Here is an 88,450-nt window from a genome sequence, read left to right on the forward strand (position 1 = left end):
GAACGAGGTGCGGTTGGGCAGGCCGGTCAGGCTGTCGTTGCGCGCCAGATGGGCGATGCGGCGTTCCTGCGCGATGCGGGCGCGCAGGTCGCGGATCGAATAGATGGTCTGCGGACAGGCGCGACGCTGGTCGAAACGGATCGCGATCTCGACCGGGATTTCGGTGCCGTCCTGCGCGGTCAGCGTCAGCTGGGCGATCCGGTCGGGATCGGCGGTGGCGATATCGGCGATCCAGCGCGACAACGGTTGCCCGATCACCGCCGCATCGCTGCCGACCAGCGTGGTAAAGGCGGCGTTGACCGCCAGCACCGTGCCGCCCTGCACGATGACCATGCCGTCGACATTGCTCTCCAGCAACTCACGCAGCCGCCGGCGGGTGTCGGCGCGGGCCTGCGCATCGAGGATATAGGTGGCAAGGCCGGTGCCCACGACCAGCGTGCCGACCCCGGCGACCGCGATCGCCATTACGATCGTCGCGGTACTCGACCCGACTTGGCCGACCGCAGGGGCAAAGGGGGTGACGACCATCGCCGCCATGCCGGTGAAGTGCAGCAGCACGATGCTGGCGACCATCATGCCCGACGCCCACCACGGCCCGGCAAACCGCCCGGTAGCCCGCGCCCGGTCGAACGCCAGCGCCCCCAGCGCCACCGCGAACAGCACCGACACCGCGACATAGCCATGCGACCAGCGCACCATGCCGCGCGCGACGAATGCCTGCATCCCGACATAATGCATCACGCTGACCGTCAGTCCGAACAGCGCCCCGCCCAGCGCGGCCGACGGACGCCAGCGCCGGGTGGTCAGGTGCAGCGCGCCGGCGCTGCCGAAGATCGCAAGCAGCAGCGATACGCCGGTCAGCCGCGGTTCGTACGCGACCTCGACCCCCGGCTGATACGCGATCATCGCGATGAAATGGGTACACCAGATGGTCGCCCCCGTCGCCGCCCCGCCCAGGAACACCCACGCCATCCGGGTGCCGCGTTCGGCATGGCGGATGCGGTCGAGCAGCCGGATGGTGATCATCGACCCGACAAGGCAGAACCACGCCGCCAGCCCGACCAGCGCAAGGTTATGCTCTTCGGTCAGGCAGGTTAGGAAACGCATATGCCGGACTCCGTTCATCCGGCCGTTACACTTGCGTTTCTAAACGAAATGTTATTTCGTTGCGGTAGCGGTATCAAAGGTACGATACGGTACAAATCCGGAATGTCGCGGAACTTTTCCCGCTCGGCGTGCTGCGCCGCAATATCAACGTGTCCGCTCCGGGCTTAAAGGGCTTGTTGATCGCCGGTTGGAGCGGCTAGGCGGGACAGTGTGCGGCAAAGGGCCGGGTGGACGAAGGATACCCCATGAAGATCGCGGTTTTTGGCCTCGGCTATGTCGGCATGTCGAACGCGGTGCTGCTGGCACAGCATAACGAAGTCGTCGCCGTCGACATTTCGCAAGAGCGCGTCGCGCTGGTCAATGATCGCAAGTCGCCGATCATCGATGCCGAGCTGGAGGGGTTCCTCGCCGAACGGACGCTCGACCTGACCGCGACGACCGATGCCGCTGTCGCCCTGGGCGGCGCCGATTACGTCATCGTGGCGACGCCGACCAACTATGATGTCGAAACCGACAAGTTCAACACCGGCTCGGTCGAGGCGGTCATCAGGCTGGCGACCGAACATGCCCCCCAGGCGACGGTCGTCATCAAGTCGACGATCCCGGTCGGCTTCGTCGATGACGTTCGGGTGCGGCTGAACGCGCCGAACGTCGTCTTCAGCCCCGAATTCCTGCGCGAGGGTCGCGCGCTGTACGACAATCTCCACCCGTCGCGGATCATCGTCGGCGAACGGTCGGACCGGGCGCGCATCTTTGCCGACCTGTTGTTGCAGGGCGCGGAAAAGAAGGATGCGCCCATCCTGTTCACCGACACGCGCGAGGCGGAGGCGATCAAGCTGTTCGCCAATACCTTCCTCGCGATGCGCGTCGCCTTCTTCAACGAACTCGACAGCTATGCGATCGCCGGCGGCATGAACACGCGCCAGATCATCGAGGGCGTCGGCCTCGATCCGCGGGTGGGCAATCATTATAACAACCCCAGCTTCGGCTATGGCGGCTATTGCTTGCCCAAGGATACCAAGCAGCTGCTGGCCAATTATTCCGAAGTCCCGCAGAACCTGATCCGCGCGATCGTCGATGCGAACCGCACGCGCAAGGACTTCCTGGCCGACCAGATCATCGCCCGCCGCCCGAAGCGGGTCGGCGTCTATCGCCTGACGATGAAGGCCGGGTCGGACAATTTCCGCCAGTCGTCGATCCAGGGGATCATGAAGCGGGTAAAGGCCAAGGGGATCGAGGTCGTCGTGTACGAACCCTCGCTCCACGAGGACAGCTTCTTCGGGTCGCGGGTGGTCAAGGACCTCGACGCGTTCAAGGCGGATTGCGACGTTGTGATCGCCAACCGCGCCGCGCCCGAACTGGCTGATATCGGGACCAAGCTGTTCACGCGGGACATCTTCGGCACGGATTGAGGCCGGGCGGCACGCTCCTCCTCGGAACGGGCAGGATCATGGGGCCTCATGCCCCCGCCGCCGCGCCGGGACCATGCGCGGCGGCGAAGCGGGTCAACGGCGGGCGAGGGCCTTCATCGCGTCGAGCGCGATCTGGCGGCCCACCGCATAGGGTCCGGCATCGGGGGCGGTCGCGCGGACGAAGCCGCGTTCGCCCGCGACCCAGGGCATCGGGCGCGGGGTCGGGCGGCCGGCGCTGACGCCGCGCGCCACCACCTGTCCGCTCGCCAGATCACGCGCGACGATCCGCCAGCGACCGTCGTTCATCGCCACGACCTCCAGCGTCCATTCCGCCTTGCCCAGCAGCGCGCGGGTTTCGATCGCCTGGACATTGGCCGTATCGGCCCCCAGCGCCCCGGTGCGCAGGATCGCGGTCCGGTCGATCAGGCGGACGCCCGCCCCCGACAGGGCGTCGGCGAGGCCACGTTCCATGTCGAAATCGGCGCCTTCGTCGGCCGCCGCCGCCCGCGCGCCGCTGTCATGGCTACGCGTCGTGCTGCGCAGTTCGGCGTCGAGATGGCCCGGCTCGCGTTCGACATGCAGCGTCGCCACCTCCTCGCGCCCGGTCTCCACCTCGGCGGTCAGTTCGCGGTTCCACAGCAGGGCGACACGCGGGTGGCCGGCACGGGCATAGGCGGCGGCGAAACGGTCGATCGTCGCGCGGTCGGGATCGGCGGCGGGCGGGGGCGCGTCCAGCGTTACGGGTTGCCCCGCGCGCATCCCCTGTCCGGGGACAGCCATCGGCGGGCGCCCGTCGCGCCATTGGCCATGGGCGGGCGCAGCGGCGACCAGCAGCGCGAGGAGGGGCGGAACGATCGGGGGCAGGGCGCGCATCACTGGTCGCTGCGCAGTTCGATCAGATAATGGGCGACCGCGTCGGTCGCGGTCGAGCGTTCCTGATAGGTCGCCATCGACAGCGGCGCGATATGCACCACCCGCCAGACCGAGGTCGGCTCGGTCGGCGCCTGCCCCGCGTCGAGGAAGGACGAGCGCACCTCGACCACCAGCGGGTCCTTGGTACAGTTCACCAGGCGGGCCATCACCTCCAGCGTGTCGGTGGGGGTGCGACGGGCGAACAGCCCCTCGACCACCACCTTCTTCCACACCCGGTCGTTCATCTGCACCGCATCGAGCGATACCGGGGTCATCGCGCGCGGCACATTGGCGACCAGCGCCGGGCCGACCGGAGCCTGCGCGCGCCGCGCCGCGCCGATCCGGCATTTGAGCGGGCGGTTTTCGCGCGCCGCGACCGGTGCGTCGGGGACCAGCCCCGACAGCAGCACGGCGGCGGCGCCCAGGGCCACAGCGGAGACGGGGGCGATCCTCACAGCGTCTGGCTTTCGAGGGCGGTGCGGAACGCCTTGTTCTTCAGGATCACCGGCTTCTTGCGCGCCTGCGACGCGGCAACGCCGGCATCCTCACCCACCACGGCCTCGCCATAGACGGCGGGACGCGAGCGCAGCCACACGATGCCGCACCCCTTGGCATCGGCGCGCATCGTCATCCCCTTCACCTCGACCGGACCCTTTTCGCCGGCATAGGCGACATTATAGGTCCAGTCGGGCGATGCGGACTTCGCCGTGCCGATCATGATCCGGTCGGGCAGCCCGTCCCAGGCGCGGATGTCGGCATTGGTCTTCATCGCGCCGGACAGGATGGACAGGCCGAGGCCGAGCAGCGCGCCATAGCCGCTGCTGTCGCCGCCCATCAGGCTCTGCGTCATCAGCGCGGTACCGACGGCATCGGTCCCTTCCTTCCAGTTCGCCTTGCCGTTCATCAGCCCGTCGATCGCGCGGCCGCCGCGGGTCGTCGCCTGATAGGTGACGCTGCTCGCCTCGATCAGCGGCAGCGTGACGGGGGTGCCGGCGGGGCCGTAGGTGACGGTGGCGAGCGTTTCGGGATAGGCCTCGCCCGCCTGGAACAGCAGCTTCTGCGCCTGGGCCGCGTCGCGCGCCTTGACGGGGCCGTTGCCCAGTTCGGCGATGAACAGGATATTGTCACCTTCGGCCGGGGCGGTCAGGCCCTTCTGCGCCTTGGCCGCCAGCGCGAAATATTCGTTCGCCTTGCTGTCGCCGCGGCCTTCGCAGCGCCGGCTCCAGCCCTGGAGATAGTTCATCGCGGCGAAGTCGCTCTGGAACTCCTCCGCATCGGACAGCGTGTCCATCCGTTCGGCATTGTCGAACGCGATGCGCGCATTCTGGTAATCGCCGTCGCGCAGGTACAGCAGCCCGCGATAATAATAGGCCATGGCGCGCTCGTACGGCTCGCCCTTGTAATCCTTGTTCGATTCATTGTGGAACACCGACCGCGCGGTCGCCGCCTGCGGGTTGTTGGCATAGATCGTCTCGATCCGGCCCAGCGCCTGGTCGAACGCCCATGCCGCGTCCTTGTAGAAGCCGCCCTCGAACGCGGAGAGGCCGAGCCGCTGGAAATTCAGCACCGCATTGCGTTCACCGCCGGTATAGAGTGTGCGGTAGAGCGGGCGCAGCGGTTCGGGGCGCGCATCGGCATAGGCCGCGATCTGGTCGGGATAGGGGCCTTCGCCATATTTCGCGCGCAGCTCGCGCATCCGGCGTTCCTCCGCCTTGGCGGCGGCCTTCGCAGCGCGCGCCGCTTCCTTGGCGGCGGCGGGGTCGGCAGGCTGGGCGGTGGGTGCCGCAGCATCCTGCGGCGGCGTGGCGATGGACGGCGTGGCCAGCAGTGCGATCAGGCTGGCGGCGGTGATGAAACGACGCATGGAAAATCCCCCCGAATCAGGTTCAGCGATAGACGACGTCGTCACCCGCGGCGCGCAGGATGACGTAGGGTTGGCTGGTCCACGGCAGGTCGCCGGTTTCGAGGTCGACCAGTTCGAACACGACCTGCGTCCGGCGCTGGACCAGGCCCGATTTCATGTCGCGGGAATCGAGCGAGCTCATCTTGCCGACCAGCTGGTAATCGACGCCCGACACGCCCTGCGTCATGCCGCGGGTGCCGGTGTCGGCGACGCCGGTGCGCTTCAGCTCGCGCTCGCGCATCACGATGTCCATCGATTCCCGGCTGACGAAGCGGATGCGCCCGGCGGCGGCCCGGCTGAGGCTGGCGCGCAGCGCCCCGGTCACCATGTCGCGGTCGATCCGCTGCGAGCTGTCGTTGTAGAATTTTTCGCTGTCGACGACGATACGCGGCGGGGTCGGCGTGCCGACGATGTCGGGGCGCGACAGCAGGTCGCGCACGATCTGGTCGGCGATCATGTCGATGTCGCGCGATTCCAGCCCGACGCCGAAGATCGCGCCGCGCCCGGTCGGGTCCAGCTCGGTCGCCTGCGTGCCGCGCCGGTTGCGCTGGGCCGATGCGCCGTCGACCGGCGCCAGGGCGGCCAGCATGACCGCCGCAATCATCAACGAACTCCGCATCCCGCTCCCCCCAAATCCGGGGGCATCATCGCGCACGGGCCGGCCACGCGACATACACCGAAGCATGTACGCCATTTGGGGTACGCCCCTATCCACGGCCCATCCGGCCCAGCAGCGCGACCAGTTCGGACTGTCGCGATACCCCGGTCTTCAGGAAGATATGGCGCAGATGGACGCGCAGCGTCGCCGGGCGGCAGTCGCGCGCGGCGGCGGCGGATTCGAGCGAATGCCCGGCCATCAGGAGCGTCGCCAGCGTTGTTTCGGCAGGCGTCAGGTCGAACGCCTCCTGCCACAGCTGCGGCTCGGGCGCGGGGCGGCGATTGGGTGCGAGCAGCGTCGCCACCGCCACCCCCGCCGGCGCATGGAGCAGCCGCGTCGCCCACGGGATCGGCCGGACGATCAGGATCAGCGTGTCGCCCCCCCGGCGAAACCGCGCTGCCGCCGCTGCCGGCGCGACCCGTGCCGTGGCGCGGCCGATCGCGGCGTCGATCCGGGCCTGTTCGCCCGCCGCCCCGCTCCACGGTGCCGTGCCCAGCAGCGCATCGAACGCCGCCGTGGTGGCCAGCGTCCGCCCGTCGCGGTCGATCAGCGCCATCGCATCGTCACGATGGTCGACCTGTCCCTGCCAATAGGCATCGCGCCCCGGTTCCGCCCCCTCACGCTCCCGCACGGCGCCTGCGATCGCGACGACGTTCGTCCCTGCCATATCGGTTCCCCCGAACCCCTTGCCCCAACGGGGAAAGGTTTAGCGGGCGGCGGTCGCGAAGGCCGGTCGCATCGTGTCGCAATGCGTCGCATTGCGTGGTGCGGGAGGGGGCCGTATTGAAACTCGCTCCCTCGCGCGTTTCCAAACAACCGCTCAGGCCGGTTCGATACGGTCCTGCGCCAGTGCGTCCAGCGCGCGCGACACGGTGGTGTCGCCGGCGAAGCGCGTACGGATGCGGCGGACGAACCCCGCCGCGCCCCAGCGTTCGCCCCGCGCGCGGGCATCGCCCAGGATCGCCAGCAATGCGCCCCGATCGCCCGCCATCGCCGCGACGAAGGCGGGCCAGCTATGGTCGGGCCGGTCGGTATTCTGGGCAAAGGCGATCGCCCGGCTGAGCATCACCGCCTGCACCGCGTCGGGGTCGTTGCGATCCAGCGTGCGCCCCAGCGCCGCGCCATAGGCAATCAGTTCGCGTTCGTCGCGCAGCCGGGCGCGCTCGACCAGATGGCGGACATAGCCGGGCAGGTCCCCCTGCGCGAGCGCCATGACGCTCAGGCAGTCCTGTACGCTCGACAGGGCCGGATGCTGCGCGGCGAGGGTGTCGAGCAGCGCCTCCCCCTCCGCCGTGCGCCCCGCCGACCACAGGCCCCAGCCATAATCGGCCAGCAGCCACGGCGCACCGGGGGCAAGCATCCGCGCGGCATCGAACTCGCGCAGCGCCGCCGCATCCTCGCCATTGTCGGCCAGGATGTTGGCATACCACAGATGCGCCAGCGGATCGTTCGGGGCATGGCCGATCGCGCGGCGGAACAGCCGTCCGGCGCGGGCCGGATCGCGGTCCCACCAATAGGCGGCAACCGCATCGACCCGGTCGGCGACGGCGGAGGCGGGGTCGATCGCACGCGCCGCCGCCGCCGCCGCCCGTGCGCGGGCAAAGGCCTGCGCATCGGGGGCCGATCCGAACTCGCGCGCCAGCAGCCATGCCTCGGCCAGCGCCTCCTGCACCGGGGCATTGCCGGGATGGTCGCGGGCAAGCGAGCCAAGCGTCGCGATGGCATGGCGCAGCCGGGGGGCGGCGCGCAGCGCGACATCGTCGCGCGCCGCCACGAAGCGGGCATGGGCGGCACCGTCGAGCGTCGCCGGCGTCGCGGACCAGCGCCCGGCACCCACCACGCCCCCGGCCAGCAGCAGCGCGGCGACCCCCGCCACCCACGGCCAGCGGCACCGGGCGACCGGGGCGGGTACCGGCCCCGGTTCGACTGCCGCCGGTTCGGGCGGGGCGGGCGGTGGCGGGACCGGTTCGGGGCGGTCGGCCAGCGCGCCCTGTCCGGACATCCAGGCGTCGAGTTCGGCGGCAAGGGCATAGACGCTGCGCGCCTTGCCACCGGGCAGGGCATGGACCGGCAACCCCCGTTCGCGCGCCCAGCGGATCACGGTGGACCGATCGCGGCCCAGATGGCCTGCGATGGATTTCCACCCCTCGATCCTGTCCGTCGGCCCCCCGGCCTGCCCCATCATCTGCCCCATCGCACCCTGCCCCCGCAGCGATCGGTCCCAGCGATACCGGCGGTTGTCCGACCGGTCCAGAGGGCGCGGACGGCGCCAAAGTTCACAAAGTTCACACTCGTGCGCGGTTTGCGCACCATGCGGTTCCAGGCCTGTCCCGGTGCGGGGCGGGCGGGGCTGGACGCGTGGCGGAACGACCGTGACGGGGTGGCGGCGTGTAGGAAAGCGTCAAGGCGTCGATTGTCCGCCCTACCAAGATGGCATATATTGCCATTCTGTCCAGGAGACGACCGATGGTGTCGATGAACATATCCCTGCCTGACCCGATGCGAGCCTTTGTGCAGCGCCGGATCGATACGGGAGACTATGCCAGCGCAAGCGATTATGTACGCGACCTGATCCGGCGCGATCAGGCGGAGGACGCGGATGTCGACGCGTGGTTGCAGGCGCTCGACCAGTCGATCAAACGCGGACTTGCTGATGCCGATGCCGGGCGGGTCCGCGACCTTGACGCCGTCTGTGGCGACCTGATCGCCGAATTGGAACAAGGGGTTGGTCGAGCACCCGAATGAGGGTCGTCATCACGCCGGAAGCGCAGTCCGACCTGAGGCGCATCGCGCTATGGATTGCGAACGATAATCCGTCCCGCGCGATCAGTTTCGTCAAGGAACTCAGCCAAGCCGCAAAGGCGCTTGCCGGCCTGCCGCATGGTTATCCCCTCATTCCCCGGTACGAACGACGGGGGATCCGTCGTCGGTCGTACCGCCGCCATGCCATCCTCTATGCCGTTCGCATCGACCGCGTGATCGTGCTGCGCTTTCTCGAACCCGGCCGCGACCTCGACCGGGCATTGGGATTGCGCTGATCGATCTTCATGTCGACATGTCGACATTCCTACCTGTCGCTTCAGCCGCCATCCCCCGCACGTCGACCCGCGCCTTCAACCGGGCGCCGAGCAGCGCCGTCCCGCTGATCTTGCGCTGGACGAACAGGGTTTCGACATGCGGTACGTGCCAGGTCGCGCGATCGGCGGCGAGGGCCTTTGCCTCTTCGCGCACCACCGGCACGAAGGCACGGTCGCCGAAGTCGAACGGGCCGGGCCGCGCCATCGCCTCGTCGACAGCGGCGATGATCCGGTCGACCGCCGGGCGGTGGGCGCGCACCGCCGCTGCGCCGAGGAAGCCGGTTTCGACCGCCACGTCGCGGATGGTGTCGCGGTCGTGCGCCAGGCCGGCGGCGATCAGGCGGCGGTAGGCATCGGCGGTGTCCGCCGGCACCGGCCGCGTCGCGCCGAAATCGAGCAGGACGATGCGACCGCTGTCCGCCTGCCAGCGGTAATTGGCGAAATTGGGGTCGGTCTGCATCTCGGCGAACTCGAACAACTCGCGCAGCACCAGATCGATCAGCGCGGTCATTGCCGCGTCGCGGGTCGGCTGCGGCGCGGTCGCCAGCCCCTCGATCGGGGTGCCGTCGAGATAATCCATCGCCAGGATGCGGGGGGTGGTCAGCGCCTCGACCGGGCGCGGCACCGCATAGCGTGGATCGCCCGCAAGCCGATCGGCATAGCGGCGCATCGCGTCGGCTTCGCGCGCGTAATCGGCTTCGTCGGCCAGTTGCCGTTTCGCCTCGGCCAGCAACGGTTTGAGGTCCAGTTCGCGCGGCAACAGGTTGGACACGCGCAGCAGCGTGGCGACGTTATCGACATCGGCATCGATGCTTTCGCGCACGCCGGGATATTGCACCTTGATCGCAAGGCGCCGGCCATCGGCCAGCTCGGCACGATGCACCTGCCCGATCGAGGCGGCGGCGATCGGATTGGCATCGAACTTGGCGAGCTTGCCCCGCCAGTCCGGTCCCCATTCGGCGATCAGCAATTTGTCGAGCTGGGCCGGGGGCATGGTCTGCCCCTGGTTGCGTAAGGTGGCGAGGATGGTGGCGAGTTCGGGCGGGAGCAGGTCGCCGGCATCCATCGAGATCATCTGCCCCAGTTTCATCGCCGCGCCGCGCAGGTGCGACAGCCGGTCGGCCATGCGCTTCGCATTGGCAGGCGTGAGGATCAGGTCGCCCATGCGTGGCCGTTCCCCGCTGGCGATGCGCCGCGCGCCCTCCGCCAGCATCCCGCCCGCGATCCCGCCGGCAAGACGCCCGAAACCGGACAGGCGGGAGAGGCGGCCGCTGGGCACGGCGCGGCCGGGGCGAAGGGGTTCGTCGGTCATGGGGGGTGGAGCGAGCGGGCGGGGGAAGGGTTCCGGCGGGGGTGCGAAGGGGTAGCTCGTCGGGACCGCGCCACCGTCCGCCCCGAAGGGCGGCACTTGCCGATTGGCAGGGGCGATCATTGTCGGGTACGCTTGCGCCACCGAACGGACGACAGGAGCAGGTTGGTGGAAGCACCGGTGACCGTGACGGGCAGGATGCCGCCGGGTTGGATCGACAAGAGCATGGTCGTCCATGCCGCGCCGCTGGCCCCCGGACAGGCGATCGCGCCGACCATCGTGATCGCGCGCGACGCGCTGGGCCGGCAGGAGACCTTCCGCGAATATTGCAACCGCCAGATCGACGGGTTCCGCGCGACGCTGCCACAGTTCGACCGGCGCGGGGAAGGGCCGGGGCGGGTCCATGATTTTGACGCGTTCCGCATCGATTTCAGCTGGATGTCGGGTGCGGGCCGGTTGCGGCAGGAGGTGTTCTTCATCGCCGCGCCGCACGGGGTCGTCGTCACCTATACCGCTACCGCTGCCGAGGGGGACTTTGCCGGGCACGAACCGGTGTTCCGGCAGGGGCTGGCCGATCTGGTGATCGTGCCGGTGCAGGGATAGCGGCGGGCGCGGCGCCATGACGATGATGCCCGCGGCCCGCGTCGGCGACGACATCGCGCACAGCAATGCCGGGACCGGCATGTTGCTGGGCGTGCTGGCCGGGGCGGCGGTGGGTGCGGTGCTGGTGGCGGCGACGGTCGCGACCGGCGGCCTCGCGCTGGTCGCCGCGGCCGGGGCGGCGGCGGGCATGGTGTCGGCCGGGGGTCTGGGCGGCATGTATATCGGCGAGGCGTCGATGGGGCCGGCGTGCGGAAAATTCGTCACCGGATCGCCCGACGTCTTCATCAATAGCAAAGCCGCGCTGTTCACCGCCGGATCGTTCGCATCGTGCGACAAGGACAGCGGCGCGATCCCGCTGGCGACCGGATCGTCGAGCGTCTTCATCAATACCGGCATGGCCGGGCGCGAAGGCGAAAAGGTCGGGTGCAGCGCGGTGTCGGTGCCGAAGGTTTCGCCCAACGTCTTCATCGGCGGCGACAGCGCGCAGGACCCGCGGGTCGAGATCCATCCCGAGGTGCCGCAATGGGCGGTGACCGGGTTGCAGGTGCTGGGCATCGCCGGGGCGATCGCGGCCTTGCCCTTCGCCATCGCGACGGTCGGGGTGGCGGCGACGATCGGCGGCGCGGTGGTGGGCGCGGTCGGCGCGCTGGGCGGTGCCAAGGCCGGCCGCGCGCTGGGCGAGGCGCTGGGCCTGTCGGAAGCGGGCACCCGCGCACTGGAGACGGCCGGCGGGTTCCTGGGCGGCATGGTGGGCGGGGCGGCGGGCACCAAGGGCACCCAGTGGTTCAACAGGAACTACCAGATCCAGTACAATCCCAACGTCCTGAGCATGAACGGCGCAGGGGCGTTTTCGATCAAGCCCCGAGTCCCACCACCTTCGACCAAACCCCACCTTCCGCCATCGGAAGGGCTGTCACCCAACGACCCGTATATCCTCTTCAACAAGACGTATAAGGGCGCCCGTCCCCAGCCACGGGGGCAGGGACCGGGCGGGGGCAGGTTGCAAGCAAACCATGGCCTGCAGGGGAAGTGGGCCAAGCAGAATCTTTCCAAATACGGGTATGATGATCGATTGGCGCCGGCAGAGACCATTGAGACGGGTGCGACCAAACCGTTCGAACACACTATCATTTCGAACAGGCAGAATGCACGCGCTGCGGCACGTGTTGCCGCCGGTAAGGGAAAATGGAGTTCTACCTTAAACGAAGAACTCAACTATACCGCGCAGGACTATAAGGCTGCGGGGTATAGTGACGCAACGATCAGTAAGATTATGAATCAGCAATATAAGATGCTGGACAAACTTGGTGTGCCATACACGCTGGTGGCGGGATATTGAGTGTATACTATGAAACTGAACGAACAATATCGGACATTTTCCTACGGTCCGCCTGCCAGTGCGGTGGATATGGATCGTTTCGTGAAAAAATACGAGAACGTGCCGCCTGGCTATCTGGCAATCGTGCGCGAGGTGACGGGCCTCGTGCTATTGTGGCAGCACCGCAGCCAGTTGCGGCTTTGGGGACCGGACGAGGCGATCGGGATGGACGATGCCTATGGGGTCTCGGCCAGCATACCCGGTGCGGTTCCGATCGGGGACAATGGCGGTGGCGAGTTGATCGTGCATGGCGAGGGAACGGACGGGCTGGCCTTGTATCTGGTCGATACGGGTTCCTTGTTCCTCGACGAAGACGCGCCGAAGATTGCATCCCATCTGCCAGCCTTGCTGGAGCGCGGGGAGGGCGCGGAGATTGTGTGCCGCAGTGATCCGATCGATCCCGCCACGCTGGGGCCGCCTATCTTCTACGAGAAGGACTATGACTGAACCCCGCCGTACAGCCATGTCAGACCGAAGCGTATCGGCGCGCTATCGGGATCTTGTCAGCGACAAGGGGAAAGGTCGTCCCTATGACGACCTCGTTCCCGTACCGGACGTGCGGATTGCGGCATTACGGCAGGAATATCCCGGCTTGCCCACCGATTTTGCGGATTTCCTGACCGAGATCGGTGCCGGAAGCTTTGCCGGCAATCGCTATCAGTTGTACGATGGTCTGGTCGGACCCGATGACGTTTATGGGGCGGTCGAGGACGGGTTCGAAACGCTGGCGTTGTTCGGTGACGACCTGCAGGGTTTCAACGACGGGTTCGACACGCAGGACTGGCAGGTTGTCGAGGTTGATCCGACCAATGCGACGTTTCGTGCCGTCGCGGTATCGTTCGAGGCATTCATCCGTGCGAAGATCGCCGAACTGACGTGATCGACACGCTGTTACGATTGCCTGCACGGTCCGAACGCCGGCTCGCGCCGTTGAAGGCTGCCGATTCCGGACTGCGCGACCAGTTGGCAGGAGATCTGCCATGAGCGAAATGAAGCGTTGGTGCCGGTCAACGACCGACAGGTGGTTCGGATGATCCTGTACCGCAACGCCGACTGGATGTTCACGCTGTTCCGGCACGACGGGTGTGATCTGATGACCGTGGTGGCGGGCGGGGTGGGGCTGTACGACGTCACCATCCGCCTGTCCGCGCAGGAGATGGCGGCCCTGTGCGCCGACGAGGCCCGCGCGATCGCGTTGGCCCGCGATGTGGCGACACGGACGGCGGCCTATGCCGATCGCCGCGTGTCGCCGCCGATCGATCCTCAGAACGATGCCGATACCGTGACGCCATAGGTGCGCGGGTCGCCGGGCTGGCCGACGATCAGGCCGGTATTGCCCGACTGGGTGGCGAGCAGCTCGTAATAATTCTGGTCGAAGGCGTTGCGCAGCCACAGGAACGCGTTCCACCCCTTGTCCGCGCGGTAGCCGAGGCGGAAGTTCGCGATGCCGTAGCCGTCGATATAGGTGTAGGCCGAGGGTGAGGGGTTGGACGAGAAGCGCGAGCGATAGCTGCCGTCGAAACCCAGATAGGCGTTGCCATCGGTATCGCCGATCTTCGCCGGCAGGGCATATTCGGCGCCATAGCTGAACGCCCATTTCGAGATGCCGGGCAGGCGTTGTCCCGACACGTCGCACGCCGATGGGCTGATGCCGCCGGGGGTGCCTGGCGCGCTGGGCATCTGGCCCGCCGCTGCCGCCGTGCCGCCCGACAGTTCGGGCGGGCAGGGGGCGTCGGTGAAGCGGACATATTTCGCATCGGTATAGGCTGCGTTGGCATAGAGGTTCAGCCGCTCGGTCGGGCGGAAGGCGGTGTCGAGTTCGACGCCGCGCGTCCTGACCGCCTGCGCATTCGCCAGATAGCCGCGCAGCACGCCCAATTGCCCGTTGGTCACCGTCGCCTGATAATCGGCGATGTCGGTCCAGAAGGCGGCGAGGTTGGCGGTGATGCGCCGGTCGAGCCACTGCGTCTTCACGCCGACTTCGTAATGGTTGACCCGTTCGGGCTTCACCTGCGCCGCCGCCAGGATCGGGTTGTTGTTGGCATCGAGCGGCAGGCCCGACAGGTTGATCCCGCCTGACTTATAGCTGCGGGCATAGGTCGCATAGGCATGGACGTCGCGCGCCACGTCATAGGCGAGGGTGACGTCGCCCGACACGTTCCAGTCGTCGAAATCAGGGCGATAGCTTTGCGGGGCGAGTACGCCGCACCGGTCGCGCGTCACGCTGCTGGCGGCCTGCGATGCCGCCGAACAGTTGAGCAGCGCGCCCGTCCCGGTGGTGACGACCGACACGTAATCGCCGCTCTTCTTGTCGTAATTGACGCGCAGCCCCGGCGCGATCGACAGCGCGTCGGTCAGGTGCCAGGTCAGCTTGCCGAACACCGCCGCGCTGGTGTTGGAAAAGCCGATGGTGTTGCGCGCGGTCAGGCCGTTCAGCACCGCCGGGTTGCACGCATTGGCCGTGGCGGTGGCGCAGCCATTGGCGCCGAAGGGCGGATTGCCGGGGTTGAGCAGGAAGCGCGACGCCGCCGGCCCCTGCACCTGCAACCCCTGCGTATCGATCGTCTGGTGGAAATAGAACAGGCCGGCGACGTAATCGACGGTGCGCTTGCCGTTCGACGCGATGCGCAGTTCCTGGCTCCACTGGCGCTGCTGCGACGGGTTGGCCGACACGGTGGTGATCGGCAGGCCGGTGAAGTCGCGGTCGTTCGACGGGTCCCAGTTCCAGAAACGCCACGCGCTGACCGAGGTCAGCGTCGCCGCGCCCAGATCGAGATTGCCGACCAGCGAGACGCCGCCCAGCGCCTGTCGCGCGCGTAGCGGAGTGTCGAGGTCGGTCAGCCGGTCGAACGCGTTCGTCGAAGGCGGGGCATAGCCGAAGGCGGCGGCCAGCGCCGCATATTGGCGGGCGAGCGGGCGCTGCGTCGTGCCGGTGCGCGCATAGATCTGCGCACAGCAATCGGGGTTCTGGTGGCCGTAATCGCCGTACAGCGTCACATCGAGGTTGGCGGCGGGCTTCCACAGCAACTGCCCGCGCACGCTCTGGTTATCCTGCGCATTGGCATAGCCGCCGAGCGCCGTGTTGCGGATCGTGCCCCGGCGCGAGGTGACCGAGGCGGAAAGGCGCACCGCCAGCGTATCGCCAATAATCGGGCCGGAGGCGGATGCCTTCGCCTGGATGAAGTCGTAATTGCCGGTGGTGAGTTCGACGCGCGCTTCGGGGGTGAAGCTGGGCTTGCGCGTGGTGATGTTGATCGCGCCCGCCGTCGTGTTCTTGCCGTACAGCGTGCCCTGCGGCCCGCGCAGGATCTCGATGCGCTCGGTGTCGGTGAAGTCGAACGTCGCCGATGCGATGCGGCTGTAATAGACCCCGTCGACATAGATGCCGACGCCCTGTTCGATCCCGTCGTTGGTAAGACCAAAGGGTGCGCCCAAGCCGCGGATATTGGCGGCACTGTTGCGCGGGTTGGTCGAATAGAATTGCAGCGTCGGCTGCAGCTGCGTCAGGCGGTTGACGTTGTAGGCGCCGGTATCGGCCAGCGTCGTGCCGCCGATCACCGACATCGCGATCGGCACCTGCTGCACCGTTTCGGCGCGGCGACGGGCGGTGACGACGATCTCGCCGGTGTCGGCGGGGGCAAGGCGGCCGGTGTCGGCGCGAGTTTCCTCCTCAGCTGTCTGGACCGTCGGTTCGGGCGGGGGCGCAGGCTGTGCTGCGACCTGCGCCAGAATCAGCGCCAACGACAATGCCATGCGTAATCTCCCTGCCTTTGATGGGAGAATGGCGCAGGGCTATATGTCCATCAACAATGTAGGAATTTAGCGCGCCCTAGTTTGGCTTGTAGCCGACCCCGATCCGGCGGGGCGCGCGGGCACGCCGGGCGAGCAGCGCGCGGACATGGGCGCAGGCGGCCTCCTCGCTGGCAAAGGTGTAGGTGCGGTGCTGCCCTGCACGGCCGATCCGGCCCCACCGCGTCTCGACCAGCAACGTCCCGAACAGGTCGCGACAGGCGACCACCGACCAGCGCCGCGCAATGCCGCGTGCGGGGTCGCGGGCGGTCAGTTCGATGGGCGAGAAGGGCAGGTTCATGGCCGCCACTATCGCGCGGGCGCGCGGGCGTGTCGCACCGAATGTCTGAATCAGTGGGGCAGGATCGATCGAGCGGGTGAATCAGCGGCGATGGTGCAGCCGGGCGGCGTGGAGGATGTCGACGGTCCGGCCATGGCCGCGCCATCCGGCGCGCACCATCTGCCCGACCCGCTTGCCATGGACCAGCAACGGCAGCGCCAGCAGCGCCAGCGGCAGGAAGGGAAGCGCCAGCGGCGATCCATCGAGCGTCGTCGCCATGGCGCAGGACAGCGCGAACAGCGCCAGCCCCGCCGCTTTCCAGCGCAGGTCGCGGCGGGTCATGCGCGCCGCTCCGTATCGGCGATCACCAGCGTTGCCGCCGCCGCCAGCACTGCCGCCATGCCGGTGGCGTCGGCGGGCGGCGCGTCCGGCCACAGCAGCAGGTCGGCGGGGGCCTCCGCCTCCTGAGCGAGTGCCGTGTGCATGTCGGCCATGTCGAACGACAGCCCGATGGCGGGGTCGTGCAGCCGGGCGGCGGCGGCGCGGGCGCGGCCGATCAGCGCCGGCGACCCGTCGATGCCGCGCCCCTCGATCGCGGTGAAGCCCATCGCGCGGGCGTGGCGGGCGACCTCGATCAGCAGCGTGCCGCACGCGCAATCGGCATCGACGATCCGCACCGCATGGCGATGGGCGTCGCGCAGGGCCTGCAACGCGGCGACGATGTGCGGCCAGCGCGGATCGGCGCGCACGCTGCGGCGGATCGGTACCGGGCGCGGTGCCATGCGCCGCGGGGCGGGGGCGATGCGGGCGGCGGTCCTCATGCCGCCACCCGTTCGCCATCGGTGAGCGGCGCGAAGGATACGCACGGGACCAGCGGCGCGGTCGCCATGCACAGGCAGGCATGGTGCATCCGGCATTCGCCGCGGGCATAGCCGATCGCGGCATCGCGCGACACGAACCGCCCTTCGAGACGGTGGCCGCTGTCCTGTACCAGCCAGTGGCCGGCGGCGTCCTGTCCGACATAGATGGTCGCCGGTTCGTCGGGTTCCGGATGGGGTTCGGGTGACATGGAAATCGTCTCTTGCGGTCGGATGTCCTGCATCCGCCACCGCCAGCTATGCCCCGCCGCATTGGGTTTCGAGAGCGATTCCAGGGAATTGCATAGCGCGCGCATAGTGTGGCCCGGGCGATTATGCCGCCGCTATGCGAAAGCGGGAAATCGCTCTCGTCTTGCTATGCCATGCCCGATAGCTGGTGCGCCACGTTCGAGAGGGAGACGTGGCATGGAGCGATGGCGAACGCGCCGGGCCGACCGGGCCTTGCGGCTGTCGGGACTGGTATTGCTGGCGGTGGCGGGGACTGCGTTACGCTGGCTCTATGCGCTGCACGTGCCGCCGCAATCGGCGGGGTTGCTGGCCTATGGGCTGGGCGCGGTCGGCTATATGGCGGCGAGCAGCGGTGCGGCACTGGTGATGCTGGGGCGGCACCTGTTCGACGAGGTGGCGATCAGCCCGCGCTGGGGGCGGGGGTAGGGGGAGTGTCCGTCATCAATCAATGCTACTTAAAGTCTGTAGACTTATAGTGTTCTTGTATCGCCCATAAGTCCATGGATCATGGGCGGCAAAAACCCGGTAGCTTGCGCCAAATCGTTGCCGCGAATGTGCGCGACCGGCGGCTGCGCCTGGGGCTGTCGCAGGAGCAGCTGGCCGACATCAGCGGCTTTCACCGGACCTATATCGGATCGGTCGAACGCTGCGAACGCAACATCACCCTGTCCACGCTGGAGGCGCTGGCAGTGGTGCTGGAGACGACGCCGGCCGACCTGTTGCAGGACGCGGCGCATGGCTGAACTGAAGGATGTTCCAACGACGCCGGCCGCGTCGCTCGACAAGGCATTTCTGGAAGTATGCCGCAGCGTCACGGCGAAGCGTGCGCGGACGGTAATCGACCATATCCTGCAGCATGGCATCATCACCACGGATGAACTGAAAGAACGCTATGGCTATGCTCAGCCGCCCCGCGCCACGCGCGATGTGCTGGAGAACGGGATTCCCCTGATCACGCACAATGTTCGCCATCCGACGACCGGGCGGCGGATGGGGGCCTATACCTTCGGCAACGTCGCGGACATCAAGGCGGGCAGGCTGGGCGGGCGCAAGGCGTTTTCGAAACAGTTCAAGAAGGACCTGATCGCGATCTATGGCGAGCGGGATACGGTTACCCGCGAACCGATCGCCGCGCGCTATCTCCAGATCGACCACCGCGTGCCCTATCAGGTGGCGGGCGACGATGCCGGGCCGCTCGACCCGGCCGACTTCATGCTGCTGGACGCATCGTCGAACCGCGCCAAGAGCTGGTCGTGCGAACATTGCGACAATTTCCGCTACACCGTCGATCCCGCGATCTGCCGCACCTGTCTATGGGCATCGCCGGAAGCCTATACCCATATCGCGCAGACGCCCTCACGGAGGGTCGAGCTGGTGTGGACCGGGGACGATGTGGCGGTATTCGAACAGGTGCGACAGGCGGCACAGGCCGCCGACGTCGACATCGCGACTTATATCAAGCAGCGGCTAGGCGCATAGCGCGGGCGGGCGGCGTCGGGACCGTCCCGCACGACCGGGCGACGTACAGGCTTTCGACCGTTTCGTCCTGTCGCCCGCTGATCGTCGCCTGTGACGACCGTCCCGCATGCAGCGCCAGATGATCGGCAGCGATCGTGTCGGGCAGCGGATCGCCATAGGTCTTGTCGCCCATCCGGCCGTCATAGGACAGGATGTAGGGAATCGCGCGCGCATCGAAATCGTGCAGCGCGTCGACCAAGCGCTGTCGCTCCAGCCCCGCGGCATAGCGTTTGTCGGGGCCATAGGTCGTGCCTTGGTAGGGCGGGTCCATATAGATCAGGTCCGCCGTCCCTGCGCCCGCGGCGCAATCGCGGAAATCACCGTGGAACAGGGTGGTGCGCCCCTTCAGCAGGCGGCTGACCGCGTGGGCGGTGCGCATGAGCCGGTCGGGCTTCATGCCGGTGCGCCGCTTGTCGGGTGACTGGGTGAAATGGCCATGCCGGTTGAAGCGGACTGCATTCTTGACGCAGCGCGCGACCAGATAGAGCAGCACGACGGGATCGCCGTTCGCGTTGAATTCGGCGCGACGGTCGTTGAAATGGGTCGGCGTGGCGAACTGGCCGTGCCAGATGTCGGCATAGCGTTCGGCCAATTCCCCCGGATGGTCGATGATCAGCGCCCACAGGTCCATCAGCGGGGCGTAGATGTCGCCGATCACGAACCGTTCGGCCAGGTCGTGCGTCGCGGCAAACAGCGTGATCGCCGCCGATCCGGCAAAGGGTTCGTACAGCGTCGCGACCCGGTCGGGGAACCGGGTGCAGATACGTGGGGCGAGGGCGCGCTTGCTGCCCTGATAGGGAATAGGCTGAATCGAAAGTGCGGAATGAAGCATGGTAGCAGCATGCTACTTCAAGTCATCATGCGTCAATTGGGACGTTGCTTTATACGCTATCGTAGATAAAACCGTATTATACGCCATGGGGTATATTGTCGGAATATGCGGGATAGCGTATCATCGTCCGATGTCCCAGCTTGCCCGCACCCCCGGCCAATTCGGCGAAGCGCTGCGCCGCACTCGGCTGTCGCGCGGGTGGAGCCAGACGCAGCTGGCGCAGCAGGCCGGGTTGCGGCAGGCGACGATCTCGCAGATCGAGAACGGCCATGGTGCCACCCGGATCGACACGCTGTGCGCGGTGCTGGCGGCACTCGACCTCGAACTGACGGTGGCGCCACGGACCCAAGGCAGCGTCGAGGATATCGAGGACTTGTTCTGATGCCCCGCCGGCCCGCCCGCGCGCCGCTCAACGTGTTTCTGAACAACCGCCAGGTCGGGCGACTGACGCGGCAGGCGAGCGGGGCGATCGAGTTCGCCTATGCCGAGGACTGGCTGGCGCTGCCCAATGCGATCCCGGTGTCGCTGTCGCTGCCGCTGCGTCCCGGCGGCTATCATGGTGACCGGGTGCTGGCGGTGTTCGAGAACCTGCTGCCCGATTCCCGTCCGATCCGCACTCGCGTCGCCGAACGGGTGGGGGCCAAGGGAACCGATGCGTTCAGCCTGCTGAGCGAAATCGGCCGCGATTGCGTCGGCGCGCTGCAGTTCGTGCCCGACGATGTCGAACCGCCCGATGCGATGGACGTGACCGGCGTGGCCGTAGACGATGCGGAGGTCGCCACGATCATCGCCGATCTGGCACGTGCGCCGCTGGGCCTCGACCGCGATGCCGCCTTCCGCATCTCGGTGGCAGGGGCACAGGAAAAGACCGCGCTGCTGTACCATGAGGGGCGCTGGATGAAGCCGATCGGCACGACGCCGACGACGCATATCCTGAAACCCCAAATCGGCGCGCTGCCGAACGGCATCGACCTGTCGGACAGTGTCGAGAATGAATATTACTGCCTGAAGCTGCTGGCCGCGTTCGGCTTGGCGGTGAACGCGGCGGAGATCGTGCGCTTCGGCGATACCGCCGTGCTGGCAGTCGAGCGCTTCGATCGACGCTGGACCCAGGGTGGGCGGCTGCTGCGCCTGCCGCAGGAGGATATGTGCCAGGCGCTGTCGGTCCCGCCGACAGCCAAATATGAAAGCGAGGGCGGGCCGGGGATCGCCGACGTCGCCAGGCTGCTTGCGGGCAGCGACGATCCGGGGGGCGACCGGCTGACGTTCCTGAAGGCGCAGATGCTGTTCTGGCTGATCGGAGCGACCGATGGCCATGCCAAGAATTTCAGCATCTTCCTGTCGCCCGGCGGGCGGTTCCGCCTGACCCCGCTCTATGACGTACTGACCGCGCAGCCGAGCCTTGCCGCCGGGCAGATCGAGCGCAAGCAGTATAAGCTGGCGATGGCGGTGGGGGCGTCGCGTAAATATCGTATCGGTGATCTGCATGGTCGGCATTTCGTCGAGACCGGCCGCGCTGCCGGATTGTCGGCGGCGGCGGTCGAAGCGGCGATGGCGGAACTCCATGCCGGGTTCGATGCGGCCTTTGCGACGGTGGAGGCCGGGCTGCCGGCGGGCTTCCCCGAAGCGATCCATGCGGCGGTACTGGTAGGGGCAAGGGATCGGCTGCGCCAGTTGCGGCCGGGGGTGTAGGCGGCAGGGGTTCTCGACGGACGCTTCTCGACAGGCTCGAAGCTGCTCGAACCGAACGGGGTGGGGGACCTCACCCCCTTCGTCGCCCCGGCGCAGGCTGGGGTTTCCCTGTAGCGGGCGTAACCTGTCCCCATGGGGAGATCCCAGCCTGCGCTGGGATGACGTTTGTGGTGACGGGGGAGTAGAAAACCGCGTACCCCCGCGCAGGCGGGGGTCCAGAGCGACGGGGCGCAACGCCTGCAACCCTGGACCCCCGCCTGCGCGGGGGTACGGCGCCAGCCCTATCGCCCCTTCAGCGCAGCCGCTTCCCCCGCCGCGTCGAGCGGGTCGCCCGCCGCCATCGCCTGCGCCTGTTCCAGTACCGCCGCCATCGGCGATCCGGCTTGGGCATAGGCGGTGGTGGTCGCCTCCGCGCCACCCTGCAGCGCCTGCACCTGCCACGGACCCTTGTCGCCCGAACAGGCGATGCCGCCGGTGGTGCCGGTTTCGAACGTGCGGCACAGCGCGCCGGCGCGGTCGCGGAAGGTGATGCCGATCTTCACCGGCGCCTGCGCCCCCTGGGTCGAGGCGAGCTGCGTGTCGAGCGCGTGGGCGAGGCTGCCTTGCGCGACCGCGGTGCCGCCTTCGAACCCCAGCTCGCTGCCCGTGCGCGGCACCAGCTGTCCCAGCAGCAGCCCGGCGACGAGGCTGGCGGCGACAGCGCCCCACCAGCGTTGCGGCCTGGAAGCGGGCTTGCGGGTCGGGAAGGCCACCACATTGTCGGCGCGCGCGAACAGCGCCTCGACCCCGGCGGGCATCGGTTGCGCGTCGAGGCCCGCAAAGGCGCCGCGCAGCCGGGCGGTCAGCGCGCGGTGGCGCTCCACCTCTTCGGCCAGCGCCGGATCGTCGGCCATCGCCCGTTCGACGCGCTTCGCGGTGACCGGGCCCAGCTCGCCATCGGCATAGGCGGCCAGCGTTTCGGGATCGATCGTCATGCCGCTTCTCCCAGATGCCCGAGCAGCGCCTCGCGCCCGCGTACCAGGCGCGAGGTGAGCGTGCCCATCGGAATATCGAGGATCTCCGCCGCCTCGCGATACGCAAAGCCCTCCACCATCACCAGCGCGATCACCTCGCGCTGTTCCGGCGGCAGCTTGCCCATCGCCCGGCCGATATTGTGCAGTTCCACCGCCATTTCCTGTTCCCCGTGCCGTCCCACGGCATCGCCTTCCTCCGGTGGCACGAAGGTTTCGCGCCGCCTTGCCTGTGCCCGGACCGTGTCGATCCACAAATTGCGCAGGATGCGAATCCCCCAGGCATCCAGCCTGGTGCCGGCCTGCCACTGGTCGCGGCGGGTCAGGGCGCGTTCGACCGCCGCCTGCAACAGGTCGTCGGCATCGGCACGATCACGGGCGAGCGCATGGGCGACACGCCGCAACCGGGGTAGATGCGTCAGCAATTCGTCTTCGAAGCGCAAGACGGTCCTTTCCGGGCTTCGGGGATGAAACGGATGGCGTCACCCGTTTCATCCGGCATGGTGACGGAAAATCCTAGGGGTGATCGGATACGATGTTCATACAGCTCCCGGCTACCGGCCATGCCAGGCGCCGGTGGATGCCCCGGCCTGCGCCGGAGCGACGGTGCGGATCGGATGGGGCAGATATGTGCCGGGGAAAGGAATGATGGCCAAAGGCAAATTCCTGCGCTGGGTCGCGTTCGCGCTTGTCCTGCCGACGGCGGCATCGGCGCAGCTGCTGCCCGTCGCGCCGCAGCTGCCGCAGTTGCCCGGCCGGATCGGTGAGGCGGTCGGTGGTATCCGGGGGGCGTTGCCGATCGACGACGCGGTGGCCGATGCGCGGCTGCTGGCGCGGCAGTCGGTGACGCGCGCCCGCGACCTCGCCCGCCGCTTTCCCGACCGGATCGAGCTGGACCGCGACAACAACCCCGTCCGCGCGGGCGAGGTGACGCTGGCCGATCCGGATCCGGCGCTGCTGGCGCTGGCACGAGCGGCGGGGTTTTCGGTGATCGAGAGCGAACGGTACGATGATCTCGGCATCGGCTTCGCCCGGTTGCGCGCGCCCGCCGGCCTGTCGGCGGTGGAGGCGGCACGGGTGCTGGGCCGGATCGTCGGGCGCGACCGGGTGACGCTCGATCCGCTGTATGGCGTGAGCGGGGAGGCGTCTGCTCCCTCCCGTACCCCGGCGGAGGCCGGGGTCCAGTTGGGGGACGTCGGCACTCTATCGAAAAGCCTTCCCAACTGGACCCCGGCCTTCGCCGGGGTACGGGGCGTGGGTCGCCTCGCTCCCGGTGCCGGCCCCAAACGCATCGGCATCATCGACGGCGGCGTGGGCGGGGGCACGCCCGGCCTGGCCGCGCAGCAGGGCTTTGCCAGCGGCGCACCGCGCGCCAGCGACCATGGCATGGCGGTCGCCTCGCTGCTGACCGGCGGCGGCGGCATCCGGGCGAGCGCGCCGGGCGCGGCGCTGCACGTCGCCGATGTCTATGGCAGCGATCCCGCAGGCGGCAGCGCCAGCGCGCTTGCCCGTGCGCTCGCGTGGATGGTGCAGGCCAAGGTGCCGGTGGTCGTCATGAGCCTTGCCGGTCCCGACAATGCGCTGCTCGGCCGCTTCGTCGCGGCGGCGCGGACGCGCGGGACGGTCGTAGTCGCGGCGGTCGGCAACAACGGCCCCGCCGCGCCGCCGGCCTATCCCGCCAGCTACCCCCAGGCGATCGCCGTCACCGGCGTCGACGCGCGCGGGCGGGTGCTGGTGGAGGCGGGGCGCGCCCGCCATCTCGACTATGCCGCGCCGGGGGCCGACATGCTGGCGCTGAACGCCGCCGGACAGGCGCGCAGCGTGCGCGGCACGTCGTTCGCCGCACCGCTGGTCGCCGCGCGGCTGTCGGCGGCGTGGGGCGGCGATGCGACGGCGTCGCTCAAGGCGCTGGACCGCGAGGCGAAGGGCGGTGGCGGCCGCACCGGGCGCGGCGTGCTGTGCGGGGACTGCCGGACGCCCGCGCGGTAGGGGAAAGGTCGGTTTCGGAGGCAACTCCACCCCCGTCACATTCCCTTCGCCCGACCGGGTATTATACGTTTCGGCAGGGAAACGGGGAAATAGCATGAAGTTCTGGATAGGCGCGTTGGCCTTGCTCGCGTCGGGTACCGCACAGGCGCAGACCTGCGAGCTGCATATCTGGCCGAGCGAAGACTATTTCGGCATGAAGATGAGCGGCGTCGGCATGTTCGGCGGCGCATTGGGCGGGTTGATCGATCACGTGGCCAACAAGGGCAAGGTCGCGACGATTACCGACCTGATGCACGATGATCTGTCGCCAGAGGCGCAGGTGGTGGCGTTGCGCGCCGCCGATGTGACAGGGATGCTCGGCCTGACCGGCTATACCATCGTGGTCGAACCGCCGGTGCCGTCCCACGCGGCAGCCAAGGCCGACCCGGCGGTCAGGCAAGCGCTGCGCACGATGCAGGCCAGCCTGAAATCGGGCAAACGGCTGAGCAACGCGACCACGCCCTGCTATGCCGAGCTGGTCGGCGGCGAGCTGTTCTACGTCAAGAAGCCGCTGGTCGGCACCAACCTGTTCGCCAAATGGACCTTTCGCGATTTTGGGCGGGGTGGCGGTGCCAAACCGCGCAGCTTCCCCGGACAGGTGAAGAATCCGCTGGCGGTCTTCCCGGCGAAAGCGGCCGATCAGGTCGACGCGGCCAGGGCCGACCTGCGCGACGCCTATGCCAAGGATTTCGCGGAATATGTCGCGAAGAAGGTGCATGTCGTCGCGGTCGTGACGGCGGCGCGGTAGGGGCGATACGCGCTTCTCGCAAAAAAATCGCACCGGTCGGGATTAAACCGGAAACGGCACCCGTTCTCCTTAACGAAGCGCCCCTCGCGGCGCACGGACACAGGAGAACAGCCATGAAGACCATGTTCCTGATGGGTGCGGCCCTTGCCGCCGCGATCGCGACCCCCGCCTCGGCCCAGCTGCTGGGCGGCGGCGGTGGCGGCGGGCTGACCGGTGGGCTGGGTGGCAGCCTCAGCGGTAATCTTGGCGGCACGATCGACCGTACCGTCGCCCCGGTGCGCGACCGTGCCGACACCACCGCCCGGACCGCCCGTCGCGGCGGGGGTGAAGTGACCACCGAACGACAGGTCGACCGCCGCAGCGGCCGGGTGCGCGGCAGTGGATCGGCTCGCGGCGACGGCGCGATCGACGGCACCGCCCAGGCGCTGGGCGGTACGGTCGGCGGATCGGGCAGCGGTTCGGGCAGCGCGGGGGGCAGCGTCGATGCGCAGCTGATCGGTACCGACGCCGTGCGCGATACCGCAGGCGCAGCCCGTGACCGGGTGCAGCGCGGCGTCGCTACCACCCGCGACCGGGCGGCCGGTGCGGTCGGCACGGTCCGTGACCGGGCAAATGGCGCGGTCGGCCGGGTCCGCGACGGTGCCGGCACCCTGACCGGTGCGGCCAGCGGCAGCGGTTCGGGCATGGCGAACGGCGCGATCAGGGACGGATCGGCCTCGGGCAGCGCCTCAGGCGAAGGCGCCCTGTCGCTGATGGGCAGCGGCGCGATCCCCGCGCTCAACCCCGGCCAGACCGTGCGTGATGCCAAGGGCGAAGCGATCGGCCGCGTCCAGTCGATCCGCCGGGACGCAAGTGGCCGAGTGGAATCGGTAACGATGGCCGTCGGCAAGCGCGTGGCGACGATCCCGGCCGACAACTTCAGCGTGCAGGGCGGCGTGCTGGTATCGGCGATGGGTGAAGGCCAGGTGAAGCGCGCCGCGCAGGATCAGGTGGAGTAACCGCTCCGTCCTGAGCAGGGACGCCGGCCACGGGAGGGAGCCCGTGGCCGGCGTTTTTGTGCGTTACTTGCCGTCCACTGCGTTCAGGATCGCCCGCCCATAGGCGGTCTTCTTGAACCGCTCGCCGGCTTCGCGCGCCTGGTCGGCCGAGATGAAGCCCATTTCGAACGCGATCTCCTCCAGACACGCGACCTGCACGCCCTGCCGGTGCTGGAGCGTGCGGACGAACTCGCCGGCTTCGAGCAGGCTGTCGTGCGTGCCGGTGTCGAGCCACGCATAGCCGCGGCCCATCTGTTCGACGTACAGGTCGCCGGCTTCCATGTAGAGGCGGTTGAGATCGGTGATCTCCAGCTCGCCGCGCGGGGACGGCTTGAGGTTGCGGGCATATTCGACGACGCGGTTGTCGTAGAAATACAGGCCGGTCACCGCATGGTTCGACTTGGGGCTTGCGGGCTTTTCCTCGAGGCTGACTGCCCGGCCGCCTTCCCCAAATTCGACCACGCCATAGCGTTCCGGGTCCTCGACGCGGTAGCTGAACACGGTGGCCCCGGTCGGCCGCGCTACGGCGTTGGCCAGCAGGTCGGTCAGATGCGCGCCGAAGAAGATGTTGTCGCCCAGCACCAGCGCGACATTGTCGTCGCCGATGAAGTCCGCGCCGATGGTGAACGCCTGCGCGAGGCCGTCGGGGCTGGGCTGTTCGGCATATTGCATGGTCAGGCCGAAGGCCGATCCGTCGCCGAACAGGCGGCGATAATTGTCAATGAACTCAGGGCTGGAGATGATGAGGATGTCACGGATGCCCGCGAGCATCAGTACGCTCAGCGGGTAATAGATCATCGGCTTGTCATAGACGGGCAGCAGCTGCTTGTTCACCGCCAGCGTCGCCGGGTGAAGTCGCGTGCCCGAGCCGCCGGCGAGGATGATGCCCTTCATGCTTCATGGTCCTTGGTTGGGGTACCGACGAGTTCGTCGAGGATGTCGGAAAGCGCCGCCTGCCAGCCACGCGGCTCGATGCCATAGGCGGCACGGATCGCATCGTGGCTGAGCAGCGAATTGGCCGGGCGCTGCGCCGGGGTCGGATAGTCGCTGCTCGGGATCGGCACGACCTCGGCGGTCGCCCCACCGCGTTCTCCGCTCTGGCGGAAGATTTCGGTCGCGAACCCCGCCCAGTGGGTCGCCCCGGCGTTGCTGAAGTGGAAGGTACCGGTGGGTGCGTCCGCGTCCTCGATCAGTCGCAGCGTGATCGTCATCAGCGCGCTGGCCAGATCGGCGGCGCTGGTCGGCGATCCATGCTGGTCGGCGACGACGGTCAGCTGCTCGCGCGCTGCGCCGACGCGCAGCATCGTCTTGACGAAATTATTGCCGTGCGCCGACACGACCCACGCGGTGCGCACGATCGCATGGCGCACGCCCGAGGTCCTGACCGCCAGCTCGCCGCCCAGCTTGGACGCGCCATAGACGCCCAGGGGGGCGACCGGATCGTTCACCTCCCATGCGCCCTGCTTGTTGCCCGCGAACACATAGTCGGTCGAAACCTGCACCAGCGGGATGCCAGCCTTCACGCACGCCTCGGCAAAGGCGGCGGGGGCCATCGCGTTGACGCTCCAGCAAGTGACGAGATCGCTCTCGGCCTTGTCGACCGCGGTATAGGCCGCGCCGTTGATGACCGCCGCCCAAGGCCGCTCGCCGACCTTGGCCGCGATCGCCGCCGTATTGGTCAGGTCGAGCGTGCCATGGTCGATCGCCACGACCTCATATCCTGCAGGCCATTCGCAGCGTTGCAGTTCGGTGCCGAGCTGGCCACCGGCCCCGGTCACGAGGATCGCCTTGGCGGTCATGGTCTTCTCCAGGTGTGTCGACGAATTTACGCGACGCCGCGCCGCTCGGACGCCTTGGCCGCGACCAGCGGACGCCACCAGGCCTCGTTCGCCAGATACCATTCGACCGTCTTGCGGATGCCGGTCTCGAACGTCTCGGCCGGGTGCCAGCCCAGTTCGTCGCCGATACGCGAGGCGTCGATCGCATAGCGCTTGTCATGGCCCGGACGGTCGGCAACCTCGGTCATCTGCTCGGCATAGGGCTTGCCGTCGGCGCGGGGCCTGAGTTCGTCGAGGATCGCGCACAGCGTCTTCACGACCTCGATATTCTGCCGCTCGTTATGGCCACCGACATTGTAGGTCCGGCCGACCTCACCCCGTTCGAACACCGCCTGCAGCGCGCGGACGTGATCCTCGACATACAGCCAGTCGCGGACCTGATCGCCCTTGCCGTAGATCGGCAGCTTTTCGCCATCCAGTGCCTTGGCGATCATCAGCGGGATCAGCTTTTCGGGGAAATGATACGGCCCGTAATTGTTCGAACAGTTGGTGATCAGCACCGGCAGGCCGAAGGTATGGCCCCATGCGCTGACCAGATGGTCCGACCCCGCCTTCGACGCCGAATAGGGCGAGCGCGGGTCATAGGGCGTGTCTTCGGTGAACAGCCCGGTATCGCCCAGCGTCCCGTACACTTCGTCGGTCGAGATATGGTGGAAGCGGAAGGCGGCCTTCGCTTCGGGCTCCAGCGACAGCCAGTAGGCGCGCGCCTCGGCGAGCATGGTGTAGGTGCCGACCACATTGGTCTGGATGAACGCACCGGGGCCGTCGATCGAGCGGTCGACATGGCTCTCGGCCGCCAGGTGGGTGATGACGTCGGGCTTGAAGTCAGAGATAGCGCTGCGCACCGCGTCCGCGTCGCAGATATCGCCCTGTACGAACGCGTACCGATCGCTGTCCGCCACCCGCTCGACCGTCGACAGCGTACCGGCATAGGTCAGCTTGTCGAAGTTGAGGACCGTGTGGTCGGTATTCTCGATCAGGTGGCGCACCAGCGCCGACCCGATAAAGCCGGCCCCGCCGGTGACGAAGATGCGCATCTATTCAGTCCTTTTAGGAAAGCGGGGCCAGCGGGCGGCCGTCATAGGGAAACGGGCTGTCGAACTCGGCCAGCGTCGGTTGGCGGGTGTCCTTCGCGCTCAATTCGGGAACGGTCCCGGCGGGCATCGGCCAGTCGATGCCGACGCTGTCCCATGCGATCCCACCGTCATGGTCGGGGGCATAGGTGTCGGAGCATTTATAGGTGACTTCGCAGTCCGGCTCGAGCGTCACGAAGCCGTGCGCGAAGCCGATCGGAATGAAGAGCTGGTGGCCGTTTTCGGCGCTGAGTTCGGCGCCGACCCACTGGCCATAGGTGGGCGAACCCTTGCGGACGTCGACCGCGACATCGAAGATCCGCCCGCGGATGCAACGTACCAGCTTGTCCTGTCCCCTGGGTGGCGTCTGGAAATGCAGACCACGCAGGGTGAAGGCGGGGGCGGAGTAGGAGTGGTTGTCCTGGACGAAGGTGACGTCGATGCCGAGGGCGGCGAAGGTATCGCGGTTGTAATTTTCGGTGAACCAGCCACGGGTGTCGCCGTGGCGACGGGGAGGAATGAGGCGAACGGGATTCTCGATCATGTGGGTTCGCTAATGTCAGTTTCAGGATCCCGCCACCCCGAATATACCGTAAGTAATACGTCATGCCGCTTGGAGCGATACGGATCGGCCGCCGTCTGCCGCTGCGTCGTTATCTCCGTAATGCCCATGCACTGTTCTTTCGAATGCTGTTTCCGCGGTATTTCAACCGCCCACCATGCGTTCCTTCCGATTGTCCGGCGGAAGAAATGGCTGTCACGTTGTGGCGTACTTTCTGTACTAGTAAGGTCCGCCGCTTGTCAGGCAATGGGCCGTTTGCTAGGCGGCTCTCCATCGGCAGCACCCACCGACCAAAGGTTACCGGGCAAGCCCTTAGGTGTTGACGGCTTCTGGTATGTTGCATCGGGTAGCGGTGACGATCTGCCACGATTACAAGGTGGAAGAACGTTCGATCCCATGAGATATGCAGGTGTTCGCGGTGTCGGTGCGGGGTGGTTGCGCCTGCGGTATCAGATCGGGGGTGCGTTGATCGTCACGCTGCTTCCGTTTCTGTTGCTGTGGGGTTTCAATCCCAAAGCGTTCGTCGATCTCGGTTTAGTGCTGGCGACCTGGGCCTATGGTGTGGGCGCGATGCTGCTGGGTGTCGTCCTGCTGCGCAGCATCAGCCAGTATCCGGGGGTCGAGGCCAGCGCTTACACCTTGCCGTCATTCGGCATTTCCTATGGCATCATGCTTTTGGCGGTGATTTTTGCCCGGCTGTCCTACAGCCGCATATTGCTGGTCTTGGGTTTCGTGCTCGTCCTCGTCTGGTTCATGGGCCTGCACGTGATCGCGGTGCGGCGTCAGACCTTTGCCATCGGCGTCGTTCCGGAAGGGGATTACCAGGTTTTGCTACCTTTAAACGGTGTGCGCTGGGTCGTTCTGCGCGCGCCCGATCAGGATATTGCGGGTCTCCACGCCATCACCGCTGACCTGCGGTTCGACCTGTCAGCCGAATGGGATCGGAAGCTAGCCGATTACGCGCTACAGGGAATGCCGGTTTATCACACCAAGCATCTCGCTGAATCTATGACGGGTATGGTGCAGCTCGAGCACCTGTCCGAAAACAGCTTCGGTACCTTGTCGCCGGTATCGGCATTCATGACGGTCAAGCATATCGGCGACTGGATCGCTGCGGCAATCGCCGCAGCGGTGCTTGCACCGGCATTGCTCTTCCTGGCCATCGTGATCCGTCTGGACTCCCCAGGCTCGCCCATCTTCCGACAGACCCGGATCGGGTATCGCGGTGTGCCTTTCACGGTGTATAAGTTCCGCACGATGGTTTCGGGGGATCATGGTGCCGCCGCGCTGGATGCCGCCAAGACGAAGTCTGCAGATGCGCGCATTACCCGCATCGGGCATTTTTTGCGTAAGTCGCGGATCGACGAGCTTCCGCAGATCCTGAACATCCTCAAGGGAGAGATGAGCTGGATCGGCCCTCGTCCCGAGGCAAGGGTGCTGTCCGAATGGTACGAAGGGGAAATTCCTTTCTACCGTTATCGCCATATCGTCCGTCCCGGACTGACCGGTTGGGCGCAGGTCAATCAAGGCCATGTGGCGGAAGTCGACGATGTGCGGAACAAGCTCTATTTCGATTTCTACTACATCAAAAGCTATTCTCCCTGGATAGATTTCCTGATTGTCGGAAAGACGATCCAAACCATGCTGACCGGGTTCGGTGCGAAGTGACGCGATGTCGGGCACTGGCACGGACGCGGCGCAGCGCAGGCTGACATGTCGGTTGTTTCATCCTTGCGGATCGAACGGGGCGTGCCACATGGCGCGCGCGATTTGATATGGCAGAGCTTCTTCGTGGAGGCGGGGCGCGGCACCACCTTCGAGCGGCATCTGCCATGGTATAACGACCCCGATGTCCGGTCGGTCGTGGTGCGGGACGGTAGAGATGTCGCCGCAACCGCCATCATGCGTCCCGCACCGCAGGCAGCGGTTGCCATGATCGGCTATGTCTGTGTTGGCCGATCCCGGCGTGGTCAGGGGATCGGCCGGATGCTGATGGATGCGTTGAACGAAGCGGTCGACGATCAGGGGTTTCGGGCGGCGGTGCTGTGGACCACCAAGCCCGAGGTTTATACGGGGCGTGGCTATACGGCGCTTCGGCGGGATCGCTTTGTCCGGGTGACCAAGCCTGCTGGTCTGGGCGCGGATTGTGCCAATTTCCGCAGCGAGGAATGGCCCGACAGCGGTGCGGCCAACGGGCTGCCAGCCTTCGCCACGGATGCGAAGATTTATTCAGCGGACCGCGCCATGGCGATATGCGCCTGCGGCCCGCGAGGCGTAACGCTGCTCGATTGGCGGGGGGCGGCCATCGATGTCGCGACCATGCTATCGGCTGCGGGGCATGACGACTGGTCGGTAAACCTGACGGCGGATGATCCGTTCTCGGACGAATTGTCGTCGCAAGGTTATGCGACGGTCGCCTCTCCGGGGGCATTCACGATGGTCAGGTACCGGAACGCCGATTTCGTTCTTCACGACGTTCCGCAAGTTGATCGTATATGAAAGTAGGTGCGATGTCGGCAGCCATGTTACCCTTGGTGAAGGTTCACCTGCCCGACCGTGCGCAGTTGATGCCCGCGCTCGAGCATGTCCTGTACAGCGGTATGATCGGCGAAGGCGAAGCCGTATATGCATTCGAGCGCAGGTTCGCCGAGCAGTTCGGCCTGCCCAACGTGCTGGCCATGTCGAGCGGCACCGCGGCCTTGCACGTCGCGCTGCTGGAATGCGGCGTGCAGCCAGGCGATGAAGTCGTTACGACATCGATGACGGCCGAACCGACCAATACGACTATCCTTCAGGTCGGGGCCATTCCCGTCTTTGCTGATGTCGACCCCGAAACCGGCAATCTCGACCCCGCGTCGGTCGAGGCGGCGATTACCGATCGGACCCGTGCGATCCTGATCGTGCATTATGCAGGCTATCCTGTGCCGCTGGCCGAACTCCGTGCGATCGCCGACCGCAAGGGCGTCAGGCTGATCGAGGATTGTGCCCATGCGCTGGGCGCACGCTACCGCGACGCCGCTATCGGCACGGTGGGCGATGCGGCGATCTTTTCGTTCCAGGCGATCAAGCACATGACGACCGTGGACGGTGGCATGCTGGCGCTGCGCGATGCCTCGCACATGCGTTCTGCTCGCAAGTTGCGCTGGTTTGGATTGGAAAAGGGCGTTCCCCGGACCGAAGTCGACATTACGCGCGCTGGCTACAAGTACAACATGAACAACGTCACCGCGACGATAGGTCTGGCGCAGCTCGACGTGATCGATCCCGCCATTGCGCGACATATCGATAACGGGCGGTTCTTCGATGCCGAACTGTCAGGGATCCCCGGACTGTCGGTTGTGCCTATCGAGGCTGGCAGCGAACCAAGCTATTGGCTTTACACACTGCTTGCCGAGGATTCGGATGCCGTCGAACGCTGTATGGCGGATATCGGGGTGATGGCGTCCAAGCTCCACCGCCCCAATCACTTCCATTCGGTATTCGCGCCCTATCGTCGCGACTTGCCAGGGCTGGATGCGTTTTATCGGCGTCTCGTCCACCTGCCGTGCGGATGGTGGGTAAGCGACCAGGATCGCGAACGCATCGTGACGGCACTGCGCAAGGGGTAAGGTCGATGTCCATTCCCCTGTTTGACTGCCGGGTCGATCCGGCACGGCTCGAAGCCCTCGATCCGTTGTGGCGTTCGGGAGCGCTCGCCGCCGGGCCGGCCGTTGCGGCACTGGAAGCGCGGTTGAGCACCAGGCTGGACGATCGTGCGGTCGTGGCGACCAGCGACATGACCCAGGCCCTGTGCCTTTCGCTTCGACTTGCCGGCGTTGGTCCCGGCGACGAGGTCGTGACCCTCGCCCTGAACTGCATGTCGTCGAACAGTGCGATTGCGATGGTCGGAGCGACGCCAGTCTGGGTTGATGTCGACCCACGCACTGCCGTCGTCAATCTCGACGATCTTGCTGCCTGCATCGGTCCCAGAACACGGGCGGTGGTGATCTATCACGTGGCCGGTCATGTCGGCGATCTCGCGGCGCTGCGGCAATTATGTGATGATGCTAGGCTGCCGCTGATCGAGGATGCGAACAACGCGCTGGGGGCGGAATGGAACGGCGCGCCTGCCGGGACCTTCGGCGATCAGGCGATCCTGTCCTTCTATCCCAACCGTCAGTTGAACGGCATCGAGGGGGGGGCGATCGTCTGCCATCCACGGGATGCCGATCGGGCGCGGCGGCTGCGGCGGTTCGGCATCGATACCGCGCGATTCCGTACCGCCGATGGCGAAATCGATCCGATGCTGGATGTTCCCGAAATTGGCGTTTCGGCATCGTTGCCGCACGTCAACGCGACGTTGGCGCTACAGGGCTGTCAAGATCTGGACGAGCGCATCGGTCTGAATCGTCGAAACGTGATGCAGCTGCGCGAGGCCCTGGCGGACGTCACCGACCTGCGGTTTGTCGAGGAAATGCCGGGAGCGCGTGGGGTTTTCTGGGTTGCGCTGATGCGCAGCCCGCGCCGCGATACGTTGATGGCACGGTTAAAGACGAGCGGCGTTCAATGCTCTCGTCTGCACCATCGCAACGACCGGTACACCGGTTTCGGCGCGGCATCGCGCGATCTACCAGGTACCGATGTGATGCAGCGTGAGATGTTCGCGCTTCCGGCGGGATGGTGGCTGTCGCAGGACGACTTGTCACGCATCGTGGACGTGATCCGCGCAGATGCTATGGGGCGGTAACAATCCGGCCAGTGCTAATGCGGTAACGCATCGTAAATCTATTGGATAGATGCCGCGGCAATGCGGCAAGGGGAACAGAATATGCTCGATGGCAAGACGCTGATGATCACCGGTGGCACTGGATCTTTCGGGACCACCGTGCTCAGCCGTTTCATCGAAACGGGAGTGCGCCAGATCATCGTGTTCTCGCGCGATGAGAAGAAGCAGGAAGACCTGCGGATTGCGCTGAAGAGTTCGAAGGTCCGATTTGTGATCGGTGATACGCGCGACCCGCAGTCGATCAATACGGCGATGCGTGGGGTCGATTATGTGTTCCATGCCGCAGCGTTGAAGCAGGTGCCCTCTTGCGAATTCTATCCGATGGAAGCGGTGCGCACCAACGTAAACGGTACGGACAACGTCATCCGCGCCGCAATCGAAAACGGTGTGAAGCGGGTAGTTCTGCTAAGCACCGACAAAGCCGTCTATCCGATCAACGCCATGGGCATTTCCAAGGCGATGGCGGAAAAGGTGCTGGTATCGCATGCCCGGGCGCTGGGTTCTGATGGTCCGGTATTGTGCGCGACGCGCTATGGCAATGTCATGGCATCGCGCGGATCGGTCATCCCGCTGTTCATTGAAAAGCTGAAGAGCGGTCAGCCGATGATGATCACCGACCCCGCCATGACCCGTTTCATGATGTCGCTCGAGGATTCGGTCGATCTGGTGCTGCACGCATTCCAGAATGGCCAGCAAGGCGACATCTTCGTCCAGAAGGCGCCCGCCTGCACCATCGAGACCCTTTCGATTGCGATTAGCGAACTGTTCGGTGTGCCGCTGAACACCGGTATTCTCGGCACGCGCCACGGTGAGAAGCTGTATGAGACGCTGGTGTCGCGTGAGGAGATGGCGAAGGCCGATGATATGGGGCGGTATTGGCGCGTGCCGGCGGACAATCGCGATCTGAACTACGAACTGTTCATTTCCGAAGGATCCAAAACGCTCAACGAGATCGACGACTATACCTCGCACAACACTCATCGCTTGGATGTAGCCGAGACGAAGGAACTGCTGCTGACGCTGCCTTATGTGCGGGCCGAACTGGCGCGATGAACGGTTTGCGGCATGCTGTCCACAGGGCGGGATAAACGGTCAACAGACCGGCGCATCAACGTTGCGTCGATACCGCACGTCGTACGCCGGTTGCTACCGATGGGCGTCCTGTATGGCGGCCGGATCGGAATCGCCGGCCTTGGCTTCGTTGTCCTGCCGCTGCTTAGCCATCACATGCCGACCGACCAGTTCGGTCTGGCGACGACGATATTGTCGCTGCAGAGTTTGGCGATCGTTCTCGATCTGGGGTTGGCGGTCCTTCTGGCAAGTGAACTGCCAGCAATGGACTGTGCCACGACGCGACGGGCGCTGGTCCGGCGAAGTGAACATCAACTGATTATCACGTATCTGGGCATCGCGGCGGTCGCCGCGATGCTGTCCTTTGGTGGAATATTGCCCGCGTCACTGCCGATGGTGCTGATGACGGCCGTGGCCCTGCTTGTCGTGGTGTGGCAAAATATCATCGCGGTGGCGATGATCGCGCGTCAGCAGTTTTTTGCATCGACGGTCAGCTTGTTTCTGAGTCTCTTGCTGCGTCAGGGGGCGTCGCTGGCGTTCGTAACCCAGTACGGTGGAACGCTCGGCGCTTTCGTCGCGGGCCAAGTTCTGGGAGCGGCGATCATCCTGGCGACATCGCGGTTCACGTTCATCAACCACGGACAGAAAGACGGCGACATGCCGGCTGTTGCGGATCCGAAACGCGAACGTCCGCAGACGCCAAACGTAGGCATCAACGTTACCGTCATGGTTTATACGATCGCCGGGGCCTGCGCCTTGCAGCTCGACAAGATACTATTGTCTGCGATGGGATCACCAAGTCGTACCGGACCCTATTTTCTGGCGTCGATGGTATCACTCGTCCCGATAACGTTTCTGGCCACGCCAATATCGCAGTTCGTTCAGCCGAAGTTGATTGCAGCGCTGGTGCATGGCAGGATTGATATCGCGGGTCGCTGGATTGTTCGCCTGACGATGGCGATTACCGTGCTTGCGGTCGTACCGGGCCTCGTTCTTGGAATGCTGACACCTTGGATCATTCCGTTATGGCTGCGTGACCCAGCGAGCCGGGACGCCGTTATCGGATATACCCAGGTGCTGATGCCTGGCGCGTCCCTTGGCGCGTTGGGGCTGGTGCCGGCAATCGTGTTGATCGCCCGGCGTGATTATCCAGCGCTGGCGACCATATCCGCCGTGTTGTCGATCGGTGTATTGGCCGCAACGGCATTGCTGGCCAGAGGGGGCGACATCCACGGTATCTGTATTGCCTATGCAATTTATCATACACTCGCGACAATGTGCTTGTGGGTCCGTACTTGGTGGGTCGAACCCGCATTTGCGAATGCGTTTTTCATTGGCAGACGCATTGCAAACCATCCCGCCCCCCCTGTAGATCGCGACTAATCTTTGTCGCCATATCGGAAAGTATACGCTAGATGATGTCCCGGATCGTCCCGCCGCGCACCGGGCGCATGGCGTGCGCACAAAATGCAGTTGCGGCCGACGGGAGCGATGGCTGATGCCTGTCTTATCCGTAGTCATACCGACGCATGAACGGTTCCGATATGCACGGCATACCGTCGATGCGGTCCTGCGTATGTCCGACGATATCGAAGTCGTGGTATCTGATACCAGCGCGAAAGATGCATGGTCCGATGCTGGCCTGTATGGATCTTCGGACCGATTGAAAATCGTGCGTCCCCCTACTGGTATCAGCGTGGTGGACAATTTTAACATTGCGCTGGGGCACGCAACAGGAGATTTTGTCTGCTTCATCGGCGACGATGACTTAGTGACGCCCGATGTGATGCAGATCGTACGTCAGGCCGCTGCAGAAGGCGTGGATGCGATCCGGTTCGCTTTCCCGGTGCTGTTCTATTGGCACGACTATGCTCACAAGGCACTGCCGGAAGCTTATGCGGGAACGATCTGGGCAAGCGACTATGTTGCATCGATACGGCCGCTGGATACGAAGAGGAGCCTGAACAATGCGCTGGCGCAGCTTGGTCGCGGCGTGTTTGATATGCCGCGCATCTATTGCGGTATCATTGCCCGCAGCCTGATCGACCGGGTGATTGAGCGGCATGGCGCGCTGTTTGGCGGGGTTAGCCCCGACATCTATTCTGCGGCTTTGCTATCGGCGCATGCGACCCAAGCGATCGACCTGGATTTTCCGGCAGTTATTCCTGGGGCATCGGGTGCCAGCACCGCGGGACAGAGCGCAGCCGGCAAGCATGTCGGGGCGTTGCGGGACAACGATCATATAAGACCATTCAAGAACCTAGTTTGGCATGCACTGGTTCCTGAATTCTACAGCGTCCCGACGGTGTGGTCCTATTCGTTCGTCCGTGCACTTGAACAGATCGACGAGGATTTAGTTCTTCGGGCAAACTGGGGTCGCCTCTACGCGCAATGCTTGATGTACCATCGTAGATATCGGTCGGAAACGTTGACAGCGATGCGTGCGTACGCCTGCCGGACATCGCCTGCAGCCCTGATGGCTGCGGTATCGAAGGGGATTGCGGCTGAAACCGCATGGGCCGCCAAACGGGTAGGCAAGCGGTTATCGGTTCGGCACGGAACGACAAAGGATCTACGTTTCGCCGGAGCCGATGACGTCGACAGCGCTCTGGCCATCATTGGCGAGGTAGTGGCCAAGGGCCCCAAGCCAGTCTGGCCCACTACGAAATGACCCCTTATTATGTCACTTACGCCATTTTCCTGGCATGCTTTGTAGCCGGACTGCTGGCCAAGCGACTGCGGCTTGCAGCGATTGCGGCCTTTTTGCCGATGTTTTATCTCATCGCGGCCAGAGGTCTAGTTGGGGTCGATAGCGCCTATTACCTGCAATTGTTCGATGCGATCCGTTATCTGGGGCCGACAGGTGCCAACTTCGAGCCTGGTTTTGCCCTCATCGTCGCATCATTGACGAATATCTTCTCGGATTCCTTCGACATTCTCATCCTGCTTGGCTGCCTTACGGCGGGGTTGATGCTCTTGGCAGCCCTGATGTTGGAGCGGCAGCCCATCCTCTTTTTGGCGATCGTCATTCCGTTCTTTCTGTTCGACATGACGATGAACGGCTTGCGATATGGACTGGCCTTCTCGATCGTATCGATCGGTGCGACGGGTCTTGTTAACAATCGGCGTTGGCTGTTCGTGGTGTGTACGATACTTGCTGCAAGTATTCAGATTTCTTCGGTCGTTGTTGCGGCGGGCGCTTGGACTTTGATTGAAGCACGGATCAAGACCTTCGCCTTTGTTGCCGCAGCGGGGTTAGTCGTCGTAGCAGTTTTCGGCGAGTATATTGGCGAGAAGGCGGCCGCCAATACGGATCTGGTTGCGCTGGGTGGCACGGCGGGCCTGGTGCCGTATGTGATTACGCTTACGATACTGGCGGCGGTATCGTCAGAGCCAGAATTGTTCAAGGCGCTCAAACTGCCCATCATCGCCATAGCTGTGTTGCAGACGGCGGCTTTTGCAATGGCCCGCTATTATTACGCTGGGCTGCGGATGGAAGGCGTTGTGCTCTTTTTGCTGTATATCGTTCTGGCAGTGCGCTTTGCACGCATGAACCATTCGGTACCATCGCGATCACTGGCGGTGATATTGATGGCTGCCGCGATCATGTCATCGATATTGCGTCTAAGGAATTTCTCAGATGAGCAGGGGCAGAATGAATCGCCGTTCGCGCCGTACTATTTTGCTAGCGAGGTTATCGCATGACGGCGATCGGTACGAGCGGCGTCGAACCAGCAGCAGTGAATACACCGATATTCAGCATTATCCTACCGGTCTATAACACCAGGGATCTGGTAGAAGCAGCCATCCGTAGTGCGCTTGATCAATCTGAAACCGATATCGAAGTAATCGTCATTGATGATGGATCGACCGACGACAGTGCGGCGATCTGTGAGCGGTTGATGCAGGAAGACACGCGACTTCGTCTGTTTCGTAAGTCGAATGAAGGGCAGGGCATAGGCCGTAATCTCGGCCTTGCTTATGCAACGGGTCGCTACCTTCTCTTTCTCGACAGCGACGACATAATGCTGCCAGGGCTGCTCGCCCGGGTTCGTGCGGAGTTCGAAGACACGGCAGCGGATGTCGTGTGTTTTGGGCTTGCATTCCGTGATATTCATGACCGTCCGGTCGCCACGAGAGCGGTTAGGCATCGTATGATACAAGAGGGCCCGGCAATCTTCGAGGATGCGATGCTCGATCGTAACTTCCTGACTGCGCCATGGAGCAAGGCGTATCGTAGAGATTTGATCGAAGCGCACGGTATCCGCTTTCCGGCGCTACGGGCTTTCGAAGACGCGATGTTCGGCCGGCATGTCGCTTTTCATGCTAAACGCGCCGTGTATATCAAAGACATACTCTACCATGCACTTACCCGTGCCGGTAGTACGTCGCGTGCGCTGTCAACGCGCAACTTTGAGACTGCGGCCGAATTGATTGCCGAAGAACGCCGCTTGTTCGAACGTTTGATCGGGCCCGGTTATGACGGTGCGTTGTTTGGAGCGCATGTTGTACGCTTCTTTGCCCATCTTCTGATACTTGCCGCATTCCGTATTCCAGAGCGGGAACAACGCCAAGCGTGCCTGATGATCGCCGAATCATGCGGATTTTCGCAATATGCAAGTCGTGCCGACGTCCGGCGATTTTTGTCATGGCGCACCAGATTGCAAGTCGCCGTTGCACGACGCCCCACTGTTGGACGCTTCGCTGCCCGTCAGGCTCAGCGCCTCGGCATCACTCCTTATTGAAAGCTGACCAGTGGTCGAGTTGCACGGAACGATATCGATTGTCAGTCACGGCCATGCCGCGCTAATCCGCACGCTGTTGGACGATCTTGCCGACCAGGACGGGATCGCCAACTGGCTCGTGTTGGTTACGATTAATATTCCAGAGGCGTTCGAGGGCCGTGACGGACTGAACCTCAAAATTATCTACAATGACGCGCCAAAGGGCTTCGGTGCCAATCATAATGCGGCCGCAGCGGTGGCGGAAGGGACGCTGTTCCTGATCGTGAACCCGGATATCCGTCTTACGCGACCGGACACGCTCGAGCGCATTGCACAAGCCGACTGGCATGGCCGGCCGGCGCTGCGCGCGCCGATAGTAGTCTCACCGGACGGCGGAATCGAGGATTCGGTCCGCGACAACCTATCGGTACCCAATCTGATGCGCCGAGTGCTTCACAAACGTACCGGGTGGGAAACGAACCCCGGATCAGGATCGTTCTTTTGGCTGGCGGGAATGTTTCTGATTGCTCCGCTGGACGCATTTCGTACCATGAAGGGCTTTGACGAGCGTTTCAGGATGTATTGCGAGGATTATGATCTGAGCGCACGTTGGCGTGTGAACGGCGGCCGGGTCGAGCTGCTCGAAGATATCACTGTGATCCACGACGCCCGCCGCGACAGCCACGGATCTTGGCGACACCTGCGCTGGCATCTTGTAAGCCTTGTGCGGGTGTGGGGATCCGGTAGCTTCTGGAAAATCGTGGGCGGTCGTTATACCTGACTTGGTTCCTGCGATCTGTGCCGGACGCGACTATCAGGCGAATTGCGGGAACGGATTTCGTTATCATGCGTCGCATTCATCTGACATTCTACCGGTTAGGGTCATGTATCGTCGCCGCGTAACGACCAAGGGATGTGAGGCACGAATGGAAAATTGCAGGCATCCGTGGCCAGCGCTGCAGGACACAGCGATGCGAGCCTGTAATTGACTGAGCCCGAACCGGGCACGCCTCCCAGTGCCGGATCAGTGCGTCGCGACCTTCTGAAGGCAATGACAGTCGGGGTGTCCCTGGCCGCCAGTCGGTCGCCTCTGGACGCAGCGCAGCCCGCTTCGGTCCGACCCGGAGAGCTTGCGACCGTCAGCACCTATGGCGTGTTGTCGAGCAACGATGGCGAAACCAACACGCGGGCGATGAACGAGGCGATCCGCAATCTTGCTGCCGCAGGCGGCGGGACACTGGTCTTCGATCCTTCACCTGCCCCCTATCCGATGATCGGGCCGGTTATTCTCCCTTCCAACATCATGATCGACTTGAATGGGCAGGTGCTGCAGGGGCGGCGAGCTCCCGGCGATGTGATGTTTGTGACCGGAACATTTTCCAACCGCGTATTGCGATCAAATCTCAACAGCAAACCCGAAACGGAACTGGTCAGCGGAGCTGGGATATACGGTGGCCGTATCGAAGACTGTACGCGAGTTTTCCATTTTCGTAATTTCGGAACAAGCTGTTACATACGTGATATCGTGACGAGCCAGTGCATACAAGTTGCAAGATTGGAAAGGTGTTTTTATTCCACAATCGATAACGTAACGGCAGCGGGTTTCAGCGATCCTGCGATCCCAACCTTTCACTTCGTGGAAGAGACGAATGCCGTAGTCCTGCGAAAACTTAATGTAGTTACGGCGTTTGGACTGTGTATCGAAGGGGGGGCTGCTGCAGTTATTGTCGATGGATGTGCATTTGAAGGCGGGCAGACTGCGGTACGCTTGATTGGCGACTGCATGGGCATTCATTTCCGCGGGGGGTATTTCGAATCTATTCTCGGACGAGCGTTCGATCTACGGTGGGCTGGCGCCTGCTGGATCGAATGGACGGCGAACTTCTTTCAACATGTCGACATTATCGTCGACGATGGCGGAGAGGATGCAACTGCGACGCTATCCGGGAAGTGGCATGCCTCGAACTACATCGTCATGGCGGTAGCGGCCGGTTTCATGCATCTGCCGGCAGTCCGGCGGCAGATGCGCGTTGCCGGGCCGCGCAATTTCGTATCGTACGATGCTGGTTGCGCAGACAACGTCGCCGCGACGGTTCCTCCCAATTGGATTGTCGGCAAGCACTCGCGTGTCCGGTTCGAGACTGCGATTGCTGGGCGTTCGCTGACGGATACGCGCGCCCGGGCACAAGTGCATGCCGGCATATTACCAACGGTGCGCAGCGGCGATACCGGAGAGCCGATCATCGGAACCATACCCTTTACGACGATGAGGGTCACGACGGGTGAGCGGGCGGTGATCCGGATCGACACCGCCATTCGTTTCCAGCCCGATAGCCTGTTTGCGCGATACTTGCTGAACGTCGAAGATGATGGAGGAAAGGTAAGCCTGTACGGCGACGTTTATGGTGCCAATATCGTTCAACTGGACAAAGTGGGCAAGCGTGTGGAACTGGTCAACGTCAACGGCATGGTCAGCATCCTGGTCCAGTCGTTTCGGTCGGTTGCGCACAAGCCGGTCTGCACAGGCAGCATCCAGATACTCACATAGCCCTCGGCAAGGCTGGTAAAACAGGTCGAGCGACCTGTTTCCGATACAGATGCGATACCGCCGGATTCGAGCCGGTGCGGGTTGCCGCGGGCGTTGATGATGGCCCGCGCATGATATGATCAAGGTTGTGCTCGCACGCTCGAAATCATAGGCCTGCACAATATGTCGTTGCTCCGCCGGTCCCATCCCTTGCCTGCACCTAGCCTGGCATTCGTTCTTTTATGTACGTTGCTGCTCTCCCTACTGATCGCAGGTGGAGCGTCGCGTGCCGATGCAGGGGGCCAGATTGTCGTTCAGGCGGTGGCATGGATTGCGATGGTCGCGACGATATTGTTCGGATCGCGTCCGGAGATGCGCCGTACGGGAATGGCGGGTTTGATACTGGCGGCTTCGATACTGTTGGTGGCCTCGCAGCTTGTTCCGCTGCCACCATCGCTTTGGGAAGTGCTGCCCGGTCGAATGGCACTGGTCGGTGTGGCCGGTTCCGATGTCTGGCGGCCATTGTCGATCGTTCCCGGAGCGACATGGAACGCGCTTTCGTCGCTGGTCGTCCCCGTTGTCGTTCTGGTGCTTGCTGTGACGTTACGGGAGGGGGAACGGGAGCGGATACTGGCTGCGTTGTTGGGGATGGTTGCCGTTTCGATCTTGGTCGCGATGTTGCAATTTTCCGGTGCCGGATTTTCCAACCCGTTCGTCAACGACACGCCCGGACAGGTGAGTGGTCTGTTCGCCAACCGTAATCACTTTGCCTTGTTCCTGGCACTCGGTTGCCTGATCGCCCCGGTGTGGGCTACTCGCAGCGGAGCGCAACGTTGGCGTTTTCCGGTAGCCGCAGGCCTAGTTCTGCTGTTCATCCTCACGATTCTGGCGACGGGGTCGCGCGCAGGGATGCTGGTAGGCCTGATTGCGTTCGGTATCACCCTGTTGATGTCGCGACATGCCCTGCGCCGCGTAACGCGGAAGGGGTCGCGCTGGCTGCTTCCGGCACTGGTTACAGGTGCGATCTCGGTCCTGTCGTTCTTCGTGATGTTGTTCATCGTGGCTGATCGTGCCGTTTCAATTGATCGTGCTGTTTCCATTGATGGGAACGAAGACATGCGGGTACGCGGGCTGCCGACCGTACTGGACATAATCCATCGGTATTTCCCAGTTGGGTCCGGTTTTGGGGGTTTCGATCCGATGTTTCGGATGCATGAGCCATTTGACCTATTGAAGATTACCTACTTCAATCATGCCCATAACGATTATCTGGAGATTGTGCTGGATGGGGGGGTGGCAGCGCTCTTGCTGCTCGCCATTGCCGTTCTATGGTGGGGAGCGAGAACGATCATTGTATGGCGCGGGGCGGGGGGTGGCGTGGTTGCGCAACTCGGATCCGCAATGCTTCTACTGGTCCTGATCGCCAGCTTCTTCGATTATCCAGTGCGGACCCCAATGATCATGGCGCTGGCTGCTCTTGCCGGCTTGTGGCTGGGTGAGCGGCGGCATGAAGCCGTAGCTTTACCTCATCAGGACCAGCAACTATAGCCTCGGCGTTTTCCTCATCCATCACGGAATATTCAAGCGCATGCGCAAGCTTTGTATTGCTTTCCTGATCGCGGCGACCGTGTCGGGATGCGCTGGGCGGCAGCCTCTGCAATCGACCGAACGGTTGACGGTGGTCGAGGGGAGTTCGATCCTGCCCGCACCCGATCGGCAGGACCTCACCGCTGCGGACCGCCCGGCGCTGATCGGCCCCCTTGATACTATCCAGGTCGATGTGTTCAGCGTTCCCGATCTGAGCCGAGAGATGCAGGTCGATGCCAGTGGCCGTATCGCCATGCCGCTTGCCGGAACGATTGACGCGCGCGGCAAGACCGCTGCGGAACTGGCGCAGACCATCGATGCGGCGTTGCGCACGCGCTATGTTCGCAACCCCGAAGTGACCGTCAACATTAAGAGTTCGGTTAGCCAGGTTGTAACAATTGATGGACAGGTCGTCGAACCCGGCTTGTATCCGGTCACCAACCAGATGACGTTGATGCGCGTCATCGCGTCCGCCAAGGGATTGTCCGAATTTGCCCGTCAGGATGATGTGGTGATCCTGCGTACGGTTGGTAGCCGCCGGATGGCCGGTTTGTACAATGTCGCGGCGATCCGTCAGGGAGCGTATGATGATCCCCCGGTCTTTGCAAACGACGTTATCGTCGTCGGCGATTCACCGCAGCGTCGCCTGTTCCGTGACTTCGTATCGCTCTCACCGCTTCTTGCGGCTCCGTTGATCGCGATCCTGCAATAAGGCCCTTGCCGACATGACTTCCATCATCTCCGGTCCGCGCGGCGGCTCTGCATTGCCTGCGCTTGACGTGCCGGCCAAGGACGAAACCTCGATATTGCGCCAGTATCTGCGCATTGCGATTCGTTGGCGCTATGTCATCCTGGGTACAACCGTCGCGTTTGTTCTTCTCGGCCTGATCGTGACGTTGCTGATGACGCCAAAATATACGGCATCGGCGACGATCGAAATCTCGCGTGAATCCAGTCAGGTTACCAACTTCCAGGGTGTGGAACGCGAAACGAGCGTTGCTGATCAGGAATTTTATCAAACACAATATGGATTGCTAAAGTCACGCTCTCTTTCCGAACGCGTGGCCGGTCAGCTGAGGCTGGTCGATGATCCAAAATTTTACGAACTCTTCGGTTCTTCTTCCAGTGATCCTGCTTTCCAGCAGGTAAGCGGCCGCTATCCTGCTGCCGGGCGCCTTATCCGGCAACGTATTGCGGGGCAGATCCTGCGCGATCATCTAGATGTGTCGCCAACAAGACTGTCACGTTTGGTCGAAATACGCTTCACCAGCCCCGATGCGGTTTTCTCGGCAAAAATCGTTAACACATGGTCCGATGCGTTCATCCAAACCAATCTTGAACGCAAGGTGCAGGCGACGTCCTATGGTCGCAACTTGCTCCAGCGCCAATTGGCGCAGCAGAAGGAACGGCTCGACGAGAGCCAGCGGCAATTGGTCGCCTATGCCTCACGGGAACGTATCATCAATCTGCCCGCACAATCTAATGCCGACGGTTCAACTTCGGAGCGTTCGATTGTCGCTGACGATTTAGCGTCGCTTAACACCGCGTTGAGCCAAGCAACCGCCGAACGTATCGCCGCCGAAGCGCGCTATCGTGAAGGCGGACGTGCAGGGGCGTCGTCGGAAGCATTGCGGAACCAGGCTATCAACACGCTGCGTCAGCGTCGCGCGGAGTTCGCCGCAGAATATCAGAAGCTGCTAACGCAGTTCGAACCAGAATATCCGTCAGCCAAGGCGCTGAAGTCGCAGATCGATCAGCTCGATCGCAGTATTGCGAGCGAAGAACGTCGGGTGACGGGATCGATCGAAACCGATTACCGTGGTGCCATCGAGCGTGAGCGCGCGCTTCAGGCACGGGTCGAGCAGCTCAAGGGCAGTTATCTCGATCTACGTCGTCGTTCGATCCAGTACAATATTTTCCAGCAGGAGGTCGATACCAACCGAGCGCTATACGAAGGGCTGTTGCAGCGCTTCAAGGAGATCGGTGTCGCCGGCGGCGTCGGCGTAAACAACGTTTCGGTGGTCGATCAGGCCGACGTGCCGCAGAAGCCGTCGAGTCCGCGTCTGCTCATCAACCTCGTCATCGCGCTGCTCGCCGGCCTTGGTCTTGGCGCAGCGCTGGCCTTCGCGCTCGAACAGATGGACGAGGCGATCGCCGATCCGGCGGAGGTCGAGCGCCGGCTCGGCCTGCCGCTGCTCGGCTCGGTGCCCAAGGTCGAAGGGGCCACGCCGAAGGAAGCACTGCTCGACCGCAAGTCTGATCTGGTCGATGCGTATCTCGCGATTCAGACCAACTTGGCCTTCACCACTGAACATGGCGTACCGCGGTCTCTGTCGGTCACTTCGACCCGACCGGCTGAAGGCAAGTCCACCACCGCATTGGCATTGGCCACCATGCTGGCGCGCAGCGGGAAGCGGGTGATCCTAGTCGATGGCGACATGCGATCGCCTTCGGTCCATCACCTGGGGGGCGTGAGCCACGATCATGGCCTCAGTAACTTCCTTGCCGGGCAGGACGATATCGCGCCGCTGACGTTCGACATGGTCGACCTCGGCTTCACCGCCATGTCGGCCGGGCCGATCCCGCCCAATGCGGCGGAGTTGCTGACCGGCAATCGCCTATCGTTGCTGATCGAACGGTTGCACGAGCATTTCGACCATGTTGTGATCGACAGTCCGCCGGTCATGGGCTTGGCCGACGCCCCGCTGATCGCGAGCCGGGTTGAGGGTGTCGTCTATGCCGTTGAATCGCACGGTATCCGCTCGACGCTGGTTAAGACCGCGCTCGCACGACTAGCTTCGGCCAATGCGCATATCTTTGGCGGCGTGCTGACCAAGTTCGAGGCGCGCAAGGCGCATTACGGTTATGGCTATGAATATGGCTATGGCTACGGTCGCGATAAGGCAGCTGAGGCCAAAGGCTGATGCCGAAGCGTCGCGCCGCGTCCCGTCCCCGGCGGTCGGTGACCGAATGGGCGGTACGCGGCGCGCTGGCAGTGGCGGCGGCAGGTCTGGGTACCCTGTCGGTCGCCCATTCGTTGGGCTATATGATCCGTGGCAGCGATCCCAGACGCGCCCATGCGCTGGCACCGTGGGATGGGCGGATCACAGCACTGCTATCGGAGCAATTGTCGGGACCGGGGGCAAGCGCCACGGATCGGAACCGGGCGGACGATCTTGCGCGGCTCGCGTTGCGGCAGGACCCGACGGCGGTGCCGGCGGTCGCGACGCTGGGTATTGATGCGCAGGTGCGCGGCGATAGCGCGGGTGCGCGGCGTATCTTTGCCTATTCCGAAATGCTGTCGCGTCGTGACCTGCGCACCCGTCTCTGGGCGATCGAGGATGGGGTTGCGCGCAACGACATTCCGGGCGTGCTGCGCAATTACGATATCGCGCTGCGGACATCGCGAATCGCACCGGACCTGCTGTTCCCGGTATTGGCATCGGCGATCGGCGATACCGAAATCCGGCAGGAACTGGTGGCGACGATGGCTCGGCGACCGATGTGGAACAACCAGTTCCTCGGTTTCATGGCGGGTAACGGTTCCGATGCGCGCGCGACCGCCAGCCTGTTCGAAGCGCTGCATCGCCGCCGGATCATGCTGCCCCAAGGCGCGGCCCCGGCGCTGGTCAGTCGGTTGCTCGCCGAGCAGCACCTTGACGATGCGTGGCGCTTCTATGCGGTGATTACGCCGGGCGTCGATCGACGCATCGCGCGCGATCCTGATTTCACCGCCAATCCGGCGTCGCCGACCCCGTTCGACTGGCAACCCGTGATCGACAGCGGTGTGTCGGCCACGATCCAGCGCGGTGAGAAGGGCGGTATTTTCGACTTTGCGGTGCCGCCGAACCTGGGCGGGCCGGTGTTGCGCCAAGCGCAACTACTGCCGCCGGGCGACTATTCGATCGAGGGCAGCAGCATCGGGATCGAGCAAGCGGATGCCGCCCTACCCTATTGGACGCTGACCTGTCCGGACGGGCGCGAACTGGGGCGGGTCGTCGTACCCAATTCAGCACAGGTCAAGGGCCGCTTTGCCGGGCGCTTCACCGTGCCGGCAGGATGTCCTGTCCAGCAGTTACAGCTCGTCGCCCGACCGTCGGACGCCCTGTCCGGCGTTACCGGACAGGTGGACAACGTCCGGCTGCGTCCGGTCAGTCGTTGAGGCCTAGGCGATGATCGGTCGCAACGCTATGCATGGCGGTATGCGTGACGTATCGTTTCTTCTGGCACTCTGCCTGACCGCACCTGCCATGGCACAGGACCGCTATCAGGACGATCTGCAGGATCAGCCTGCCCCGGTCCAGCAGCCGCTCCCTGAAACCCGCCAAGGCGAAACCGCCCGCTCGGCGGCCGGCCAGGCTGGCCAGCGCCAGACCCGCGAGCAGATCGCGCAGGACGCTGGCATTGAGCCGATGGCGCGGATCAACGGGCGGATCCAGAACCGGGTGCAGTCACGGATACGCAACCGCATCGACCGCTATTATGATCCGCAGGCCAATGCGGCTTCGCCATTCGTGGTCGCGGGTGATCAGGCGCGCGCCGCCGGGCGGTCGCGGCGGTGATCGGCCGGGCGGGCCGCCGATGCCCGTCCGACCATTTTTTACTCGAAAGCACGAATGAGCGCGGTCGTCCGGCAGCAGCCCGTGCGAGCAGGCCCGGTTTCCCGCCCCATCTTCGTGCTTTCGAGTAGAAATTCCCCATGACCCGCAAGCCCCCCGCCCCCAAGGCGCCGCCGCGCACCCCCGCCCGTCCGCAGGGCGACCTGTTCCGGCTCGACAGCCCGCTGACCGCCGAGATCCGGGGCGAGCGGTCGCTGATGGCGTTTCCGTTCTTTGCGCTGGCCAAGAATGCGTGGATGAAGCCGCTGACCTACCAGGCGAACAACGTCACGATCGAGGTCCGCCCCTCGGCCAGCGGGGTCGCGACCATCTATGACAAGGAAATCGTTCTCTATATCGCCAGCCTGATGCTGGCGAAGATCGAGGTGGGCGAGAGCGTTACCCAGGATTTCGTCTTCACCGCGCACGATCTGTTCACGGTCACCGGCGCCAATCACTCGGCGCGGTCGTACGGGCGACTGTCGGAGGCGCTGGAGCGGCTGCAGGGAACGCAGATCAAGACCAACATCGAAGCGGGCGGCGAGGGCGAGGAAGGCTTCTTCTCGTGGCTGTCCGAGGCCAAGCTGCACTATTCGCGCACCCGAGGCGGCGAGCGGCGGCTGAAGGCGGTGAAGGTGCGGCTGTGCGACTGGCTGTTCCGCGCGATCCTGCTCGACCGGCACGTCCTCGACTATGCCGCCGCCTATTTCCAGTTGGGGCCGATCGAGCGGCGCATCTATGAAGTGGCTCGCTCGAGCGGCGAGGATCGGTTGGAGGTCGACCTGGCGACCTTCCGCCTGCAGATCGGCTACCAGAACCCTCTGGCTAATTTTCGAAATGCTTTGAGACAGATAGCGGCAGCGGACAGCATCCCCGACTATCGCCTCGAGCTGATCGAACAGGCGATGGACGAACACGATGTCCCCCGGCGCGGCCGGCGCAGCGCCCCGGTACAGGTAGTGCTGACCCGGCGCCCGGCGCAGCTTGCCGGCAATGATTCGGACCCGGCCGAATCACCGGCCGGTTGAGCGGAGCATTTCCTACTCGAAAGCACGAATTTGTGCGGCGTATTGCTATCCGAAAGCACGAACCTGCCGGGGCATTCCTACTCGAAAGCACGAATTGCGCGCGGGAATTTGCGCCGAAACGGGTGCATTTTCGTATTTCCTACTCGAAAGCACGAACCGGGAACGCTTCCGATGTTGGATTTCATCTGCAAAGGTTGACCCAAGTCGGCGTGGGGCCGGCAGATGAGGGAATGGCCGTGACCACATAAAGGAAAGCCCGGCACGAAGGCCGGGCGTCCCAGAGGTATTTGGACGACGTCGCCAAACGTCGAAGCAATCACAGTGCGTTCCAAATACCCCCGATCGCTTGCCGGTTCAAGGACGCGCGCTTCGCGCCACGCCCCTTTTTTGCAAAAATGGTCCCGGCCCCGGACAAGGGGGACGATGATGGCGCTTATCCTGGCGCAGGCGATCGCGCGCATCAGCGCGCCGGACAGCGGTATGCGTAGCGGCGCAACGGCACAACGCGCTCGCAGCGGCGGCCTGCATCGGACCGGCGCCCCGGTGCGGCGCGGCAGCGTGGAGGCGGGGACGGTTGAGGACAGCTTCTTCGCGGTCCCGGCCAAAGGCGAGACCGACCGGCTGCTGCGCGCCGCGCGTGCCGCACTGGACGCCGGCCGGCGCGCCAGGCGGACGGCACGCGCGGAAGGGCGGATGCTGGATGCGGCGGAGGCGGCGCTGGCGGGGCTCACCGCCGGTGCCGTGCGCGTGTTCGAGGAGATCTGCACGCTTGCCCGGCTGAACGCGGGCAAGGTGTTCCCGACCTATGACCATCTGGCGAAGGCGACGGCGCTCGGCCGCGCGACGGTCGCCCGTGCGCTGTCGGCGCTGGAGGCGGCGGGGTTCCTGCTGCGTCAGCGGCGCTTCTGCCGCACGATTGGCGCAGGACCACGCTATCGCCAGACCTCCAACATCTACCGCCCGCTCCTGCCAGGCAAGCTGCTGCGCTTCCTGCCGCGCGCCCTGCGGCCGGCGCCGCTACCGTGCGATGCGGTGGTCCATCAGGCGGAGGCCGCGGCCGAGCTGGCGGCGATGCGTGCGACGCTCAGCTGCAGGGAGCTGGCCGAGGTGACGCTGGCCGGGGCGCTCGGCCGGGTATTGGCGTCGCTGGGCGCGGCGATCGATCGCGCGGCGTGCGAGTCTCATTCCGATCCGCAACCGCTATCGGAGTCTTATAGAAAGACGACAAATGTCGTTGGCCTCGCCGGCCAACGGCGTCCGGCCTGACGGCCAAGAGGACGAACCCAAGGAAATTCCAGCACCGACACTGCAAGACGCCAATACGGAACGCACCGGCTAACGCCGGCGCGATGCTCTCCGGCGAGAGCAGGCGGAGCCGTGGCGTGTCCCTTCACCCTTACCCCGGTGGAAGCAGGGTAACGGCACAATTGCGGGGCACCCTTCGGATCAATGCGGCACGGCGCCCAGTTCGACGCCGGTCTTGTCGTGCCGCGCGAAGCGGTCGATCAGGTCGGCGCTGGCGCGGTTATAGCCGATGACGGTAACGGTCGCGCCTTGCTGGCGGAGGCGAACGACGATCTTGTCGAGCGCGTCGACGCCCGAAATGTCCCAGAAATGCGCCGCGGTGACGTCGATCGTCACCGGCCCTGCCGCTTCCACGCCGAACGCGCGACGGAACCGGTCGACCGAGGCGAAGAAGATCTGCCCCGTCACACGGTAGGTCACACCGGCGGCATCCTCGACCCGCTCGACCGCGAACATCCGCTGGACCTTGGCCGCAAAGAACACCCCCGACAGCAGCACGCCGGCGAGCACACCGAGCGACAGGTCGCGGGTCGCGACGACCACGGCAACGGTCACCAGCATCACGATCGAGGAGGTCGGCGGGTGGCGGCGCAGATTGGCGATCGAGTTCCAGCTGAACGTCCCGATCGACACCATGATCATGACCGCGACCAGCGCCGGCATCGGCACCCGCCCGACCCATGGCCCCAGCACGGCGAGCAGGAACAGCAGGAACGCGCCCGCGACGAAGGTCGACAGCCGCCCGCGTCCGCCCGAGGTCACGTTGATGACCGATTGCCCGATCATCGCGCACCCGCCCATGCCGCCGAACAGCGCGGCGACGATGTTCGCGCCGCCTTGGCCGGCGCATTCCTGGCGCTTGTCGCTGTCGCTATCGGTCATGTCGTCGACGATCTGCGCGGTCAGCAGCGATTCGAGCAGGCCGACGGCAGCCATGGTCAGCGCCGTGGGCAGGATGATCCGGAGCGTCTCGAGCGTCAGCGGTACCTGCGGCCACGCGAAGCTCGGCAATCCTTCGGGCAGGCGCCCCATGTCGCCGACCGTGTTGACCGGCAGGGCCAGCCCGATGCTGATCGCGCTCAGCACGAGGATCGCGACCAGCGGCGACGGCACCGCGCGGGTGATGCGCGGCAACAGGTAGATGATGGCGAGGCCGAGCGCGATCAGCGCATAGCTGTGCCAGCTGACCCCGGTCAGCTGCGGCAGCTGCGCGAGGAAGATCAGGATGGCGAGCGCGTTGACGAAGCCGGTGATGACCGATCGCGACACGAACTGCATCACCCGGTCGAGCCGGAGCAGCCCGGCGGCGATCTGGATCAGCCCCATCAGGATCGTCGCGGCGAAGAGGTATTCGACGCCATGCTCGCGCACCAGCGGCCCGACCAGCACCGCGACGGCGGCGGTCGCGGCGGAGACCATCCCCGGCCGCCCGCCGATGAGCGCGATCGTCATCGCGATCGCGACCGAGGCATAGAGGCCGATGCGCGGGTCGACCCCGGCGATGATCGAAAAGCCGATCGCCTCGGGGATCAGCGCGAGGGCGACGACGATTCCGGCAAGGATGTCGGCGCGTATGCCGGCGGCACCGCGAAACCATTGGCGGCGGTAGGTTGCAAAATCGAAGGTCATGGAAATTCCACATCGGGCCGCAGGGCGCATCGCTCGATGCACGGGATCGTTGCTGCGGGGGATGTTGTCCGGCGGATCGGCGGCCGGAATAGCCACCCGGAATTGCACCGGGTCCTTGCGAATGACCGGCCCCTTACCCGCAACCGGCGGGTCGGGGCAAGTCGGCTACTGGCCGGGTTTTGACGGTTCTGTTACGGGTAAGGAACGATGATCGTACAGAACCCCGTCCGCTATCCCGTGCCGATGCGGCTGCTCCACTGGCTGCGCGCGGCGCTGATCCTCGGCCTGATCGCGCTGGGCTGGACGATGACGTCGCTGCCCGATGCCGTGGTCGCGAAATTCGAATGGATGTACCCGGTCCACAAGGAATTCGGCGTGCTGGCGTTCCTGGTCGGGGTGATCGCGCTGGCGGTGCGGTGGCGCAGCGTCCGCCCGGCGCACCCGGCATCGCTCGCCCGGTGGGAGGCGGTATTGTCGAGCGTGGTACAGGCGGTGATGCTGGTGCTGGCGGTGGTCGTGCCGCTGATGGGCTATGCCATGTCGAGTTCGTTTACCCAGAGCGACGGCGTGCCGTTCTTCCTCGGCGACCTGCCCGAATTGCTGCCGAAGAACGACCGCGCCTTCGCCTGGTTCGCCTGGGCGCATGAAACGCTGGCCTATACGCTGTTGGCGATGATCGCGCTGCATGTCGCAGGCGTGGTCAAGCACCGCTTCCTCGACAAGGGCCGCGACAGCGACGTGCTGCCCCGGATGCTGTGATCGCGGACAAGTATCGGCGAACGGCGGGTTATTTCGGATCGGTCGACGATGGCGGGCAACCCCCGCCCCGCGCGGGACGTTAGGGCACGAACCCGATCCCAAGGATTCCCCCCCCCATGACCGATACGACTGCCCTGAACGCCGGCAACGGTGGCGAGACGCATCAGGTGACCGATGCCGATCATCCGGTGCTGACCACCAACCACGGCACGCCGATCAGCGACAACCAGAACCAGTTGAAGGCGGGCGCGCGCGGTCCCGTGCTGATCGAGGATGAAGTCTTCCGCGAGAAGATGAATCATTTCGACCATGAGCGCATCCCGGAGCGGATCGTCCACGCGCGGGGCAGCGCGGCGCATGGCTATTTCGAATGCACCGACAGCCTCGCCGACATCACCACCGCCGACCTGTTCCAGAAGAAGGGCCAGCGGACCGAGGTGTTCACCCGCTTCTCGACCGTCGCCGGCGGCGCCGGATCGGTCGACACCCCGCGCGACGTGCGCGGCTTCGCGGTGAAGTTCTACACGCGCGAGGGCAATTGGGACCTGGTCGGCAACAACATTCCGGTGTTCTTCATCCAGGATGCGATCAAGTTCCCCGACCTGATCCATGCCGCCAAGATGGAGGCCGATCGCGGATACCCGCAGGCGGCGACCGCGCACGACACCTTCTGGGACTTCATCTCGCTGATGCCTGAGTCCACGCACATGGTGATGTGGGCGATGTCGGACCGCACCCTCCCGCGCACCTTCGCGAACATGGAGGGGTTCGGCGTCCACACCTTCCGCTTCATCAATGCGGAGGGGAAATCGACCTTCGTCAAGTTCCACTGGAAGCCCAAGGCGGGCCTTGCCTCGACCATCTGGGACGAGACGGTCAAGATCGCCGGTGCCGACCCCGATTTCCAGCGCCGCGACCTGTTCGAACGGATCGACCGTGGCGATTTTCCGGAATGGGAGCTGGGCGTGCAGCTGTTCGACGAGGAATTCGCCAACAGCCTGCCCTATGACGTGCTGGACGCGACCAAGATCATTCCGGAGGAAGTGCTGCCGGTGCGCATCGTCGGGCGGATGGTGCTCGACCGATACCCGGATAATTTCTTTGCCGAAACCGAACAGGCGGCGTTCGTGCCGAGCCATGTCGTCCCCGGCATCGGCTTTTCGAACGACCCGCTGCTGCAGGGGCGGCTGTTCAGCTATACCGACACGCAGCTGTCGCGCCTCGGCTCGGTCAATTTCCACCAGCTGCCGATCAACAGCGCCAAGGGCCGCGCGGCGGCGGCGGGCTGCCCCTTCCTGAACCAGCAGCGCGACGGCCACATGCAGATGGTGGTGCCCAAGGGCCGCGCCAATTACGAGCCGAACAGCCTGGCGAAGGCCGGCGAGGAAGCCGGCGCGCGCGAGGACCCGGAGAAGGGCTACAAGACGTATCCCTCGGACGAGCAGGGCCAGAAGCTGCGCATCCGGCCGGAGAGCTTCGCCGACCATTACAGCCAGGCGCGGCTGTTCTTCCGCTCGGTGGACCCGGCGGAACAGGCGCATATCGCCTCCGCGCTGGTGTTCGAACTGTCGAAGGTCAGCCTCGACCATATCCGCACCGCGATGCTCGCCAACCTGCGCAACGTCGACGAGGGTCTGGCGAGCCGCGTCGCCGACGGCCTCGCCATGGACCTGCCCGCAGCCTCGCCGACCAAGGTGCCGGTGCAGGACATGGCCCCCTCGCCCGCGCTGCGAATTATCCGGGGGCCGCGCGAGCTGCACACGCTGGAGGGGCGCAATGTCGGCATCCTGATCGCCGATGGCAGCGATGCGGGTGACCTCAAGTCGCTGAAGGACGCGATCAAGGCGGCGGGTGGCAACGCGATGACCATCGCGCCCAAGGTCGGCAAGGTCCCGCTGTCCGACGGATCGACCATCGCCGCCGACGCCCAGCTGTTCGGCCAGCCCTCGGTCACGGTCGACGCCTGCGCAGTGCTGCTGTCGGCGGAAGCGGCGCAGAAGCTCACCAAGGAAGGTGCGGCGGTCCAGTGGGTGATGGACGCCTTCGGTCATCTCAAGGCGATCGGCCACAATGCCGACGCCAAGCCGCTGCTCGACAAGGCCGGGGTGGAGCCGGACGAGGGCGTCACCGACCTCGCCGGCTTCGTCGAGGCCGCGAAAAAGCGCTACTGGGACCGCGAACCCAACGTCCGCACGCTGGCATAGGGCAGATAGGAGAACGGCGGCCCTCCCCTGTCGGGAGGACCGCCGTTTCCTGTGGCCGAAGCCAGACCGATCAGAAGCGGAAGCTGGCGCCTGCGCGGAACTGACGGCCGATCAGGCCGGCATAATGCCACGTCGTCAGGAAGTTCGGCGCGCTGGCATAGGCGGCCGGGGCCAGCGGAGCCTTCACGTCGAACAGGTTCTTCACGTTCAGGAAGAACGAGAAGTTGTCGTTCACCTTGGCCGTGCCGTTCAGGTCGACGTTGATGAACGATTTGACGTAGCAGAACTGTTCGTTCTGCGGCGCGGAGCGGGTGTAGAGATTGCCGGTGGCGCAATCGCGCGGCAGGTTCTGGTCCTCCGACACCGCCTTGATCCGGCTGACATAATAGGTCGTCGCCGACAGGGCGTACGGCCCCACCTGCAACGTGTTCTGCCAGTTGCCGCGCCATGCCGGCGTGCCGTTGCCCGACGACAGGTTGTACGGCCCCATCGTCCCGGCATAGTTCTGGACGTTGCCGTTCGCCTCGCCCGCATCGAGATTGTATTCGAGGATGTGGGTCACCTCGACACGGCTCGTGAAGGTCGCGTCGTCCGCGATCGGCGCGGTCAGCGTCGCCGCGAAATCAATGCCCGACGTGGTCGAATAGTTCGCGTTCACATAGGGCACGTTGATGATGAGGACGCGCGGTAGGGCGTTCGGGAAGTTCGGGTCGACCGCATCGACGCTGTTGACCGAATAGCCCTGCCCGATGGCCGCGACCGCGGCCTGTGCGGCGGCGAGGTTGGCCGAGTTGTAATAGGCCTTCACCGCATCGCCGACCAACGGGCCGCTGACGATCAGGTCCTTCTTGCGCACATTGTAATAGTCGACGGTGAAGCTGAACCAGCGCACGGGCTGGAAGATCATGCCGGCGGTGAAGCTGCGCGAGATTTCCGGCTTCAGGTCGGGATTGCCCGCCGACCCGCGACCCAGCGAATATTGCAGGTTGTACGGGTTGCCGTTGGCCGAACACGACGTGGTCGTGCCGGTCCCGCCATGCTGCAGGATGAAGTTGCACGGCGGCGTGGTGGTCACGAAGCCGGCATATTGGCTGCGCGCGCCCGATTCCGCAAAGGTCGGCGCGCGGAAGCCCTCGCTATAGGTGCCGCGGAACGCCAGTTCGCGGATCGGCGTGAACTTCACCCCGACCTTGGGCGAGAAGTGGCTGAACCCTTCCGAATAATGGTCGTAGCGGCCCGACGCGTTCACTTCGAGCTGCTTGACGATCGGGGCGCCCAGTTCGAAATACGCCGCCGACACGGTGTGTGCGCCGAACGCCGAAGCGGTCGTCAGGCCGTACGTGTCGAGGTTCACGTTCTGGTTGTTGTTTTCCAGCGTCTCGCGCCGCACCTGCCCGCCGATGGCGAGCTGGAGCGGGCCGCCCGGCAGGTCGAGCAGGCGCGCGCTGAGCGACGCATCGGCCGATGCCATGGTCGAGAAGGACGGCGTGACCTTGTCCGGGGCGATCAGGTCGCGCACCGCCTGGCTGTTCGCCTGCGGATTGACGAAATTGTACGACCCGGTGTTGATCGCGCGCAGCAGCTGCTGGATGTTCAGCAGGCCGTGCTGGGTGATCTGCATCTCGTCACGGGCGTACACCCCGTCGACGCGCCATGCGAAGCGTTCGTCGTCGAACGATCCGGTCAGGCCGGCGGCGGCGCGATACACTTCGTTCTTGCGGTCGCTGCCGGCGGCGATGTCGCCGAACATGTAATAGATGCGCGCGGCGCTGGTCGTCGGATCGGCGCCGGCCACCGCGAACGGGTTGTTCGGGTTCAGCTGGCGATCGGTCGCGGTGGCGCAGTTGGTGCCGGCCGAGCAGATATACATCGGCAGGACGATGCCCGGATTCGCCGATGCGACCGACGGTGCGGCGCCGAAGGGCTGCGTCGCGCGGATCACCGACGGCGTGCCGTTGATGCTGACGTCGCTGCGGCTGTAGCTGGCGGTGACATAGCCTTCGGTCGTGTCGCTCAGGCGGACGCTGAGGCGCGCGTTCAGCGCATAGCGTTCCTGCAGCGGCTGAATCTGGCGATACAGGTCGACCAGGTCATATTTGCAGCCGGTGCCCTGCACCGCGGTCGTATTGACGGTGAAGGTGTCGCGGGCGCAGTTGCCCAGACCCAGCGCGCGATACTGGTTGCTCAGCGGCGAACCGGCCGCCCCGCTCAGCGGGTTGTTCAGGTCACCCTGGCGGACGCGTGTGACATAGGCGGTCGGCACGTTGACGGTCAGCGAGCTGTCCGACGCATTGTTGTCGAGGCCGCCGATCGAGCTGAGGTCCTGCGTGTTGTACGGGAAGCCGCGGCTGTGGTTCGATACCCGGCCGTCGCGCTGATATTCGCCGTTGATGAACACGTTCCAGCCATGGGCGTCGTAATCGCCGGTGCCGATCGTCAGGTGCGCGCGCTGGTGCGAGGCATCGCCGCGTTCGGCCACGCCGCCTTCGACCAGGCCATCGATGCCGGTGAAGTGCTTCTTCAGGATCACGTTGACCACGCCGCCGATCGCATCGGCGCCATAGGTCGACGATGCGCCGTCCTTCAGCACCTCGACCTTGTCGACCAGGCTGAACGGGATCGAGTTCAGGTCGACATAGGCGTTGCGGCCGTCATCATTGAGCGGGAAATTGGCCGAACGCAGGCCATCGATCAGCACCAGCGTCGACGATACGCCCAGACCGCGCAGCGACACGGCCGAACCGCCGGCCGAAAAGCCGCTCTGGAACCCGGTGCCGATCGAACCGGCGCCATCGGCCGAGATCGAACGGATCGCGTCCGACACGTTGGTGATGCCGGCCTTTGCCAGCGTGTCCGACGTCAGCACGGTGACCGGCGAGGGGGTTTCGCTGTCGGTGCGGCGCAGCAGCGATCCGGTGACGACGATCGTGTCGTCGGCGCCCTGATCGGCAGTGCCCTCGGTCGTCGTCGGGTTCGTCGCCTGTTCGCGCGCTTCAACGGTGCCGGGCGTGGCGGGCGTGGTCTGCGCGGCGACGGGGCCGGCGATCAACGCGGTGGCAAGCGCACAGGTGGCGGCACCCGCGACGAAGCGCGAGCGACCGAAAACGATCTTCATAGGGTTATTGTCCTCCGGTCGAGGCGAACGATCCCCCGGATCGTCGCGTCACGCGCGACAGATGTTCGAGTGTGCCATCCGAGTAAAGCAGGCCAAAATAAGTGCGAGCATATTGTAATCTATTGTTGCTGGAACAGCACACCTGGCGCGCTATCAGATAAGCGGGAGACGAGGATGGAGACACGAAGGGCATCGATTGCGGACGCGGAAGCGATGCACCGCGTGCTGCGCGCGATCATCGCGCAGACCGGGCGCGAACGGCCCAGCGACGTGGCGTTCGTCACCCGCTACTATATCGCGAACCCGGCCAGTATATGCTGCACGGTGGCGGTCGATGCGGCGGGCGAGGTCATGGGGTTCCAGTCGCTGGTCCACGCGGAGCCGGGCAATCGCTACGCCGTGCCGCCGGGCTGGGGCATCATCGGCACCCATATCGACCCGCGCGCGCACCGGCAGGGCGTGGGCGCCGCGCTGTTCGCCGCCAGTCGCGCGGCGGCGCAGGCGGCGGGGCTGGCGAAGATCGACGCCTATATCGCCGCCGACAACGCCGGCGCGCTGCGCTATTACGAGGCGATGGGTTTCCGCACCTATCGCGAGCCGGAAGGCATCGTGCAGAAGGTCTACACGCTGGGGTGAGGTTGTGCGCCACATACGTCATCTCAGCCTGCGCTGGCGCGACGTCCATTGCTGACCTCCACGCAACCCGCTTTGCGCACTTCGCACGAAGCCAATCGGTCGTTCGCCGGTTTCCCCTCCCGAACCTGTTTCGCGAAAGACACCCCATGCAGATCGCCGACCTCATCACCGACACGCTGATCGCCGCCGGCGTCGAGCGCATCTGGGGCGTGACCGGCGACAGTCTGAACGCGATCAACGACAGTTTGCGCCGGTCGGGCCAGATCGACTGGATGCATGTCCGCCATGAAGAGGTCGCGGCCTTTTCGGCAGGCGCGGAGGCCGCCGCGACCGGCAAGCTCGCGGTATGTGCGGGCAGCTGCGGCCCCGGCAACCTGCATCTCATCAACGGGCTGTTCGATTGCCAGCGCAACCGCGTGCCCGTCCTCGCGATCGCCGCGCATATCCCGTCGAGCGAGATCGGCCTGAACTATTTCCAGGAAACCCATCCGACCGAGCTGTTCCGCGAATGCAGCCATTTCTGCGAGATGGTGCAGACCCCCGAACAGCTGCCCGAACTGCTCCACCGCGCGCTGCGCACCGCGATCGGGCAACAGGGGGTGGCGGTGCTGGTGATCCCTGGCGATGTGGCGCTCAAGGATGCGCCGAAGGCCGCCCGCGCCGATTTCGCCGCCCCCCTCCCCCCGCGCATCGTGCCGCAGCAGCAAGAAATCGAGCGCCTCGCCGAACTGCTGAACGGGTCGCAGGCGGTGACCCTGCTGTGCGGCGCGGGCGTGGCCGGCGCGCATGACGCAGTGGTCGCGCTGGCGGCGAAGCTGAAGGCGCCGATCGTCCACGCCTATCGCGGCAAGGAATGGATCGAGTGGGACAATCCGTACGATGTCGGCATGACCGGGCTGATCGGCTTTTCATCGGGCTATCACGCGATGATGGAGTGCGACACGCTGCTGATGCTCGGCACCGATTTCCCCTATCGCAACTTCTATCCCGAAAAGGCGAAGGTCGCGCAGGTCGACCGCGACCCGTCGGCGCTGGGGCGGCGGGTGCAGATCGATATCGGCATCGTCGGCGATGTGGCCGAAGCGGCGGCGGCGCTGACCCCGCTGGTCGCGCCGGCCCGCGACGAGTCGTTCCTGACAAGGGCGCGCGACCATTATGCCAAGGCGCGCAAGGGGCTGGACGAGCTTGCGACGCCCCGCGCGAACGACAAGCCGCTCCATCCGCAATATGTCGCGCGGGTGATTGATGCGATCGCCGCCGACGATGCGGTGTTCACTGCCGATGTCGGCACGCCGGCGGTGTGGGCGGCGCGCTATCTGACGATGAACGGCCGGCGGCGGCTGATCGGATCGTTCAACCACGGGTCGATGGCGAACGCGATGCCGCAGGCGCTGGGCGTGCAGGCGGCGTTTCCGGAGCGACAGGTCGTGTCGCTGTCGGGCGATGGTGGTCTCACGATGCTGATGGGTGACATGCTGACCGCGGTGCAGATGGGGCTGCCGATCAAGATCGTGGTTTTCAACAATTCGACGCTGGGGTTCGTCGAATTGGAGCAGAAGGCGGCGGGCTATGTCGACACCAATGTCGCACTCAAAAACCCCGATTTCGGCGCGATCGCGGCGCAGATGGGCTTTTTCGGCGCCCGCGTGACGCGCTCGGACGAACTGGAAGCGACCTTGCGCGCGGCTTTCGCCCATGACGGCCCGGCGCTGGTCGATGTCGTGACCGAGACGCTGGAACTCGCCATGCCGCCCAAGATCAAGGCGGAGCAGGTGAAGGGCTTCAGCCTCTACACCCTGCGCGCGATCATGAGCGGGCGCGGCGACGAGGTGATCGAGCTGGCCAGGGCGAACCTGTTCCGCTGAGGCGCCGCGCCTATTCCGGCTGCCCGGCGATCAGCCGCGCGCGCAGCTGCCGGTAATAGCGCGCGGACGGCGTATTACCTGCGCGGCGATGCGCCTCGGCGGCGGCGGCCGCGCCGGCGAAGCTGTTCCGGAAGGCGCGTTCGGACGTTGCCGCCGCCTGGTCTATCGTCGGGCCTGCCGGTTCGGGCGTTATGGCGACCAGCCTGAAACCGCCCTGGTCCAGCAGGGCGATCCCCGACACTCCCTGTCCGCTACGCGCCCGTCCAGCGAACACCCCGGTTTCGCCGTCCGCGAAGCTCACCCGCCCGGCACCCGACCCCTCGGCCAGCCCCGCGCGACACGTTCCGGCCCAGCCCCCCGTCATCGGTCCGCCCTCGACGGCGATGCGGCAGCGGACGCCGGTCGTCGGGGCGGGTGCCGCCGCGATGAGCGGGAGGGCAAGGAGGATCAGGATGGACAATTTTCCTGCCACGGCATTCCTCCTCAATTATCCGACATGTCGACACGTCGACCTATCCACTAGTCCTACAGCTCCAGGCGCACCGTCGCCAGCACCGATCGCGGGGCACCCGGCATGTTGAGCAGCGGCGAGCTGCCATGGCCCGACACGATATAGCGGCGGTCGAACAGGTTGTAGCCGTTGAGCTGCACCCGCACCGCCGGGACGACATCGACCCAGGCGAGCGCGTCGGCGGTGACATAGCCGGGCAGCGTCGTCGTGTTCGCCGGATCGGCCCAGCGGTCGCCGACGACATTGCCGCCGCCGCCGATCCCGAACCAGCCAAAATCGCGCACCAGCGACAGGTTCGCCTGATGCCTGGGCGTCAGCGTCGCGCTGCGCCCAAACAGCGTCGGCGTGGCGGAGGCGACGATTTTTGCATCGAGATACGCATAGCCCGCCACCGCGCGCCAACCCGCCAAGTCGAGTTGTCCCGACAGTTCGATGCCGCGCGTGCGCTGCGTCCCGACCGGCAGCACGGCCTGCGTCGCCGGGTCGGTGCCCTTGATCCCGGTACGCTTCAGGATGAAGCCTGCCGCCTGTAGCGCGAGCCGCCCGCCGAGCAGCGTGTATTTCGCGCCGATCTCGCGGTTGACCGTCTCTTCGGGGGCGATATCGGCATTGGTCGCGGCAAGGCCGAACTGTTCGGCCGAAGGCTGGAAGCTGCGGCTCCACGACACATAATAGGATTGCGCGTCGTCGGGCTGAAAGACGAGGCCGGCGCGCGGGCTCCAGTTGCGGTCGGTGCGGGCGAGATCGGCTTGGCCCGCAAGCCGCTGGTCGGTGCGCTGACGATAGATGTCGTGGCGCAGGCCGACCAGCGCCTTCAACCCATGACCGAAGTCGATCAGGTCCTGGACATAGGCGCCGGTGGTTTCGAGCCGGTTGCGCTGGTTCGCCGACAGCGCGGTGAAGGCGGTGTTGTCGACCACCGGACCCACCGGATCGAACAGTGACGTGACCGCGACGACGCGTGTGGCGATGGTCCGCGCGTCCTTCACCTGCCGCGCGATCTCCACGCCGTACAGGATGGCGTGGTCCATGCCGGCGATGGTCGCGCGCTGGGTCAGCTCGGTCTGGTTCGACCAGCCATCCTCATCCCGGTCGATGCCGCCATGGCTGAGCGTCACGGTGCGGGCCGTCGCGTTGACCGCGCTGGGCAACGTGTTGCGACGGTTGAGGCTGTAGGCATAGTGGCGAAAGCCGTTGCGTACGCTCAGCTTGTCCGAGAAGCGGTGGAGCAGCGTCACCCCTTGGCCCAGTACCTCGGACCGGACGGCATCGGTGGTACGGGCATTGGCCGCGCCATAATAGGTCTTTGGGTCCACCGCGACCGGACGGCCACCCACCGCTGGGATGCCGAAGTCGTTGACCCGCCGGTCGGTCAGGTAGTCGGCCTGCACCAGCAGCGACGTCGCCTTGCCCCGCCCGAACACGAACGACGGCGCGATGGCGGTACGGCGGAGCAGCCCCTGTTCGCGGAAGCTGTCGCTGTCCTGATACGCGCCGGTCACCCGCACGCCGACGCCGCTGTCGGTATCGAGGCGGCCGATGTCGAATTCACCGCGGACATTGCCGAACGACCCGCCGGTGAGGGCCGCACTGGTCACGTCACCGTCGGGCTTCTTGGTCACGCGGTTGATCAGGCCGCCCGACGATCCGCGTCCGTACAGTACCGCCGCCGGGCCCTTCACCACCTCGATCCGCTCGACGTTCGACAGGTCGCGGAAATACAGGCCGTCATCGCGGAAGCCGTCGACATATTGGTCGGCGATGGCGGAAAAGCCGCGGATCGTCACCTGATCGCGCTGCCCGTCCCCCGACGAAAAGCCGACCCCGGCGACGTTCTTCAACGCATCCTGCAGCGACAGCGCGCGCTGATCGCGCAGCACCGCTTCCCCCACCACCGCCACCGATTGCGGCAGGTCGCGCAAGGGGGCCGGCGTCTTGGCAATGGCGCTGTCCTGCGGGACATAGCCGTAATCGCCCGCGACGCCGGTGACGACGATCTCCTGCGGATCGGCCTCGGGCGCAACGGGCGCGACAACGGGAGCCGCCACGGCCAGGGCCGCGACGACGAACGGAAACGACATGAAAACTCCCCCATCATGCGATGATGATGCGAGTCGTTATCATTAGCATTTTACGAAAGCAAGCGGCTGTGCTGCCTTGCTGGATTGTCGACCTGCCGACAGGTCGACCCAGGCACCGCCCGGGCCGACCCGCCGGTCAGCGCGAAACCGGCACCTCCGTGACGTTCCATCCGCGCAGCGTCACGCTGGGCGCGGCGGTGACGGTGGCGGGATAGCGGATGATGATGGTCCGCTTTTCGCCCGGTAGCAGCGCCACGTAATTGTCGCTGTAGAAGGCAGGCAGGATGCGTTTGCCGTCCGGGCCGGTGAGCGTCAGCTTGGTGTTGAGCGCCGGCACCGTGCCGTTATTGGCAAGGTCGACCGTGACCATGCGGTCGCTGCCGTCGACCACCGGAGCCGCCATCCGCGCGGTGAGGGTGGCGGGGGCGAGGCCGTTCAGCGCCTGGTACGAAGCGGCATCGCGCCCGCGCCAGTAGAAATTGTCCGACACCGGTTTGCCCGCAGCGTCGGCAAGCGTCAGCCGCACCAGCACCACCGGATGCGCCGCGTACAGCGTGTCGAGTGGCACGGCGGCCAGTGGCGTCGCCCGGTTGGCCAGCGCATCGACCCGGTCCGTCCGCGTGAACAGCTCCGCATTGTCGAGGCCGACGACGCGCACGGTGGCACGTAGCCCCTTCGCATCGGCCTGCGTCGTGTTCAGCACCACCAGTTCGTTGCCCGGCAGGTTCAGCTGGACGTGGAGCGGCTCGGCGGCTTTCTTTGCGCCGTAATAGGCGGCGTGGGTGTCGTAATCCCACGAATAGATCTGCCACGCATTTGACGGCCACGCCGGATGCGTCATCCACAACAACCGCCCGCTATTCTTCGTCCACAAATGGCCCAGGAACCCTTCGTACATCGCCTTGTGCGTTTCGAGGTTCATCATCTGCGCCTTGCGTTCGAAATCGGCGAAATCCTTGCCGGGTCCGAACATGGTGGCCAACGTCTGCATGAACGTCCTGGTGTCGCCATTCCCGGCGAAGTGCCAGTCGTGATAGGCGAGCACGTCACCCAGCGGCCAGCGATCCGCCGGCGGCACGTACGACGCGATGGATTCGGCGGTCGAGAAGGACGGCGTGCCCGTCTCGACCGAGAAACCGGTGGCGAGATCGGTGAAATACCCCTCCGGCGCGCGGTAGTTGTACGGGCCGGACCCTTGCAAATTCACGACGTTCGAGCTGCCGGTGAACCAGCGGGTGCCGTCCAGCTGGAACACGGCATCGTCCAGCCCCTCGTTCAATGCCGGATAGGGCACGCCCTCGTTACGACCGAACCACAGGATGATCGAGGGATGGTTGCGATAGCGGGCGATGGTGTCGCGCGCATTGGCGAGGAACAGCGCCGCATCGTCCGGCTCGATCTGGAAGTTCTGGGTCGATTGCCAGAAATCGTTCAGGACCATCATGCCGTTTTCATCGGCGAGGTCGTAAAACTCCTCTTCGGTATTGGTCCCCATCCAGTTGCGGATGACGTTCATGTGCGCCTCGCGCTGGAGGCGGAAGAAGGGTGCGAGCCAGGAATAGCTCACCCGCTTCATCGCGTCGTCCATGCCCCAGTTGCCGCCGCGCGCGGCGATCTTCACGCCGTTCACCCGGATCGCCAGATGCGGTTCGGGCAGGGTGTCGGCGATCGGAGTAACGGCTTTCGATACCTCGCCCGCTGCGGTGAGCGATTCCGCCCATCCGGTCGGCGACTGCTTGATCGCGCCGTGGCGGACGTCGATCAGCTTCTGTCCGGCAAGGGCGCCATCGGTGGTCTGCACGTTGACGCGGCGAAGCGCCCCCTTCGCATCGAACAACGACAGGTCGTAGCTGACCTCGCGGATGCCGAAGCGGCCCGCCTTGCTGTCCGACACGCCGGTCGCATCGCTGACCTGATAGGTCGCGTGGTAGAGATGCGGTTCACCATAGCCGTTGGGCCACCATAGTTTGGGGTTGGCGACGGTGAGCGCGGGGAAGTCGGCGGGGGTGAAGCGCACCTCGCTCCGCCCGCTCGGCGCGGTCACGGTCCGTTCGACCGATACGCCCTCGAACGCGACCTTGACCGTGACCTGGGTCGTGGGGCCGCTGTTTTCGATCGGCACGGTCACCAGCACGTCGGCGCGGTCGGTGCGCGGCAGCGGTAGGTCGGTGACGACATGCGGGTCGAGGATGCGGACGTTCCCATGCGCCACCAGCTCGACCGGCCGCCACAGCCCGGTGTTGCGGTCGCGGATGCCCGGAATCCAGTCCCATCCCTCGGTCGCGACGAAGGTCGGGCCGTCGATCGCCAGCTGCCCGCCATTTTCGCCGACGCCGGCCGATACCGATTGTTCGTGCGGGATGCCGGGGTGCGGCGGGGGCGAGACCTTGACCGCGATCACATTCTCGCCCGCCTGGGGCACGATATCGAACTGGCCGCGGATGAACGCGCCGCGCGTTTGGCCCAGCTTCGCGCCGTTCAGCCAGATGTCGGCGGCATAGTTGATGCCGCCGAACACGATCGTCAGCTTTTTGCCCACCGCCTCCGCCGGGACGGTGAAGCGGGTGTGGTACCAGTAATCCTGCCGCGCCAGCTTTTCCGGGATCTTCAGGTTGTTCAGGCCGTAATAGGGGTCGGGATAGACGCCGCGATCGACCAGGGTCTGCAACACCGTGCCCGGCACCGTCGCCGCGCGCCATTCGCCCTTGGGATTGCCCGGCCGCGACAGCGTGGCGCCGTCGCCCACGACGTCGGGCGCGGCGGCCAGCTGCCAGCCATTGATCTGCCACCGGCCCGGCGCGGTCGGTTGCAATGCAGGTGCGGTCGGCAGCGGTTTGGCGACGGGGGCGCTGTACGCATCGCCCCTGGTCTGCGGCAGGGTCCAGGGGTCCTGCTGCTGGGTCAGGCCGATATTGGCCTGTTTCTGGAACGGCCAGCTGACGCCGACCTCCCACAGCTGGACATTGGCAAAGTCGGGGCGCGGCATCGCGGCGATATCGGCCACCGACAGCGCGCGGTCGTGCAGCGTCACGCCGACCAGCGTCCCCCCGAAATGGGGCTGGCCCGGTACCGCGCGCGCGACATGCAGCACGCCGGTCGTCGCGGCGGAACGCGCCGCCCCGGTCGCGACGCGGCGGCCATCGACATACAGCGTCGCGCGCGTGCCATCGGACACGGCAGCCACCTGCGTCCAGCGGCCGGGCGTAAGCGCAGGCCCGGCCAGCGTCGCGCTGCCATCGGTCAGCGTCAGCCGCCCGTCCTTCAGCGCCAATACGCGCGCATCGCCCAGCGCGACCAGCGGCACCACGCCCGCCTGCCGCGCATCGCCCTTGACCCACAGCGTCACGCTGTACGGCGCGCCGGCCTGCGTCACCGGCCCCTCGACCGGGCGTTCGATGCCGATCCCGCCGGGCAGGAAGCTGGCGTTGTACGGCCCGCCATTCACCGGCACCTGTGCGCCTGCAACCCCTGCGACACCGGCCAGCAGCGCGGCGATCATGCCCAGTTTCATGCGGAAGTCCTTTTCGTCAGGTCGGCGCTGATCGCTTCGAGATCGCGGCCACGGGTTTCGGGAAAGAAGCGCCAGACCAGCAGCGCCTGCAGCAGCATCGCGGCGGCAAAGCCCCAGAAGGGCAGCGCACGGTCCCAATGCGCCACCAGCGGAAAGGCGAAGGACAGCACGGCATTGGCGACCCAATGCGTCGCGCTGCCGATCGCCTGTCCGCGCGCGCGCACGTCGGTCGGGAAGATTTCGCTGAGATACACCCAGATCACCGCGCCCTGCGACATGGCGAAAGCGGCGATGAACAGGATCAGCAGCGGCAGCAGCAGCGCGGGCGACGCCGCGCCCATATAGACCAGGGCGACCCCGCCCAGCGCGACCGCGGTGACGATGCCGCCACCAATCAGCAGCGGCTTGCGCCCCACCCGGTCGATCACCCCCATGCCGATGACCGTCGCGATCAGGTTGGCGACGCCGATCGCAATCGCCTGCACATCGCCCGACACGCCGGTAAAGCCCGCCGCGGCAAAGATGTCGTTGAGATAATAGAGGATCGCGTTGATGCCCGACAGCTGGTTGAACAGCCCGATGGCGATGGCGAGCAGGATCGGGGTCGCGTGCAGCCGCCAGTCGAGCCGCCCGGTGCCGCCGCCCTCCCCCGGCGGGATCGCATCGAGGCCGAGGCGGGCCGCCGCGCGCGCCGCATCGTCGCTCCGGCCGCGTGCGGAGAGCCAGCGCGGGCTTTGCGGCAGGCCGGTCAGCAGGATCAGGAACAGCGCGGCCGGGACCGCCGCCACGCCCAGCTTCCACCGCCATGCGATGTCGGGAGCGACCGCCTGGGCCACCAGATAATTGCTGAGATACGCGATCAGGATGCCAGCGACGATGTTGAACTGGAACAGCCCGACCAGCAGCCCGCGCCGCTTCGCCGAACTGATCTCGGCGATATAGACCGGGACCAGCACCGACGACGCGCCGATGGCAAGGCCGCCCAGCACGCGGAACGCGACGAAGCCGGTCAGCGTGGCGGCGACCGCGCAGCCGATCGCCGAGACGACATAGAGGAAACCGATGACACGCAGCACCGCAAGGCTGCCCCAGCGGTCGCCCGGCGCCCCGCTGAACAGGGCGCCGACCAGCGTGCCCCACAATGCTGCGGACACGGCAAGGCCGAGGCCCGCTTCGGACAGCGCATAGTTGCTGCGCAGCGCATCGGTGACGCCCGAAATGACGGCGGTGTCGAAGCCGAACAACAGCCCGCCAAGGCTCATCGCGACGACGGCGCGGGCGTGGGTGGACCCGCTCATGCGCCCGCCACCCGGTTCAGGAAGGCCCCATGCGGTTCGGCATGGGCGAGCGTCTTGCCGATCGCCTCGCGCATCCGCGCGAAGCTGTCGGCGAGGCGGTCGTCGGGGATCGCATCGGCCAGCGGCGAATGGCGCTGCGGCAGGTCGTTGAACCCTGCATAGAGGCTCAGCCAGCTCGGGTCCTGGAACGTATCCCACTCGTTGCGCACGAATTCTCCTCCTGAACGCCATGCGTCCAGCTTGATCTGCAAGGGTTCCGGCGGTTCGACCGCGCGGATCGCCTGCCAGAAGGGTTCATCCCGGCCATTGGCAAGGTAATGGAGGAACAGGAAGTCGCGCAGCCGTTCGAACTCCAGCACCGATTGCCGGTTATAGGTCGCGGCAAGGCGCGGGTCGCAGTCTTTGTCGGGGAACAGCGCGACGAAGCGTTCGAGGCCCGACTGGATCAGCGAGATGCTGGTCGATTCGAGCGGTTCGAGAAAGCCCGACGCCAGCCCCAGCCCTACGACATTGCCCGACCAGAACCGCTCGCGGTGGCCAGTGACGAAACGCAGCCGGTTGGGATCGGCCAGCGGTTCGCCCTCCAGATGGCCAAGCAGCGCATCCTCGGCATCACCGTCTGACTGGAACGCGCTGCAATAGACCGATCCGTTGCCGATGCGGTGGCGAAGCGGAATGCGCCATTGCCACCCCGCCTTGCGCGCGGTGGCGACGGTATAGGGAACCGGATTGCCCGGCGCGGCACGACATGGGATCGCCACGGCGCGGTCGCACGGCAGCCAGTGGCGCCAGTCGACATAGGGGACGCGGAGCGCCTCGCCCAGCAACAGGCTGCGAAAGCCCGAGGCGTCGATCCACAGGTCGCCGGCGATCGCACGCCCGTCGTCGAGCGTGACCGCCGTGACGTGCCCCCGCGCCGGATCGGTCGCGACCTGCGTGATCCGCCCGTCGACATGCGCGACCCGGTTGGCGAGCGCCAAACGGCGCAGCAGCGCGGCAAACTTCGCCGCATCGAAATGCAGCGCGAAGTTGAATACGCCGAGATCATTGGCCGGCCGGTCGGCGGGCGGCAGGAACAGCCCGCTGCGGGCGAGCTGTGTCGCAAGGCAATAGTCGCCGATCGGCCCGGCGCGCCCGGCGGCGTTGAGTTTCAACCAGTATTGATGGAATGCGACCCCGCCCGCGCCGACGCCATAGAGGCCGAACGGGTGGAAGAAGCGGTGATCCGCCCCGCCCCAGCCATCGAAGCGGATGCCGTATTTGATCGTACCGCCGGTCTCGCGCAGCACATCCGGCTCACCCAGCTCGATCGCGGAGAGGAAATCGCGGATCGCGGGCACCGTCGCCTCGCCCACGCCGACCGTGCCGATCGCGGCGCTGTCGATGACGGTGATCGACAGGTTCAGATGGGTCAGCCGCCGCGCCAGATAGGTTGCCGCCATCCACCCGGCGGTACCGCCGCCGACGATGACGATCGAGCGGACCGGTTCGTGTGGCATCGTTCCCCCCTGTATCGTCGGTGTCCCTCACCACCGTACCCCCGCGCAGGCGGGGGTCCAGAGCCAAGCAGGACAGCGTTTGCGCTTGTGGCCCTGGACCCCCGCCTGCGCGGGGGTGACGCGTGAGGTGTGGCGACATGTCGACACCTCGACACGTCGCCACGCCGATCAGAACTTCGCCCGCACGCCGGCGATGAAACGGCGCTCGTAGATGTTCTCGTTGAACACCTGGTCCTGCCAAGTCAGGTAATAGCGCTCGGTCTCGCCGGTCAGGTTCGATGCCTGGCCGTACACGCTGAACTGCGGCGTGATGTCGTAGCTGACCGATGCGTCGAGATAATGGGTCGGCTCCTGATACTGGGCGAGGCCCTGGATACCGCCATAGTTGGACGAGGCGAGCCGCTTCGAACGGAAATTATAGGCGACGCGCGCCTGCAACCCGTATTTCTCGAACCACAAGGCCGCGTTGACCTGATGCTTGCTGTTGTCCTGGAACGGCATCTTGTTGCCGGCCAGATCGACCTGCCCCGCATCGCCCAGCGACAGCGTGTAGTTGGCATCGACGCCGAACCCGCCGAGGAAGCCGTTGACCCCGTAATCGGCCAGCGACTGGCGCGCCGACGCCTCGATCCCCTTCAGCGTGCCACCCTCACCCTGCGCCAGCGTGTTGGTGATGACCGGGCGGCGGATCACGCCGTCATTGTCGGGGATGTCGGTGCGGGTTTCGGTCGTCGTCGTGATGAAGCTGTCGACCGAGATGTAGAACGCACCGACCGCGACCAGGCTGGAGCGCCCGGTATAATATTCGAGGCTGGCTTCGGCATTGGTCGCGCGCCACGGGTTTAGGTTCGGGTTGCCGCGCGAATCCGCCGTCCGCGCCTCGAACCGCGCCGGGTTCACCTGCGTGTTGATCGCATAGTTGACGTTCAGACCGCCGCCCCATTGCAGGAAGTCGAGCACCGTCATCGTTTTCGAGAAGGCGGCACGCGCGCGCAGCTTGTCCGTCACGTCGAACGCGACATTGAACGCGGGCAGGAAGTCGGTGAACTCGCGCTTGGTCACGACGTCGCCGGCATCGACCCCCGACACGCCGTAGGGCTGCGGCGCGCCGACGATGTTCTGGCGCACGTTCAGGCGGGTGTTAACCACCTGCAACCCGCCATTGGCGCGGAACGGCATGCCCAGCAGCACGCCTTCGCCCGACACCTGGCCATAGCCCGAAATCTGGCGGACATTGACCGTGAAGCTGTCGGCCGGGTTCACCAGATTCTGGCTGCCCGGATAGAACTTGTTCTGCCACGCCTCGCTGTCGTCCATCGCGTGCGGGTCGAGCGCATAGAGTGCGGGCGTGCCGCCGGCGGGCAGGGCATATTGCTTGATGAGGTTCGCAAAGATCGGGTCGGTCGCCTGCCGGGTATAGCCCGCGGTATAGGCATTGCCCTGCGCATCGCGCACCGCGCACTTGTTGTCGTTCAGGTTGACGTCGAACGCCTTCCACTTGACCAGACAGCCGCCCGCCGGATTACCGGCATTGTCGGTGTTACCGGCATAGAAGGGCGATACCCGGTCGAAGGTGAACTGGTCGACGCTGCGTTCGCCATAGCGGCCGCCGAACGCCAGCTTGACGCCGTTGTCGGCGGTATATTCGCCGTCGGCGCGCACCGCCCACAGGTCGCCATTCTGATACTGGTTGCCCTCCGACGAAATCGTCTTGAGGCCATAGCGCGACGGATCGGCCGCCTGCGCCAGGAACGCGGGCGAGAAGCCGAACACCGGCGCGCCGCTCGAATAGTCGACGGTCGCGGTCTGGCTGTAGATCTGGTAGCCGGTCGGATTGAACTGGCGGTCGCCGCCGACCGATGCCGGATAGTTACCGACGCCGTTATACGCCCATTGCGTGCCGTTGGTCAGGCTGAACTGGGTATAGGCCTGGTCGCGCTTGCGCGAAGCCTTGCCGTAAATGCCGCGGATCGTGCCCTTGAACTGGTCGCTCGGCTGCCAGTCGAGCTGGACATTGTAGTTCTGCGACTCGCTCTTGGTGCGGAAGGTTTCCGAATAACTGTCGAAGCTCGGCAGGCTATAGGTATATTGCTGCACCGTGTTGACGTTGTAGCCGTTGACGACGGCGCCGGTATCGCGCGATTTCGTCGGCAGGAACGGCGACGACAGCCAGTCGACATTCTGGAACTGGAACCCGGCGGTACGGTCGTACTGCGTCTGGCGGGTGTAGAAGCCGTCGGCAGTCAGCTTCAGCGCATCGTTGATCTCGAACTGCAGCGATGCATTGGCGCCGAAGCGTTCGCGGTTGGTGATGCGGTTCCACGCGGTATGCGACTGCGGTGTGATGAACGCGTCATTGGCATCGCCATCGCCGTTGACGTCGTACCCGATGATCGTGCCCGCGCCGTTGCGCACCGCCTTGCCCCGGCTGACGCCGTTGTTGCCAGTAGCGAACGCGCCCTGGTTGGTCGCGCTGCCGCCTTCGTTGTTCAGCGCGACGCCGTAATCCTGAATCCCACGGAAGCTGTTGCCGAGCGTCAGGTCGCTATAGGCGGCCGACACCAGCACCCCGAAGCGGTCGCCGTGATAGGCGATCAGGCCGTTGGCCGACGGGCTCCACTTCTCCGTCTTGTCGCCATATTGCCCCTCGGCGGCGGCCGACAGGGTGAAGCCCTGCTTCAAATCCATCGGCCGGCGGGTCAGCAGGTCGACGGTACCCGACAGGCCCGCCTGTTGCAGCGATGCAGTCGGCGACTTGAACACGGTCGCGCCCGAAAACAGCTGCGAGGGGATGTCGGTGAAGTTCGGCTGCACCGTCGTCACCGAATTGGCGCCGAGGAACTGTTCGCCGTTCATCAGGGTCGTGACCTGCGGCAACCCGCGGATGTTGACCGCGCCGCCCTCGCCCGCCTCGCGACGAATCTGCACGCCAGGGATGCGTTGCAGCGAATCGGAAATGGTGACGTCGGGAAGCTTGCCGATGTCCTGCGCGCTGATCGCCTCGACCACGCTGGCGGCGTTGCGCTTGATTTCGACCGAGCGCGCCTGCGACGCGCGGATGCCAGTGACGACGATATCGTCGGCGGGTGCCTCGGCTTGATTGGTGGCGGCGGTGGGATCGCTCTGGGCCATTGCCGGTGCGGCAAGCCCCAGCACGGATGCTGCCCCGAGCAGCATCGAACGGACGATCGACGACGAACCGTGACGCATGAAAACCTCCCCATGCTGCGGTGGCGCGACGTGGCACCCCGCTTCTATTTAAGAAAATTGATATTAAATAATTTCTCGCGTTGTCAAACGCTCAATCGCGGCGGCCGGCGGATTTGCGCGATGCTGACATTTTCGCCACGTCGGCCAACCTTCGCCGGGATGGTTTGGAGGAGAGGATCAGCGGTACGGCTCGCACGCTACCCCGTCCCCATCGCCGTCCATGTCTTCACGATAGCCGGGCTCACCGGAGTAGATCGGAGCGGTACCGGCCGCGCGGGCATCGTTGCAACCGCCCCATCGATCGCCGGGTTGCGGTTGGCGTGCGCGCGCCAACCCTGCCTGTACGGCAACCGGTTTCAGCGCTGAGGTGATGGCGGTGCGGCCATCCTGGTCGATCGCAACCGTGCCGATGCCGATGAATGCGCCGAGCGCCGCCGCGATGCCGAGGAACCTGACGGCGGCTATCCGCTCGCTACGCTGCTGCTCACGGCGGTAGCGCTCACCCAGCTTGATCGGGACGGCGCGAAACGGCTTCTTGAAGCTCACCAGCTATGTAACGGCAGAAAGAGCTGGATCCGGCATCGGTCGGACGTGGCATCTCCTTTGCTAACAATCCGTTACCCCGGCCCGAATTTCGTTGGCGACGCCCGGTGGCAGGGACATGATTGCCGGTCCGGAAACCATCGCGCTCGACAGCTTGACGTGTCGGCATGTCGACACGTAGAACGCCCGACATGCCGACCATCGCTATCATTAGTCAGAAGGGCGGCGCGGGGAAAACCACGCTCGCGCTGCACCTTGCCGCCGCCGCACAGGCCTCGGGCCGGGTCGCGCTGGTCGTCGATACCGATCCGCAGGCGACCGCCAGCCAATGGGCGGCGTGGCGGCAGGAAGCCCCGCCCGAGGTGATCGACAGCCCCCCGCCCCGCCTTGCTGCCAAGATCGCGGCGGCAAAGGAGCAGGGCGCGGAGGTGATCGTGATCGATACCCCGCCGCACGCCGACAGTGCAGCGCGCGCGGCGGTCGAGGCGGCGGACCTGGTGCTGATCCCGTGCCGGCCCAGCGCCTTCGACCTGTCGGCGATCCAGACGACCGCGAAGCTGGTGCAGCTGCTGCGCCGTCCGGCATATGTCGTGTTCACCGCCGGGCCGCCCAACGCGCCGCGCATCTATCAGGAGGCGGGGGAGCTGGTCGACAGCTTCGGCACGCCGCCCTGCCCCGTGCTGCTGCCCGATCGCGCCGCCTATCGCCATGCCAGTGCCGAGGGGCGGACGGTCATGGAAAGCGAACCTGCCGGCAAGGCCGCCGAAGAGGTGCGCGAACTCTACAAGTGGACATGTCGACAGCTCGACATGCCTGCCCCCCGCTTCAGAAAGATCGCGTCATGAGCCGCAAGCCGTCCTTCGCCAACCTGCGCGACCGCAGCGCCGCCGCTGCCCCTGCCCCTGCCCCCGCACCGGCCAAGGTCACCGCGCCGCCACCCACGACCGAAACCGAGGCGAAAGGCCCGGCAAGCCGGCAGGGCCGCAAGCAGATCGCCGGCTTCTTCACCCCCGACATGTCGCTGGCCATGCACATGCTCGCGCGGCGACAGGACCGCAGCCTGCAGGCGCTGATGGCCGAAGCGTTCAACGATGTCCTTCGCAAATATGGCGAAAGTCCCATCGGCGACTGAGTGTCGATCTGTCGGATGGTCGACCTGTCGACACGCCATGCGGTGATGCGGCATATTTTGCCGACGAACGCCGGAAACAGATGAACAAAACTTAATGTCCGGCATGGACAATCCGGTCACCGGATTGCAAGAAACCGACATGGACGTCTCCCGCGAACTTCTTGCCTATGCCATTATCGGCGTCGTGCTGCTGATCGGCGGGCCGGCGCTCGGCGTCATGCTGCACCGCCGCAAACGCCGCAAGCTGCGCCAGCGTGGGATCAAGCGCTACGGCCACTGATCGGCCGACCGGCGCCAACGAACTGCGGTTCCATCACGTTCGACCCAGACGTCATCGCGGCGAAGGCTGGAATTTCCCGGTTGCGGCACCGGACGGCAGCCGGCCCCCTTTCCTACAGCGCGGCACCATGACAGGCTCGCCCGACGCTCTGTCCCATCGTCGTCGCCCACAATGCCGCACGCGCGCTGCTGCAAATAGCGTGCGAGTGTGAACTTAGTGACCTTTGGCGGTTTTCCGCCGTTTTTTCCGGCGTGCGTACCAGTCCTGTCAACGAGGACCCCGGCCTGCGCCGGGGTATGGCGAGTGTTTGGGGCCTGCGCGGCGGTTCCGACCTGACCCGCCGGCACCCTACCCGACCGCCGCGAAATAATGATTGCCGCCGCTGTCGGCATATCCCTCGACCAACCGTAGCCCGGCCTCCTCCAGCAGCGCGCGATACGCCGCCTCGCCCAGCGATCGGGATTCCCGCCCGGTCAGCGTGTCGGTCCAGCGACAGGCCATTGCCGGCGCGCTGAACAGGAACCGCCCGCCGGGCCGCAGCGCCCGCGCGACCCGGCCGATCACCACCGCCTGCGTCGCGGGCGGCAGCAGGAAGAGCAGGCCGATCGCCACCGCCCCGTCGAAGCGCCGCCCGAAATAGTCGCTGTCCTCCGCCGCCTCACACGCCGCTGGCGCATCGGGCAGGGCGCGACGGAACGCGGCGAGCAGGGTAGGGGACGGGTCGACCCCCGACACGGCCAACCCCGCCCCGGCCAGCGCCAGCGCGACTGGCCGTCCGGTGCCGCAACCGATATCGACCACGCTGCCCCCCGGCGGCAGGTCCGCCGCCCAGCGGCGCACGACGTCCACACCCACATCGCTGCGGATCGCGGCGAAACGGTCGGCGACCGCTTCCCAGCCATGGGTGCGGTCCGTCACCGACGGTCCGACAGGTAGAGGTGTCGACATGTCATCATGGCAGTCCGATCCGCGCTGCGCCGTTCCCACCACCGTACTCCCGCGCAGGCGGGGGCAAGGGGCTATGTCGACCACTCTACCTGTCGACATGTCGGTCATGCTGGGACCGTCAGTCGGAACGCCGTCTCGCCGCTATCGAGCAGCATCAGTTCCCCGCCATGCGCGCGGGCGATGCGGCGGGCGAGCGTCAGACCGATGCCCGATCCGCCGGGCTTGTCGGTGTGGAAGGCACGAAAGATCCGCGCGCGGTCGGCCGCCGCAATGCCGGGGCCGCTGTCGCGCACCTCGGCGGTGAACGTCCCGTCGCTATGCAGCGCCAGCGCGACCCGTGCCGGGGCGGCAGCCGCCAGCGCCGCCTCCGCGCCGTTCTGCAAGAGTGCCCACAGCGCCTGCGCCATCTGGTCGCGGTCGATGGTCGCGGTGCCGCTCGCCTCGATCGCTAGCGTGACGCCCGTGCCGAAGCGTCCCCGGAACAGCCGCGCCAGATCATCGGCCAATATCGTCAGCGTGACCGGCGCCGCCACCGGATCGGGCAGGCGGGCGAGCTGGCGATAGGCGCGGGCAAAGCCCTCCAGCCCCTCGACCCGGCGGGCCAGCGTGGCGAGGATGTCGCCAAGCATCGCGTCGCCTTGCTGCGCCGCCGTCACCGCGCTGTCGGCCAGCGACACGATCGGCGACAGGCCGTTCAGCAGTTCGTGGCCGAGGATGTCGATCATCTCGTCCTGCGCCCGCTCCTGCGCGGCATGTTCCTCCGCATCGACATCGATCAGCGCGGCGAGGCGATGGGCGTCGCCCAGGGCTACCGCATCGATCCGCCAGCGCCGCCCGGCATGGCGCAGGTGCCGCGTGGCCGGATCGGTCAGCGTAGAGGGCGGGGCGGGAATGCGGTCGTCGGCGACGAACAGCGCGCGCGCCGCCCGGTTGATCGCGCGCACCTGTACGCCCTCGATCCGCAGGAGGGGGACGGGCACCTGGTCGAGCAGCGCGGTGATCGGCCAGGCGTCGCGCGCCGGTTGGGACGGGGCAGGGGCGGGCGCCCGCCTGAGCGCCATCCAGCAGCCGAGCGCCAGCAGCCACGCGACCGCCATTGCGGTGCCGAGCAGCGACCCCCACATCCCGGCCCGCCACACGGCGAGAGCCGCCGCCCCGCCAAGCGTGAGGGTGACCCCCGAAGCGAGGGTGGCCAGCGCGCGGCGCCGTTCGGGGGTCAGCATGGCGTGGCGTCCCCGCAACTGGCGCGCATCCCGGCGCAGGCCGGGGTCCAGGTGGAAAGGCCTATCCGCATCGTAGTGACGTCCCCCAACCGGACCCCGGCCTTCGCCGGGGTATGGGCGGCAAGGGGCGCTATCGCCACATCGGCCGTACCCCCGCGCAGGCGGGGGACCAGGGTTGTTGATCGCAACCGTCGTTCTGCTTGGCCCTGGACCCCCGCCTGCGCGGCGGTACGGCAGGTAGCGGGGAGGGGCGGTTGCCTCGCCTCCAGCAACGCACCGGTCCCGCCTCGCGTGGCCTTGGCACAGGCCGGGGCTTCCGCATGAAAGCACGCAGCAGGAGCCGCGAGAAACCCCCGCCTGCGCTGGCCCACCCACCCTACAACCCATGACGCGCCATCCGCCGGTACAGCGCACCCCGGCTCAGGCCCAGCGCGGTCGCCGCGTGGCTGACATTGTGGCGATGTTCGCGCAGCGCCGCCTCGATCACCGCGCGTTCGTTTTCGTCGAGGTCGAAGCGGGCGGCGGGGGGGTCCACCGCCATCGCGACCGGTTCCGGGGCGAGCAGGGTGGCGTCGATCGCATCGCCATCGCCCAGCAGGATCGCGCGCTCGACCGCGGCACTTAAACCGCGCACCTCGTCGACCCATGGCCCAGACAGGATGCGTGCTTCCGCCGCCGCGGTGAAGGCCGACACCGGTCGGGCGTAGCGCGCCGCCGCTTGTCGCGCGAAATGCCGCGCGAGCAGCAGCGCGTCGCCCGCCCGCATCGCCAGCGGCGGCACCGCGATTTCGACCGTGGCGATGCGGCGGGCCAGCGCGGGGAGGATGCCGCCCGCGTCGTCGGCGATCGCGATGCAGCGGGTGGCGGGTGCGATGCGTGCGAGCAGGCGGGCCTGTGCCACCTCCCCCAACCGGTCGGGATGGCGCAGCAGCAAGGTCGGCGCAGGCCCGTCGAGCAGCGCCCATGCCGCATCGTCGCGCAGGTCGATCACTGGCATCGCCGTCGCCGCATCGGGCGATGCGGCATGAAGCGCGGCGGCGGTCAGGCCGCGCCCCGATCCCGCCGGCCCGGTGACGACCACGCCGGCCCCGGTCGGGCCGATCCGGCGGACCAGCGCGCGCAGCCGCTCGATCGCGACACTGTCGCCCAGCAGCCGCGCGGGTTCGAGTGGGGCGGGGGTAGCGGCGGCCACCGCCCGCGGCGCGGCGGCGGCGGCGATGCGGGCGAGCAGGTCGGCGTTGCGCCATGGCTTCATAATGAAATCGCGCGCGCCCGCCCGCATCGCCTCCACCGCGATCCGCACCCCGCTATGCGCGGTGATGACGACGATCGCCGCATTCGGATCGTCGGACAGGATGCGCGCCAGCAGCGCCAGCCCCTCCGCCCCGTCGGTGCGGTTCGCCGCGTAATTCATGTCGAGCAGGATCACGTCGTAGCGCGTGGCGGCAAGGCGGGACAGCGCCTCCTCCGGTCCGCCCGCGCAGTCGATCCGGTGCCGGCCGAGGCGCAGCGCCAGCGCGATCGATTCGGCGACGCTGGCATTGTCGTCGATCAGCAGCACCGACAGGCCGCTTGACGCCGCCGGCGACTGTCCATTTCCGGACAGGCTGTCCATGTCTGGACGGTCACCCGGTGCGTATTGGGTGGAATATGGTGATGGTTCAGGCACTTAGGATTTTTCGCCCCGATCGGTGACACTGGTCCCATGATGACCGAAGCGACACAGGGCGCAAGCACCACCGAAACACCCCCCGGCGCGGCGATGGACCGCCGCGTGGAGCGGCCCCGTCGCGCATGGTGGCAACGGCGCGTGACGTGGATCGTGGTCGCGGCGGTGCTGGCGGCGGTCGCGCTGTGGCGCTGGCTGCCCGCCGCCGGATCGACCGATATCGCGGCGAGCGCGATCGAGACGGGCGAGGTCACGCGCGGCGCGTTCGACGATTACCTGCCGGTGCGCGCCACCGTCGCGCCGCGGCTGACCACGCTGGTCGGGGTGCTGGCCGGTGGGCAGGTCGAACAGCTGCTGGTGCAGGACGGGGCGATGGTCGCCGCCGGCCAACCGCTCGCCACGCTCGCCAATCCCGAGCTTCGCCTCGACGTGCTGACCCGCGAGGCCGCGATCGCCAGCCAGCTGGGCAGTATCGCCGGTGAGGGGCTCGGGATCGAGCGCAGCCGGCTCGACCGTTCGGCACAGGTGTCGCAGGCGGAGTACGACCTGATCAAGGCGCGGCGCGACCTCGCGATCCGCCAGCAGCTGTTCGACAAGGGGATCGTGACCGAGGCCGGGGTCGCCGGCTATCGCGCCGAGGCGGAATATCAGGCACGGCGCCTGGCGCAGCTGCGCGCCGGGGCGGGGACCGAGGCACGGATCACCGCGACGCAGGGGCAGCGCCTGGCCGACACGCAGGCGCGGCTGTCGGGCAACCTCGCGGCGGTACGTGGCGGGTTGTCGGCGCTGACGATCCGCGCGCCCGCCGCCGGGCGGCTGACCAACTTCACGCTGCAACCCGGCCAGACGCTGAAGCCCGGCGATCCGGCGGGACAGGTCGACAGCGAAGGGTCGTGGAAGCTGACCGCCGATGTCGACGAATATTATCTCGGCCGCGTCGCCGTGGGGCAGAAGGCGAAGGCCGACGGCATGGCGATGACCGTCAGCAAGGTGCTGCCCGCCGTGAAGGACGGAAGGTTCCGGGTGGAACTGACCTTCGATGCCACCCCCGCCAATCTCAATCGCGGCCAGACGCTCGACATCCGCATTACCCTTGGCGCCGCGTCGAAGGCGGTGGTCGCCCCGGTCGGCGGGTGGCTGGCGGCGGACAATGGCGCGTTCGCCTTCGTCGTCGATGCCGACGGCACCCATGCCACGCGCCGCCCGGTGAAGCTCGGCCGGCGCAACCCGGAAGCGGTCGAAATCCTGTCGGGGCTGAACCCCGGCGACCGCATCGTCACCAGCAATTTGTCGTCCGTGAAGGGCGACGCGATCAACATCCGATAGGGGAACCCCATGATCCGGCTAGAAAATATCCAGCGCCGCTATGTCTCCGACGAAGTGGAGACGACCGCGCTTTCCGACATCAACCTGGCGGTCGAGGCGGGCGAGTTCGTCGCGATCATGGGGCCATCGGGCTGCGGCAAGTCGACGCTGCTCAATACGCTCGGCACCGTCGACCGGCCGACCGGGGGCAAGTATCTGTTCGGCGACCGCGACATGGCGGCGATGGGCGAGAGCGACCTCGCCAGGTTCCGGGGATCGACGCTCGGCTTCGTCTTTCAGAGCTTCAATCTGATCGACGAACTGACGATCGAGGAGAATGTGGCGCTGGGCCTCGCCTATCGCGGCGATGCCGGGGATCGCAAGGGCCGGGTGGCCGCCGCGATGGACAAGGTCGGCATCGCGCACCGCGCCCGCCATTTCCCGCACCAATTGTCGGGCGGGCAGCAGCAGCGCGCGGCCATCGCCCGCGCGATCGTCGGCGATCCGAAACTGATCCTGGCGGACGAACCGACCGGCAATCTCGACACCGCCAATGGCGAGCAGGTGATGAACATCCTGATGGGCCTGAACAGCGAAGGCGCGACCATCGTGATGGTCACCCACTCGCCCGCCCATGCCGACATGGCGAAGCGGCGCATCGACATGCTCGACGGGCGGATCGTCGCCAACGCCATGCGGGCGATGTGATGCGCCCTGGAACCCATCCGATACCGTACCCCGGCGAAGGCCGGGGCCCAGTTACGGAGCGATCGTTGCCTTGCACAGGCGTCTCCCAACTGGACCCCGGCCTTCGCCGGGGTACGGCCTGAGATTTTCTCCCTTTCCTCCCAACCGGAGACCCGTCCATGAAACCCTTCCTCACCCTCGCGCTGCTCGCTTCCGCCGTGCCGACCCCGGCGCTGGCACAGGGGGCGACGCGCAGCTTCGCCGCCGCCGATTTCGACCGCATCTTCGTGGGCGGCTGCGATCATGTCGCCATCAGCTTCGGCGCGGGCTTTTCCGTCCGGGCACAGGGGCAGGCGGGGTCGCTGGCCGCGATCGGCGTCGCCGTGCGCGGCCGGGTGCTGACCCTGCTGCGCGCGAAAGGCAGCTGCGACAGCCGCGCGGGCAAGCCCGCCGCCACCATCGCCATCACCCTGCCACGACTGCAGGCGATCGAGGCGAGCGGGACCGGATCGGTCCGCATCGCTGCGCTGAACAGCCCGACCTTTGCCGCAAGGATGAGCGGCACCGGCAATCTGTCGATCGACGGGCTGCGGTCGGACCGCGCGGTCGTCACCCTGTCGGGCACGGGGTCCGCGAAGCTGAACGGGGTACAGGCTGCACGGCTGTCGCTGGAGCTGGGTGGCACCGGCACGATCACCGCCACCGGCGGCACGCAAGCGCTGGCGATCGTGGCCAGCGGGACTGGACATGTCGACACCTCGACACTCAATGCCGCTGCCTTGTCGGTGCGCGCCAGCGGTACCGGATCGGTCCGCGCCGCCGCCAATGGCCCGGCGGGGATCGACGCCAGCGGCATCGCGCGGGTGACCGTCACCGGGCGACCGGCCTGTTCGGTGTCGAAGAGCGGCATGGCCCGCGTCACCTGCGGCTGACGGACAAGAGGGGGAAAGGTCATGAACCGGTTCGCGCTGCTGTCGCTCTATCGCTCGCTTGTGCGCCACAAGCTCTATGCCGCGCTCAACATCGGCGGCCTTGCGGTCGGGATCGCGGTGTTCCTGATCCTCGGCCTCTATGTCCGGTACGAAACCAGCTATGAGAAATGGCTGCCCGATTATGACAAGGCCTATGTCGTGCAGACGGTGTGGACCATCCCCGACAGCCCGGTGAGCGGCCCCATTCCGTGGACGATGGGCGGGCTGATCGACCAGATGCGTGAGGATTTTCCGGGCGTCGTCGGCGCCCGCATCAACGGCGGCGACCGGGCGGGTACGATCCTCGCCGACGGGCGCGGCACGCGGGTCGATGCGGCGCAAGTCGATGCCAATTTCCTGCAGGTGATGCCGCTGCCGCTGGTCGCGGGCAATGCGGCGACGGCGCTGGCGCAGCCGGGCAATACCGCGATCGATCAGAAGACCGCGCGCGCATTCTTCGGCAATCGCGATCCGATCGGCCAGACCCTGGTCCTGTCGATGGACAAGGTGCGGACGTACCGCGTCAGCGCCGTGTTCCGCGACCTGCCCAAGAACACCGAATTGAAGCTGTCGGTGCTGGTGCCGCTGACCCGCGAGATGAAGAGCGACTATTGGTATCACTGGGGCAGTTCGGCGCTGCGCACCGTCATGCGGTTCGACACGCCCGAAGCCGCCCGTGCGTTCGAGGACAAGCTGAGCGCGTTCGTCGACCGGCGGGGGAAGGATCTGGCCGATCCGGGGCAGAAGGCGACGGATATGCAACATCTGAAGCTGCTGCCGCTCGCCGACCTGCACCTCGCCCCCCAGGGGCAGGACAGCGGCACCGCAAAGATGACGGTAGCCACGCTGGGGCTGGTCGGGGTGCTGACGCTGCTGATCGCGGTCATCAACTATATCAATCTCGCCACCGCCCGGTCCGGCCTGCGCGCCCGCGAAGTGGCGATGCGCAAGGTGCTGGGCGCCGATCGGGGCGTGCTGGTGCGGCAATTCCTCGGTGAGGCGGTGCTGACCGTCGCCATCGCCGCGCTGGGCGGGCTGATCCTTGCCGAACTGGGGCTGCCATTGGTCAATGCGGCGGGCGGCCTGTCGCTGACCATCCCCTATGCCGTCGTCGTGCCGGCGCTGCTGGTGCTGTCGGTGGTCGTCGGCGTTGCTGCCGGCGTCTATCCGGCGATCCTGTTGTCGCGCTTTCCCGCCGCCGCCGTGCTGGCATCGTCGCGCTCGCCCGGTGGCGGGCGTGCCGGGACGCGCATCCGCGAGCTGCTGGTGATCGGGCAGTTCGGCCTCGCCATCGCCTTCATGATCGGGACGGCGGTGCTGGTCGCGCAGACCCGGCACGTCCGCTCGGCCGATCTGGGGTTCCAGCGGGATTCGCTGCTGGTGCTGACGTCGATGGTCGACCCGGCGGTGCCGGTGGACCGCAAGGCGTCGATCCTGACCGCCATCCGCGCCCTGCCCCAGGTAAAGGACGCGACCATCGCCAACGCCGCGATCGGCGGCAGCGGTGAAAGCAACAATACCAACATGCCGCTGCCCGGTGTCGCCGGGCCGGGACCGTCGCTGACCTGGGTCGTGGTATCGCCGCGCTTCTTCGAAACCCATGGCGCGCGGCTGCTCGCCGGGCGCTGGTTCGACAATGCGCACGGGGCCGACGACACCAACGGCCGCAAGGCGGAGCAGGGCGCGAACATCGTCATCAACCGCCGCGCGCTGTCGACGTTGCGGTTCAGGATGCCGCAGGAAGCGATCGGCAAGACGCTGGGCGGCGATCGCCCGCGCACCATCATCGGCGTGGTCGACGACATGCGCTTCGACACGCCGCGCGCGCCGCTTGCCCCGACCTATTATATCTACAACAGCCGGGCGGAGACGATCGCCACCTCGGTCGTGACGATCCGCGTGACCGGCGATCCGCGCACCGCGCTGAAGAGCCTGGAGGGATTGTGGCAGCGGATGGTGCCGCAGGTGCCCTATAATGCGCAGACCGCCAACCAGCGCCTGACCGACTTCTACGAAGCCGACGACCGCGCGACGCGGCTGTTCGGGATCGGCGCGGGGCTGGCGGTACTGATCGGGTGCGTCGGGCTATGGGGTCTCGCCTCGTTCAACACCGCCAGGCGTACGCGCGAGATCGGCATCCGCAAGACGCTGGGCGCGTCGTCGGGCGATATCGTGAAGCTGCTGGTCGGGCAGTTCCTGCGCCCGGTGCTGATCGCGAACCTCGTCGCATGGCCGCTGGCGTTCCTTGCGATGCGGACGTGGCTGGCGGGGTTCGAGGATGCGATCGCGCTGTCGCCGCTGTTCTTCATCGGCGCGAGCGTCGTGGCGGTGGCGGTCGCGGTGCTGACCGTGCTGGGCCAGTCGCTACGTGCAAGCCGCGCGGCGCCAGCCTGGGCGTTGCGGCACGATTGATCGGGGCGGCCGCGGTCGGGATGTCGTTGCACCATCCCGACCGCGGCTTGTGCCGGAACGGCGGGGCATGATCGCCGAATCTTTCCCTTCCGCGCCTTTCTCTCCCTTGGTCGCCGGCGGCGAATGTCGTGGCTCGGGCCACGACAACGGGGGTAGATTGATGGAGAATGTTCGATGGCAGGATAGGGAATGCTGCGTTCATTGTATTACACGACGTCGCGCAAGCGAGCGGTGGCGATCCGCGTCAGGACTGTCAGCGTACGGGCGAAGCGAAGGAGATCGGCGGGATGCAGCTGGATATCGATGCGATCCGCGCGCAGATCCGGGCGATGGATTTCGAGCGGGGAACGTCCGACCAGATCGCGCAGTGGCGCGAGGACGACCGTGATTCACGGCATAACCTTATCATCGATGCCATGTGTCCCGAACCGATCGAGGACCGGCTCTTCGCGATGATGCTGGATGAAGGAGTTCCGCCCGCTCTCGCGTCAAAGCTCGTCGTCAATATGATCCACACCGACACGGGCAAGCTCGCGGCCTGATCCTTGGCGGTCGACCGTATATGTCGTTTGGCACCGACGACGCAGGGCCTTTACCACGCGAACGTCTCGTCATCTAAGCGCGTTCGCCTACTGCGCGTTGCAGGCGCGGTCGATGTCCGGGCACGGTCAGAGAATGCGTGCCGATAGACGCTAGCGGATGATTACCACCTTAGCTGCGACTTCGGTCGCAACATCGCGCCATGCCTTGTCGGCGGTATAGGCCGCGACGCCGAGGCGCTTGGCCAAGGCAAGGCAGAACCGATCGCCCAACGATAACCCGGCCGATAAAGTCGCCGCACGCAAGCTGCCTGCCTCCCAAGCCATTGCATCGTCCGCCGCAACGACTGTGTAGGGCAGCGCTCCCAGCATCACGCGAACGTCCTCGATCGGTGCGCCGAGATGGACGAAGTGGCTCACCACCTCGGCCTGATTAACCGCGCAGACCAAGGCGTTGGCGATCACCCCGGCGACCTTGCCGGCCCCGCGCTCATTTTTCAGCAGCGCCAGGATCGCCGAGGCATCAAGCACCACGCCGCTCATTCGCCACTGTCCCTGCGCCGTGCGACAAGAAATGCTTCAACCGAAGAATCGGGATGTGTGGCATAGCGTTTAGCGATGGCCTGTGCCTTGGCCACGGCTTGATCGACGGTGCGCAGGACGACACCATCGGCGGTTTCCTCCAATAGGACCGCACCGCCGCCTTCGAGACCTAATCGCTTACGAATGTCAGCTGGCAGGCTCATGCGTCCATTAGGTGTAATGTTCACTTGCAGCGTCATATGGTTCAATCGACACATTGTGGCATAATATTTCAATTATGCCACAACATGAATGACCTGTCTTGTGGAATGATAAATCGTTGTCATTCCGGGTATACCCCGATAGGACAACACGCCGGAACACCCCCAACCGTCCGATCAGGGTCGTTTGCAGCGAACTTGAACAGTTCTTGCTGAGGGTCTAGAGCCTGATCGAACAGAAGGGGGGTTCGGATGGCCTTGTTCGGCTATGCCCGCGTGTCGAGCGACGATCAGGACCTGACGATCCAGGAAAGCGCCCTGCGCGCAGCGGGGTGTCAAGCGATCCGGTCCGAAAAGAAATCGGCCACCGGCCGGTCCGGGCGCAGCGAGTTGCAGGTCCTGCTCGACTTCCTGCGCGAAGGCGACACGCTGGTCGTCACCCGGATCGACCGGCTCGCGCGGTCGATGAAGGATCTGCAGGACATCGTGCATGAATTGAAGGGCAGGGGGGTGGCACTGAAGGCGACCGAACAGCCGATCGATACCGGCACGGCGGCGGGGAAGGCGTTTCTCGACATGCTGGGCGTCTTTGCCGAGTTCGAGACGAACCTGCGCCGCGAACGCCAGGCGGAGGGGATCGCGGCGGCCAAGGCGCGCGGCGTGTACAAGGGCGGCAAGCCGCGCATCGATCCGGAAGCGGTGCGGACGCTGGCGGCGCAAGGCGTGCGGCCGGCGCACATCGCCCGCGAGCTGGGGATTTCGCGTGGTACGGTGTATCGGTTCCTGCCGCGTGCGGACGGGGCATGATCGTCGTTCCCGTGCAGGCGGAAATGACGAACTTTGCCGCGCCTATCCCGCCAACCGGGCCCCGTCTTCCCGCACGGGCAACGGCCCCGGACGGCCCAACAGATAGCCCTGCGCCTCGTCGCACCCCTGTTCGCGCAGGAAGTGGAGCTGTTCGACCGTCTCCACCCCTTCGGCCAGCACCGGGATGTTCAGGCTCTCGCCCAGCGTCAGCACCGCGCGGATGATCGCCGCTGATTGCGGCGCGCCGTTCAGTTCGGCCATGAACGACCGGTCGAGCTTGATCTTGTCGAACGGAAACGACCGGAGCGTCGACAGCGACGAATAGCCGGTGCCGAAATCGTCCATCGCCACCGACACGCCGATCGCCTTCAGCTGGCGCAGGATGTGGATGGTGCGCACCGGATCGGTAATCATCGCCGTCTCGGTAATCTCCAGTTCGAGGCGTGCGGGTGACAGGCCGGTGTCGAGCAGCACCTGCTGCACCAGGCGCGGCAGGTCGACATGGCCGAGCTGTACCGGCGACAGGTTGACCGCGATCCGGTGCGGTTCGGCCCAGCTGGCCGCCGCCTGGCAGGCGGTCCGCAGCACCCATTCGCCGATGGTGAGGATCAGTCCGGACTGTTCGGCCAGTGGAATGAAGCTGGCCGGCGACACGTTGCTGCCATCGGCACGGGTCCAGCGCAGCAGCGCCTCGTACCCGGTGATCGCGCCGGTCCCGACCGATTCCTGCACCTGCCAGTGCAGCGACAATTCGCCGCGGTCGATCGCGGTGCGCAGTTCCTTCACCATCCGCCGGCGCAGCCGCACCGTCTTGTCCATTTCCTCTTCGTAGAAACAGGCATCGGTCGCGATCGACGCCTTGGCGCGGTACATCGCCAGGTCGGCATTGTTGATCAGCGTCGAGAGTTCGGTCGCATCGCGCGGCCACAGTGCGACGCCCAGGCTCATGCCGCAACTAGCCTCGATCCCGCTCTGCTCCAGCATGACCGGGGCGGTGATCGCATCGCGCAGCCGGTCGATCAGCTGGGCGGCGTCATCGGGTTCGGTGACCGGCATCACCGCGACGAACTCGTCGCCGCCTAGGCGCGCGATGAACTCGCCGGGTAGCAGCGTGGCCTTCATCCGTTCGGCGATACGGGTCAGCAGCTGGTCGCCCGCCGCATGGCCGTGCATGTCGTTCACTTCCTTGAACCGGTCGAGGTCGATCGACAGCAGCGCGACGGCACGGTGCGCGTTGTCGGGGCCGGTCTGGCGCGCCAGCCATTCGAGGAACGAGGTGCGGTTGGGCAGGCCGGTCAGGCTGTCGTTGCGCGCCAGATGGGCGATGCGGCGTTCCTGCGCGATGCGGGCGCGCAGGTCGCGGATCGAATAGATGGTCTGCGGACAGGCGCGACGC

The 88,450-nt window shown here is 65.8% G+C and carries 82 protein-coding genes and 1 other annotated feature; of the genes, 47 read left to right on the forward strand and 35 right to left on the reverse strand.

The annotated features are described in order from the left end of the window. The coding region (locus QZ755_RS05275) for an MHYT domain-containing protein (RefSeq protein ID WP_294320451.1) at positions 1-1,107 on the reverse strand (1,107 nt) is incomplete at its 3' end. 245 nt (positions 1,108-1,352) lie between these two features. On the opposite strand from QZ755_RS05275, the gene QZ755_RS05280 reads away from it, so the two are divergent. Continuing rightward, positions 1,353-2,519 (forward strand): nucleotide sugar dehydrogenase, encoded by a 1,167-nt coding sequence (locus QZ755_RS05280; RefSeq protein ID WP_294320452.1) that lies wholly within the window; start codon positions 1,353-1,355, stop codon positions 2,517-2,519. A 93-nt stretch (positions 2,520-2,612) separates the two neighbouring features. Here QZ755_RS05280 and QZ755_RS05285 read toward each other — a convergent pair whose 3' ends face one another. The 6 genes from QZ755_RS05285 to QZ755_RS05310 all read right to left on the reverse strand — a co-directional run bounded on the left by QZ755_RS05285 (position 2,613) and on the right by QZ755_RS05310 (position 8,093). After that, positions 2,613-3,392: a hypothetical protein gene (locus QZ755_RS05285; protein WP_294320454.1), complete on the reverse strand. Its 780-nt coding sequence runs from the start codon at positions 3,390-3,392 to the stop codon at positions 2,613-2,615. Continuing rightward, positions 3,392-3,886, reverse strand: a complete 495-nt coding sequence (locus tag QZ755_RS05290; RefSeq protein ID WP_294320456.1) for a hypothetical protein — start codon at positions 3,884-3,886, stop codon at positions 3,392-3,394. The genes QZ755_RS05285 and QZ755_RS05290 overlap by 1 nt, the downstream gene beginning before the upstream one ends. Next, positions 3,883-5,295: a hypothetical protein gene (locus tag QZ755_RS05295; RefSeq protein ID WP_294320458.1), complete on the reverse strand. Its 1,413-nt coding sequence runs from the start codon at positions 5,293-5,295 to the stop codon at positions 3,883-3,885. The genes QZ755_RS05290 and QZ755_RS05295 overlap by 4 nt, the downstream gene beginning before the upstream one ends. Positions 5,296-5,317: 22 nt before the next feature. Then, positions 5,318-5,938, reverse strand: a complete 621-nt coding sequence (locus QZ755_RS05300) for a penicillin-binding protein activator LpoB (protein ID WP_294320460.1) — start codon at positions 5,936-5,938, stop codon at positions 5,318-5,320. A gap of 103 nt (positions 5,939-6,041) precedes the next feature. After that, positions 6,042-6,659: a helix-turn-helix transcriptional regulator gene (locus tag QZ755_RS05305; protein ID WP_294320462.1), complete on the reverse strand. Its 618-nt coding sequence runs from the start codon at positions 6,657-6,659 to the stop codon at positions 6,042-6,044. 153 nt (positions 6,660-6,812) lie between these two features. Further along, positions 6,813-8,093 (reverse strand): tetratricopeptide repeat protein, encoded by a 1,281-nt coding sequence (locus tag QZ755_RS05310; protein WP_294320464.1) that lies wholly within the window; start codon positions 8,091-8,093, stop codon positions 6,813-6,815. 365 nt (positions 8,094-8,458) lie between these two features. Between QZ755_RS05310 and QZ755_RS05315 the strand changes: the two genes are divergently transcribed. Then, complete coding sequence (locus QZ755_RS05315) at positions 8,459-8,737, forward strand: type II toxin-antitoxin system ParD family antitoxin (protein ID WP_294320466.1); 279 nt, start codon at positions 8,459-8,461, stop codon at positions 8,735-8,737. Next, the gene (locus tag QZ755_RS05320; protein ID WP_294320468.1) at positions 8,734-9,030 is read left to right on the forward strand and encodes a type II toxin-antitoxin system RelE/ParE family toxin; all 297 of its coding nucleotides are present in this window, start codon (positions 8,734-8,736) and stop codon (positions 9,028-9,030) included. Before QZ755_RS05315 ends, QZ755_RS05320 begins: the two co-directional genes overlap by 4 nt. 7 nt (positions 9,031-9,037) lie before the next feature. Here the strand turns inward: QZ755_RS05320 and QZ755_RS05325 are convergent, their stop codons facing one another. Then, the gene (locus QZ755_RS05325; RefSeq protein ID WP_294320470.1) at positions 9,038-10,381 is read right to left on the reverse strand and encodes an AarF/ABC1/UbiB kinase family protein; all 1,344 of its coding nucleotides are present in this window, start codon (positions 10,379-10,381) and stop codon (positions 9,038-9,040) included. Between the two features lie 165 nt (positions 10,382-10,546). Between QZ755_RS05325 and QZ755_RS05330 the strand changes: the two genes are divergently transcribed. The 5 genes from QZ755_RS05330 to QZ755_RS05350 all read left to right on the forward strand — a co-directional run bounded on the left by QZ755_RS05330 (position 10,547) and on the right by QZ755_RS05350 (position 13,653). After that, positions 10,547-10,981 carry a DcrB-related protein gene (locus QZ755_RS05330; RefSeq protein WP_294320471.1) on the forward strand — a complete coding sequence of 145 codons (435 nt, stop codon included), beginning with the start codon at positions 10,547-10,549 and terminating at the stop codon, positions 10,979-10,981. A 16-nt stretch (positions 10,982-10,997) separates the two neighbouring features. Then, positions 10,998-12,320: a PAAR domain-containing protein gene (locus QZ755_RS05335; RefSeq protein ID WP_294320474.1), complete on the forward strand. Its 1,323-nt coding sequence runs from the start codon at positions 10,998-11,000 to the stop codon at positions 12,318-12,320. A gap of 9 nt (positions 12,321-12,329) precedes the next feature. Beyond that, positions 12,330-12,806: a hypothetical protein gene (locus tag QZ755_RS05340; protein ID WP_294320476.1), complete on the forward strand. Its 477-nt coding sequence runs from the start codon at positions 12,330-12,332 to the stop codon at positions 12,804-12,806. 145 nt (positions 12,807-12,951) lie between these two features. Then, on the forward strand, positions 12,952-13,239 hold the full coding sequence (locus tag QZ755_RS05345) for a hypothetical protein (protein WP_294320477.1): 288 nt from the start codon (positions 12,952-12,954) through the stop codon (positions 13,237-13,239). A gap of 120 nt (positions 13,240-13,359) precedes the next feature. Beyond that, complete coding sequence (locus QZ755_RS05350) at positions 13,360-13,653, forward strand: hypothetical protein (protein WP_294320478.1); 294 nt, start codon at positions 13,360-13,362, stop codon at positions 13,651-13,653. Here the strand turns inward: QZ755_RS05350 and QZ755_RS05355 are convergent. The 5 genes from QZ755_RS05355 to QZ755_RS05375 form a co-directional block, all read right to left on the reverse strand. Next, positions 13,623-16,112 (reverse strand): TonB-dependent receptor, encoded by a 2,490-nt coding sequence (locus tag QZ755_RS05355; RefSeq protein WP_294320480.1) that lies wholly within the window; start codon positions 16,110-16,112, stop codon positions 13,623-13,625. The two genes, QZ755_RS05350 and QZ755_RS05355, sit on opposite strands and share 31 nt — an antisense overlap. A 76-nt stretch (positions 16,113-16,188) precedes the next feature. Next, entirely contained in the window at positions 16,189-16,449 is a 261-nt protein-coding gene (locus QZ755_RS05360) for a WGR domain-containing protein (protein ID WP_294320482.1), read from the reverse strand. An 81-nt stretch (positions 16,450-16,530) separates the two neighbouring features. After that, positions 16,531-16,770 carry a hypothetical protein gene (locus QZ755_RS05365; protein WP_294320484.1) on the reverse strand — a complete coding sequence of 80 codons (240 nt, stop codon included), beginning with the start codon at positions 16,768-16,770 and terminating at the stop codon, positions 16,531-16,533. Next, positions 16,767-17,249 (reverse strand): SAM-dependent methyltransferase, encoded by a 483-nt coding sequence (locus QZ755_RS05370; protein ID WP_294320486.1) that lies wholly within the window; start codon positions 17,247-17,249, stop codon positions 16,767-16,769. Before QZ755_RS05370 ends, QZ755_RS05365 begins: the two co-directional genes overlap by 4 nt. Further along, positions 17,246-17,497, reverse strand: coding sequence for a hypothetical protein (locus QZ755_RS05375; RefSeq protein WP_294320489.1), 252 nt, complete (start codon positions 17,495-17,497; stop codon positions 17,246-17,248). Before QZ755_RS05375 ends, QZ755_RS05370 begins: the two co-directional genes overlap by 4 nt. Before the next feature lie 214 nt (positions 17,498-17,711). On the opposite strand from QZ755_RS05375, the gene QZ755_RS05380 reads away from it, so the two are divergent. From QZ755_RS05380 to QZ755_RS05390, 3 genes are all read left to right on the forward strand, one after another. Further along, complete coding sequence (locus QZ755_RS05380; protein WP_294320493.1) at positions 17,712-17,960, forward strand: hypothetical protein; 249 nt, start codon at positions 17,712-17,714, stop codon at positions 17,958-17,960. A gap of 104 nt (positions 17,961-18,064) precedes the next feature. Then, on the forward strand, positions 18,065-18,277 hold the full coding sequence (locus QZ755_RS05385) for a helix-turn-helix transcriptional regulator (RefSeq protein ID WP_294320495.1): 213 nt from the start codon (positions 18,065-18,067) through the stop codon (positions 18,275-18,277). Further along, on the forward strand, positions 18,270-19,013 hold the full coding sequence (locus QZ755_RS05390; RefSeq protein WP_294320497.1) for a hypothetical protein: 744 nt from the start codon (positions 18,270-18,272) through the stop codon (positions 19,011-19,013). Before QZ755_RS05385 ends, QZ755_RS05390 begins: the two co-directional genes overlap by 8 nt. Here the strand turns inward: QZ755_RS05390 and QZ755_RS05395 are convergent. Then, positions 18,991-19,884: a DNA adenine methylase gene (locus QZ755_RS05395; protein ID WP_294320499.1), complete on the reverse strand. Its 894-nt coding sequence runs from the start codon at positions 19,882-19,884 to the stop codon at positions 18,991-18,993. The genes QZ755_RS05390 and QZ755_RS05395 overlap by 23 nt on opposite strands. Positions 19,885-20,014: 130 nt before the next feature. Here QZ755_RS05395 and QZ755_RS05400 point away from each other — a divergent pair, with 130 nt between their 5' ends. Continuing rightward, a complete protein-coding gene (locus tag QZ755_RS05400) occupies positions 20,015-20,266 on the forward strand; it encodes a helix-turn-helix transcriptional regulator (RefSeq protein ID WP_294320501.1) in 252 nt (83 codons plus the stop codon). Further along, positions 20,266-21,576, forward strand: a complete 1,311-nt coding sequence (locus tag QZ755_RS05405; protein ID WP_294320503.1) for a type II toxin-antitoxin system HipA family toxin — start codon at positions 20,266-20,268, stop codon at positions 21,574-21,576. Before QZ755_RS05400 ends, QZ755_RS05405 begins: the two co-directional genes overlap by 1 nt. Before the next feature lie 281 nt (positions 21,577-21,857). On the opposite strand, the gene QZ755_RS05410 is transcribed toward QZ755_RS05405, so the two are convergent. Further along, positions 21,858-22,550 carry an anti-sigma factor gene (locus tag QZ755_RS05410; RefSeq protein WP_294320505.1) on the reverse strand — a complete coding sequence of 231 codons (693 nt, stop codon included), beginning with the start codon at positions 22,548-22,550 and terminating at the stop codon, positions 21,858-21,860. Then, complete coding sequence (locus QZ755_RS05415; RefSeq protein WP_294320507.1) at positions 22,547-23,029, reverse strand: RNA polymerase sigma factor; 483 nt, start codon at positions 23,027-23,029, stop codon at positions 22,547-22,549. The genes QZ755_RS05410 and QZ755_RS05415 overlap by 4 nt, the downstream gene beginning before the upstream one ends. Before the next feature lie 205 nt (positions 23,030-23,234). Between QZ755_RS05415 and QZ755_RS05420 the strand changes: the two genes are divergently transcribed. The 3 genes from QZ755_RS05420 (at position 23,235) to QZ755_RS05430 (ending at position 26,360) form a co-directional block, all read left to right on the forward strand. Beyond that, the gene (locus QZ755_RS05420) at positions 23,235-24,575 is read left to right on the forward strand and encodes a S8 family serine peptidase (protein ID WP_294320509.1); all 1,341 of its coding nucleotides are present in this window, start codon (positions 23,235-23,237) and stop codon (positions 24,573-24,575) included. Positions 24,576-24,669: 94 nt separating this feature from the next. Beyond that, entirely contained in the window at positions 24,670-25,362 is a 693-nt protein-coding gene (locus QZ755_RS05425; RefSeq protein WP_294320511.1) for a hypothetical protein, read from the forward strand. 113 nt (positions 25,363-25,475) lie between these two features. Continuing rightward, positions 25,476-26,360, forward strand: coding sequence for a hypothetical protein (locus QZ755_RS05430; RefSeq protein WP_294320513.1), 885 nt, complete (start codon positions 25,476-25,478; stop codon positions 26,358-26,360). A gap of 63 nt (positions 26,361-26,423) precedes the next feature. Here QZ755_RS05430 and rfbA read toward each other — a convergent pair whose 3' ends face one another. The 4 genes from rfbA to rfbC are packed head-to-tail and all read right to left on the reverse strand — an operon-like array spanning position 26,424 to position 29,854. Continuing rightward, entirely contained in the window at positions 26,424-27,293 is an 870-nt protein-coding gene (gene rfbA, locus QZ755_RS05435) for a glucose-1-phosphate thymidylyltransferase RfbA (protein ID WP_294320515.1), read from the reverse strand. After that, a complete protein-coding gene (rfbD, locus tag QZ755_RS05440; RefSeq protein WP_294320518.1) occupies positions 27,290-28,198 on the reverse strand; it encodes a dTDP-4-dehydrorhamnose reductase in 909 nt (302 codons plus the stop codon). The genes rfbA and rfbD overlap by 4 nt, the downstream gene beginning before the upstream one ends. 26 nt (positions 28,199-28,224) lie before the next feature. Continuing rightward, the gene (gene rfbB / locus QZ755_RS05445; protein ID WP_294320520.1) at positions 28,225-29,274 is read right to left on the reverse strand and encodes a dTDP-glucose 4,6-dehydratase; all 1,050 of its coding nucleotides are present in this window, start codon (positions 29,272-29,274) and stop codon (positions 28,225-28,227) included. A 13-nt stretch (positions 29,275-29,287) separates the two neighbouring features. Next, entirely contained in the window at positions 29,288-29,854 is a 567-nt protein-coding gene (rfbC, locus tag QZ755_RS05450) for a dTDP-4-dehydrorhamnose 3,5-epimerase (RefSeq protein ID WP_294320522.1), read from the reverse strand. A 483-nt stretch (positions 29,855-30,337) separates the two neighbouring features. Here rfbC and QZ755_RS05455 point away from each other — a divergent pair, with 483 nt between their 5' ends. From QZ755_RS05455 to QZ755_RS05540, 18 genes are all read left to right on the forward strand, one after another. Continuing rightward, the gene (locus QZ755_RS05455) at positions 30,338-31,540 is read left to right on the forward strand and encodes a sugar transferase (protein WP_294320524.1); all 1,203 of its coding nucleotides are present in this window, start codon (positions 30,338-30,340) and stop codon (positions 31,538-31,540) included. Positions 31,541-31,585: 45 nt separating this feature from the next. Beyond that, positions 31,586-32,371: a GNAT family N-acetyltransferase gene (locus tag QZ755_RS05460; protein WP_294320526.1), complete on the forward strand. Its 786-nt coding sequence runs from the start codon at positions 31,586-31,588 to the stop codon at positions 32,369-32,371. A gap of 11 nt (positions 32,372-32,382) precedes the next feature. Further along, on the forward strand, positions 32,383-33,480 hold the full coding sequence (locus tag QZ755_RS05465; RefSeq protein ID WP_294320528.1) for a DegT/DnrJ/EryC1/StrS family aminotransferase: 1,098 nt from the start codon (positions 32,383-32,385) through the stop codon (positions 33,478-33,480). Positions 33,481-33,485: 5 nt separating this feature from the next. Beyond that, on the forward strand, positions 33,486-34,598 hold the full coding sequence (locus tag QZ755_RS05470; protein ID WP_294320529.1) for a DegT/DnrJ/EryC1/StrS family aminotransferase: 1,113 nt from the start codon (positions 33,486-33,488) through the stop codon (positions 34,596-34,598). Between the two features lie 81 nt (positions 34,599-34,679). Further along, the gene (locus tag QZ755_RS05475) at positions 34,680-35,690 is read left to right on the forward strand and encodes a polysaccharide biosynthesis protein (RefSeq protein WP_294320531.1); all 1,011 of its coding nucleotides are present in this window, start codon (positions 34,680-34,682) and stop codon (positions 35,688-35,690) included. Positions 35,691-35,789: 99 nt separating this feature from the next. Then, positions 35,790-37,091, forward strand: a complete 1,302-nt coding sequence (locus QZ755_RS05480; protein ID WP_294320533.1) for an oligosaccharide flippase family protein — start codon at positions 35,790-35,792, stop codon at positions 37,089-37,091. A gap of 115 nt (positions 37,092-37,206) precedes the next feature. Next, a complete protein-coding gene (locus QZ755_RS05485; RefSeq protein WP_294320535.1) occupies positions 37,207-38,379 on the forward strand; it encodes a glycosyltransferase in 1,173 nt (390 codons plus the stop codon). Next, positions 38,376-39,413 (forward strand): EpsG family protein, encoded by a 1,038-nt coding sequence (locus tag QZ755_RS05490; protein WP_294320537.1) that lies wholly within the window; start codon positions 38,376-38,378, stop codon positions 39,411-39,413. The genes QZ755_RS05485 and QZ755_RS05490 overlap by 4 nt, the downstream gene beginning before the upstream one ends. Further along, positions 39,410-40,453 carry a glycosyltransferase family 2 protein gene (locus QZ755_RS05495; protein ID WP_294320539.1) on the forward strand — a complete coding sequence of 348 codons (1,044 nt, stop codon included), beginning with the start codon at positions 39,410-39,412 and terminating at the stop codon, positions 40,451-40,453. The genes QZ755_RS05490 and QZ755_RS05495 overlap by 4 nt, the downstream gene beginning before the upstream one ends. Positions 40,454-40,463: 10 nt before the next feature. Further along, on the forward strand, positions 40,464-41,213 hold the full coding sequence (locus tag QZ755_RS05500; protein WP_294320541.1) for a hypothetical protein: 750 nt from the start codon (positions 40,464-40,466) through the stop codon (positions 41,211-41,213). Between the two features lie 411 nt (positions 41,214-41,624). Continuing rightward, a complete protein-coding gene (locus QZ755_RS05505; protein ID WP_294320542.1) occupies positions 41,625-42,980 on the forward strand; it encodes a hypothetical protein in 1,356 nt (451 codons plus the stop codon). A gap of 315 nt (positions 42,981-43,295) precedes the next feature. After that, on the forward strand, positions 43,296-44,507 hold the full coding sequence (locus tag QZ755_RS05510; protein WP_294320544.1) for an O-antigen ligase family protein: 1,212 nt from the start codon (positions 43,296-43,298) through the stop codon (positions 44,505-44,507). Positions 44,508-44,547: 40 nt separating this feature from the next. Next, positions 44,548-45,258 (forward strand): polysaccharide biosynthesis/export family protein, encoded by a 711-nt coding sequence (locus tag QZ755_RS05515; RefSeq protein ID WP_294320546.1) that lies wholly within the window; start codon positions 44,548-44,550, stop codon positions 45,256-45,258. A gap of 13 nt (positions 45,259-45,271) precedes the next feature. Further along, positions 45,272-47,470, forward strand: a complete 2,199-nt coding sequence (locus QZ755_RS05520; protein WP_294320548.1) for a polysaccharide biosynthesis tyrosine autokinase — start codon at positions 45,272-45,274, stop codon at positions 47,468-47,470. Then, the gene (locus QZ755_RS05525) at positions 47,470-48,708 is read left to right on the forward strand and encodes a hypothetical protein (RefSeq protein WP_294320550.1); all 1,239 of its coding nucleotides are present in this window, start codon (positions 47,470-47,472) and stop codon (positions 48,706-48,708) included. Before QZ755_RS05520 ends, QZ755_RS05525 begins: the two co-directional genes overlap by 1 nt. A 40-nt stretch (positions 48,709-48,748) precedes the next feature. Further along, the gene (locus tag QZ755_RS05530) at positions 48,749-49,108 is read left to right on the forward strand and encodes a hypothetical protein (RefSeq protein ID WP_294320552.1); all 360 of its coding nucleotides are present in this window, start codon (positions 48,749-48,751) and stop codon (positions 49,106-49,108) included. Between the two features lie 137 nt (positions 49,109-49,245). Further along, positions 49,246-50,172, forward strand: a complete 927-nt coding sequence (locus QZ755_RS05535; protein ID WP_294320554.1) for a replication initiator protein A — start codon at positions 49,246-49,248, stop codon at positions 50,170-50,172. A 423-nt stretch (positions 50,173-50,595) separates the two neighbouring features. Continuing rightward, positions 50,596-51,438, forward strand: a complete 843-nt coding sequence (locus QZ755_RS05540; protein ID WP_294320556.1) for a helix-turn-helix domain-containing protein — start codon at positions 50,596-50,598, stop codon at positions 51,436-51,438. A gap of 180 nt (positions 51,439-51,618) precedes the next feature. Here the strand turns inward: QZ755_RS05540 and QZ755_RS05545 are convergent, their stop codons facing one another. Then, positions 51,619-53,106 (reverse strand): SulP family inorganic anion transporter, encoded by a 1,488-nt coding sequence (locus QZ755_RS05545; RefSeq protein WP_294320558.1) that lies wholly within the window; start codon positions 53,104-53,106, stop codon positions 51,619-51,621. A gap of 62 nt (positions 53,107-53,168) precedes the next feature. Further along, positions 53,169-53,224, reverse strand: a sequence feature (sul1 is cis-regulatory element that is thought to sense ions involved in sulfur or methionine metabolism; They are found in Alphaproteobacteria). A gap of 89 nt (positions 53,225-53,313) precedes the next feature. On the opposite strand from QZ755_RS05545, the gene QZ755_RS05550 reads away from it, so the two are divergent. Together QZ755_RS05550 and QZ755_RS05555 are read left to right on the forward strand one after the other, a co-directional pair. Further along, a complete protein-coding gene (locus tag QZ755_RS05550; protein ID WP_294320560.1) occupies positions 53,314-53,865 on the forward strand; it encodes a cytochrome b/b6 domain-containing protein in 552 nt (183 codons plus the stop codon). 116 nt (positions 53,866-53,981) lie between these two features. Further along, positions 53,982-56,069 (forward strand): catalase, encoded by a 2,088-nt coding sequence (locus QZ755_RS05555; protein WP_294320562.1) that lies wholly within the window; start codon positions 53,982-53,984, stop codon positions 56,067-56,069. Between the two features lie 70 nt (positions 56,070-56,139). On the opposite strand, the gene QZ755_RS05560 is transcribed toward QZ755_RS05555, so the two are convergent. Continuing rightward, positions 56,140-59,184, reverse strand: a complete 3,045-nt coding sequence (locus tag QZ755_RS05560) for a TonB-dependent receptor (RefSeq protein WP_294320563.1) — start codon at positions 59,182-59,184, stop codon at positions 56,140-56,142. A gap of 174 nt (positions 59,185-59,358) precedes the next feature. On the opposite strand from QZ755_RS05560, the gene QZ755_RS05565 reads away from it, so the two are divergent. Further along, on the forward strand, positions 59,359-59,820 hold the full coding sequence (locus QZ755_RS05565; protein WP_294320565.1) for a GNAT family N-acetyltransferase: 462 nt from the start codon (positions 59,359-59,361) through the stop codon (positions 59,818-59,820). Between the two features lie 146 nt (positions 59,821-59,966). Continuing rightward, positions 59,967-61,685, forward strand: a complete 1,719-nt coding sequence (poxB, locus tag QZ755_RS05570; RefSeq protein WP_294320566.1) for a ubiquinone-dependent pyruvate dehydrogenase — start codon at positions 59,967-59,969, stop codon at positions 61,683-61,685. A gap of 10 nt (positions 61,686-61,695) precedes the next feature. On the opposite strand, the gene QZ755_RS05575 is transcribed toward poxB, so the two are convergent. From QZ755_RS05575 to QZ755_RS05605, 7 genes are all read right to left on the reverse strand, one after another. After that, a complete protein-coding gene (locus QZ755_RS05575) occupies positions 61,696-62,157 on the reverse strand; it encodes a hypothetical protein (RefSeq protein ID WP_294320567.1) in 462 nt (153 codons plus the stop codon). Between the two features lie 53 nt (positions 62,158-62,210). Further along, on the reverse strand, positions 62,211-64,277 hold the full coding sequence (locus QZ755_RS05580) for a TonB-dependent siderophore receptor (RefSeq protein ID WP_294320568.1): 2,067 nt from the start codon (positions 64,275-64,277) through the stop codon (positions 62,211-62,213). Positions 64,278-64,413: 136 nt separating this feature from the next. Continuing rightward, positions 64,414-67,788 carry a LamG-like jellyroll fold domain-containing protein gene (locus QZ755_RS05585; RefSeq protein WP_294320569.1) on the reverse strand — a complete coding sequence of 1,125 codons (3,375 nt, stop codon included), beginning with the start codon at positions 67,786-67,788 and terminating at the stop codon, positions 64,414-64,416. Then, the gene (locus QZ755_RS05590; protein ID WP_294320570.1) at positions 67,785-69,086 is read right to left on the reverse strand and encodes a sugar porter family MFS transporter; all 1,302 of its coding nucleotides are present in this window, start codon (positions 69,084-69,086) and stop codon (positions 67,785-67,787) included. The genes QZ755_RS05585 and QZ755_RS05590 overlap by 4 nt, the downstream gene beginning before the upstream one ends. Continuing rightward, positions 69,083-70,585, reverse strand: a complete 1,503-nt coding sequence (locus QZ755_RS05595) for a tryptophan halogenase family protein (RefSeq protein ID WP_294320571.1) — start codon at positions 70,583-70,585, stop codon at positions 69,083-69,085. The genes QZ755_RS05590 and QZ755_RS05595 overlap by 4 nt, the downstream gene beginning before the upstream one ends. 168 nt (positions 70,586-70,753) lie before the next feature. Further along, on the reverse strand, positions 70,754-73,795 hold the full coding sequence (locus QZ755_RS05600; protein ID WP_294320573.1) for a TonB-dependent receptor: 3,042 nt from the start codon (positions 73,793-73,795) through the stop codon (positions 70,754-70,756). Between the two features lie 177 nt (positions 73,796-73,972). After that, positions 73,973-74,341 (reverse strand): excalibur calcium-binding domain-containing protein, encoded by a 369-nt coding sequence (locus tag QZ755_RS05605; protein WP_294320575.1) that lies wholly within the window; start codon positions 74,339-74,341, stop codon positions 73,973-73,975. Between the two features lie 188 nt (positions 74,342-74,529). Here QZ755_RS05605 and parA point away from each other — a divergent pair, with 188 nt between their 5' ends. From parA to QZ755_RS05620, 3 genes are all read left to right on the forward strand, one after another. Beyond that, positions 74,530-75,183 (forward strand): ParA family partition ATPase, encoded by a 654-nt coding sequence (parA, locus tag QZ755_RS05610; RefSeq protein WP_294320577.1) that lies wholly within the window; start codon positions 74,530-74,532, stop codon positions 75,181-75,183. Continuing rightward, the gene (locus tag QZ755_RS05615; RefSeq protein ID WP_294320579.1) at positions 75,180-75,470 is read left to right on the forward strand and encodes a ribbon-helix-helix domain-containing protein; all 291 of its coding nucleotides are present in this window, start codon (positions 75,180-75,182) and stop codon (positions 75,468-75,470) included. Before parA ends, QZ755_RS05615 begins: the two co-directional genes overlap by 4 nt. Positions 75,471-75,573: 103 nt before the next feature. Then, complete coding sequence (locus QZ755_RS05620) at positions 75,574-75,750, forward strand: hypothetical protein (RefSeq protein WP_294320582.1); 177 nt, start codon at positions 75,574-75,576, stop codon at positions 75,748-75,750. A gap of 348 nt (positions 75,751-76,098) precedes the next feature. On the opposite strand, the gene QZ755_RS05625 is transcribed toward QZ755_RS05620, so the two are convergent. From QZ755_RS05625 to QZ755_RS05635, 3 genes are all read right to left on the reverse strand, one after another. Continuing rightward, on the reverse strand, positions 76,099-76,668 hold the full coding sequence (locus QZ755_RS05625; protein WP_294320584.1) for a class I SAM-dependent methyltransferase: 570 nt from the start codon (positions 76,666-76,668) through the stop codon (positions 76,099-76,101). A gap of 134 nt (positions 76,669-76,802) precedes the next feature. After that, entirely contained in the window at positions 76,803-77,921 is a 1,119-nt protein-coding gene (locus QZ755_RS05630; protein WP_294320585.1) for a HAMP domain-containing sensor histidine kinase, read from the reverse strand. Positions 77,922-78,297: 376 nt separating this feature from the next. Then, positions 78,298-79,536 (reverse strand): response regulator, encoded by a 1,239-nt coding sequence (locus tag QZ755_RS05635; protein WP_294320587.1) that lies wholly within the window; start codon positions 79,534-79,536, stop codon positions 78,298-78,300. A 90-nt stretch (positions 79,537-79,626) separates the two neighbouring features. Here QZ755_RS05635 and QZ755_RS05640 point away from each other — a divergent pair, with 90 nt between their 5' ends. The 5 genes from QZ755_RS05640 to QZ755_RS05660 all read left to right on the forward strand — a co-directional run bounded on the left by QZ755_RS05640 (position 79,627) and on the right by QZ755_RS05660 (position 85,507). Continuing rightward, positions 79,627-80,916 (forward strand): efflux RND transporter periplasmic adaptor subunit, encoded by a 1,290-nt coding sequence (locus QZ755_RS05640; RefSeq protein ID WP_294320589.1) that lies wholly within the window; start codon positions 79,627-79,629, stop codon positions 80,914-80,916. A gap of 9 nt (positions 80,917-80,925) precedes the next feature. Next, complete coding sequence (locus tag QZ755_RS05645) at positions 80,926-81,603, forward strand: ABC transporter ATP-binding protein (RefSeq protein ID WP_294320591.1); 678 nt, start codon at positions 80,926-80,928, stop codon at positions 81,601-81,603. A gap of 158 nt (positions 81,604-81,761) precedes the next feature. Beyond that, entirely contained in the window at positions 81,762-82,514 is a 753-nt protein-coding gene (locus QZ755_RS05650; protein ID WP_294320592.1) for a DUF2807 domain-containing protein, read from the forward strand. Between the two features lie 21 nt (positions 82,515-82,535). Beyond that, positions 82,536-84,965 carry an FtsX-like permease family protein gene (locus tag QZ755_RS05655; protein ID WP_294320594.1) on the forward strand — a complete coding sequence of 810 codons (2,430 nt, stop codon included), beginning with the start codon at positions 82,536-82,538 and terminating at the stop codon, positions 84,963-84,965. Between the two features lie 167 nt (positions 84,966-85,132). Beyond that, the gene (locus tag QZ755_RS05660; RefSeq protein WP_294320596.1) at positions 85,133-85,507 is read left to right on the forward strand and encodes a hypothetical protein; all 375 of its coding nucleotides are present in this window, start codon (positions 85,133-85,135) and stop codon (positions 85,505-85,507) included. Positions 85,508-85,657: 150 nt separating this feature from the next. Here QZ755_RS05660 and QZ755_RS05665 read toward each other — a convergent pair whose 3' ends face one another. Both QZ755_RS05665 and QZ755_RS05670 read right to left on the reverse strand, forming a co-directional pair. After that, a complete protein-coding gene (locus QZ755_RS05665) occupies positions 85,658-86,047 on the reverse strand; it encodes a type II toxin-antitoxin system VapC family toxin (protein ID WP_294320598.1) in 390 nt (129 codons plus the stop codon). Beyond that, positions 86,044-86,286, reverse strand: coding sequence for an AbrB/MazE/SpoVT family DNA-binding domain-containing protein (locus QZ755_RS05670; RefSeq protein WP_294320600.1), 243 nt, complete (start codon positions 86,284-86,286; stop codon positions 86,044-86,046). The genes QZ755_RS05665 and QZ755_RS05670 overlap by 4 nt, the downstream gene beginning before the upstream one ends. Before the next feature lie 213 nt (positions 86,287-86,499). Between QZ755_RS05670 and QZ755_RS05675 the strand changes: the two genes are divergently transcribed. Further along, a complete protein-coding gene (locus tag QZ755_RS05675; RefSeq protein WP_294320602.1) occupies positions 86,500-87,054 on the forward strand; it encodes a recombinase family protein in 555 nt (184 codons plus the stop codon). Positions 87,055-87,096: 42 nt separating this feature from the next. Here QZ755_RS05675 and QZ755_RS05680 read toward each other — a convergent pair. After that, positions 87,097-88,450 (reverse strand): EAL domain-containing protein (locus QZ755_RS05680; protein WP_294320605.1); only part of this gene is annotated, 1,354 nt, incomplete at its 5' end.

It is taken from the genome of uncultured Sphingomonas sp., from assembly GCF_913776855.1.
Taxonomy (GTDB): Bacteria; Pseudomonadota; Alphaproteobacteria; order Sphingomonadales; family Sphingomonadaceae; genus Sphingomonas.

Excerpts from the sequence above, each read along its gene's own strand:
- QZ755_RS05280 (WP_294320452.1), top strand. The coding sequence starts at position 1,353 with ATGAAGATCGCGGTTTTTGGCCTCGGCTATGTCGGCATGTCGAACGCG.
- QZ755_RS05285 (WP_294320454.1), bottom strand. The coding sequence starts at position 3,392 with ATGCGCGCCCTGCCCCCGATCGTTCCGCCCCTCCTCGCGCTGCTGGTC.
- QZ755_RS05295 (WP_294320458.1), bottom strand. The coding sequence starts at position 5,295 with ATGCGTCGTTTCATCACCGCCGCCAGCCTGATCGCACTGCTGGCCACG.
- QZ755_RS05300 (WP_294320460.1), bottom strand. The coding sequence starts at position 5,938 with ATGATTGCGGCGGTCATGCTGGCCGCCCTGGCGCCGGTCGACGGCGCA.
- QZ755_RS05305 (WP_294320462.1), bottom strand. The coding sequence starts at position 6,659 with ATGGCAGGGACGAACGTCGTCGCGATCGCAGGCGCCGTGCGGGAGCGT.
- QZ755_RS05315 (WP_294320466.1), top strand. The coding sequence starts at position 8,459 with ATGGTGTCGATGAACATATCCCTGCCTGACCCGATGCGAGCCTTTGTG.
- QZ755_RS05320 (WP_294320468.1), top strand. The coding sequence starts at position 8,734 with ATGAGGGTCGTCATCACGCCGGAAGCGCAGTCCGACCTGAGGCGCATC.
- QZ755_RS05325 (WP_294320470.1), bottom strand. The coding sequence starts at position 10,381 with ATGACCGACGAACCCCTTCGCCCCGGCCGCGCCGTGCCCAGCGGCCGC.
- QZ755_RS05335 (WP_294320474.1), top strand. The coding sequence starts at position 10,998 with ATGACGATGATGCCCGCGGCCCGCGTCGGCGACGACATCGCGCACAGC.
- QZ755_RS05340 (WP_294320476.1), top strand. The coding sequence starts at position 12,330 with ATGAAACTGAACGAACAATATCGGACATTTTCCTACGGTCCGCCTGCC.
- QZ755_RS05355 (WP_294320480.1), bottom strand. The coding sequence starts at position 16,112 with ATGGCATTGTCGTTGGCGCTGATTCTGGCGCAGGTCGCAGCACAGCCT.
- QZ755_RS05360 (WP_294320482.1), bottom strand. The coding sequence starts at position 16,449 with ATGAACCTGCCCTTCTCGCCCATCGAACTGACCGCCCGCGACCCCGCA.
- QZ755_RS05365 (WP_294320484.1), bottom strand. The coding sequence starts at position 16,770 with ATGACCCGCCGCGACCTGCGCTGGAAAGCGGCGGGGCTGGCGCTGTTC.
- QZ755_RS05370 (WP_294320486.1), bottom strand. The coding sequence starts at position 17,249 with ATGAGGACCGCCGCCCGCATCGCCCCCGCCCCGCGGCGCATGGCACCG.
- QZ755_RS05375 (WP_294320489.1), bottom strand. The coding sequence starts at position 17,497 with ATGTCACCCGAACCCCATCCGGAACCCGACGAACCGGCGACCATCTAT.
- QZ755_RS05380 (WP_294320493.1), top strand. The coding sequence starts at position 17,712 with ATGGAGCGATGGCGAACGCGCCGGGCCGACCGGGCCTTGCGGCTGTCG.
- QZ755_RS05390 (WP_294320497.1), top strand. The coding sequence starts at position 18,270 with ATGGCTGAACTGAAGGATGTTCCAACGACGCCGGCCGCGTCGCTCGAC.
- QZ755_RS05395 (WP_294320499.1), bottom strand. The coding sequence starts at position 19,884 with ATGCTTCATTCCGCACTTTCGATTCAGCCTATTCCCTATCAGGGCAGC.
- QZ755_RS05400 (WP_294320501.1), top strand. The coding sequence starts at position 20,015 with ATGTCCCAGCTTGCCCGCACCCCCGGCCAATTCGGCGAAGCGCTGCGC.
- QZ755_RS05405 (WP_294320503.1), top strand. The coding sequence starts at position 20,266 with ATGCCCCGCCGGCCCGCCCGCGCGCCGCTCAACGTGTTTCTGAACAAC.
- QZ755_RS05410 (WP_294320505.1), bottom strand. The coding sequence starts at position 22,550 with ATGACGATCGATCCCGAAACGCTGGCCGCCTATGCCGATGGCGAGCTG.
- QZ755_RS05420 (WP_294320509.1), top strand. The coding sequence starts at position 23,235 with ATGGCCAAAGGCAAATTCCTGCGCTGGGTCGCGTTCGCGCTTGTCCTG.
- QZ755_RS05425 (WP_294320511.1), top strand. The coding sequence starts at position 24,670 with ATGAAGTTCTGGATAGGCGCGTTGGCCTTGCTCGCGTCGGGTACCGCA.
- QZ755_RS05430 (WP_294320513.1), top strand. The coding sequence starts at position 25,476 with ATGAAGACCATGTTCCTGATGGGTGCGGCCCTTGCCGCCGCGATCGCG.
- rfbA (WP_294320515.1), bottom strand. The coding sequence starts at position 27,293 with ATGAAGGGCATCATCCTCGCCGGCGGCTCGGGCACGCGACTTCACCCG.
- rfbD (WP_294320518.1), bottom strand. The coding sequence starts at position 28,198 with ATGACCGCCAAGGCGATCCTCGTGACCGGGGCCGGTGGCCAGCTCGGC.
- rfbB (WP_294320520.1), bottom strand. The coding sequence starts at position 29,274 with ATGCGCATCTTCGTCACCGGCGGGGCCGGCTTTATCGGGTCGGCGCTG.
- rfbC (WP_294320522.1), bottom strand. The coding sequence starts at position 29,854 with ATGATCGAGAATCCCGTTCGCCTCATTCCTCCCCGTCGCCACGGCGAC.
- QZ755_RS05460 (WP_294320526.1), top strand. The coding sequence starts at position 31,586 with ATGTCGGTTGTTTCATCCTTGCGGATCGAACGGGGCGTGCCACATGGC.
- QZ755_RS05465 (WP_294320528.1), top strand. The coding sequence starts at position 32,383 with ATGTCGGCAGCCATGTTACCCTTGGTGAAGGTTCACCTGCCCGACCGT.
- QZ755_RS05470 (WP_294320529.1), top strand. The coding sequence starts at position 33,486 with ATGTCCATTCCCCTGTTTGACTGCCGGGTCGATCCGGCACGGCTCGAA.
- QZ755_RS05475 (WP_294320531.1), top strand. The coding sequence starts at position 34,680 with ATGCTCGATGGCAAGACGCTGATGATCACCGGTGGCACTGGATCTTTC.
- QZ755_RS05480 (WP_294320533.1), top strand. The coding sequence starts at position 35,790 with ATGGGCGTCCTGTATGGCGGCCGGATCGGAATCGCCGGCCTTGGCTTC.
- QZ755_RS05485 (WP_294320535.1), top strand. The coding sequence starts at position 37,207 with ATGCCTGTCTTATCCGTAGTCATACCGACGCATGAACGGTTCCGATAT.
- QZ755_RS05490 (WP_294320537.1), top strand. The coding sequence starts at position 38,376 with ATGACCCCTTATTATGTCACTTACGCCATTTTCCTGGCATGCTTTGTA.
- QZ755_RS05495 (WP_294320539.1), top strand. The coding sequence starts at position 39,410 with ATGACGGCGATCGGTACGAGCGGCGTCGAACCAGCAGCAGTGAATACA.
- QZ755_RS05505 (WP_294320542.1), top strand. The coding sequence starts at position 41,625 with ATGAACGAGGCGATCCGCAATCTTGCTGCCGCAGGCGGCGGGACACTG.
- QZ755_RS05510 (WP_294320544.1), top strand. The coding sequence starts at position 43,296 with ATGGTCGCGACGATATTGTTCGGATCGCGTCCGGAGATGCGCCGTACG.
- QZ755_RS05515 (WP_294320546.1), top strand. The coding sequence starts at position 44,548 with ATGCGCAAGCTTTGTATTGCTTTCCTGATCGCGGCGACCGTGTCGGGA.
- QZ755_RS05520 (WP_294320548.1), top strand. The coding sequence starts at position 45,272 with ATGACTTCCATCATCTCCGGTCCGCGCGGCGGCTCTGCATTGCCTGCG.
- QZ755_RS05525 (WP_294320550.1), top strand. The coding sequence starts at position 47,470 with ATGCCGAAGCGTCGCGCCGCGTCCCGTCCCCGGCGGTCGGTGACCGAA.
- QZ755_RS05530 (WP_294320552.1), top strand. The coding sequence starts at position 48,749 with ATGCGTGACGTATCGTTTCTTCTGGCACTCTGCCTGACCGCACCTGCC.
- QZ755_RS05535 (WP_294320554.1), top strand. The coding sequence starts at position 49,246 with ATGACCCGCAAGCCCCCCGCCCCCAAGGCGCCGCCGCGCACCCCCGCC.
- QZ755_RS05540 (WP_294320556.1), top strand. The coding sequence starts at position 50,596 with ATGATGGCGCTTATCCTGGCGCAGGCGATCGCGCGCATCAGCGCGCCG.
- QZ755_RS05545 (WP_294320558.1), bottom strand. The coding sequence starts at position 53,106 with ATGACCTTCGATTTTGCAACCTACCGCCGCCAATGGTTTCGCGGTGCC.
- QZ755_RS05550 (WP_294320560.1), top strand. The coding sequence starts at position 53,314 with ATGATCGTACAGAACCCCGTCCGCTATCCCGTGCCGATGCGGCTGCTC.
- QZ755_RS05555 (WP_294320562.1), top strand. The coding sequence starts at position 53,982 with ATGACCGATACGACTGCCCTGAACGCCGGCAACGGTGGCGAGACGCAT.
- QZ755_RS05560 (WP_294320563.1), bottom strand. The coding sequence starts at position 59,184 with ATGAAGATCGTTTTCGGTCGCTCGCGCTTCGTCGCGGGTGCCGCCACC.
- QZ755_RS05565 (WP_294320565.1), top strand. The coding sequence starts at position 59,359 with ATGGAGACACGAAGGGCATCGATTGCGGACGCGGAAGCGATGCACCGC.
- poxB (WP_294320566.1), top strand. The coding sequence starts at position 59,967 with ATGCAGATCGCCGACCTCATCACCGACACGCTGATCGCCGCCGGCGTC.
- QZ755_RS05580 (WP_294320568.1), bottom strand. The coding sequence starts at position 64,277 with ATGTCGTTTCCGTTCGTCGTCGCGGCCCTGGCCGTGGCGGCTCCCGTT.
- QZ755_RS05585 (WP_294320569.1), bottom strand. The coding sequence starts at position 67,788 with ATGAAACTGGGCATGATCGCCGCGCTGCTGGCCGGTGTCGCAGGGGTT.
- QZ755_RS05590 (WP_294320570.1), bottom strand. The coding sequence starts at position 69,086 with ATGAGCGGGTCCACCCACGCCCGCGCCGTCGTCGCGATGAGCCTTGGC.
- QZ755_RS05595 (WP_294320571.1), bottom strand. The coding sequence starts at position 70,585 with ATGCCACACGAACCGGTCCGCTCGATCGTCATCGTCGGCGGCGGTACC.
- QZ755_RS05600 (WP_294320573.1), bottom strand. The coding sequence starts at position 73,795 with ATGCGTCACGGTTCGTCGTCGATCGTCCGTTCGATGCTGCTCGGGGCA.
- parA (WP_294320577.1), top strand. The coding sequence starts at position 74,530 with ATGCCGACCATCGCTATCATTAGTCAGAAGGGCGGCGCGGGGAAAACC.
- QZ755_RS05615 (WP_294320579.1), top strand. The coding sequence starts at position 75,180 with ATGAGCCGCAAGCCGTCCTTCGCCAACCTGCGCGACCGCAGCGCCGCC.
- QZ755_RS05620 (WP_294320582.1), top strand. The coding sequence starts at position 75,574 with ATGGACAATCCGGTCACCGGATTGCAAGAAACCGACATGGACGTCTCC.
- QZ755_RS05630 (WP_294320585.1), bottom strand. The coding sequence starts at position 77,921 with ATGCTGACCCCCGAACGGCGCCGCGCGCTGGCCACCCTCGCTTCGGGG.
- QZ755_RS05635 (WP_294320587.1), bottom strand. The coding sequence starts at position 79,536 with ATGGACAGCCTGTCCGGAAATGGACAGTCGCCGGCGGCGTCAAGCGGC.
- QZ755_RS05640 (WP_294320589.1), top strand. The coding sequence starts at position 79,627 with ATGATGACCGAAGCGACACAGGGCGCAAGCACCACCGAAACACCCCCC.
- QZ755_RS05645 (WP_294320591.1), top strand. The coding sequence starts at position 80,926 with ATGATCCGGCTAGAAAATATCCAGCGCCGCTATGTCTCCGACGAAGTG.
- QZ755_RS05650 (WP_294320592.1), top strand. The coding sequence starts at position 81,762 with ATGAAACCCTTCCTCACCCTCGCGCTGCTCGCTTCCGCCGTGCCGACC.
- QZ755_RS05655 (WP_294320594.1), top strand. The coding sequence starts at position 82,536 with ATGAACCGGTTCGCGCTGCTGTCGCTCTATCGCTCGCTTGTGCGCCAC.
- QZ755_RS05660 (WP_294320596.1), top strand. The coding sequence starts at position 85,133 with ATGTTCGATGGCAGGATAGGGAATGCTGCGTTCATTGTATTACACGAC.
- QZ755_RS05665 (WP_294320598.1), bottom strand. The coding sequence starts at position 86,047 with ATGAGCGGCGTGGTGCTTGATGCCTCGGCGATCCTGGCGCTGCTGAAA.
- QZ755_RS05670 (WP_294320600.1), bottom strand. The coding sequence starts at position 86,286 with ATGACGCTGCAAGTGAACATTACACCTAATGGACGCATGAGCCTGCCA.
- QZ755_RS05675 (WP_294320602.1), top strand. The coding sequence starts at position 86,500 with ATGGCCTTGTTCGGCTATGCCCGCGTGTCGAGCGACGATCAGGACCTG.